This window comes from Pseudomonas sp. S4_EA_1b (assembly GCF_016307435.1).
GTDB classification, from domain to species: Bacteria; Pseudomonadota; Gammaproteobacteria; order Pseudomonadales; family Pseudomonadaceae; genus Aquipseudomonas; species Aquipseudomonas rhodesiae.
Window position 1 is genome coordinate 1 of the sequence record NZ_JAEILC010000051.1, and the last position, 103,558, is coordinate 103,558.

The 103,558-nt window shown below is 60.4% G+C and carries 104 protein-coding genes, 1 other RNA gene, 1 pseudogene and 1 riboswitch; of the genes and pseudogenes, 36 read left to right on the plus strand and 70 right to left on the minus strand.

All coding sequences use genetic code 11. The features are described from left to right. Positions 1-68 precede the first annotated feature (68 nt). The 18 genes from lpxC to rsmI all read right to left on the minus strand — a co-directional run bounded on the left by lpxC (position 69) and on the right by rsmI (position 19,600). Entirely contained in the window at positions 69-980 is a 912-nt protein-coding gene (lpxC, locus tag YA0848_RS17665) for a UDP-3-O-acyl-N-acetylglucosamine deacetylase (RefSeq protein ID WP_003171886.1), read from the minus strand. A 112-nt stretch (positions 981-1,092) separates the two neighbouring features. Then, positions 1,093-2,289, minus strand: a complete 1,197-nt coding sequence (gene ftsZ, locus YA0848_RS17670; protein ID WP_034095968.1) for a cell division protein FtsZ — start codon at positions 2,287-2,289, stop codon at positions 1,093-1,095. A gap of 117 nt (positions 2,290-2,406) precedes the next feature. Then, positions 2,407-3,669 carry a cell division protein FtsA gene (gene ftsA / locus YA0848_RS17675; RefSeq protein ID WP_034095967.1) on the minus strand — a complete coding sequence of 421 codons (1,263 nt, stop codon included), beginning with the start codon at positions 3,667-3,669 and terminating at the stop codon, positions 2,407-2,409. A gap of 15 nt (positions 3,670-3,684) precedes the next feature. Further along, complete coding sequence (locus YA0848_RS17680) at positions 3,685-4,554, minus strand: cell division protein FtsQ/DivIB (protein WP_034095966.1); 870 nt, start codon at positions 4,552-4,554, stop codon at positions 3,685-3,687. A gap of 4 nt (positions 4,555-4,558) precedes the next feature. Then, the gene (locus tag YA0848_RS17685) at positions 4,559-5,515 is read right to left on the minus strand and encodes a D-alanine--D-alanine ligase (RefSeq protein ID WP_034095965.1); all 957 of its coding nucleotides are present in this window, start codon (positions 5,513-5,515) and stop codon (positions 4,559-4,561) included. Continuing rightward, a complete protein-coding gene (gene murC / locus YA0848_RS17690) occupies positions 5,512-6,957 on the minus strand; it encodes a UDP-N-acetylmuramate--L-alanine ligase (protein ID WP_034095964.1) in 1,446 nt (481 codons plus the stop codon). The genes YA0848_RS17685 and murC overlap by 4 nt, the downstream gene beginning before the upstream one ends. Further along, positions 6,950-8,020 carry an undecaprenyldiphospho-muramoylpentapeptide beta-N-acetylglucosaminyltransferase gene (gene murG, locus YA0848_RS17695; RefSeq protein ID WP_034095963.1) on the minus strand — a complete coding sequence of 357 codons (1,071 nt, stop codon included), beginning with the start codon at positions 8,018-8,020 and terminating at the stop codon, positions 6,950-6,952. Before murG ends, murC begins: the two co-directional genes overlap by 8 nt. After that, the gene (gene ftsW, locus YA0848_RS17700) at positions 8,010-9,233 is read right to left on the minus strand and encodes a putative lipid II flippase FtsW (protein WP_034095962.1); all 1,224 of its coding nucleotides are present in this window, start codon (positions 9,231-9,233) and stop codon (positions 8,010-8,012) included. The genes murG and ftsW overlap by 11 nt, the downstream gene beginning before the upstream one ends. Beyond that, the gene (gene murD / locus YA0848_RS17705; protein WP_169867997.1) at positions 9,230-10,576 is read right to left on the minus strand and encodes a UDP-N-acetylmuramoyl-L-alanine--D-glutamate ligase; all 1,347 of its coding nucleotides are present in this window, start codon (positions 10,574-10,576) and stop codon (positions 9,230-9,232) included. Before murD ends, ftsW begins: the two co-directional genes overlap by 4 nt. A 6-nt stretch (positions 10,577-10,582) precedes the next feature. Further along, complete coding sequence (gene mraY / locus YA0848_RS17710) at positions 10,583-11,665, minus strand: phospho-N-acetylmuramoyl-pentapeptide-transferase (RefSeq protein ID WP_034111805.1); 1,083 nt, start codon at positions 11,663-11,665, stop codon at positions 10,583-10,585. Further along, positions 11,665-13,035 carry a UDP-N-acetylmuramoyl-tripeptide--D-alanyl-D-alanine ligase gene (locus YA0848_RS17715; protein WP_169902793.1) on the minus strand — a complete coding sequence of 457 codons (1,371 nt, stop codon included), beginning with the start codon at positions 13,033-13,035 and terminating at the stop codon, positions 11,665-11,667. Before YA0848_RS17715 ends, mraY begins: the two co-directional genes overlap by 1 nt. Then, positions 13,028-14,491 (minus strand): UDP-N-acetylmuramoyl-L-alanyl-D-glutamate--2,6-diaminopimelate ligase, encoded by a 1,464-nt coding sequence (gene murE, locus YA0848_RS17720; protein ID WP_169902795.1) that lies wholly within the window; start codon positions 14,489-14,491, stop codon positions 13,028-13,030. The genes YA0848_RS17715 and murE overlap by 8 nt, the downstream gene beginning before the upstream one ends. After that, positions 14,491-16,233, minus strand: a complete 1,743-nt coding sequence (locus tag YA0848_RS17725) for a peptidoglycan D,D-transpeptidase FtsI family protein (RefSeq protein WP_167389880.1) — start codon at positions 16,231-16,233, stop codon at positions 14,491-14,493. The genes murE and YA0848_RS17725 overlap by 1 nt, the downstream gene beginning before the upstream one ends. Next, the gene (gene ftsL / locus YA0848_RS17730; protein WP_034095956.1) at positions 16,233-16,526 is read right to left on the minus strand and encodes a cell division protein FtsL; all 294 of its coding nucleotides are present in this window, start codon (positions 16,524-16,526) and stop codon (positions 16,233-16,235) included. Before ftsL ends, YA0848_RS17725 begins: the two co-directional genes overlap by 1 nt. Beyond that, on the minus strand, positions 16,523-17,470 hold the full coding sequence (gene rsmH, locus YA0848_RS17735) for a 16S rRNA (cytosine(1402)-N(4))-methyltransferase RsmH (protein ID WP_034095955.1): 948 nt from the start codon (positions 17,468-17,470) through the stop codon (positions 16,523-16,525). Before rsmH ends, ftsL begins: the two co-directional genes overlap by 4 nt. Continuing rightward, on the minus strand, positions 17,467-17,922 hold the full coding sequence (mraZ, locus tag YA0848_RS17740; protein ID WP_003171868.1) for a division/cell wall cluster transcriptional repressor MraZ: 456 nt from the start codon (positions 17,920-17,922) through the stop codon (positions 17,467-17,469). The genes rsmH and mraZ overlap by 4 nt, the downstream gene beginning before the upstream one ends. Before the next feature lie 355 nt (positions 17,923-18,277). Further along, an RNA gene (gene rnpB / locus YA0848_RS17745) (RNase P RNA component class A) lies at positions 18,278-18,631 on the minus strand. Between the two features lie 96 nt (positions 18,632-18,727). Then, the gene (gene rsmI, locus YA0848_RS17750) at positions 18,728-19,600 is read right to left on the minus strand and encodes a 16S rRNA (cytidine(1402)-2'-O)-methyltransferase (protein ID WP_034096760.1); all 873 of its coding nucleotides are present in this window, start codon (positions 19,598-19,600) and stop codon (positions 18,728-18,730) included. Positions 19,601-19,821: 221 nt separating this feature from the next. On the opposite strand from rsmI, the gene YA0848_RS17755 reads away from it, so the two are divergent. From YA0848_RS17755 to YA0848_RS17770, 4 genes are all read left to right on the plus strand, one after another. After that, positions 19,822-21,633: a penicillin-binding protein activator gene (locus YA0848_RS17755; protein ID WP_169902796.1), complete on the plus strand. Its 1,812-nt coding sequence runs from the start codon at positions 19,822-19,824 to the stop codon at positions 21,631-21,633. Next, positions 21,633-22,004, plus strand: a complete 372-nt coding sequence (locus YA0848_RS17760; protein WP_034111801.1) for a YraN family protein — start codon at positions 21,633-21,635, stop codon at positions 22,002-22,004. The genes YA0848_RS17755 and YA0848_RS17760 overlap by 1 nt, the downstream gene beginning before the upstream one ends. Positions 22,005-22,096: 92 nt before the next feature. Beyond that, the gene (locus YA0848_RS17765) at positions 22,097-22,690 is read left to right on the plus strand and encodes a phosphoheptose isomerase (RefSeq protein WP_007904374.1); all 594 of its coding nucleotides are present in this window, start codon (positions 22,097-22,099) and stop codon (positions 22,688-22,690) included. Then, complete coding sequence (locus YA0848_RS17770) at positions 22,687-23,268, plus strand: BON domain-containing protein (RefSeq protein WP_012722284.1); 582 nt, start codon at positions 22,687-22,689, stop codon at positions 23,266-23,268. Before YA0848_RS17765 ends, YA0848_RS17770 begins: the two co-directional genes overlap by 4 nt. A gap of 69 nt (positions 23,269-23,337) precedes the next feature. On the opposite strand, the gene YA0848_RS17775 is transcribed toward YA0848_RS17770, so the two are convergent. Then, the gene (locus tag YA0848_RS17775; protein WP_034095952.1) at positions 23,338-24,105 is read right to left on the minus strand and encodes an OmpA family protein; all 768 of its coding nucleotides are present in this window, start codon (positions 24,103-24,105) and stop codon (positions 23,338-23,340) included. On the opposite strand from YA0848_RS17775, the gene YA0848_RS17780 reads away from it, so the two are divergent. After that, positions 24,104-24,271, plus strand: a complete 168-nt coding sequence (locus YA0848_RS17780) for a hypothetical protein (RefSeq protein ID WP_156796371.1) — start codon at positions 24,104-24,106, stop codon at positions 24,269-24,271. The two genes, YA0848_RS17775 and YA0848_RS17780, sit on opposite strands and share 2 nt — an antisense overlap. 41 nt (positions 24,272-24,312) lie before the next feature. On the opposite strand, the gene YA0848_RS17785 is transcribed toward YA0848_RS17780, so the two are convergent. From YA0848_RS17785 to YA0848_RS17810, 6 genes are all read right to left on the minus strand, one after another. Next, positions 24,313-24,957 (minus strand): MBL fold metallo-hydrolase, encoded by a 645-nt coding sequence (locus YA0848_RS17785; RefSeq protein WP_034095951.1) that lies wholly within the window; start codon positions 24,955-24,957, stop codon positions 24,313-24,315. Positions 24,958-25,073: 116 nt separating this feature from the next. Beyond that, the gene (locus YA0848_RS17790; RefSeq protein WP_034095950.1) at positions 25,074-27,803 is read right to left on the minus strand and encodes a LuxR C-terminal-related transcriptional regulator; all 2,730 of its coding nucleotides are present in this window, start codon (positions 27,801-27,803) and stop codon (positions 25,074-25,076) included. A 313-nt stretch (positions 27,804-28,116) separates the two neighbouring features. Continuing rightward, positions 28,117-29,481, minus strand: coding sequence for a DUF1329 domain-containing protein (locus YA0848_RS17795; RefSeq protein WP_034111795.1), 1,365 nt, complete (start codon positions 29,479-29,481; stop codon positions 28,117-28,119). A 28-nt stretch (positions 29,482-29,509) separates the two neighbouring features. Next, positions 29,510-31,369: a DUF1302 domain-containing protein gene (locus tag YA0848_RS17800; RefSeq protein WP_169902797.1), complete on the minus strand. Its 1,860-nt coding sequence runs from the start codon at positions 31,367-31,369 to the stop codon at positions 29,510-29,512. A gap of 328 nt (positions 31,370-31,697) precedes the next feature. Next, complete coding sequence (locus tag YA0848_RS17805) at positions 31,698-33,380, minus strand: fatty acid--CoA ligase (protein WP_169902798.1); 1,683 nt, start codon at positions 33,378-33,380, stop codon at positions 31,698-31,700. Positions 33,381-33,546: 166 nt separating this feature from the next. Further along, the gene (locus YA0848_RS17810) at positions 33,547-34,179 is read right to left on the minus strand and encodes a LysE family translocator (RefSeq protein WP_034095946.1); all 633 of its coding nucleotides are present in this window, start codon (positions 34,177-34,179) and stop codon (positions 33,547-33,549) included. An 84-nt stretch (positions 34,180-34,263) separates the two neighbouring features. Here YA0848_RS17810 and YA0848_RS17815 point away from each other — a divergent pair, with 84 nt between their 5' ends. The 3 genes from YA0848_RS17815 to YA0848_RS17825 all read left to right on the plus strand — a co-directional run bounded on the left by YA0848_RS17815 (position 34,264) and on the right by YA0848_RS17825 (position 37,103). Next, positions 34,264-35,229, plus strand: coding sequence for a 2-hydroxyacid dehydrogenase (locus tag YA0848_RS17815; protein ID WP_169902799.1), 966 nt, complete (start codon positions 34,264-34,266; stop codon positions 35,227-35,229). A 30-nt stretch (positions 35,230-35,259) separates the two neighbouring features. Beyond that, positions 35,260-36,258 (plus strand): class I SAM-dependent methyltransferase, encoded by a 999-nt coding sequence (locus tag YA0848_RS17820; protein ID WP_034111791.1) that lies wholly within the window; start codon positions 35,260-35,262, stop codon positions 36,256-36,258. Positions 36,259-36,308: 50 nt separating this feature from the next. Then, positions 36,309-36,430: riboswitch (yybP-ykoY riboswitch) on the plus strand. Between the two features lie 88 nt (positions 36,431-36,518). Further along, positions 36,519-37,103 (plus strand): TMEM165/GDT1 family protein, encoded by a 585-nt coding sequence (locus YA0848_RS17825; protein ID WP_016978300.1) that lies wholly within the window; start codon positions 36,519-36,521, stop codon positions 37,101-37,103. Between the two features lie 72 nt (positions 37,104-37,175). Here the strand turns inward: YA0848_RS17825 and YA0848_RS17830 are convergent, their stop codons facing one another. Next, a complete protein-coding gene (locus YA0848_RS17830; RefSeq protein WP_034095942.1) occupies positions 37,176-37,994 on the minus strand; it encodes a M48 family metallopeptidase in 819 nt (272 codons plus the stop codon). A gap of 1,323 nt (positions 37,995-39,317) precedes the next feature. Here YA0848_RS17830 and YA0848_RS36670 point away from each other — a divergent pair. Beyond that, a pseudogene (locus YA0848_RS36670) lies at positions 39,318-39,518 on the plus strand (HAMP domain-containing protein); the annotation flags it as partial. 114 nt (positions 39,519-39,632) lie between these two features. Continuing rightward, complete coding sequence (locus YA0848_RS36675; RefSeq protein ID WP_390899604.1) at positions 39,633-40,376, plus strand: methyl-accepting chemotaxis protein; 744 nt, start codon at positions 39,633-39,635, stop codon at positions 40,374-40,376. 15 nt (positions 40,377-40,391) lie between these two features. Here the strand turns inward: YA0848_RS36675 and YA0848_RS17840 are convergent, their stop codons facing one another. From YA0848_RS17840 to YA0848_RS17850, 3 genes are read right to left on the minus strand one after another with little or no spacing between them, the layout of a single operon-like run. Beyond that, the gene (locus tag YA0848_RS17840) at positions 40,392-41,012 is read right to left on the minus strand and encodes an SOS response-associated peptidase (protein WP_034095940.1); all 621 of its coding nucleotides are present in this window, start codon (positions 41,010-41,012) and stop codon (positions 40,392-40,394) included. A gap of 36 nt (positions 41,013-41,048) precedes the next feature. Next, positions 41,049-41,309 carry a putative signal transducing protein gene (locus tag YA0848_RS17845; protein WP_034095939.1) on the minus strand — a complete coding sequence of 87 codons (261 nt, stop codon included), beginning with the start codon at positions 41,307-41,309 and terminating at the stop codon, positions 41,049-41,051. Positions 41,310-41,320: 11 nt separating this feature from the next. Continuing rightward, complete coding sequence (locus YA0848_RS17850; RefSeq protein ID WP_034095938.1) at positions 41,321-41,503, minus strand: CPXCG motif-containing cysteine-rich protein; 183 nt, start codon at positions 41,501-41,503, stop codon at positions 41,321-41,323. Between the two features lie 133 nt (positions 41,504-41,636). Between YA0848_RS17850 and YA0848_RS17855 the strand changes: the two genes are divergently transcribed. Further along, positions 41,637-42,800: a 1-acyl-sn-glycerol-3-phosphate acyltransferase gene (locus YA0848_RS17855; protein WP_169902803.1), complete on the plus strand. Its 1,164-nt coding sequence runs from the start codon at positions 41,637-41,639 to the stop codon at positions 42,798-42,800. Positions 42,801-42,855: 55 nt separating this feature from the next. On the opposite strand, the gene YA0848_RS17860 is transcribed toward YA0848_RS17855, so the two are convergent. Further along, the gene (locus YA0848_RS17860) at positions 42,856-43,113 is read right to left on the minus strand and encodes a hypothetical protein (RefSeq protein ID WP_034095936.1); all 258 of its coding nucleotides are present in this window, start codon (positions 43,111-43,113) and stop codon (positions 42,856-42,858) included. A gap of 181 nt (positions 43,114-43,294) precedes the next feature. Between YA0848_RS17860 and YA0848_RS17865 the strand changes: the two genes are divergently transcribed. Continuing rightward, the gene (locus tag YA0848_RS17865) at positions 43,295-43,504 is read left to right on the plus strand and encodes a hypothetical protein (RefSeq protein ID WP_034095935.1); all 210 of its coding nucleotides are present in this window, start codon (positions 43,295-43,297) and stop codon (positions 43,502-43,504) included. Between the two features lie 53 nt (positions 43,505-43,557). Here the strand turns inward: YA0848_RS17865 and YA0848_RS17870 are convergent, their stop codons facing one another. Next, the gene (locus YA0848_RS17870; RefSeq protein ID WP_034111785.1) at positions 43,558-44,142 is read right to left on the minus strand and encodes a YajG family lipoprotein; all 585 of its coding nucleotides are present in this window, start codon (positions 44,140-44,142) and stop codon (positions 43,558-43,560) included. A gap of 194 nt (positions 44,143-44,336) precedes the next feature. Here YA0848_RS17870 and YA0848_RS17875 point away from each other — a divergent pair, with 194 nt between their 5' ends. Both YA0848_RS17875 and mqo read left to right on the plus strand, forming a co-directional pair. Then, a complete protein-coding gene (locus YA0848_RS17875; protein WP_034095933.1) occupies positions 44,337-44,570 on the plus strand; it encodes a hypothetical protein in 234 nt (77 codons plus the stop codon). A gap of 725 nt (positions 44,571-45,295) precedes the next feature. After that, positions 45,296-46,804: a malate dehydrogenase (quinone) gene (gene mqo, locus YA0848_RS17880; protein ID WP_169867990.1), complete on the plus strand. Its 1,509-nt coding sequence runs from the start codon at positions 45,296-45,298 to the stop codon at positions 46,802-46,804. A 67-nt stretch (positions 46,805-46,871) separates the two neighbouring features. Here the strand turns inward: mqo and YA0848_RS17885 are convergent, their stop codons facing one another. The 4 genes from YA0848_RS17885 to YA0848_RS17900 all read right to left on the minus strand — a co-directional run bounded on the left by YA0848_RS17885 (position 46,872) and on the right by YA0848_RS17900 (position 48,785). Continuing rightward, positions 46,872-47,159, minus strand: a complete 288-nt coding sequence (locus YA0848_RS17885) for a PA4642 family protein (protein ID WP_017845962.1) — start codon at positions 47,157-47,159, stop codon at positions 46,872-46,874. Between the two features lie 76 nt (positions 47,160-47,235). After that, a complete protein-coding gene (locus YA0848_RS17890) occupies positions 47,236-47,721 on the minus strand; it encodes a hypothetical protein (RefSeq protein WP_034111783.1) in 486 nt (161 codons plus the stop codon). A gap of 35 nt (positions 47,722-47,756) precedes the next feature. After that, positions 47,757-48,224, minus strand: coding sequence for a WbuC family cupin fold metalloprotein (locus tag YA0848_RS17895; protein ID WP_034095930.1), 468 nt, complete (start codon positions 48,222-48,224; stop codon positions 47,757-47,759). A 3-nt stretch (positions 48,225-48,227) separates the two neighbouring features. Further along, on the minus strand, positions 48,228-48,785 hold the full coding sequence (locus tag YA0848_RS17900; RefSeq protein ID WP_012722254.1) for a hypoxanthine-guanine phosphoribosyltransferase: 558 nt from the start codon (positions 48,783-48,785) through the stop codon (positions 48,228-48,230). Positions 48,786-48,948: 163 nt separating this feature from the next. Here YA0848_RS17900 and upp point away from each other — a divergent pair, with 163 nt between their 5' ends. Continuing rightward, the gene (gene upp, locus YA0848_RS17905; RefSeq protein WP_034095929.1) at positions 48,949-49,587 is read left to right on the plus strand and encodes a uracil phosphoribosyltransferase; all 639 of its coding nucleotides are present in this window, start codon (positions 48,949-48,951) and stop codon (positions 49,585-49,587) included. A gap of 2 nt (positions 49,588-49,589) precedes the next feature. Beyond that, positions 49,590-50,864: a uracil-xanthine permease family protein gene (locus tag YA0848_RS17910; protein ID WP_167417295.1), complete on the plus strand. Its 1,275-nt coding sequence runs from the start codon at positions 49,590-49,592 to the stop codon at positions 50,862-50,864. A gap of 63 nt (positions 50,865-50,927) precedes the next feature. On the opposite strand, the gene hisC is transcribed toward YA0848_RS17910, so the two are convergent. From hisC to YA0848_RS17960, 10 genes are all read right to left on the minus strand, one after another. After that, a complete protein-coding gene (gene hisC / locus YA0848_RS17915; protein ID WP_169902805.1) occupies positions 50,928-51,980 on the minus strand; it encodes a histidinol-phosphate transaminase in 1,053 nt (350 codons plus the stop codon). 3 nt (positions 51,981-51,983) lie between these two features. Beyond that, positions 51,984-53,300, minus strand: a complete 1,317-nt coding sequence (gene hisD / locus YA0848_RS17920; RefSeq protein ID WP_034111781.1) for a histidinol dehydrogenase — start codon at positions 53,298-53,300, stop codon at positions 51,984-51,986. Between the two features lie 126 nt (positions 53,301-53,426). Continuing rightward, positions 53,427-54,062, minus strand: a complete 636-nt coding sequence (gene hisG, locus YA0848_RS17925) for an ATP phosphoribosyltransferase (RefSeq protein ID WP_010213102.1) — start codon at positions 54,060-54,062, stop codon at positions 53,427-53,429. Between the two features lie 293 nt (positions 54,063-54,355). After that, positions 54,356-55,621 (minus strand): UDP-N-acetylglucosamine 1-carboxyvinyltransferase, encoded by a 1,266-nt coding sequence (gene murA / locus YA0848_RS17930; RefSeq protein WP_034095925.1) that lies wholly within the window; start codon positions 55,619-55,621, stop codon positions 54,356-54,358. Between the two features lie 23 nt (positions 55,622-55,644). Further along, positions 55,645-55,884 (minus strand): BolA family protein, encoded by a 240-nt coding sequence (locus YA0848_RS17935; RefSeq protein ID WP_034095924.1) that lies wholly within the window; start codon positions 55,882-55,884, stop codon positions 55,645-55,647. A 114-nt stretch (positions 55,885-55,998) separates the two neighbouring features. Next, positions 55,999-56,304, minus strand: coding sequence for an STAS domain-containing protein (locus YA0848_RS17940; RefSeq protein WP_034095923.1), 306 nt, complete (start codon positions 56,302-56,304; stop codon positions 55,999-56,001). After that, positions 56,301-56,948: an MlaC/ttg2D family ABC transporter substrate-binding protein gene (locus tag YA0848_RS17945; protein WP_034095922.1), complete on the minus strand. Its 648-nt coding sequence runs from the start codon at positions 56,946-56,948 to the stop codon at positions 56,301-56,303. Before YA0848_RS17945 ends, YA0848_RS17940 begins: the two co-directional genes overlap by 4 nt. 11 nt (positions 56,949-56,959) lie before the next feature. Further along, on the minus strand, positions 56,960-57,427 hold the full coding sequence (gene mlaD / locus YA0848_RS17950) for an outer membrane lipid asymmetry maintenance protein MlaD (RefSeq protein ID WP_034095921.1): 468 nt from the start codon (positions 57,425-57,427) through the stop codon (positions 56,960-56,962). Continuing rightward, positions 57,427-58,224 carry a lipid asymmetry maintenance ABC transporter permease subunit MlaE gene (gene mlaE / locus YA0848_RS17955; protein ID WP_034095920.1) on the minus strand — a complete coding sequence of 266 codons (798 nt, stop codon included), beginning with the start codon at positions 58,222-58,224 and terminating at the stop codon, positions 57,427-57,429. The genes mlaD and mlaE overlap by 1 nt, the downstream gene beginning before the upstream one ends. After that, positions 58,224-59,033, minus strand: a complete 810-nt coding sequence (locus YA0848_RS17960; RefSeq protein ID WP_034095919.1) for an ATP-binding cassette domain-containing protein — start codon at positions 59,031-59,033, stop codon at positions 58,224-58,226. The genes mlaE and YA0848_RS17960 overlap by 1 nt, the downstream gene beginning before the upstream one ends. Positions 59,034-59,333: 300 nt before the next feature. Here YA0848_RS17960 and YA0848_RS17965 point away from each other — a divergent pair, with 300 nt between their 5' ends. From YA0848_RS17965 to YA0848_RS18010, 10 genes are all read left to right on the plus strand, one after another. After that, the gene (locus tag YA0848_RS17965) at positions 59,334-60,308 is read left to right on the plus strand and encodes a KpsF/GutQ family sugar-phosphate isomerase (RefSeq protein WP_034095918.1); all 975 of its coding nucleotides are present in this window, start codon (positions 59,334-59,336) and stop codon (positions 60,306-60,308) included. Continuing rightward, positions 60,309-60,833, plus strand: coding sequence for a KdsC family phosphatase (locus YA0848_RS17970; RefSeq protein WP_034095917.1), 525 nt, complete (start codon positions 60,309-60,311; stop codon positions 60,831-60,833). 8 nt (positions 60,834-60,841) lie between these two features. Then, positions 60,842-61,414 (plus strand): LPS export ABC transporter periplasmic protein LptC, encoded by a 573-nt coding sequence (gene lptC, locus YA0848_RS17975; RefSeq protein WP_034095916.1) that lies wholly within the window; start codon positions 60,842-60,844, stop codon positions 61,412-61,414. Continuing rightward, positions 61,401-61,934 carry a lipopolysaccharide transport periplasmic protein LptA gene (gene lptA, locus YA0848_RS17980; protein ID WP_034095915.1) on the plus strand — a complete coding sequence of 178 codons (534 nt, stop codon included), beginning with the start codon at positions 61,401-61,403 and terminating at the stop codon, positions 61,932-61,934. The genes lptC and lptA overlap by 14 nt, the downstream gene beginning before the upstream one ends. After that, positions 61,934-62,659 (plus strand): LPS export ABC transporter ATP-binding protein, encoded by a 726-nt coding sequence (gene lptB / locus YA0848_RS17985; protein ID WP_034095914.1) that lies wholly within the window; start codon positions 61,934-61,936, stop codon positions 62,657-62,659. Before lptA ends, lptB begins: the two co-directional genes overlap by 1 nt. Before the next feature lie 192 nt (positions 62,660-62,851). Then, positions 62,852-64,345 (plus strand): RNA polymerase factor sigma-54, encoded by a 1,494-nt coding sequence (locus tag YA0848_RS17990; RefSeq protein ID WP_169867987.1) that lies wholly within the window; start codon positions 62,852-62,854, stop codon positions 64,343-64,345. 75 nt (positions 64,346-64,420) lie between these two features. Then, a complete protein-coding gene (hpf, locus tag YA0848_RS17995; RefSeq protein ID WP_034095912.1) occupies positions 64,421-64,726 on the plus strand; it encodes a ribosome hibernation-promoting factor, HPF/YfiA family in 306 nt (101 codons plus the stop codon). 11 nt (positions 64,727-64,737) lie between these two features. Then, complete coding sequence (ptsN, locus tag YA0848_RS18000; protein WP_034095911.1) at positions 64,738-65,202, plus strand: PTS IIA-like nitrogen regulatory protein PtsN; 465 nt, start codon at positions 64,738-64,740, stop codon at positions 65,200-65,202. Positions 65,203-65,204: 2 nt separating this feature from the next. Beyond that, entirely contained in the window at positions 65,205-66,062 is an 858-nt protein-coding gene (gene rapZ, locus YA0848_RS18005) for an RNase adapter RapZ (RefSeq protein ID WP_034095910.1), read from the plus strand. A gap of 16 nt (positions 66,063-66,078) precedes the next feature. Further along, positions 66,079-66,351 carry an HPr family phosphocarrier protein gene (locus tag YA0848_RS18010; RefSeq protein ID WP_034095909.1) on the plus strand — a complete coding sequence of 91 codons (273 nt, stop codon included), beginning with the start codon at positions 66,079-66,081 and terminating at the stop codon, positions 66,349-66,351. Between the two features lie 12 nt (positions 66,352-66,363). Here YA0848_RS18010 and YA0848_RS18015 read toward each other — a convergent pair whose 3' ends face one another. The 6 genes from YA0848_RS18015 to pmbA form a co-directional block, all read right to left on the minus strand. After that, positions 66,364-67,257 carry a ZIP family metal transporter gene (locus YA0848_RS18015; protein ID WP_034095908.1) on the minus strand — a complete coding sequence of 298 codons (894 nt, stop codon included), beginning with the start codon at positions 67,255-67,257 and terminating at the stop codon, positions 66,364-66,366. Between the two features lie 33 nt (positions 67,258-67,290). After that, the gene (locus YA0848_RS18020) at positions 67,291-67,902 is read right to left on the minus strand and encodes a superoxide dismutase (RefSeq protein ID WP_034095907.1); all 612 of its coding nucleotides are present in this window, start codon (positions 67,900-67,902) and stop codon (positions 67,291-67,293) included. A 1-nt stretch (position 67,903) separates the two neighbouring features. Beyond that, positions 67,904-68,332, minus strand: a complete 429-nt coding sequence (locus YA0848_RS18025; protein WP_169902808.1) for a hypothetical protein — start codon at positions 68,330-68,332, stop codon at positions 67,904-67,906. 28 nt (positions 68,333-68,360) lie between these two features. After that, positions 68,361-69,737, minus strand: coding sequence for a class II fumarate hydratase (locus tag YA0848_RS18030; RefSeq protein ID WP_034095905.1), 1,377 nt, complete (start codon positions 69,735-69,737; stop codon positions 68,361-68,363). Beyond that, the gene (locus YA0848_RS18035) at positions 69,730-70,125 is read right to left on the minus strand and encodes a hypothetical protein (protein WP_034095904.1); all 396 of its coding nucleotides are present in this window, start codon (positions 70,123-70,125) and stop codon (positions 69,730-69,732) included. Before YA0848_RS18035 ends, YA0848_RS18030 begins: the two co-directional genes overlap by 8 nt. Positions 70,126-70,277: 152 nt before the next feature. Then, positions 70,278-71,624, minus strand: coding sequence for a metalloprotease PmbA (gene pmbA, locus YA0848_RS18040; protein ID WP_034095903.1), 1,347 nt, complete (start codon positions 71,622-71,624; stop codon positions 70,278-70,280). Between the two features lie 108 nt (positions 71,625-71,732). Here pmbA and yjgA point away from each other — a divergent pair, with 108 nt between their 5' ends. Further along, complete coding sequence (gene yjgA, locus YA0848_RS18045; protein WP_034111774.1) at positions 71,733-72,254, plus strand: ribosome biogenesis factor YjgA; 522 nt, start codon at positions 71,733-71,735, stop codon at positions 72,252-72,254. 45 nt (positions 72,255-72,299) lie between these two features. On the opposite strand, the gene tldD is transcribed toward yjgA, so the two are convergent. The 8 genes from tldD to mreB form a co-directional block, all read right to left on the minus strand. Beyond that, on the minus strand, positions 72,300-73,742 hold the full coding sequence (tldD, locus tag YA0848_RS18050) for a metalloprotease TldD (RefSeq protein ID WP_034095901.1): 1,443 nt from the start codon (positions 73,740-73,742) through the stop codon (positions 72,300-72,302). Between the two features lie 16 nt (positions 73,743-73,758). Then, positions 73,759-74,607 carry a carbon-nitrogen hydrolase family protein gene (locus YA0848_RS18055; protein WP_169867984.1) on the minus strand — a complete coding sequence of 283 codons (849 nt, stop codon included), beginning with the start codon at positions 74,605-74,607 and terminating at the stop codon, positions 73,759-73,761. 63 nt (positions 74,608-74,670) lie between these two features. After that, a complete protein-coding gene (locus tag YA0848_RS18060) occupies positions 74,671-78,486 on the minus strand; it encodes a YhdP family protein (RefSeq protein WP_198731380.1) in 3,816 nt (1,271 codons plus the stop codon). 76 nt (positions 78,487-78,562) lie between these two features. Next, a complete protein-coding gene (gene rng / locus YA0848_RS18065) occupies positions 78,563-80,020 on the minus strand; it encodes a ribonuclease G (RefSeq protein ID WP_034095898.1) in 1,458 nt (485 codons plus the stop codon). Between the two features lie 70 nt (positions 80,021-80,090). Continuing rightward, positions 80,091-80,687, minus strand: a complete 597-nt coding sequence (locus YA0848_RS18070) for a Maf family protein (RefSeq protein ID WP_169902811.1) — start codon at positions 80,685-80,687, stop codon at positions 80,091-80,093. A gap of 51 nt (positions 80,688-80,738) precedes the next feature. Further along, complete coding sequence (gene mreD / locus YA0848_RS18075; RefSeq protein WP_034095896.1) at positions 80,739-81,227, minus strand: rod shape-determining protein MreD; 489 nt, start codon at positions 81,225-81,227, stop codon at positions 80,739-80,741. Continuing rightward, entirely contained in the window at positions 81,227-82,339 is a 1,113-nt protein-coding gene (gene mreC / locus YA0848_RS18080) for a rod shape-determining protein MreC (RefSeq protein ID WP_080758674.1), read from the minus strand. The genes mreD and mreC overlap by 1 nt, the downstream gene beginning before the upstream one ends. A gap of 140 nt (positions 82,340-82,479) precedes the next feature. Then, positions 82,480-83,517: a rod shape-determining protein MreB gene (mreB, locus tag YA0848_RS18085; RefSeq protein ID WP_002555108.1), complete on the minus strand. Its 1,038-nt coding sequence runs from the start codon at positions 83,515-83,517 to the stop codon at positions 82,480-82,482. Positions 83,518-83,727: 210 nt separating this feature from the next. Here mreB and gatC point away from each other — a divergent pair, with 210 nt between their 5' ends. From gatC to YA0848_RS18115, 6 genes are all read left to right on the plus strand, one after another. Further along, positions 83,728-84,015, plus strand: a complete 288-nt coding sequence (gene gatC / locus YA0848_RS18090; RefSeq protein WP_003171764.1) for an Asp-tRNA(Asn)/Glu-tRNA(Gln) amidotransferase subunit GatC — start codon at positions 83,728-83,730, stop codon at positions 84,013-84,015. Positions 84,016-84,031: 16 nt separating this feature from the next. Further along, positions 84,032-85,483: an Asp-tRNA(Asn)/Glu-tRNA(Gln) amidotransferase subunit GatA gene (gene gatA, locus YA0848_RS18095; RefSeq protein ID WP_034095894.1), complete on the plus strand. Its 1,452-nt coding sequence runs from the start codon at positions 84,032-84,034 to the stop codon at positions 85,481-85,483. Positions 85,484-85,493: 10 nt separating this feature from the next. Further along, complete coding sequence (gene gatB / locus YA0848_RS18100) at positions 85,494-86,939, plus strand: Asp-tRNA(Asn)/Glu-tRNA(Gln) amidotransferase subunit GatB (protein WP_034095893.1); 1,446 nt, start codon at positions 85,494-85,496, stop codon at positions 86,937-86,939. 159 nt (positions 86,940-87,098) lie between these two features. Next, entirely contained in the window at positions 87,099-87,470 is a 372-nt protein-coding gene (locus YA0848_RS18105) for a septal ring lytic transglycosylase RlpA family protein (RefSeq protein WP_034095892.1), read from the plus strand. 67 nt (positions 87,471-87,537) lie between these two features. Continuing rightward, positions 87,538-88,584: a calcium/sodium antiporter gene (locus YA0848_RS18110; RefSeq protein WP_169902813.1), complete on the plus strand. Its 1,047-nt coding sequence runs from the start codon at positions 87,538-87,540 to the stop codon at positions 88,582-88,584. Further along, positions 88,581-88,961 (plus strand): carboxymuconolactone decarboxylase family protein, encoded by a 381-nt coding sequence (locus tag YA0848_RS18115; RefSeq protein WP_034095890.1) that lies wholly within the window; start codon positions 88,581-88,583, stop codon positions 88,959-88,961. The genes YA0848_RS18110 and YA0848_RS18115 overlap by 4 nt, the downstream gene beginning before the upstream one ends. On the opposite strand, the gene YA0848_RS18120 is transcribed toward YA0848_RS18115, so the two are convergent. The 5 genes from YA0848_RS18120 to kdgD form a co-directional block, all read right to left on the minus strand. Continuing rightward, complete coding sequence (locus tag YA0848_RS18120) at positions 88,958-89,899, minus strand: AEC family transporter (protein ID WP_034095889.1); 942 nt, start codon at positions 89,897-89,899, stop codon at positions 88,958-88,960. The two genes, YA0848_RS18115 and YA0848_RS18120, sit on opposite strands and share 4 nt — an antisense overlap. A gap of 164 nt (positions 89,900-90,063) precedes the next feature. Next, positions 90,064-91,617 (minus strand): galactarate dehydratase, encoded by a 1,554-nt coding sequence (gene garD / locus YA0848_RS18125; RefSeq protein ID WP_034111764.1) that lies wholly within the window; start codon positions 91,615-91,617, stop codon positions 90,064-90,066. A gap of 10 nt (positions 91,618-91,627) precedes the next feature. Continuing rightward, positions 91,628-92,992, minus strand: coding sequence for an MFS transporter (locus tag YA0848_RS18130; RefSeq protein ID WP_034136973.1), 1,365 nt, complete (start codon positions 92,990-92,992; stop codon positions 91,628-91,630). A gap of 96 nt (positions 92,993-93,088) precedes the next feature. Continuing rightward, entirely contained in the window at positions 93,089-94,534 is a 1,446-nt protein-coding gene (locus YA0848_RS18135; RefSeq protein WP_169902815.1) for an aldehyde dehydrogenase family protein, read from the minus strand. Between the two features lie 54 nt (positions 94,535-94,588). Next, the gene (gene kdgD, locus YA0848_RS18140) at positions 94,589-95,500 is read right to left on the minus strand and encodes a 5-dehydro-4-deoxyglucarate dehydratase (protein ID WP_034095885.1); all 912 of its coding nucleotides are present in this window, start codon (positions 95,498-95,500) and stop codon (positions 94,589-94,591) included. Between the two features lie 234 nt (positions 95,501-95,734). On the opposite strand from kdgD, the gene YA0848_RS18145 reads away from it, so the two are divergent. Beyond that, positions 95,735-96,889: a phospholipase gene (locus YA0848_RS18145; protein ID WP_169902817.1), complete on the plus strand. Its 1,155-nt coding sequence runs from the start codon at positions 95,735-95,737 to the stop codon at positions 96,887-96,889. A 38-nt stretch (positions 96,890-96,927) separates the two neighbouring features. Here YA0848_RS18145 and YA0848_RS18150 read toward each other — a convergent pair whose 3' ends face one another. Then, positions 96,928-97,677 carry a FadR/GntR family transcriptional regulator gene (locus tag YA0848_RS18150; RefSeq protein WP_034095883.1) on the minus strand — a complete coding sequence of 250 codons (750 nt, stop codon included), beginning with the start codon at positions 97,675-97,677 and terminating at the stop codon, positions 96,928-96,930. A 263-nt stretch (positions 97,678-97,940) separates the two neighbouring features. On the opposite strand from YA0848_RS18150, the gene YA0848_RS18155 reads away from it, so the two are divergent. Next, positions 97,941-98,702, plus strand: a complete 762-nt coding sequence (locus tag YA0848_RS18155; RefSeq protein WP_169867978.1) for an alpha-amylase family glycosyl hydrolase — start codon at positions 97,941-97,943, stop codon at positions 98,700-98,702. 144 nt (positions 98,703-98,846) lie between these two features. Then, on the plus strand, positions 98,847-99,536 hold the full coding sequence (locus tag YA0848_RS18160) for a glucan 1,4-alpha-maltotetraohydrolase domain-containing protein (protein WP_169902819.1): 690 nt from the start codon (positions 98,847-98,849) through the stop codon (positions 99,534-99,536). A 62-nt stretch (positions 99,537-99,598) separates the two neighbouring features. Here the strand turns inward: YA0848_RS18160 and YA0848_RS18165 are convergent, their stop codons facing one another. From YA0848_RS18165 to petA, 5 genes are all read right to left on the minus strand, one after another. Continuing rightward, positions 99,599-100,018 (minus strand): ClpXP protease specificity-enhancing factor, encoded by a 420-nt coding sequence (locus tag YA0848_RS18165; RefSeq protein WP_034111756.1) that lies wholly within the window; start codon positions 100,016-100,018, stop codon positions 99,599-99,601. A gap of 17 nt (positions 100,019-100,035) precedes the next feature. Next, entirely contained in the window at positions 100,036-100,653 is a 618-nt protein-coding gene (locus YA0848_RS18170; RefSeq protein ID WP_034095880.1) for a glutathione S-transferase N-terminal domain-containing protein, read from the minus strand. A 146-nt stretch (positions 100,654-100,799) separates the two neighbouring features. Then, positions 100,800-101,582, minus strand: a complete 783-nt coding sequence (locus YA0848_RS18175; protein ID WP_034111754.1) for a cytochrome c1 — start codon at positions 101,580-101,582, stop codon at positions 100,800-100,802. After that, positions 101,582-102,793 (minus strand): cytochrome b, encoded by a 1,212-nt coding sequence (locus YA0848_RS18180; protein WP_034136967.1) that lies wholly within the window; start codon positions 102,791-102,793, stop codon positions 101,582-101,584. Before YA0848_RS18180 ends, YA0848_RS18175 begins: the two co-directional genes overlap by 1 nt. After that, entirely contained in the window at positions 102,793-103,386 is a 594-nt protein-coding gene (gene petA / locus YA0848_RS18185) for a ubiquinol-cytochrome c reductase iron-sulfur subunit (RefSeq protein WP_034095877.1), read from the minus strand. Before petA ends, YA0848_RS18180 begins: the two co-directional genes overlap by 1 nt. Positions 103,387-103,558 lie beyond the last annotated feature (172 nt).

Here is a 103,558-nt window from a genome sequence, read left to right on the forward strand (position 1 = left end):
TGCTGGGCGCACATAAAAAAAGGCCACCCGAAGGCAGCCTTTAAAAACTAAAGAAAGAGAGTTGTTACTTACACCGCCGCAACGGGACGCATGTAAGAGATCGGTGCGGTGCTGGCATCTTCGAAGGTCACGACTTCCCAAGCGTCTGTCTGCTCAATCAACTTGCGCAGCAGCTGGTTGTTAAGGGCGTGGCCCGACTTGAAGCCTTTGAACTCGCCTATCAGGCTATTGCCCAGCAGGTAGAGGTCACCGATTGCATCGAGGATCTTGTGCTTCACGAATTCGTCTTCATAGCGAAGGCCGTCTTCGTTCAGTACACCATCCGCGTCGACCACAATGGCGTTTTCAACGCTGCCGCCGAGTGCGAGGTTGTGCTTGCGCAGGTACTCGATGTCACTCATGAAACCAAAGGTACGGGCGCGGCTGACTTCTTTTACAAACGAAGTGCTGGAAAAATCCACGCTTGCACTTTGGGTGCGGTCACGGAATACCGGGTGATCGAAATCGATCTCAAAGCTCACTTTAAAGCCTTCGAACGGAACGAAGGTGGCGCGCTTGTCGCCGTCTTCTACTGTCACTTCCCGCAGAATGCGAATGAACTTCTTAGCTGCGTCCTGTTCTTCCAGGCCGGCAGATTGAATCAAGAATACGAAGGGTCCAGCGCTGCCATCCATGATCGGGACTTCGGACGCGGAGAGCTCGACGTAGGCGTTATCGATGCCCAAACCGGCCATGGCCGAGAGCAAGTGCTCCACCGTGTCCACTTTGACGTCACCGTTGACCAATGTGGTCGACATAGTGGTTTCGCCAACGTTTTCCGCGCGAGCAGGAATCTGCACCACAGGGTCCAGGTCGGCACGCACAAACACGATGCCGGTGTCGACAGGTGCAGGCTTGAGGGTCAGGTAGACCTTTTCCCCGGAGTGCAGACCTACACCTGTGGCACGAATAATATTCTTCAGGGTGCGTTGTTTAATCATGGCTTGGACCGCTTCAGCGCAAATTGCGAACTGGTATCAACAAAGGCTGGCGATAATAGCAGACCAGACCTTTGCTGAACACCAATCACCTTCATAGCCCTGATACATTCCATTAATCGGCCTGACGACGCAGGAATGCCGGGATGTCCAGGTAGTCCAGGTCATCTTGCGGATTCGGGCTACGGGACGCCGCAGCACCGGCCTGAGCCTGGTTGCGCATCACGGTCGGACGATCCAGATCGCGGTAGTTCACCGACGGCAGCTCCTGACGCGCAGGGGCTGGAGCGGCAGCCGCCTGGCTGGCCTGGCTGCTGTGCAGGGTGTTGTCGATCACCTTTACAGGCTTCTCGATCTTAGCACCCAGACCGGTGGCAACCACGGTGACGTGCAGCTCGTCGCGCATGTCCGGATCGATCACGGTACCGACCTTGACCATGGCGTGCTCGGAAGCGAAGGCTTCAATGATGCTACCCACGTCGGAGTACTCACCCAGGGACAGGTCAGGACCGGCGGTGATATTCACCAGGATGCCGCGTGCGCCTTGCAGGTTCACGTCTTCCAGCAGCGGGTTGCGGATGGCCGCTTCGGTAGCTTCGCGTGCACGGTTCGGACCGCTGGCGCAGCCAGTGCCCATCATCGCCATGCCCATTTCGCTCATCACGGTACGGACGTCGGCAAAGTCGACGTTGATCATGCCTGGGCGCTTGATGATGTCGGAGATACCGCGAACGGCACCGGCCAGTACATCGTCAGCCTTGGCGAAAGCGGACAGCAGGCTTGCGTCCTTGCCCAGGATGGTCAGCAGCTTCTCGTTGGGAATGGTGATCAACGAGTCGACGCTTTCAGACAGCAGACGGATGCCTTCGTCGGCGATCTGCATACGCTTGCGACCTTCGAACGGGAACGGACGGGTCACTACTGCAACCGTCAGAATCCCCATTTCCTTGGCCACTTCGGCGATGATCGGCGCAGCACCGGTACCAGTGCCGCCGCCCATGCCGGTGGTGATGAACACCATGTTGGTGCCTTGCAGCACTTCGGCAATACGCTCGCGGTCTTCCAGGGCGGCTTGACGGCCGACTTCCGGGTTGGCGCCAGCGCCGAGGCCCTTGGTCACCGCGGTGCCCAATTGCAGGATGGTGCGCGCGCCGATGCTTTTCAGCGCCTGGGCATCCGTGTTGGCGCAGATGAATTCAACGCCTTCAATGTTGCTCTTGACCATATGGTTGACAGCGTTGCCGCCGCCACCGCCGACACCGATCACTTTGATGACCGGGCTGGCGGGGATGTTGTCTACGAGTTCGAACATTTTCCCTCTCCTTTCGTTTTCTCTAGTTTTTTCGCCTACTGCTTTACAGCAGCTCCAAGTTGCAAGCCATGAGCTGCAAGCTTGAAGCTTGTAACTTGTCGCATGAAGCCAACTTCGTTAGAAGTTCCCTTTTACCCAAGCCTGTAACCGCTCGAACAACGGTGCCTTGGCTTCGTCGTCGCCACGGTAGCTGTCACGGTTGCTTGGGCCCGACAGGGAAATGCCGTCGGTCTGCTTCTGCAGCCCGTACAACAGCAAACCCACTCCGGTGGAATAAATCGGGTTGCGCACCACGTCGCCCAAGCCCTTGACGCCATGTGGCACGCCCAGGCGCACCGGCATATGGAAGATTTCCTCGGCCAGTTCGACCGCGCCTTCCATCTTCGAGGTGCCGCCGGTCAGCACGATGCCGGCCGGGATCAAATCTTCGTAGCCGCTGCGGCGCAGTTCAGCCTGGATCAGGGTGAACAGTTCGTCGTAGCGCGGCTCGACCACTTCGGCAAGGGCCTGACGCGACAGTTCGCGCGGTGGACGATCGCCCACGCTCGGCACTTTGATGGTTTCGCCGGCACCGGCCAGTTTGGCCAGGGCGCAGGCGTAACGGATCTTGATTTCTTCGGCGTACTGGGTCGGTGTGCGCAGTGCCATGGCGATGTCGTTGGTCACCTGGTCGCCGGCAATCGGGATCACGGCGGTGTGACGGATCGCACCTTCGGTGAAGATCGCGATATCGGTGGTACCGCCGCCGATGTCCACCAGGCACACGCCCAGTTCTTTTTCGTCGTCGGTCAGCACCGAGTAGGCCGAGGCCAGTTGCTCAAGGATGATGTCGTCGATTTCCAGGCCGCAACGGCGCACGCACTTCTCGATGTTCTGCGCGGCATTGACCGCACAAGTGACCACATGGACCTTGGCTTCCAGACGTACGCCCGACATGCCCAAAGGCTCGCGAACGCCTTCCTGGTTATCGATCACGTAGTCCTGCGGCAGGGTGTGCAAGACGCGCTGGTCAGCCGGGATTGCTACGGCCTGGGCGGCGTCGAGCACACGCTCCAGGTCGGCCGAGCTGACTTCGCGGTCGCGGATCGCCACGATGCCGTGGGAGTTCAGGCTGCGGATATGGTTGCCCGCCACGCCAACGAACGCCGAGTGAATCCGGCAACCGGCCATCAACTGCGCCTCTTCGATGGCGCGCTGGATCGATTGCACGGTGGACTCGATGTTCACCACCACGCCCTTCTTCAGGCCCCGGGACGGATGCGTGCCAATACCGACGATTTCGATCGTGCCGTCTTCCCCGACCTCGCCCACCAGCGCCACCACCTTGGAGGTGCCGATATCCAGACCGACGATCATTTTGCCGCTTTGCACGTTTGCCATGGGTCCTGCCTCTTCTTAATTCTTCGCGACAGCGGGTTGCGCTGCCGTGGGCGCAGCCGGTTCACGCCAGCCGACGGCAAGGCCGTTGGCGTAACGCAGGTCGACGCTCGCAATGTTCGTAATCTGTTCTTTCAAGGTTTTGTCGTAGATGGCAATAAAGCGGCGCATCTTCTCCACCAAGCGGTCGCGTCCCAGCAACAACTCGATGCCCGGGCCGGAACTGCCTGCCCCGGTTGTCAAAAACCAGCTGCCCCGTTCACGCAATTCCAGGCGCGCAATGGAGAAGCCCAGTGGCCGCAGCATCTGGCTCAAGGCCTGGTACTGCTGCATCACTTGCTGCTGCGCCCGCTGCGGCCCGAACAACTGCGGCAGGTGCTCGTAGTTGGCCAGCTCACGCGGGGTGAACGCCTGGCCCTGGTTGTTCAACAGCGCCTCGTCGCCCCAACGGGCCACCGGCAGTTGTTCTTCCAGGCGGATCGTCACCTGATCCGGCCACACGCGACGCACTTCGGCGTGGGCGATCCACGGCATCTGCTCCAGCTCCCGGCGCATGCCGGCCAGGTCGATGGTGAAGAAGCTCGCCGCCAGGAACGGGCCGATGCGCTGCTGTACCGCCTGCTGGCTGATGTAGCTCAGATCGCCCTGCACACTGATCTTGGTGATCGGGCGGTCGGCGTACGGCAGTAGACGCTGCGCGCCTTCATAAGTGCCGAAGCCCAATACCACCAGCAACACCGGCCAGAACAGCGCCTTGAGGAAAGCAAAATTGGCCTTCGGCAGGCGCGCCGACATCGGCTCTTTAGCCACCATGCGACTGGCACCCCGGGGCACCGGCTTGCGGCTCGGTGCACGTGGGGGCTGATGACGAAGCGATGCGCCTTTCATGTCGTTAGCCTCTTGCCTCGATGCTGGCGGCCAGGATCGCCAGCACCAACTGCTGGAAGTCCAGACCGGCGGCACGGGCAGCCATTGGTACCAGGCTGTGATCGGTCATGCCTGGTGCGGTGTTGACCTCAAGGAACCAGAAGTTGCCTTGGTCGTCCTGCATCACGTCTGCCCGTGCCCAACCGGCGATACCCAACGCCTCACAGGCTTTCGCCGTAAGGTCCATCAATTCCTGTTCTTTGTTTGCGTCGAGGCCGCATGGGATCCGGTACTGGGTATCGGAAGCCAGGTACTTGGCGTCGTAATCGTAAAAGGTGTGGGGCGTGCCCAATGCGATGGGCGGCAATACCTGGCCACGCAGGGTGGCGATGGTGTACTCGGGACCGGAAATCCACTGTTCCACCAACACTTGCGAATCGTAGGTACTTGCCGCTTTCCATGCGTCGATCAATTCGGCGGCCGAGTTCACTTTGGCCATGCCGATACTGGAGCCTTCATGGGCAGGTTTGACGATCAAAGGAGTGCCCAGTTCCTCGACTGCAGAAATACAATCGGCTTCGCTGCACAGAACACTGTGACGCGGGGTTGGAATACCCAGGCTGTGCCACACCTGCTTGGTGCGCAGCTTGTCCATGGCCAATGCCGAGGCCAGGATGCCGCTACCGGTGTAGGGAATACCGGCGCACTCCAACAGGCCCTGCATGCTGCCGTCTTCACCGCCGCGACCGTGCAGGATGATAAAGGCGCGGTCGATTTTTTCGGCCAACAGGCGCGCGAGAAAATCATCGCCCACATCAATCCCGAACGCATTCACGCCGGCGCTTTGCAGGGCTTCGAGCACGGCGTTGCCGGACTTGAGTGACACTTCACGCTCGGCGCTCTTACCGCCAAACAACACCGCCACGCGGCCGAAGTCGGCAGGCGTGATGGTGGAAAACAGGGCTTCGTAGTTCGTGATCATTTCGACTTCCCCTGGGCAGCGGCGAAGAGCGGGCTCGCCAGCAATTTAGGGGCAAGGCCACCGATGTCACCGGCGCCCTGGCACAGCAGAATGTCACCGGCACGCAGCAGCGGCTTGACGATTGGCGCCAGGTCCACACCGCGCTCGATGTAGATCGGGTCCAACTGGCCACGCTGGCGGATGCTGTTGCATAGCTTGCGGCTGTCGGCGCCCGGGATCGGTTCTTCACCGGCCGGGTAGACCTCCATCAGCAGCAGCACGTTGGCGTCGGCCAATACATTGACGAAGTCATCGTATAGATCGCGGGTACGGCTGTAGCGGTGCGGCTGGTACACCATCACCAGGCGACGCTCCGGCCAGCCACCGCGCACGGCCTTGATCACGGCGGCGACTTCGGTCGGGTGGTGACCATAGTCGTCCACCAGCATCACGTCGCCGCCCTCTACCGGCAATTGGCCGTAGACCTGGAAGCGTCGGCCCACACCGGCAAAGCGCGACAGACCTTCGACGATCGCTTCATCGCTGACGCCTTCATCGGAAGCAATGCAGATGGTCGCCAGGGAGTTCAATACGTTGTGGTTACCCGGCATGTTCACCGACACATCCAACGGCTCACGGTCCGGACGCAGCACGGTGAAGAAGGTTTGCATGCCTTCCTGACGCACATTGATCGCACGCACGTCGGCATCTTCGCTGAAGCCGTAAGTGACGGTCGGGCGTTTGACCAGCGGCAGAATCTCGCGCACTACAGGGTCGTCCAGGCACACCACCGCCAAGCCGTAGAACGGCAGGTTGTGGAGGAACTCGACGAAGGTTTTCTTCAACTTGTTGAAGTCACCGTCGTAGGTCGCCATGTGGTCGGCGTCGATGTTGGTGACCACAGCCACCAACGGTTGCAGATGCAGGAAGCTGGCATCGCTTTCGTCGGCTTCGGCGATCAGGTAGCGGCTGGTGCCAAGCTGGGCGTTGGTGCCGGCTGCATTCAGACGGCCGCCGATCACAAACGTCGGGTCCAGGCCACCGGCGGCGAACACCGAGGCGATCAGGCTGGTGGTGGTGGTTTTGCCGTGGGTGCCGGCGACCGCGATGCCGTGGCGATAGCGCATCAGCTCGGCGAGCATCTCGGCGCGCGGCACCACGGGAATACGACGTTCAAGGGCGGTGGCCACTTCCGGGTTAGCTGTGTTCACCGCGCTGGACACCACCAGCACATCGGCCTCGGCGGCGTTCTCGGCACGGTGGCCGATAAAGATCTGCGCACCAAAGGATTTGAGGCGGTCGGTGACCTGGGATTCTTTCAAGTCCGAACCGGACACCTGATAGCCCAGGTTGAGCAGCACTTCAGCAATGCCGCACATACCCACGCCGCCGATTCCGACGAAGTGAATGCGACGGATACGGCGCATTTCCGGCTGCGGCATGGCTTTCTGATTCTCAACCATGGGCCACCTCCAGGCAGATATCGACCACGGTGCGGGTTGCTTCAGGTTTGGCCAGGCGGCTTGCGGTGCTCGCCATGCTGTTAAGTCGTTCCGGTTGCATCAAAACCTCGGTCAGGCGTGCGGCCAAATCGGCGGCGCCAGTCGTTCTTTGCGGCAGCAGGAAGGCAGCGCCCTCCCCGGCCAAATATTCGGCGTTGCGGGTCTGGTGATCGTCAATCGCATGGGGCAGAGGCACCAGCAAGGACGGCAGACCGGCGGCGGCCAGTTCACTGACGGTCAGCGCACCAGCGCGACAAACCACCAGGTCGGCCCAGCCATAGGCATGGGCCATGTCTTTGATGAAAGGCTGTACGTTGGCCTCCACACCGGCTTCGCGATAACGCGCGGCGGTGACTTCATCGTGGTTTTTGCCGGCCTGGTGAAAGATCTCCGGGCGTAGCTCCAACGGCAGTTGTGCCACGGCTTCGGGCAGCAATTTGTTCAGTGGTTCAGCGCCCAGGCTTCCGCCCAGGATCAACAGGTGCGCCTTGCGCCCGGCCAAGGCATCGCGAGCGATGCCCATGAACAGCTCGGTACGCACCGGGTTGCCGGTGGTGCGGCGTTTGCTCGACAAGCCAAAGGTGTTCGGGAATGCCTCACACACCCGCGCCGCCAGCGGCACCAGCAGGCGGTTGGCGGTGCCGGCCACGGCATTCTGTTCGTGGACGATCACCGGTACACCGGCCAGCCTGGCTGCTACGCCGCCAGGGCCGGTCACGTAACCGCCGAAGCCAAGCACGCAGACAGGCTTCAACTCACGGATAACCTTGCGCGCCTGCCAAACCGCCTTGAGCAATACGAACGGTGCTTTGAGCAAGGACAACTTGCTCTTGCCACGTAGGCCGCTGACGTTGATCAGGTGCAGCGGCAACCCAGCGTTAGGCACCAATTCGTTCTCGATGCCGCGCGGCGTCCCCAGCCAGTGCACCGTGTAGCCACGGCTCTGGAATTCCCGCGCACACGCCAGGGCCGGGAACACATGGCCCCCGGTACCACCCGCCATGATCAGCACATTAGCGCCCATGGATAGGCTCCTCGGCGAAGTCGCTTTCGCTGAATTCCATCTCTTCGCTGCCCAGGTGGGTGCGACTCTCCCACTCGATGCGCAGCAGCAAACCCAGGCACGCGCAGCAAATCACCAAGGAACTGCCGCCGTAGCTAAGGAACGGCAAGGTCAGCCCTTTGGTCGGCAGCAGGCCGACGTTCACACCGATATTGATCAGGAACTGGCCGATCCACAGGAACGACAAGCCGTACGCCACATACGCGGCGAAATATTGTTTGGCCTTCTCGGCCCACAAGCCGATATACATGCCGCGTACACACACGAACACGAACAGCGCAACAGTGCACAGCGAGCCCACTACGCCGAGCTCTTCGGCGAGTACCGAGAACACGAAGTCCGTGTGGGCTTCGGGCAGGTAGAACTGCTTCTGTACGCTGTTGCCCAGGCCAACGCCCAGCCACTCGCCGCGACCGAAAGCGATCAACGCCTGGGTCAGCTGGTAGCCGGAACCGAACTGGTCGGACCATGGGTCGGTAAAGGTGATCAGACGCGCCATCCGGTAGGGTTGCGCCTGCACCAGAATCGTCACGGCCGCCACCGCCAGCACCACCATCAAGGTGAACCGGAACAGACCTACACCGCCAAGGAACAGCATCGCCGCCGCCGCCCCCATCATCACCACGGTGGCGCCGAAGTCGGGTTCCATCAGCAACAGGCCGGCCATGGGCAGCAGCACGATGAATGGCTTGAAGAACCCCATCCAACTCTCGCGCACTTCCTTCTGACGTCGCACCAGATAGCCAGCCAGGTAGATCACCACGAACACCTTGGCGATTTCCGAGGGTTGCACGTTGAACGCGCCGAAACCGATCCAGCGCATCGAGCCGTTTACCTCGCGACCGATGCCCGGCAGGATCACCATCACCAGCAAGCCGAACGCGCCGATCAACATCAGCCAGCCCAGGCGCTGCCAAGTGGCGATGGGGATCATCATGGTCACGATGCAGGCACCGATACCGATCACCAGGTACACCAGATGGCGGATCATCATGTAGAGGGTGTTGCCGGACTGCACGGCGGCGACTTCGGAAGACGCCGAAGTGATCATCACCAAGCCCAGGCCCAGCAGCGCCAGGCAACCGGCAAGCATTGGGAAATCCAGGTCGATACCGCGCCCGGTAATAATCGGCGACGGGTACGGCTTGATGATGTTTCTCAGGTTCAGGTTCATGCCAAGGCCTCCACGGCGCGAGCGAACAGCTGGCCGCGCTCTTCGTAGTTCTTGAACATGTCCAGGCTGGCACAGGCCGGCGACAGCAGAACGGCGTCACCGGGTTGGGCCACGGCTTTGCATTGCAGGACGGCCTCGTCCAGGGAGGCCACGCGAATCTGCGGCACCGCGTCACCGAGGGCGGCGGCGATCAGCTCGGCATCACGGCCCAGCAACACCACGGCGCGGCAGTGGGCGGCCACCGGTGCCTTGAGATCCTTGAAGTCGGCGCCCTTGCCGTCACCACCGGCGATCAGCACCAGCTTACCGTCGATATCGGCGCCAAGGCCTTCGATGGCAGCCAGCGCGGCGCCGACATTGGTGGCCTTGGAATCGTTGTAATAGCTCACGCCATCCAGGTCACGCACCCACTGGCAGCGGTGTTCAAGCCCGGCGAAAGTGCGCAGGGTCGAGAGCATGGCATCGAACGGCAAACCCACGGCATGCCCGAGCGCCAGTGCCGCCAGGGCGTTCGACTGGTTGTGGGCACCACGGATTTTCAACTCGCGCACCGGCATCAGGCTCTGGAATTCGAATGCCAGGTATTTCTCGCCATTCTCTTCACGAATGCCGAAAGCCTTGAAGTCGGGTTTGCCCAAACCGAATGTCCAGCATGGCAACCCTTCGCCCATCAGCGGACGGCTCAGGGCATCATTACGGTTGACCACCACTTGCTTAGCGCCGCGAAAGATCCGGTGCTTGGCCAGGTGATACGCCGGTAGGCCGCTGTAGCGGTCCATGTGGTCTTCACTCACGTTCAACACGGTGGCCACTTCGGCACCGAGGTCGTGGGTGGTCTCCAGTTGGAAGCTCGACAGTTCCATCACGTACAGCTCGACATCATCGCTGAGCAGGTCCAGCGCCGGGGTGCCGAGGTTGCCACCCACGGCCACGCGCTTGCCGGCCGCTGCCGCCATGTCGCCGACCAGGGTAGTGACGGTGCTTTTCGCGTTGGAACCGCTGATGGCTACAATCGGCGCCTTGGCATTGCGCGCAAACAGGTCGATATCGCCGGACAGCTTCACGCCACGGGCCGCAGCCGCTTGCAGGGCCGGAGTCGCCAGGGCCAGGCCGGGGCTCACGTAGAGCTCGTCGGCGCGGCACAGAAACTCGACATCCAGCTCGCCACAACGCACTTCCACGTGCGGGTAGTCACGACGCAGCGTGACCAGCTCCGGTGGATTTTCCCGCGTATCGGCCACGGCAAACGACGTGCCCCGGCTCGCCAGGAAGCGAACCAGGGACATGCCGCTCTTGCCGAGGCCGACAACGATGCGGAAGTGGTCTGAAGCGATCAGGGACACTCGTTTCTACCTCAGTTTCAGGGTGGCAAGGCCGATCAGCACCAGAATCACGGTGATGATCCAGAAGCGGACAATCACGCGCGGCTCGGGCCAGCCCTTGAGTTCAAAGTGGTGGTGAATCGGCGCCATGCGGAACACGCGGCGCCCGGTCAATTTGAAGGACGCCACCTGGATGACCACCGACAGGGTTTCCATCACGAAAACACCGCCCATGATGAACAGCACGATTTCCTGGCGAACGATCACCGCGATGGTGCCCAGGGCCGCGCCCAGCGCCAGTGCGCCGACGTCGCCCATGAAGACTTGGGCCGGGTAGGTGTTGAACCACAAGAACCCAAGCCCCGCACCGATCAGCGCGCCACAGAACACGATCAGCTCGCCCGCCCCCGGTACATAAGGGATCAGCAGGTATTCAGCGAATTTCACGTTACCCGACAGGTAGCAGAAGATGCCGAGCGCGCCGCCCACCATCACCGTCGGCATGATCGCCAGGCCGTCGAGGCCATCGGTGAGGTTGACGGCGTTGCTGGAGCCGACGATCACGAAGTAGGTCAGCACCACGAAACCGATACCCAGGGGAATGCTGGCATCCTTGAGCATGGGCAGAATCAGCGTGGTTTCCACCGCGCTTGGGGCCGTCATGTACAAGAAGATCGCCGCACCCAGGCCAAATACCGATTGCCAGAAATACTTCCAGCGGCTTGGCAGCCCCTTGGAGTTCTTCTCGATCACCTTGCGGTAGTCGTCCACCCAGCCGATGGCGCCGAACAGCAGGGTCACCAGCAACACCACCCATACATAACGGTTGTGCAGGTCAGCCCAAAGCAAAGTGCTGACACCGATAGACGACAGGATCAGCGCGCCGCCCATGGTCGGCGTACCGGACTTGGACAGGTGCGACTGCGGGCCATCATTGCGAACCGATTGACCAATTTGCAGGTTCTGCAGGGTGCGGATCATCCACGGCCCGAGGAACAGCGACAAACACAACGCGGTCAGCACACCCAGAATCCCGCGCAAGGTCAGGTACTGGAAGACCGCGAAGCCTTTGTGGAACTGTTGCAGATACTCAGCCAGCAGCAGCAGCATTAATGTTTCTCCGTACTTGAGCCACACAAGGCCACGACGACGTTTTCCATCACCGCGCTGCGCGATCCCTTGATCAAAATGGTTGTGTTTTTATCGTGTTCGGCCGCGCCGATGGCCTGGATCAACTCGGCTTGACTGGCGAAATGCGTGGCACCGGGGCCGAAGGCGGCGACGGCGTGGGCCATGTTCGGACCGACTGCGTACAGCGCATCGACTTTGCCCGCCGCGTAGGCACCGACTTCGCGATGCCCCTGCTCGGCCCAGTCGCCCAGTTCGCCGATATCGCCCAGCACCAGCACCTTGCGCCCGGCGAACCCTTTGAGCAGGTCGACCGCAGCGTTGATGGAAGATGGGTTGGCGTTATAGGTGTCGTCGATCACGCGCATACCATTGGTAGCCAACTGCGCCACGGTGCGGCCCTTGACGGGTTGCACAGCGCCCAGCCCCGTGACGATACCGAACAGCGACACGCCCAGGGCATGGGCGGCGGCGGCGGCGGCCAGGGCATTGGCGACGTTATGGTTGCCCAACAAATTCAGTTGCACGTGCTCGTTGCCTTGCGGGGTGTGCAAGGTAAAGGAAGGGCAGCCGCGTGCATCGACGGTGATGTTGGATGCATGGAAATCAGCCGCGGCGTTAAGCACGGCAAACGTCAGGACCTTGCGACCGGCGGCGCGCACACGCCAGGTTTCGAAGGCTTTGTCGTCGAGGTTCAATACGGCAGTGCCCGAAGCGTCGAGGCCTTCAAGGATTTCACCCTTGGCTTCGACGATCTTTTCCGGGCCACCGAACTCACCGACGTGAGCGGTACCGGCGTTATTGATAACGGCGACGTGAGGCTTGGTCAGTGCGACGGTGTAGGCGATTTCGCCGATGCGCGATGCACCCAGTTCGATCACCGCCGCCGTGTGTTCCGGGGCCAGTTCGAGCAGGGTCAGCGGCGCGCCGAAATCATTATTCAGGTTGCCACGGGTAGCGAGTACCGGACCACGGGTGCGCAAGACACCGGCGAGCAGTTCCTTGACCGTGGTCTTGCCGCTGGAACCGGTGATGGCAGCCACAGGCTTATCGAACGCGGCACGGTTGAGTGCGCCCAGTTGGCCCAGGGCCAAGCGGGTGTCGGCAACCAACAACTGCGGCAGGCTCGACTCCGGCACTTCGCGCTGCACCAAGGCACCCACGGCGCCTTTGGCGGCGACGTCATTCAGGTAGTCGTGGCCATCAAAGCGCGGGCCGGCCAGCGCAACAAACAGTTGCCCTGGCTGGATGGCACGGCTGTCGATGCTGACACCGTCGAAGCGGCAGTCGCTGGACAACATGCGGCCCGACAGGGCCTGGGTCAGTTCACTGAAGCGCATCGGCTTAAGCATGGGCAACCTCCCAGGCGCTCAAGGCGTGATCAGCCTCGACCAGATCGGAAAAGGCATGCCGCTCGCCGTTGATTTCCTGATAGTCCTCGTGGCCTTTACCGGCCAGTACCACCACATCGTCGGCGCTTGCGCTGGCGATCAGTTGGGCGATGGCGTCACCGCGGCCGGCAACGAAGGTGGCCTTGGATACGTCTTTGAAGCCGGCACGGATATCGTCGAAGATCTGGCTCGGGTTCTCGCTGCGCGGGTTGTCATCGGTGACCAACACGCCGTCTGCCAGACGTTCAACAATCTCGGCCATCAGCGGGCGCTTGCCGCGATCACGATCACCGCCGCAGCCGAACAGGCACAGTAATTTGCCCTTGGCGTGGGGGCGCAGCGCTTCGAGGACTTTCTCCAGGGCGTCCGGCGTGTGGGCGTAGTCGACCACCACCAGCGGCTGTTTGCCGCCACCCAGACGCTGCATACGGCCGGCCGGGCCTTCCAGCTTCGGCAGTACTTTTAAAATTTCGTCCAGGGCGTAGTCCAGGCCCAGCAACGCGCCGATGGCAGCCAGTACATTGCTCAGGTTGAACCGGCCGAGCAAGGTACTGCGCAGGTGATGTTCGCCCTGAGGCGTCACCAGCGTGGCACGCACGCCTTCGTCGTTGAACTGGGCTTCGCGGCAATACAGGTAGGCACTTGAATCGTGCAGGCTGTAGCTGATCAGGCGCGCTTCGCTGTGTTCGGCGGCCAATTGGCGACCGAAGTCATCGTCCAGGTTCACCACCCGACACTTAAGATCGTTCCAGGCGAACAGCTTAGCCTTGGCGGCGGCGTAAGCCTCCATGGTGCCGTGGTAGTCCAAATGGTCGCGGGACAGGTTGGTCATCACCGCCACATCAAACGCCAGAGCGCTGACGCGGCCTTGATCCAGCCCGTGGGACGAGACTTCCATGGCCACGGCCTTGGCACCGGCCTTTTTCAGGTCGGCCAGGGTCGCTTGCACGGCAATCGGGTTCGGGGTGGTGTGCAGGCCGCTTTGCAGCGCGCCATAGAAACCGGTCCCCAGGGTGCCGACAATCCCGCAATGCTGGCCCAGCAGATCAAGAGCCTGGGCAACCAATTGGGTCACGCTGGTCTTGCCGTTGGTGCCGGTCACGCCCACCAGGTTGAGGTGGCGGCTCGGCTCGCCATAGAAACGCCCGGCGATATCGGATAACTGTTTGGCCAGCCCCTTGACCGGAATCAGCGGCACGTCGGTGATCGGTAGCACGGTGGCGCCTTCGGCTTCATAAGCCACGGCGGCTGCACCGCGCTGCAACGCATCGGCAATGTGTGCACGGCCGTCGAACTTGCCACCCGGCACCGCCAGGAACAGGTCACCGGCACGCACATTGCGGCTGTCCAGGGTCAGCTCACGAATCAATAGGTCGCGCCCGGCGTGGGCGAAGATCTTGTTCAAACTCAGAGACATCAGCCGCGCCCTCCATTGGCTTTTACGGCAGCGGCCGGTGGCCCGGCGTTCGCTTGTTGGGTGGGCGGCAGGTTGTCCGGGGTGATGTTCATCAAGCGCAGGGTGCCGGACATCACTTTGCTGAACACCGGCGCGGAGACCAGGCCACCGAAGTAACCGGCCTTACTCGGTTCATCGATCACCACGACGATGGCGTAGCGCGGATCGCTCATTGGGCCGAAGCCAGCGAACAACGAACGATACGAGTTCTCGGCGTACCCCTTGGTACCCACCGACGTCTTACGTGCGGTACCGGACTTGCCGCCCACGTGATACGCCGGCACCTGGGCACGGAATACACCGCGCGGCGCCTCGATCACTTGTTGCAGCATGCCTTGCATAGTCTTGGCGACGTTCTCCGGGATCACCTGGGTCGCTTTCGGCGCTTCATCGACGTGGATCAGGCTCAACGGCACCATGCGGCCATTGTTGGCCAGCACGGAGAAGGCATGAGCCAGTTGGATTGCAGTCACCGACAGGCCGTAGCCGTAGGACAAGGTGGCGGTCTCGGCTTTTTTCCAGTCGCGGTAGTTCGGCAGGTTACCGACACGCTCGCCCGGAAAGTCCAAGCCCGTGGGTTGGCCCAGGCCGATCTTCTGCGCCAGGTGGTAGATGGTTTCGCCGCCGATATCGAAGGCGACCTTACTCATACCCACGTTACTGGAGTTGATCAGGATGCCGGTCAGATCCAGCACCGGTCCCTCGGTACGGGAAACGTCACGAATGGTGTATTTGCCCAACTGCAGCGTGCCCGGATAGACCTCGACTTTGTCGCTGGGCTTCCAGCGCCCGGTTTCGAGGGCGGCACTCATGGAGATGGCTTTCATGGTCGAACCCGGCTCGAACACGTCGATCATGGCGCGGTTGCGCATCATCGCCGGTTGCAGGTTGCGACGGTTGTTCGGGTTGTAGGTAGGCTGGTTCACCATGGCGAGGATTTCGCCGGTCTTCACGTCCATGATCACGAGGCTGCCGGCCTTGGCGCCGTTTTCGATGATCGCGTTACGCAGCTCACGGTTGGCCAGGTATTGCAAACGCAGGTCAATCGACAACGCCAAGGGCTTACCGGCCTTGGCGTTTTTGGTGACCTGGACATCCTTGATCAACCTGCCGCGCCGATCCTTGATGACTTGTCGCTTGCCGGGAACCCCGGCGAGCCATTCATCGTAGGCCAGCTCTACGCCTTCGCGGCCATGGTCGTCGATGTCGGTGAAACCCACCATGTGGGCGGTGGTTTCACCGGCCGGGTAGAAGCGACGGAATTCCTCGATGCCGTAGACACCGGGGACTTTAAGGTCGAGCACCTGCTGGCCCTGCTCAGGCGTCAGACCGCGCACCAGATAGATGAACTCTTTATTGGCCTGAGCTTCCAGACGCTCGGCCAAGGCCTTAGGGTCTTGACCGAGGGCGGCGGCGAGGGCCGGCCAGCGGTCCTTGGCGACTTGCAGTTCCTTGGCGTTTGCCCACAGCGTGGTCACCGGCGTACTGACAGCCAAGGGCTCGCCGTTGCGGTCGGTGATCAGGCCACGGTGCGCAGGAATAGGAATATGACGCAGACTGCGGGCATCGCCCTGACCGATCAGAAAGTCGCGATCGACCACTTGCAGATCAACGATGCGCCAGGCGATCGCCCCCACCATCAGCGCCAGCAAACCGAGCACCAGGCGGAAGCGCCATGGGTACAGTGCGCCTTCGAGTTTCATCATGGCGCCACCATCCGCACGTCAGCCGCGCTCGGGATGTGCATTTTCAACTGCTCGGTGGCCAGCACTTCGATACGACTGTGGGCCGTCCAGGTACTTTGTTCCAAGATCAACCGGCCCCACTCGGCCTGGGCTTTGTCACGCACACTCAACTCCCCATATAGGGTGTTGAGCAGTTGACGGTTCCAGTGGGCGCTGTAGGACACCGCAATCGCGGACACCAGTACGCCGATGAACAGCAGCAACATAAAGAAGCTGCCACCCGGGAGGGGTTTGGCGAAAAGCTTACTCACCGCAGCTTCTCCGCAACGCGCATAACAGCACTGCGGGCACGCGGGTTGGCCTTGAGTTCAGCTTCAGAAGCGAACTGCGCTTTGCCATGGATTTTGATTTTCGGCACAAAAGCTTCGAACCGTACCGGCAGGTTGCGCGGCAGGTTGTCGGACTCGCCCTTGACCAGGCGGCGCATAAACAGTTTAACGATACGGTCTTCCAGAGAGTGGAAGCTGATCACCACTAGGCGACCGCCCACTTCCAGCGCGTCGAGGGCAGCCTCCAGGCCGGCCTCAAGATCGCCCAATTCGTTATTGACGTGGATACGCAGGCCCTGGAACGCACGGGTTGCCGGGTTCTTGCCCTTTTCCCAGGCAGGGTTGGCGACTTTCAGCACTTCGGCCAGGTCGGCGGTGCGCTCGAACGGCTGGATTTCGCGGCGCTCAACCACGGCACGAGCCATGCGACCGGCGAAGCGCTCTTCACCGTACTCTTTGAATACACGGGCGATTTCTTCCACCGGTGCGGTGGCGATGAACTGCGCGGCACTGACGCCCCGGGTGGGGTCCATGCGCATATCGAGCGGGCCGTCGTTCATGAAGCTGAAGCCGCGCTCCGGGTCATCGAGCTGTGGAGAAGAAACGCCCAAGTCGAGTAGCACCCCGGCCACCTTGCCTGCCATGCCGCGCTCCGCCACTTCGGCACCCAGCTCGGCAAAGCTGCGCTGCACAACGACAAAGCGGCCGTCTTCGGCCGCTAGCGCTTGCCCGGTGGCAATCGCTTGGGGGTCTTTGTCGAACCCGAGGAGTTTTCCATCCGGCCCGAGCTGACTGAGGATCAACCGGCTGTGCCCGCCCCTGCCGAACGTGCCATCCAAATAGCAGCCATCCGCGCGTACAGCGAGAGCCTCAACGGCTTCGTCAAGCAGTACGGTGATGTGGTTAAAGCCGCTATCAATAGTCACAGGATCAGATCACGCAGTTCGTCAGGCATGGCGCCCGGTTGTTGAATAGCAGCCAGGTCAGCTGCAGAAACAGCATCCCAGGCATCTTCGTCCCACAATTGGAACTTGTTCAGTTGGCCGACCAACATCGCGCGCTTATCGAGCTTGGCGTACTCGCGCAGACGCGGCGGCACCAGGAAACGACCGCTGCCATCAAGCTCAAGGTCGACGGCATTGCCGATCAGCAAACGCTGCAGGCGGCGGTTTTCTTCGCGTAATGAAGGCAAGGCGCGCAACTTGGTTTCAATCAACTCCCACTCGTCGAGGGGGTAAACACATAAACAAGGGTCAACGGCATCAATAGTGATGATCAACTGGCCGGAACTTCTCGAAATCAGCTCGTCGCGATACCGGCTCGGCATAGCGAGACGGCCCTTTGCGTCGAGACTGATAGCGTTAGCTCCGCGAAACACAGATGCGTTTCTCCAAATTTTAGCGTTTTACGTTCAAAAAACCCACTTTGTGCCACTTTCCGCCACTTGCGCACACTATAGGAATGCGCCCACCACACCGTCAAGGCACGGATTCAAGGAAAAGCCTTACAGAACGGAGATTTAGGAGCGTAAAAGGAGGAGAAACCAGAGTTCAGCGATATTTTTGACCCAACAAGCACAGCAAGCTCAAAGAGCTATTGCTTGAAGTTAAAGTAATTTATTAAGAGTAAGATTTTTTTGGTATTACGAAGATGCATCTGCCAATGATTTGGCAGGGAGGGATTCTTGCGCTACTACCGGTTTTCTGCCCGAGATTCGGATAGAGGGAAATAAGGTGGAGAGTCGATCTATAAGCCGGGTTCTGTCTTGAACAGTCATTCGTCTACGATGGCCATCATTGGACATCTTTAGCAACCTACCCGGTCCCAGCGCGGGCCACGCCTTGGGACCCTATTTGGTCTTGCTCCAAGTGGGGTTTACCTAGCCACGAACTGTTGCCAGTCGTGCGGTGCGCTCTTACCGCACCTTTTCACCCTTACCGGCACCGAAGTGCTTAGGCGGTTATTTTCTGTGGCACTTTCCGTAGGCTCACGCCTCCCAGGCATTACCTGGCACTTCGCCCTATGGAGCCCGGACTTTCCTCCCCCCCCTAATTTTCATAGAGGGCAGCGACTGTCCAATCGACTCTCCGCCGCGCAGGTTAACGGCACGACGGCCTCAGGACAAGTATTAAAAGTACCCGACTGCCATCACCATCGGACGAAATGCCGCATTCAACCCGGAACTATTCGGCTTTCTGTTTATCCAGCGCCACTTGATACAGGACGTTCTTCCGCACGCCGGTAATTTCCGCCGCCAGAGCCGCGGCCCGCTTGAGGGGCATCTCCTTGAGAAGCAAGTCCAGCACGCGCATGGCCTCGCTGCCGACGGCATCCTCGCTTTCCGGCGCCGTCCAGCCCGCCACCAGCACCACGCACTCACCACGCTGTTGATTGCTGTCGCCTTCTACAAAGGCACGCAGCGCTTCCAGGGGCAGGCCCTTGAGGGTCTCGAAGGTTTTGGTCAGCTCACGCGCCAGCAACGCAAGACGCTCCCCGCCGAATACCAGCTCCATATCCTGCAGACATTCTAGGATTCGGTGCGGAGCTTCGTAAAAAATCAGGGTGCGCGGTTCTTCTTTCAACGCCTCAAGGCGCGCCCGACGCCCAACGGCCTTGGCCGGCAGGAAACCCTCGAAGATAAAACGATCGGACGGCAGACCAGCCGCCGATAAAGCCGCGATCAACGCGCACGCTCCCGGAACAGGCACTACATTGATACCTGCGGCCCGCGCTTGGCGGACTAGGTGATAGCCAGGGTCGGAGATCAGCGGCGTGCCGGCATCTGAGATCAACGCCACATCGTCGCCAGCCAGCAGGCGCACGATAAAACGGCTGCCCTCTTCGCGCTCGTTGTGTTCGTGACAGGCGGCCAGAGGAGTACTGATGCCAAAATGCTGCATCAGCCGCTGGGAGTGCCGAGTATCTTCCGCCGCGATCAATTTAACGTCGCGCAACACTTTCAATGCGCGAGCACTGATGTCGTCCAGGTTGCCAATGGGCGTCGCCACGACAAAAAGCGAGCCTGCAGTGGAATTCAGAGAACCTGGAGCAGTCAAAACGCACACCTCGATGGTTGGCAAAAAAATCCATTGTAGCGCGTAGAGGCTTTGAAAATATGCCATCGAAACCGATGCCGTTTCAGCCATCCATGACCAGCAGTCCACAAATAGCAACATTTGCACGACCTAAATCGACGGTTTCACGCCAGTAACATCGCGCCTGGGCCAGTGCTTGGGTACAATTCCACGCTAATTTGATCGGTATCAGGAACACTTACATGATCGCTTGCCTGCGGCTGCTCTCCGCCCTCTGCCTCGCTGCCTTACTGGCCGCCTGCGCCAGCTCGCCCTCGTCCAGCCTTGGCGACCTTCCTCGGACTCCGGACGCCAGTATCGAGCAATTGCTCGAACAGGCCGCCACCGCCAAGACGCCAGAAAAGGCGGCATTACTGCGCTTGAGCGCGGCGGACATGGCCTATCACCAGAACAATCCCGGCCGCTCGTCGCAGATTCTTGCCCAAGTGCCCCTGGACGCTCTCAAACCGGCTGCACAAGTATTCGCCAGCACCCTGGCCGCCGAACTGGCCATGATCCGCAACCAGCCTAAGGCCGCGTTGACCGCTCTGAGCCACCCGAGCCTGCAGAACCTCAAGGACTTGCCGGCCGAACAGCAAATTCGCACTGGCACCGTGCATGCCCGTGCTTATGAGGCAGACGGCCAGACTCTGGCCGCCGCCCGCGAACGGGTCGCCATGGCGCCATTGCTGACTGGCGACGCAGCCCACAGCAACCATGAAGCGATCTGGGTCCTGATTGCCGCCGTGCCGGCCGACCAACTGCAAGCCAGCGGCAACCCGGTGCTCGACGGCTGGATCACCCTGGCGCAGTCGGTCAAGGCCGCCGGCACCCTGGAACAACAGCAGGCCGCTATCGATACCTGGCGCGCGCAGAACCCGAACCATCCGGCAGCGCTGCAATTGCCGACCCCACTGATCAAGCTCAAGGAGCTGGCCAGCCAACCCCTGAACAAGATCGCCGTGCTGTTGCCACAGGACGGCCCGCTGGCTTCTGTCGGCAAGGCGTTGCGCGAAGGCTTCATGGCGGCTCACTACCAGGCCGAACAGGCCGGGCAGAAACCGCCAGTGATCGAGTTCTACGACAGTTCCCGCATCACCTCCATCGACGACTTCTACGCCAAGGCCCAGGCCGCCGGCGTGCAACTGGTGGTCGGTCCGCTGGAGAAGCCACTGGTCAAACAGCTCAGCGCGCGCCCTCAATTGCCGATCACCACCTTGGCGCTGAACTACAGCGAAACCGATCAAGCGCCACCGCAGTTGTTCCAGTTTGGCCTGGCCGCCGAAGACGAAGCCCGCGAAGTCTCGCGTCGTGCCCGTGCTGATGGCCTGCACCGCGCTGCAGCCATGGTGCCGCGTGGCGAATGGGGTGAGCGGGTCTACAAAGCCTTCCGTCAGGATTGGGAAGCTCATGGCGGTACGGTGATGGGTGTGGAATACGTCGACCAGCCGGTCGCCCTGGCCCAGCAAATTGCCGACCTGTTCCAACTGCGTAAAAGCGAAGGCCGCGCCAAGAGCCTGCAAAACGCCGTTGGTACCGACGTGGCGGCACAACCTTCGCGTCGCCAGGACATCGAGTTCATCTTCCTGGCCGTAACCCCGCAACTGGCCCAACAGATTAAACCGACCCTGAACTTCCAGTACGCCGGCGACGTGCCCGTGTATGCAACGTCCCACGTATTCAGCGCCAGCGGCGACAAGAACCAATACCTGGACATGACCAACGTAATGTTCTGTGAAACCCCTTGGCTGCTCAACACCACCGACCCGCTGCGCAATCAAGTTGCAGCACAATGGCCACAAGCCAATGGCAGCCTCGGCCGTCTCTACGCGATGGGTGTGGATGCCTATCGTCTGGCGCCACGCCTGGGCCAGCTCAAGGCGCTCCCGGACACTCGGATTGACGGTCTCTCGGGCAACCTGGGAATCAGCGGCAACCAACGCGTAGATCGCCAGATGCCCTGGGCGAAGTTCGTCGGTGGTCAGATCCAGCGTCTGCCGGACACCCCGCGCTGATGCCCGAGCGGTCCCGTGCGCAAAGCGGCAAGGATGCCGAACTTCAAGCTCTGAACTACCTGCAACAACAGGGTCTGCGCCTTTTGGCGCAGAACTGGTTATGTAAACGCGGCGAGCTTGATCTGGTCATGCTTGACGGCGATACAGTAGTATTCGTCGAAGTCCGCTACAGAAAACACGCACAATGGGGTGGCGCGCTCGCCAGTATCGACGGGCGCAAGCGTCAGAAGCTAATACTCGCCGCGCAGTTTTTCCTGCAAGAAGAGCATCGCTGGGCCGACGCCCCCTGCCGTTTCGATGTGGTTGCCATAGAAAGCACACCGTCGGGTACCGCTGATCTGAACTGGCTCCCGAACGCCTTCGACAGCTGATTCGCCGGACATCTTCACCACACACTTTTGCTCTTTGCTTTGCGGGCTGCACATTCCTGTGCCAAACAGCCGCGCTACTTAAGGTCACACAGATGGACATGCAATCCCGAATTCGCCAGCTTTTCCAGGCCAGCATCGACACCAAGCAACAGGCGATGGACGTACTTGCACCGCACATCGAGCAAGCCAGTCAGGTCATGGTCAATGCCTTGCTCAACGAAGGCAAAATGCTTTCGTGCGGCAATGGCGGTTCGGCCGGCGACGCCCAGCACTTTTCCTCCGAGCTGCTCAACCGCTTCGAGCGCGAGCGGCCGAGCCTGCCGGCCATCGCCCTGACCACCGACTCGTCGACGATTACCTCGATCGCCAACGATTACAGCTACAACGAAATCTTCTCCAAGCAGATCCGCGCCCTGGGCCAACCGGGCGATGTGCTGCTGGCGATTTCCACCAGTGGCAACTCGGCGAATATTATTCAAGCGATCCAGGCCGCACATGATCGCGAAATGATTGTCGTAGCATTGACCGGACGCGATGGCGGCGGCATGGCCTCGTTGCTGCTGCCTGAAGATGTGGAGATCCGCGTTCCGGCCAATGTCACCGCACGTATCCAGGAAGTCCACCTGCTGGCGATCCACTGCCTGTGCGATCTGATCGACAGCCAACTGTTCGGGAGTGAAGAATGACCGTTAACCGCCTCAGCCTTTTGGCCATCACGCTGTGCCTCGCCATCAGCGGCTGCAGCACGGCAATCACCGCGACACGTGACACCCCCATCCAGGACGACAAGGGCACGCGCACCTTCGGCAGCAAGATCGACGATTCACTGATCGAAACCAAGGTCGAGGTCAACGTCGCCAAGGCCGCGCCGGACCTCGGCAATGGCGCCTCGCGCATCGTCGTCACCAGCTTTAATGGCGTGGTGCTGCTGGCTGGCCAGACACCTCGCGCCGACCTCAAGGCTCAGGCCGAACAAGCCGCCGCGGCCGTGCAGCGCGTGAAGAAGGTTCACAACGAATTGCAGGTGATGGACCCGATCACCCTGCTGGCGATTAGCAACGACGCGCTGCTGACGACCAAAATCAAGGCCCAGATGCTGACGGACAACGCCATCCCAGGCTCGCGCATCAAGGTTGTCACCGATAACGGCATCGTCTACCTGATGGGCTTGCTGACCCAGGCGGAAGCCACTCGCGCTGCCAACCTGGTGCAAGGCGTGTCCGGCGTACAGAAGATTGTGAAAGTGTTCGAGTACATCGACTGAAGTAAATGCCACCCACTAAAAAGGGCGCCGTGCATGGATTGCACGGCGCCCTTTTTTAATGCCTGCTGTTTATTGGTACTGCTGGTATGGATTGCCCTGGAACTGATTATTCTGCTGAGGAGCCTGCTGGCCCGGCTGACCGTATTGCTGGCCAGGGATCGGACCGAGGTTGACCTCCACGCGACGGTTCTGGGCACGGCCATTGACGTCGGCGTTACTGGCTATCGGGTTATCCGGGCCGGCACCGCGTGCGCTCAGGTTGGCCGGACTCACGCCTTGGGAGGTCAGGTAATTGGCCACGCTCTGAGCACGGCGTTGGGACAGGTCCATGTTCAGTTGGCGGCTGCCGGTGCTGTCGGTATAGCCCACAATCTGGATGGTGTTCTGATTGAACTGTTTGAGCGAGTTGGCCAGGTTGTTCAGCGGCTGGTAAAAACTGCTGGAGATCGCGTCGGAGTTAGTCGCGAAGGTGATGTTACCCGGCATGATCAATTTGATCTGATCACCCTGTCGCTGCACCTCAACCCCAGTATTGGCCATGCTTTCGCGCAGTTTCTTTTCCTGCTGGTCGGCGTAATAGCCATACCCGGCGGCGCCTGCACCTGCCACTACCGCGCCGATCAGCGCACCCTTGCCACGGTTGTTGTGGTCGATGGCAGCGCCCGCCAATGCCCCGGCCAGGGCACCCAGACCGCCGTATTTGGCGGTCTTGCTCATACCGCCGGATTCATTATTCGCCTGTCCCTGGCTGCTGCCGTCATAAGGATTAGGGGAAGCGCAGCCGGACAACAAGGCTACGGCGGTAGCGACAACAAGCAGACGACGCGGAGTGAACATGAAAGAAGCTCCTACTTTTGCATTCTGTGGTGCAAAGGACATTGGCAATGGACCTGTGCCGAGTTTGGAACGCGACAAACGGCAAAAATTCCATGACCGTTGCCGCGGCTGTAACAAAACATTGGTCACATTTGCCGCTATCAAAACCCTAGCAGACGCCTCCTGAATAGAACCTGCGTTTTCGCTGTAACGGTGCGCTCACTTACATCAGGCGCGAACAAACGGATTCTCGCGCATCTCATCCCCCAGCCGCGTGTCCGGCCCATGGCCGGTCACCACGGTGGCGCCCTCATCCAGGGTGTACAGGCGCTGCTTGATCGACCGCACGATGGTCGCCTGGTCGCCGCCCCAGAGGTCCGTGCGCCCCACGCCGCGCCGGAACAAAGTGTCCCCGGCAATCAGCAATTTGGCATCGGCGAACCAGAAACTCATCGAGCCCGGCGTATGCCCTGGGGTGTGCAAGGCCACACCGCAGGCGCAGGCCAGTTCTTCGTCATCGGCCAGCCAGCGGTCGGGCGACGGCACCGGGGTGTAGGGCACACCAAACATCTGACATTGCATCTCCAGGTTGTCCCACAAGAATTGGTCCTCCTTGTGCAGATGCAGGGTGGCACCGGTCTTCTCTTTCAATTGACCCGAAGCGAGGAAGTGATCGAGATGGGCGTGGGTATGAATGATGCTCACCACTTTCAGCCCCAGCGCATCGAGGCGCGCCAGGATCAGCTCATGATTGCCGCCGGGGTCGACCACGATGGCTTTTTTAGTGACGGGGTCGCCGATGATTGTGCAGTTGCACTGCAACGGGCCGACGGGGAAGGTTTCGCGGATGAGCGTGGGCGATGTGTTGTCCATGGGCAGTCTTCCAGTGCAAATCAATCAGTGTCTCAGGCGGGTAGCGCCGCAACAATCGCCCTATTAAAACAGACTGGAACGCTTCGCAGACCACTCCAAGTAAGCTCGCTTGATACCTAACCAATCAAGCGCAATTCCTGCGCCCGCGCCACCGCCTGGGTACGCCGCTCGACGCCCAATTTGCTATTGATATGGCTCGCATGGGTTTTGACCGTGTGCAGTGAAATGAACAGCCGGTTGCTGATGTCTTGGTTGGAACAGCCTTCGGCGATCAGCTGCAGGACCGCCAACTCACGCGCACTGAGAGCTTCATGGGCTGGCGCAGGCTGCACCGTCACTGACTTGGGCAGCAAGGCCAGCAAGCTTTGACTCAGCAAGCCATGAGGGTCCTGGGCCAGTTGTTCGCGCATCCAATCCGGGTGGGCGTCCAGCAGACGCTGAAAAGGTTGCAGCGCGCCGCCCGCTCCCGCCTCCAGTGCCCGAGCCAGAATCGGACGCGCCTTGGTTTCCTGGCCTCCCTCAAGCAGCAACTGTGTCTGTTGAGTCAAGGCCATCAGGGCGATCATCTGGCGACCGCTGTCGTGGGCTTGCTGAGCCAGTTCTTCCAAGCGCTGCAAAGCCGCGCCGCGCTGATGGCGTGTGGCGTCGAGGGCCGCTTGTTGCAGGCCGATATGCTGCGGCAGGTGCGGGTGGAATTCCGGCGCGGCGGCGGCGTGCTCGCCGTTGTAGGTTTGCTCCAACCGTGCCAGCCAGGCTTCTGCCAGATCGGTGCGGCCCTGGGCCAGCCACAATTCGCACTTGATCAGAGTGATCATGGCCAGGTAGTAGATCGGCGGCACGTCCCAGATATGCATCAAGCGTTCGGCTTCGGCGAGTTCGGCGAACGCCAAAGGGAACTCACCGCGCCGCCCTTCGAAACTGGCGATCACGCAATGCCCGATCAACACACTGATATCGCGACAGGCACGGGCTTCAGCCAGTCCAGCGCGCAGGCGAACCATGCCGGCTTCGGGCTGAAACCGCACCAGCAGCAAGTAACCTTCATACAGCGAGAGGCGAGCCCGTACCGCATACAGCCGTTGAGGCGCCAGACCGTGCAGGCGCTGCAGGCCCTGGCGCACTTCGTCGAGGGAACGCAGAATTTCGCCCCGCGCTTGCAGGACCCGCGCGCGATCATAGTGGGCCAAGGCCTCGAACAGCGGGTTGCCGACGCGCTGCGCCAGCTCCAGCGACTCGCGATTCAAACCGCGGGCACGCCATAAATCGGCGTCAGCAATCGCCAGATTGGACAGGGTCGACAGGCACATCAGTCGCTGGCCGTAACGGCGCTGCGGCAAGCTGTCCAAGGCCTCGCTGCAATAGCGCTGGGTACGCTCGCGATCGCCGCGACCACGAGCAATGATGCCGCTGAGCGCCAGCCACTGCGCCAGCATGGATTTTTGCGCAGTGGCCGAGGGTGCCGGCAGAAACCGACTGAGATAGCTGGACAATTCTTCTGCCGCATCCAACTGACAGGCCAGCCCCAATGCCCAGCTGTAGAGCACGATCAAGCGGGGAGTGCTGATCAGCAAGCTATCGGGCAAGTCCATTTTCCAACGCAGCAACATACCGACATTCTGCTCGGCCAGCAGTTGTTCTTCGGACAGGTTTTGCACCAGGTTCGCCGCCACATCCAGATGGCCGGCGCGCAACGCCTGTTCCACCGCCTCGTCGATCAAACCCTGGGCGTTGAACCAACGACAGGCGCGCAGGTGCAGGCTGGCGGCCGGCAGCACGGGGCTGCTTTCGCGCCGGCTGCGCAGCAGGTCGGAGAACAAATGGTGATAACGGAACCAAACGCCCTGCTCGTCCAGCGGCACCAGAAACACTTGGTGAGATTGCAGGTAACGCAGGATCTCCGCGCTGTCATGGGCTTCGCGCACGGCGTCGCACAGGTCACTGCAAAAGCGCTCCTGGGGCGCGGTGTCGAACAGAAACGCCTGCACCTCGGCCGGTAGGCAATCGATCACCTCTTCCAGCAGGTAATCACGGATCAACCCTTCGCCACCGTGCAGGCTCTGGGGCAAGGCACTCTCGTTGCCGGCTTCGGAGGCCGCCAGCAACCAGAAACGCAAACCGGCCACCCAGCCTTCGCTACGACGGATCAAGTTATCGAGGGCTTCGCCGCGCAATGAGTTGCTATGGCGATCCAGCACCGCCAGGGATTCGGCATGGGTCAGGCGCAGGTCGTGCTCGTTCAGTTCCAGCAAATGCCGCGACAGCCGCAGGCGCGCCAGATGCCAGTCCGGGCGCTGGCGGCTAGTCACCAGCACTACCAGGCCATCGGGCAAGTGGTTAAGGAAAAATTGCAAACAACGATCCAGCACCGGCCCCTGGGCCAAGTGATAGTCGTCCAGCACCAGTAACAGCGGCGCGCGGGCGGACAGGTGTTGGGCCAACTCATCGAGCAGGCCGTCGAGCCACTCCTCAAAGGCAAAAGGCTGGTGACGCTGACGCATTTTCAGCAGGCCTAGGGACTGGGCGCCGAGTGAAGAGAAATACTGTTGCAGGCCTTCGAGCAGGCGCTCGAGGAAACGACCGGGGTCGCTGTCCCGCGGGCTCAAGCCCAGCCACAGGCTTTGCCAATGCGCCGGCAGGCTTTGACAGAACTCAATCGCAAGGGAGCTCTTACCGAACCCTGCCGGCGCACTGACCAGCAACAACCGCCCCTGCAATCCGGCACTCAGCCGTTCACACAGGCGCGGTCGCAGCACATAGCCGTCAGGCAGTGGCGGCCGGTAAAAGCGAGCTTCCAGTGACGGGATCACCGCACTGGCAGGCCCTTGGATTCGGGACAGATCAGTCATCGCCGGGCTCTTATTGAAGGCTATTGTCGGCATTGCAGATGTCCGCAGACTAGCGGTAAAAGCCGCCGCTTTGTAGATCTTTGCAACAATTGCCTGAAAAAGAACTGCGACAAAAAATATCGCGATAGGCAAAAAGCGGGAGGGAGCTTGCTCCCGATAACGCGGTAACAGTCAACGTAAATGCCGACTGTTATCCCGCTATCGGGGGCAAGCCCCCTCCCACCCTTTGATCGAGCTTTGCCAAATTATCATTCAATCTGGAATGCATCCCATGTGGGAGGGGGCCAGCCCCTCACACATTGGGTCGTGCAACCTAGCGCACACCATCCTGACGCAGGGCTGCCGGGGTGAATTCGCTAGTGGAGGCGGTGAAGCCGAAATCGTAGGCCTGTTTCTCTTCGTTCTTCATGCCCAGCGCCAGGTAGCGGCCGGATTGCAGGTCGTAGAGGGTTTCCAGGGCGTACCACGGCACTTGCTTGTCGTAGTAGTTCTCGGCATGAGCCTCGGCGACACGCCACAGTTGGCCACGGCCGTCGTAGTGGTCGATCACCGCCGCTTGCCAGGTGTCTTCGTCGATGTAGAAGTCACGCTTGGCGTAAATGTGGCGCTGGCCTTCCTTCAAGGTGGCGACCACATGCCAGACGCGGCGCAGCTCGTAACGCGCCAGGTCCTGGTTAATGTGACCGGCCTTGATGATGTCGGCGTACTTGAGCTTAGGGTCGTCGATCTTGTAGCTGTTGGAGGCAATGTAGATTTCTTTCTTGCCCTCCAGCTTCCAGTCGTAGCGATCCGGCGCGCCGTTGTACATGTCGAGGTTGTCGGAGGTACGCAGACCGTCGGCAGCGGTGCCCGGGCCGTCATAGGACACTTGCGGCGCCCGGCGCACACGGCGCTGGCCGGCGTTGTAGACCCATGCCGAACGCGGCTCCTTCACCTGGTCCAGGGTTTCGTGCACCAGCAGCACACCACCGGCCAGGCGTGCCGGCGCGGTCACTTGCTGCTTGAAGTAGAACAGTACGTTGCCCGGGTTCTTCGGATCGAAGTCCTTCATTTTGTCGCGGAACACGAACTGGTCGCGGAAGTACACCAGGCTGTAGGAACCGTTGGTTTGCGGGGTAGCCTGGGTAACCAGACGCGTCACGCTGCCGCCGCGATAGCGGGTGATGTGGTTCCAGATCACCTCAACGCCGCTTTTCGGAATCGGGAATGGCACCGCGGTTTCGAAGTTCTCCAGGCCGTTGCCACCGGACACCAGGTTGGTGGTGGTGGCGTTCTTCTTGATCGAGGCAAACACCTCGGCCGGCACGGTAGCGCCGCGATGGGTCGGGTAGACCGGCATCTTGAAGGTTTCCGGGTAGCGCTTGAACATCGCGTACTGCCCCGGCGCCAGTTTGTCTTTGTACTGCTCGACATTGGCTGCGGTGATGGTGAACTGCGGTTGCTCACTGGCGTACGGGTTGGCAAGGAAACCACGGGCATCCACAGCGCCGGCGTTGGTCGGCATCGGCGACCATTTCGGGATAGTGCCGGCAGCGTTACCGGCCATCTCGGCACCCATCGGCGTCAGGGTGGTACCCAGCTTGGCAGCTTCATCTGCCGAGACCGCCGCCATAACGTTGCTCGCCAGGATCGACAGCCCCAGCACACCTACGTGCAACAGACTTTTAGTTATTTTCATATTCCGGTCTTCCTGAAATTCAGTGTGCTTAGAAGTTCGCGCCGACGCTCAGGGCGACAAAATCACGGTCATCCACGGTGCTGAACTTGCCGCCGAAGAAGTTGGTGTAGGCCAGGCTTGCGGTGTAGGTGTTCTGGTATTCGGCATCCAGCCCCAGGCTGACCGCTTTGCGACCTTCCTCGAAGTTACCGCCAGGGCCTGGCGAGTAGCCCTTCACGTCGTGGGACCACGCCACGTTAGGCTTGAGGTTCACACCGGCGAACACATCCGGGTATTCCCAGATGGCGCGAGCGCGATAGCCCCAGGAGGTGGCGGTGGTGAAGCCATCGTTGTTGCAATTGGTGTTCAAGCCTGAGGCATTGGGCAAGCCAGCGCCATTGGCGGTGGACAGGTTAAGCCTGTCGCAGAAGCCACCTGGCAAGGTGCCAGGGCCGAATACCGGGTCACGGCCATAACGGGCTTGGGACTTGCTTTCCAGGCCGCCCACATGGGTCACACCGATTTCACCGACGGTGGTCAAGCGACTCGCGCCCATCACTTGGTCGAAGAAGTGCGTGAAGGTGGTCTGGAACTGGGTCACTTCCTTGCGGTTGTAACCGTGCAGGTCCTGACCAGGGGTGCCTTTGAGTACGGAGGCGTTGCCAAAGCCTGGGATCGGCGTCACGCCGGCGAAGAGGATATCGGTGGTGCTCAACTGCACCGGTGCGTTGGGACGGTAGCTCAGTTCACCACTCCATGCGGTGCCTGTCGGCAACGTGGTGGAGAAGCTCAAACCGTAGAGGCGGATATCTTCCGGGTACTCAACAAAGTAATTGGAGTTACCGGCAACGACCAGTGGACGCAAGGCGCCAAGCGGCCCCAGCGGACGGGTGTAGGCCGACGACGGCGCACCCTGTGCACTGAAAATCGGCGCACGGCTGTGGTAGTTCATGAAGTACGCGCCGAACTCGGTATCCAGCGGTTCGAAGTTGTAGTGCATCGCCACGCCGAACTGTCCGCTGTCGCGAGCATCACGGTCGGGGCCACGACGGACCAGTACGCCTTCGTTGTTAACGTCCACACCCAAGGCAGTCAAGGTCGGCAAGGCTGCGCCCGGGATGGTCGAACGCTTGTTCAGCACCCGCAGGTTATTGCTGCAGCCATCGGAAATCACATCCGGCTGCGAGAAGAACGTGCCGCAGTTATCAGTAACGGTCTGGTCCCATTCCAGCTGGTAAAACGCTTCGGCCGAGAGGTTATCGGTCAGGGTTTGCGATACGTAGAACATGTTGACCGGAATCAAGCCTTCCTTGATCTCGGCACCCGGACGACGGAACGCAGACACATCGATCGGGTTGATAGAGTTGATGCCGCCGCCGATAAAGGTGCTTTCGCCCCAGCTCACTACCTGCTTACCGAAGCGCACGCTGCCCGGCTGATCGGCAATCGCATAGTTGTGATAAACGAAGGCGTCGAGAATCTGCCCGCCGGAAGACTTGGCCCCTTCCTTGCGATTGTTGTCGCTGATGTCCTTGAACTCACGGCTTTCATCCTTGAGTTCGAAGTCGTACCAGTATTTGCCCCGCACGAATACGCCGGTGTCGCCGTACTTCAGCTCCAGGTCGTGGATACCCTTGAAGATCTTGGAGAAGGTCTCGCCGCGCTTGAAGTTCAGGTGGCCGTCATCGGACGTCTGGGACAAGCCCCGACCGCCGTTGTTGGCGCCGATCAAGTCCTGGTTGGGCTTGGCTGTCGACCAACTCGCCCCCACGGAAAGCGACGAGTCAAAATTCCCTTCGATTTCACCGATATTGAAGCTGACGCCGAATGCGGGCCCGGCGAGCGTAGAGGCGAGGCTGACGGCCAGAGGCAATTTTGCCCGGCGCCAGAACTGGTTTACTGAGGTCATCGACGCTACTCCATGTGCATTATTGTTATGGCAGTGAGTTCTAGATGATGCGTGTAACAGCCGGAATACAACGATTCCAATGCTGCCTGGCAACTGAACCTCCATGGCCCGAAGCGGTGCATCCTTGAAAAACTCTGAGTGGGACTATAGCCAGCAGGGGGTAGGGCTTGATCCCTCTAAAGTGTGATTTGCATCACCGAGCCGTCTGCCACAGTCCTTTCGCCATGTCGGCGGGGGCCGACGCGGGAAGGATGGCTGAAAATCGGCAAATCACAAGTGAAGGCGCGAGATAGAGCATCGCCGTGCCACAAGGGCACGGCAAATCAGCTCAGAGGGTGGACAGGAACGTGCTGTTATTGGCCTGCCATTCAATGATGTCAATGCGGATACGTTTCTTGTCGAGCTTACCGACACTGGTCTTGGGAATTTCCGTAACAACGGCGATCTGACTCGGAATCGCCCACTTGCTCAAATGGCCCAATTCCACGAACGGTTTGAGGTGTTCCTTCAGCTCGCGGGCGCCAATTGCATGGCCGTCGCGCACCACCACCAAGGCAAACGGGCGCTCGCCCCACTGCGGGTCGGCGACGCCTACCACCGCTACTTCGCGTACCGCCGGGTGACGGCTGACCAGGTCTTCGAGGGCCAGGGACGAGACCCACTCACCGCCGGTCTTGATCACATCCTTGATGCGGTCGCGGATATCGATCACACCAAAGGCGTCCAGCGTGGCCACATCCCCGGTGTGCATCCAGCCGCCCGCCCACAACTCGGCGCCCTTCTGCGGCTCTTTGAAATATCCCTCGGTCAGCCAGGGCGCGCGCAGCACAAGTTCGCCCTGGGATTCGCCATCGGCCGGCAGGAAACGACCCTCGGCGTCGATGATCGCCGCCTCCACCAACGGCCCCGGCACGCCAGCCTTGATGCGGTAGGTAATGCGCTCGTCTTCGCTGCCGGCCAGCAGTTCTTCGTTGAGATGCGCACAGGACACCAGCGGTCCGGTCTCGGACATGCCGTACGCAGCGGTGAGTTGAATCCCACGGGCCTTGGAAGCTTCATACAGCGAACGATTCAGCGCACTGCCACCGATGACGATTTTCCAACCGGCAAAATCCACCCCCTGAGCGGCCTTGGCGTTGAGCACCATCTGCAGGATGGTCGGCACGCAATGGGAGAACGTGACCTTTTCCTTGCGCCACAGCTCCACCAGCAATTCCGGGTCGTAGCGGCCAGGGTAGACCTGCTTGAGACCGAGCATGGTAGCCACATACGGCAAGCCCCAGGCATGCACGTGAAACATCGGCGTGATCGGCATGTACACGTCGTTGGTGCCCAGCAATCGTACGCTGTCGACGCTGCCCATGATGGTCGCCACGCCAATGGTGTGCAGCACCAGTTGGCGATGGGTGAAGTACACGCCCTTGGGGTTACCGGTGGTGCCAGTGGTGTAGAACGTGGTGGCGACCGAGTGCTCGTCGAAATCCTGGAAGTCGTACTGAGGGCTGGCGGCGGCCAGCAGGGTTTCATACTCGCCCACCAGGTCAGGCAGATCGGAGGTTTTGGCTTCGCCGTCGGTGAGCAGCAGGGTCTTGTCCACGGTGGTGAGCTGCCCGGCGATGGCTTGATAGAGCCCGACAAACTCACTGTTGACCAGCACGAAGCGGTCTTCGGCGTGGTTCATGGTGTACAAGATCTGTTCCGGCGACAGGCGCACGTTGATGGTGTGGATCACCGCGCCGATCATCGGGATGGCGAACATGCATTCCAGATAGCGATGGCTGTCCCAATCCATCACCGCCACCGTGTCACCGGCCTTCACACCGGCCTCGGTCAACACATTGGCCAGGCGCGCGACGCGTTCGATCAAGGTGGGGTAGGTGTAACGCAATTTGTCACGGTAGACGATTTCCCGGGTCTTCTCGTAACGGGTGCCGGACATCAGCAGGCGCTTGATCAACAGTGGGTATTGGTACGCACCTTCGGCGGGTGGGATAACACGGGTCTGCAACATACGAATCCCTTTTATGACTGCACGGTCTTGGCTTGAAGACCTGCACTGTAGAGACGTTATGTGTGCGCTAAATCAGCCAAAGGAATGATTTGCAGACCTCAGCAAATGCTAGCTTTGCGCCAGCATTTGCACCGATTACTGGTCATGCGCACCGGGTGGGCCAATGTTATTTCATGCTGGTAAACGCCAGCTTCACACCTATGGCAATCAATACCGCGCCCATGGTCCGGTCGAACCAATGCCCCATCCGCGCAAACCCGGCGCGCACGCGTTGCTGGCTGAACAGCATCGCCACCAGGCAGAACCACAGCGCCGTCGCCACCGCCAGGTACACGCCGTAACCGGCCTGGACCGCCAGCGGCGTGTGTGGATTGATCACCACGGTGAACAACGAGAGGAAGAACAATGTGGCCTTGGGGTTCAAGCCATTGGTCACGAAACCGGCGGTGAAGGCGCCGCGCGGGGTGCGTTCACCGGCTTCGCGGTGCAGCTCTCCCTCGGCGGCGGGTTTGGCCGGCTGGGCGCGCAGGGCTTTAAAGCCGATGTACAGCAAGTAAGCAGCCGCGGCCCACTTGAGGGCGTTGAACAGCACGATGGACTGGGACACGATCAGCCCGATACCCAGCAACGAATAGCCCACATGCAGGAAAATCGCCGAACCCACGCCCAGCGCGGTCCAGGTGCCGGCGCGGCGGCCGTGGGTCACGCTCTCACGCACCACCACGGCGAAGTCCGGTCCAGGACTGGCCACCGCCAACAAGTGAATCAAGGCTACGGTCAAAAACTCGGCGAGGTACATGCTCACTCCATTAAGTAACTGATTATTTCATCTGATAGGCTCGGCAGATTACGCCTTCGAACTCTGTCGCAAAAGGTACAGTTGATGACTGACAATCGCCGCGCCGTCTTCCTTGATCACCCTTCCCTGGACTTGGGGGACCTCGACCTCAGCGAATTGCGAGACAGCTTCACAGAGTTGCAGCTGTTTTCGGACACGACGCCGCAAAATGTATTGGAACGCCTGCAAGGTGCCCAAGTGGCCATCAGCAACAAGATCGTGCTCAACGCACAAACCCTGGCGGCTTGCCCCGATCTCAGATTGATCCTGGTGTCGGCCACCGGTACCAACAACATTGATCTGGCCGCCGCCCGCACCCAGGGCATCACAGTGAGCAACTGCCAGGGCTACGGCACGCCATCGGTGGCGCAGCACACGATTATGCTGCTGCTCAACCTGGCGACGCGGCTGAAGGACTATCAGCAGGATGTAGCCGCCGGCAAATGGCAACAGGCCAAGCAATTCTGCCTGCTGGATCATCCGATCATCGAATTGGAGGGCAAAACCCTCGGTCTGCTTGGCCACGGTGAATTGGGCAGCGCCGTGGCGCGTCTGGCCGAAGCCTTTGGCATGCGCGTGGTGCTGGGCGCGATTCCGGGGCGCCCTGCCCGGGCCGACCGCGTGCCGTTGGATGAACTGCTGCCCCAGGTCGACGCGCTGACCTTGCACTGCCCGCTCAACGAGCACACCCGCCATTTGATCGGCGCCCGCGAACTGGCGCTGCTCAAGCCCGGCGCGCTGGTGGTCAACACCGCGCGCGGCGGCTTGATCGACGAGCAAGCCCTGGCCCATGGGTTGCGCAGCGGCCATCTGGGCGGCGCGGCTACCGACGTGTTGAGCGTGGAGCCGCCGGTCGACGGTAATCCGCTGCTGGCCGATGATATTCCGCGCTTGATCGTCACCCCACACAATGCCTGGGGCAGCCGCGAAGCGCGCCAGCGTATCGTCGGTCAACTGGTGGAAAACGCCCGTGGCTTTTTCAGCGGCACCCCGCTGCGGGTTGTGAGTTGATAAACTGCGCCCCTTTTCAAGGAGCAGACCATGGATCCGCGCAGTGAAGTACTGCTTCGCCAGGCCGAACTTTTTCAAGGCAACCTGCTATTGGTGGGGTTGCCCGCCGACGACTTGCTGGGGCGCCTGCCCAATGCCCACGGCTGGTGCTGGCATGCCGGCGACCAGGCGGCGCTCGACGCCCGTTTCCCCGAGCGCAGCCAGTTCGGCGTCAGCGTGCCGGAGCGTGCGTTCGACGCGGCGGTAATCTTTCTGCCCAAGTCCAAGGACCTGACCGACTACCTGCTCAAGGCTGTGGCCGCACGCCTTCCCGGTGCCGAGCTGTTCCTGGTGGGCGAGAAAAAAGCCGGTATCGAAAGCGCCGCCAAGCAAATGACCCCCTTGGGCAAACCACGCAAGCTCGACAACGCGCGGCATTGCCAGCTGTGGCAAGTCACCGTAGCCAATGCCCCGCAGGCGGTGGCGTTGGAGAGCCTGGCACAGACGTTCGACGTACCGCTGGCCGAAGGGCCGTTGAAGGTGGTGAGCCTGCCGGGCGTGTTCAGCCACGGCCGCCTGGATCGCGGCACCGAGTTGTTGCTGGCGCATCTGGATAAACTGCCGAGCGGTCATCTGCTGGACTTTGGCTGTGGGGCTGGCGTATTGGGAGCCGCAATCAAACGTCGCTACCCGCATAACACCGTCACTTTGCTCGACGTGGACGCCTTCGCCGCCGCCAGTAGCCGCCTGACCCTGGCCGCCAACGGCCTGGAAGCCGAGGTGCTGACCGGTGATGGCATCGACGCCGCGCCGATGGGGTTGAATGCGATTCTGAGCAATCCACCTTTCCATGTTGGCGTGCACACAGACTATTTCGCCACCGAGAACTTGCTGCGAAAAGCGGCCAAACATCTGGCAAAAGGCGGCGAACTGCGCTTGGTGGCCAACAGTTTCCTGAAGTACCAGCCGCTGATCGAAGAGCATCTGGGCGCGTGTGCGATCAAGGCTGAAGGCAACGGTTTTCGTATCTACCGCGCCAAGCGCGGCTGATCGAGGTTTAGCAAAGAACGCTTGCCGAATGGAATTTGCCTAGGCAGAATCCGCTCCGTCCTAGGGGAGTAGTCTCCCACGAGCACCATGCTCGTCCGGCATACGTCAACATACTTGGTCAGCAGACCATGGCGTATGCGACCCAGGAGTCCGCACAGACGGACCGGGGTTTGACAAGACCTATGACACGCACACCTTACCCGGGGCGGGAAGGCTGTACGTGTCATAGCCGTGTCGACCCGCCCCTGGAAACCTACCTGATGCTGGATTCATTGCTCGTTCCCACCGCAATCGTTGCCTTGGCCGAAATCGGCGACAAGACGCAACTGCTCGCCCTCATCCTGGCCGCCCGCTTTCGCAAACCCTGGCCGATCATCGCCGGTATCGTCGCCGCCACCCTGGCCAACCACGCCGCCGCCGGTGCCGTGGGCGCCTGGTTCGGCAGTTTCTTCTCGGATGCGGTGCTGCACTGGATCCTCGCGGCCAGCTTCTGCGCCACCGCGCTGTGGACCTTGGTGCCGGACAAACTCGACGATGACGAAGCCAGCACCACGCGCAAGTTCGGGCCTTTCCTGACCACGCTGATTGCGTTTTTCCTCGCGGAAATCGGTGACAAGACGCAGATCGCCACGGTGATGCTCGCCGCGCAATATCCGGAACTGTGGCTGGTGATCATCGGTACCACCCTGGGCATGCTGATTGCCAACGTGCCGGTGGTATTGGCGGGGAATTTCGCCGCAGAGAAACTGCCGCTGACGTTGATTCGCCGCCTGGCCGCCTCAGCGTTTTTCATCCTGGCGATCGTGGCGGTGTACAAAGCCATGCAGAGCAGTGGCTGGATCTAAGAGTCTCAGCCTGCAAACCCAATTCAATGTGGGAGGGGGCAAACCCTCTCCCACCATTGGATCGTCACAGGGTCAAGATTTTTTGGCCTGCTGATAGAGCGGCATGACCTTTGGAATGGCCGCCTGCAGCGAGGCGATGCGGCTGTCAGACGCCGGGTGCGTGCTCATGAACTCCGGCGGCGCGCCCTCGGACGCCTTGGCCATCTTGTTCCACAGCGTGATCGCGGCGTTCGGGTTGTAGCCGGCCCGGGCAGACAGTTCCAGGCCGATCAGGTCCGCTTCGTTTTCATTGCTGCGACTGTTGGGCAAGGTCATGCCGTAGTTGGCTACGGTGTCGGCCAGCGCCAGGCTGTCCTGACCCAGGCCAAACAACGCGCCGGCGCCCTGCTTGGCCATTTCGATGCCGTAAGCCTTGGACATGGCTTCGCGACCATGCTCACGCAGGGCATGGGCGATCTCATGGCCCATTACCGCGGCCAATTCGTCATCGGTGAGCTTGAGGTTGTCGATCAGCGCGCTGTACACGAAGATCTTGCCGCCAGGCCCGCAGTTGGCGTTCATCTCATCGCTTTTGATCAGGTTCACTTCCCAGTTCCACTGCGCCGCATCCGCACGGAAGGTCGGTGCCTGGGCGATCAGACGCTTGGCGATGGCCTGCACCCGCTTGGCGTTGGCACTGGTTTTATCCACCAAGCCTTTGCCGCTGGCCTCACCCAGGGTCTGCTGGTAGGACTGGGCATACATCTGGTCGACTTCCTGGCTCGACAGCATGCTGAACATGTACTGCTTGCGCTCTACCCCAACGGCGCCGCCGCTGGTGGTGTTGACCGATTGACACCCGGCCAGCAGGACCGCTGCCGCCAATACACTTACCGCCAGTGATTTCTTCATCAATACACTCTCCCTGAAAAGACGCCCTGAAAACATGGCGCGTATCGTAGGCGTTCGACTGTATCGACGCCAGATACACCAGACGTGTAACCGCTGAATTTCGGATACATCTCACACCTCCCGCTGCGGCGACGGCTGTCCCATTTGCGACAAGCGGCCGGCTTTTGACCGCCCACCGCTCATGACCTGCCCGTCTCCAGCCGATACATCAGGCAGCCCATCTCTCCTGCGCGTGGAGCGTTCATGAAATTCAAGTCGATTCAGTTTTCCGTCGCCGCATTGGCCGGGGCCATTGTGCTGACCGTGGTCGCGGTGCTGGTGCTCTACGCGGTGTTCGCCAGCGCGCGCACCCAAGAGATGGTCCAGCAACGCACTCAGGCGCAGTTCGAGCAGATCATCGAGCAGCGCCTGACGTCCCTGGCGCAAACCCAGGCCACCCAGATCCAGCGTGAGCTGGAGGCGCCGCTGGTGACCGCCAAAGGTTTGGCCACCGCCAACGCCCTGATTGCCATGAAGGACGCCAAGGGCGAGCCCGCGCTGCAGATCGGCCGTGAGCAATTGATCAATCTGCTGCGTGAAAGTGTGGTGCGCAACCCGAAAATCCTCGGTGCCTACATCGGCTGGGAACCCAACGCAATCGATCATAACGACGCCGCCTACGTGAACAGCCCCATCGTCGGCATGGGCGCCGACGGCCGCTTTATCCCGTGGTGGTATCGCAACGCGGACGGCAGCCTGGGCCTGGATAAGCTCGCCGACGTGGCCGACCAGAAAATGCTCTCCACCGGCGTACGCGCCAGCGAGTACTACCTGTGCTCCAAGGAAAACCAGAAGCCCTGCGCCATCGACCCCGCCCCGTATAAAGTCGGCGACGTCATGGTGATGCTGGCCTCGTTCATCGAGCCGATCATGGTCGATGGCAAGTTCCAGGGCATTGTGGGGGCCGATCTGTCGGTGAACTTCATTCAGGACATGCTCACCAGTGCCGACCAGAAGCTCTATAACGGCGCCGGCGAACTGGCGCTGATCTCCAGCAACGGCCGCCTGGTGGCCTACACCAAGGACGCCAGCAAACTCGGCGAAAAGGCCAGCGACCTGCTCGACGCCAGCGAACTGGCCAGCCTCAACCAGCTCAAGCCCGGCGAAGTGCGCTACGACATCGACCGCGAGCACGGCCATATCGAGTTGTTCCTGCCCTTCGGCATCGGCCAGACCGACGCACGCTGGACCTTGATGATGCAATTGCCATTGGCGGCGGTGATGGCCGACTCGCAGAAACTGCAAAGCGACCTGCAAGCCCAGCGCAAAACCGATACCGTCGGCATGGCGATCGCCGGCCTGGTGGTGGCCGGGCTCGGCCTGCTGGTGATCTGGCTGGTTGGCCATGGGATCGCACGCCCGCTCAAACAGATGGTGGCCATGCTCAATGACATCGCCCAAGGCGAAGGCGACCTGACACGCCGTCTGACCAGCGACCGAGCCGACGAGTTGGGCGCAATTGCCAGCGGTTTCAACACCTTCCTGATCAAATTGCAGGGCATGATTACCCAGGTGGTGAGCTCGGTGCAGAAGGTTAGCGATTCGTCGGAGCACACCGCCGATATTGCGATCCGCACCAACCAGGGCGTGCATAAGCAGATGGTGGAAATCGACCAGGTCGCCACTGCCGTGCATGAGATGACCGCCACCGCCCAGGACGTGGCGCGCAATGCCACCCAGGCCGCGCAAGCCGCCAGCCACGCCGATCAGGCCGCGAGTCAGGGCATGCGCATTGTGCGCGACACCTCGGCCTCCATCGGTGTGCTGGCCGAGGAAATCGGCAAAGCGGTGGCGGTGGTGCAAACGCTGGCCAAGGACAGTGAAAACATCAACGCGATCCTGACTGCCATTCGCGGGATTGCCGAACAGACCAACCTGCTGGCGCTGAACGCCGCCATCGAAGCCGCGCGCGCCGGCGAACAAGGTCGCGGGTTTGCCGTGGTCGCCGACGAAGTGCGCAACCTGGCGCAAAAAACCCAGCAGGCCACCGAAGAAATCCAGGCCATGATCCAGCAGTTGCAACAAGGCACACGGGACGTGGTACGGGTGATGGAAGACAGTCAGAACCGCACCGACGAAAGCGTACAACACGCGGCCAAGGCGGCTGAAGCGCTGGAGACTATTACTCAGGCAGTGTCGGTGATCAACGACATGAACACTCAGATTGCCAGTGCGGCCGAAGAGCAGAGCGCAGTGGCCGAGGACATCAATCGCAACGTGATTAATATCGGCCAGGTGGCCAATGAAGTGGCGGGCGGCGCGGACGAATCCAGCGCGGCCAGTGCGGACTTGACCAAGCTGGCGGAGCAGCAGCGGCGGCTGATCAATCAGTTCAAGGTGTAGGGCGCGCCGACAGGCTTACGCCGGGGTCAGGCACTCCGGCCCATTGAGCTTGGGATCGTTGACCAGGTTGGCCAGGACCCGCTCGCGCAACGCGCTCGGTTCACTGGCCAGTAATGCCTGCAACGCCGGCAGCGGTGTGTCGGGGTTGAGCCAGGCCGCTTGCCCTGCCGCATCCAGGATCAACGGCCGTCGCTGACTTTGCGCGGCCTGCGTCACCACGGCCGTGCTCAGCCACACCTGTTCCTGCACGGGGTAGGCTTCCCAGATCGCGGCAAAAAACAACGAGGAGCCCTCCCCCGGCGTCAGCCAGTACGGGCGTTTGCGCTGGGTTCCGCGCCACTCGTAGAAACCGTTGGCTGGCAAAAGGCAGCGGCGTTGGCGAAACGCTTCGCGAAACATCGGTTGCTCGGCCAGGGTTTCGGCGCGGGCATGGGCCGGGGTGCGGGACAGGTCGGTGAGCCAGGGCGGCGTCAGCCCCCAGCGAGCGCGGGCCAGGGTGAGCTGCTCGCCTTCCAGGCGCTGGATCAGCACCGAATCATTCGGCGAAATGTTCCACTGCGCCTGCTGATCGGCCGGAAAGCCCGGCAAGGCAGCAAAGGTGGGGTTCCAGCGAAACAGGGCATAACGTCCACACATGGGGCAACACGACTCTTGGATAAACCGGCCGACAGCCTAACAGACCAACACGTCGGGGAAGCTGTCGGGTTCATCGCCGGGCAGCGGTTGCGCGCCGATATAGGCGGTGATGAGTTCACGGGCGTCGAGTGCGCGGTCGTTGTCCACTTCCAGGCCAAGCAGGCCGAAGATCGGCAATTCGCCGGTGCCGCCGAGCAAATGGCGGCCCACCAGGTGCGCCTCGATACCCTCGCTGGCAAGCATCTGCTGCAGCAGCTCGCCTTCCATCAGGTTTTCCGGTTCGTAGATTCGCTGCATAGGCGTACCTGTTATTCGTTCTCGCTGCGGGTGTCGAGCATCCACTCGTCGCCATGCACCTGCAGATTGAAAATGATCGGCCTGCAACACACCTGGCAGTCTTCAATGTAAATCTGGTCACCGCCAGACAAATCCACCGATGTTTCAACCGACTCGCCACAATAAGGACAATCGTACAGCGCAGGTTCCAGCATCGCAGTCTCCCAGGTGACTTGTGCGTATAATCGCCGGTCTATTTACAGGGTTATACCCCGGCTGAGCCAATGACTCGGGCCGAACCCTGGTATTTCTTCTACTTACCCTAGCCGTTTCTAACAAGAGAGCATGATGGGCGAATTCGATACCATCCGACCTTACAACGACAGCGAAGTCCCGGCGGTGCTGGCGCGGCTGTTCAGTGACAAGGCCTTTCTGGACATCCTGACCCACTTCCGCTTCCCCCGCTTCGCCGGCACCCTTGGCTGGCTGCTCAAGCCCATGATCGCCCGCAAATTGCGCCGCGAATTCGCCGGCGTCACCACCGTGGCGACGCTGCAGGACAAAGTCGAGTATTACGTCGACCACACCATCGACCGGGCGACCGACGGTGTCACCTACACCGGGGTCGAGCAGCTCAAATCGGGCACCGCCTACCTCTTTCTGGCCAACCACCGCGATATCGTGATGGACCCGGCCTTCGTCAACTACGCCGTGTACCACGCCGGCCTGCCGACGCCGCGCATCGCCATTGGCGACAACCTGCTGCAAAAGCCGTTCGTCAGCGACCTGATGCGCCTGAACAAGAGCTTCATCGTGCACCGCTCGATCACCGGGCGGAAGGAAAAAATGGCGGCGTTCAACCTGCTGTCAGCCTACATCAACCATTCGATCCTCAATGACGGCCAATCGATCTGGATCGCCCAGGCCGAAGGCCGCGCCAAGGACGGCGACGATCGCACCGAATCGGCGATCCTCAAGATGTTCCACGTCAGCCGCAAGGACGAACCGTTCGCAGAAGTGATCCAGTCGCTGAACCTGACGCCGGTGTCCATCAGCTACGAATACGACCCCTGCGATGCGGCCAAGGCGCGCGAACTGTATATCCGCGCCACCACCGGCACCTACACCAAGGCACCGGGCGAGGACGACGTGAGCATTGCCCTGGGCATCACCGGCTACAAGGGCCGGGTGCATATCAACTTCGCCCCGCCGATTACCGAGCGCTTCGAAGACACCAAGGTGCTGGCGGTGGAAATGGACCGGCAGATTCTCGGCGGCTACCGCTTGTTTCCGGTGCACTACCTGGCTTATGCCCAATGGAGTGAAGCCGAGCCGCAATTGCAGGTGCCCAAGGCCGAGGAGCTGTTCCCCGCCGACGAGTTGGCCAAGGCGAAGGCCGAGTGGGAGCGGCGCTTGAGCGAATGCCCGGCGGAACACCGGCCATTCCTGGTGGTGCAATATGCAACGCCGGTGCGCAATCAGTATCGGGTCAAGGCTGGGATCCCGCTCTAAACACCGGGCGAAAAATGTGGGGGCTTGCAGCTCCCACGTTCGCTTTGCAGTGTTCTTAAAGGTGAGTGCTGACCCACGAGGTCAGTAGCGCCATTCCAAGGCAGGCGAACCCGATGCGGTAAGCCACCCGGTGCGCCCGTACAAGGCGCACATCCAGAAACAGCATCGGCTGATCGATTGCGCGTTCTTCGCTTTGAGCGGCGAGCTTGGTCATGGCGCGCTGCTCGCGCAGGCGGGTGACATACAGCAGCGCGGCGCCTGGGCAGGCGATTGCCAGCGCGACAACGTTAATCATTAGTGCGGGCAGTGCCATCGCAAACCTCGGTAAAACGGTGCCTGGGTAACAGTTTGGACACAACCGCACGCACACTACCTCTGCTGCGCGTGAACGTTTCCTCCCCATGGACGGCTAATCTATCCAGTAATTTACCGCGTCACCTGAACGTCACCTTAACAGTCCACTCTGTGGCCCTTCGGACGTTCGGGAGCTTGTCATGCTGCATGCACAAAACCAGGATCGGCTGTATCTGATCGCTCAAAGCGATGAACAGGAGGCGCTGATAGACAGCCTGGCGTTCAACGTTCAAGACCGGCATTGGCTGGTGTATTGCGCCCTGGGCGGGCATTCCCATGCGGACTTGCCGGAAACCGATCTGCTGACCGGGATCAGCCTGCTGGACTTCTGTATCGACACGGCGGCATGAAACTGAAGACGTAAAAAAACCGGGCCTTGCGAGCCCGGTTTTTTGTGGAGCGGTTATTGCGAGCTAAGCAACTGGCCGATGCTCGGGTCTTTGAACAGACGGGTCAAGGCATCGCTCAGGACGTCGCTGACCAGCTTGGTGTTGGTCTCCTGGTTCGGCGACATGCCAAAGCGCTGATTCAGGGATGCAGCGTAGCGGCCACTGTAGCGGCGGGTGCCGGCGTTGACGTCGGACTTGAAGGTCGCGCCGATTGACGCCTCGGTCACATACAGACCTTCCTTCGGCGACTGGTATTTCAGCTCAGCCAGGGTGACCGTCAACTGCGGCACGCCCGGCGAGTTGGAGGGAGTAAAGCCCAGCAGACGCACGGCCGCCTCGGCTTGGGCCTGCAGCTTGGGCAGCACATCCTGGGCGTTGACCGAAATCAGCGCGGTCTCCGGATACAGGCCCCCACGGGAACCCAAGGTCGGCGAAGGACGGCCATCCACCACACGCACCGACACCGGCTGACCATGGCCTACCGGGGCCAACTGCGTGGTGAGCTTCGGTTGCGGGCTGAGTTGTTGCGGGCTGTTGGCGCAGCCAACCAGGGACAACGTGGTCACAGTGATCAAACCGAACAACAGGCGTTGCAACATGCGCTTCTCTCCAGAAATCAGGTACCGACAGGCCGGCAGTATAACGGGGCGCCATCGCCGGGAACCAGCATCAGTTACAACCTATGACTCACGACACTGTGCGCGGTTCGCTGTCACCGATGTGTCACAGCCGATACATCGCCGCGTCATCCCGCATCGGCATGCTTGGCCTCATTCACAGGAGGTTGATCGCCATGCAATATCTCTGGTCGTTATTTACTCGCAAGCCCGCGCTTCGTCAGTTTGCCTTGCTCGATTCCCAGGGCCGCTGCCAAGCCTTCAAAGAATGCAGCCAGCCGCCGGTGGGCCAAGGCTGGGTGGAAATCGAAGAAATCCGCCTGAGCTGGATGCATCGACCGCTGCCGGCCCGGGCCCGTGTCAGCCCACGCGCGACACGGTCATCGCGCCACCCGGTGTTGGCCGCCTGACCAAACGCCTAATAAAAGTCATAAAACACGCCCATTTCCCTGACGTTCTTCGCTACAATCTCCCCCCGATTATAAGGACGTCTCCTGATCGGGCCTCGCAGCATCGTTAATGCCTCGGTATTAACCCCCAAGAATCGCCCACAGAGAGCCGCCCACACAGATCGAGTGAAGCCGGCGCGCTTGCTGTTCCTTTGCAAACCACCCGCCTTTACCGAATCTGCCAGAGCTGCCATTGCGCTCGGCCACTTGAGTTGTTTGCCCGTTTTGCTGCCTATCGGCAGAGGTTTACGGGCCAGGTGCCAGGCTGGGGCAGCCCTTTTTTGAGGTTCACGTCTTCAAAAGAGCGTGAAAAAACGGGTTTTCACAACTTCACAAGAGTGTGGCGAGCAAATGAATAGTTTGGCGTTTGTACAAGCACCATCAGCGTCTGGAACAGCCCAACCGCACAGGACCGAGTACCCATCAACCACTGGAGCTTGAGCCTGTCCGCTACGGATTGATTGCACGCATCGCACGCTTTGACCATAAGTCGAATTGCCACAGCCGCCCATGAATGCGTTCATAGGCAGATCAGGCCAGGCAGCAAGCGTGTGCTGAGTTGCAAAGAATTGCGAAACGGACATGGCGATCCTGGCCATGGGTAACCTGGGGCAATACGTGAACGCCCCGTCACTCCTGGCAGCCATGCCGTCAATTTGGTGCTGCAGATTTTGGAGACGCGTTAAATGGCGCATAACGAAGCAGTCGATGTAGTACTGGTAGGGGCCGGCATCATGAGTGCCACCCTGGCCGTACTACTCAAAGAGCTCGACCCCGGCCTCAAGCTGGAAGTCGTTGAGCTGATGGACTCGGGTGCCGCGGAAAGTTCCAACCCGTGGAACAACGCCGGTACCGGTCACGCCGGCCTGTGTGAGCTGAATTACACACCTCAGGCCGCCGATGGCTCCATCGACATCAAGAAAGCCGTGCACATCAACACCCAGTTCGAGGTATCGAAGCAGTTCTGGGCGTACTTGACCAAAAAGGGCACCTTTGGCTCGTCCAGATCCTTTATCAGCCCGGTACCGCACCTGAGCTTCGTGCAAGGCGACAAAGGCGTGGAGTTCCTCAAGAAGCGCTTTGAGACCCTGAGCCAGCACCACGCGTTTTCGGACATGCACTACACCGAAGACCGCAGCGAGATGGCCGAATGGATGCCGCTGATGATGCCGGGCCGCCCGCTCGACGAAAAAATCGCCGCCACCCGCGTCATGAACGGCACCGACGTCAACTTTGGCGCCCTGACCAATCAACTGCTCAACCACCTGACCAGCTCGGCCGACGCCCAGGTCAAGTATTGCAAGCGCGTCACCGGCCTCAAGCGCAACGGCGCCGGCTGGACCGTGAGCATCAAGGACGTCAACAGCGGCAACAGCCGTGAAGTGGATGCCAAGTTCGTGTTCCTCGGTGCTGGCGGCGCGGCCCTGCCGCTGTTGCAAGCCTCGGGCATCGAAGAAAGCAAAGGCTTCGGCGGTTTCCCGGTCAGCGGCCAGTGGCTGCGCTGCGATAACCCTGAAGTGGTCAAGCATCACCAGGCCAAGGTCTACAGCCAGGCCGCCGTGGGTTCGCCGCCAATGTCGGTGCCGCACCTGGATACCCGCGTGGTGGATGGCAAGAAATCTCTGCTGTTCGGGCCTTATGCCGGGTTCACCACCAAGTTCCTCAAGCACGGTTCGTTCCTCGACCTGCCGCTGTCGGTTCGCGCCGGCAACATCGGCCCGATGCTGGCCGTGGCTCGCGACAACATGGACCTGACCAAGTACCTGGTCAGCGAAGTGATGCAGTCCATGGAACAGCGCCTGGAATCCCTGCGCCGCTTCTACCCGGAGGCGAAAGCCGAGGACTGGCGCCTGGAAGTGGCCGGTCAGCGGGTGCAGATCATCAAGAAAGACCCGAAGAAAGGCGGCGTGCTGCAATTCGGTACCGAGCTGGTCGCAGCCAAGGACGGGTCGCTGGCGGCCCTGCTGGGCGCCTCGCCAGGCGCTTCGGTGACCGTCTCGATCATGCTGGAACTGATCGAGCGCTGCTTCCCGGACAAGGCCAGTGGGGAGTGGGCGGCCAAGCTGCATGAAATCTTCCCGGCGCGGGAAAAAGTGCTGGAGTCCGATGCCGAGCTGTATCGCAAGATCAACGCCCAGAACAACATCAGTCTGCAATTGGTTGAGCAGAGCAACGAGGCCGAGAGCTTCGCCTAAGGCCTTGCTGCAATAAAAAACGCCCCGCTCTCACGAGGAGAACGGGGCGTTTTTTTGCCTGGAGTAATCAGCCGCGGGCGTTGTCGATCAGCTCGATGTACTCGGCGGCGTTACGCTGGTCTTTGATCAGGTCGACGAAGGTCTGGCCGTGCTCATCCTTGCCATCCAGGTCCAAACCGGCTGCCTTGAAAAAACCCAGGAAGCGCTCGAAGTCGTCGATACGCAGGCCACGGTAAGCCTTGATCAGTTTGTGCAGGGACGGTGAAGTTGCGTCGACTGGCTCGAAGTCCAGGAACAACTTGATCTGATCGTCGCCGATCTCGTCGCCAATCACCTGTTTCTTATCTTTACGCATTACCGACTCCAGCCTGCAGACATTTACACGGGGCTTGAAGTCTACCTGCGGGGCACGGCCTTGTGTAGGCGCCGGCCTATCTGGACTTGACCGTGCCGGTATGCAAATCCGCCCAGATATGACCGTTGGCATAACTGAGGAACTGCACATACACCGTGTCATTGCGCAGCAGATCGACGATTACACGGTATTGAGCCACCGGGTACGACAAGGTAAGCGTACGGGTTTTCTCATCGAATACCGGCTTTTTCAGGCTTTTGCTTTCGGCATCGAAGTTGAGCATCACTTGGGCGATGGTCGCGCCTTTGTTCAGGGGCTTGCCCTTGAGGCGGATCATCAGCGGTGACGTAACCGGGATCGGCTGTTGATTGGACTGACGCTGATTGCCCACCACCACCGCGTACTCGGTGACCTGCAGCAATTGCTGCTGATCAGGAGCTTCGGCACGCAGGGCAAGGTCATCCGGCGGCAGGAATTGGCCGTGCATCGGCGCGGGCGCTGCGGCCAAGGGCAAACTGAAGGACAACGCCAGCATGGCGCAACTGCGTATCAACCGGCTCATGAGCCACTCCACGGCAAGGGGCCCAGCACTGTAGCTCAATCGAACTGCGCTAGCATCCAGCGTTGATACGCCGCCACGCCGGCGTCGCCTTCGCGCGGAGCCCACTCGGCCAGTTCGCCCTCGCCAACCGGCCGATAAGGCCCTGCCTTGCATTCGAACATCACCGTATCGGGCTGCAGCACCACCAGGCCATGGAACACGCCCGGCGGCAGATCGACGCCGGCGCACTCGCCGCCAGCCTGCATCACGCGCTTGGCGATTACCTCGCCGCGGTCATTGAACACCAGCAGGCCCAGACGGCCCTTGAGCACGAGCAAGGTTTCCGCCTTGTCCGCACTGAGGTGGCGATGTGGGGGCACGTAGGTGCTCGGTTGCAGGCCCACTGCCATGCGATGACACGGCTCGTCCATCTCATGGAAATTGTGATGATGCCGCCCACGGGTGCTGGCGTTCGCTTTCTCGGCCAGCTCGGTAAACAGTGTCTGATCCAGAAAGCGCGCCACGTATCACATCCCTTTGACGGCGTAGATGCCATTGGCGTTGCGCCAGTAACCCTTGTAATCCATGCCGTAACCGAAGATGTAACGGTCGATGCACGGCAGACCGACGAAATCGGCTTTCAGCTCAGGGCGAGCCTTGCGGTCGTGGTCTTTGTCGATCAGCACGGCAGTGTGCACTTTGCGTGCGCCGGCGTGTTTGCAGAAGTCGATGATTGCGCCCAGGGTGTGACCTTCATCGAGGATGTCGTCGATGATCAGCACGTCACGGTCAATAAACGAGACTTCCGGCTTGGCCTTCCAGAACAGGTCGCCGCCGCTGGTTTCATTGCGATAGCGGGTGGCGTGCAGGTAAGACGCTTCCAGCGGGAATTGCAGGTGAGTCAACAATTTGCCGGCGAAGATCAGACCACCGTTCATCACACAGAACACCACCGGGTTGGTATCGGCCATTTCGCGGGTGATGTGGGCGCCGACCTTGGCGATCGCTTCTTCGACTTGCGCTTCGGTGTACAGGCAGTCAGCCTCGCGCATGATTTGACGGATATGCTCGAGATCAGCGGACATGGCGCTCTCCAAGGGGTGCTGTGGCAAGAAAAGCGGGCGAAGGTACGCTTCTCATGCGCTCCGGGCAAGCCTTTATGGACTAACGTGCTACATGTCTATAGGACAACACCCTCGGATAGATTAATCTAGGCCGGTTTTTTTGCCCGCCGCCGGAGCCTTTCCCATGCCCACTCGCGAGATCCGCCACCCGCTGATCCGACACAAACTCGGCCTTATGCGCCGCGCCGACATCAGCACGAAGAACTTCCGTGAGCTTGCTCAGGAAGTCGGAGCGCTGCTCACTTACGAAGCCACCAAGGATTTACCCCTGGAGAATTATGAGATCCCCGGTTGGGCCGGTCCTGTCCAGGTCGAGAAAATCGCCGGTAAGAAAATCACCGTGGTGCCGATCCTTCGCGCCGGCATCGGCATGCTCGAAGGCGTACTCAGCCTGATCCCGGGCGCCAAGGTCAGCGCCGTGGGCGTGGCCCGTAATGAAGAGACACTGCAAGCCCACACTTACCTGGAAAAACTCGTTCCGGAAATCGACGAGCGCCTGGCAATGATCATCGACCCGATGCTCGCCACCGGCAGCTCCATGGTCGCCACCATCGACCTGCTGAAGAAGGCCGGTTGCAAGGACATCCGCGCCATGGTGCTGGTAGCCGCGCCGGAGGGCATCGCCGCCGTCGAGAGCGCACACCCGGACGTGCAGATCTACACCGCCTCCATCGATGAACGCTTGAACGAACACGGCTACATCATCCCAGGCCTGGGCGATGCCGGTGACAAGATCTTCGGCACCAAGCAGAAGGACGCGTGAGCATGCAGGATGAATTCAACGACCCGCTTTGGCGCCAGATCCTGTCTGGCGCACAAATGCTCTTCGTGGCATTTGGCGCGCTGGTGTTGATGCCGCTGATCACAGGTCTTGATCCAAACGTTGCGCTGTTCACCGCAGGTCTAGGCACCTTGCTGTTCCAGGTGGTGACCGGGCGTCAGGTGCCGGTATTCCTGGCATCGAGCTTCGCCTTCATCACCCCGATCATCCTCGCCAAGGGCCAGTTCGGCCTCGCGGCGACCATGGGCGGCGTGATGGCGGCCGGTTTCGTTTATACGTTCCTGGGCCTGGCGGTGAAGATCAAGGGCACCGGTTTTATCGACCGCTTGCTGCCGCCGGTGGTGATAGGCCCGGTGATCATTTCCATCGGCCTGGCCATGGCGCCGATTGCCGCGAACATGGCCATGGGCAAGTCCGGCGACGGTGCCGAGCTGATTCATTACCAGACGGCGATGATGATCTCGATGCCGGCGCTGCTGACCACGCTGATCGTGGCGGTATTCGGCAAAGGCATTTTCCGCCTGGTGCCGATTATCTCCGGCGTGCTGGTGGGCTTTGCCATGTCGTTCTACTTTGGAGTGGTCGACACGGCCAAGATCGCGGCCGCCCCGTGGTTCGCCCTGCCCCACTTCACCGCGCCGGAATTCAACTGGCAGGCGATCCTGTTTATCGTCCCGGTGGCCCTGGCCCCGGCGATCGAACACATCGGCGGTGTGATTGCGGTGGGCAGCGTGACCGGGCGCGACTACCTGAAAAAACCTGGCCTGCATCGCACCTTGCTGGGTGACGGCATTGCCACCACGGCCGCCGGCCTGTTTGGCGGCCCGCCGAACACCACTTACGCCGAAGTGACCGGCGCGGTGATGCTGACCAAGAACTACAACCCGAAAATCATGACCTGGGCGGCTATCTTTGCCATTAGCCTGGCGTTTATCGGCAAATTCGGCGCGCTGCTGCAAAGCATTCCAGTGCCGGTGATGGGCGGAATTCTATGCCTGTTGTTCGGTTCGATTGCTGCTGTGGGGATGAACACGTTGATTCGCCACAAGATCGACCTGGGCGAAGCGCGCAATCTGGTGATTGTGTCGGTGACCTTGGTGTTCGGCATTGGCGGCGTGCTGGTGGGAACCGGCACCGGCCCGGATGATTTCGGTCTCAAGGGCATCGCCCTGTGCGCCGTGGTAGCGATCGGGTTGAACCTGCTGCTGCCGGGCAATGATAGCTGGAAGAACAAGAAGCCAGATGAGCCATTGATCTGACGGCCAAAGCACCAACCAATGTGGGAGGGGGTTGCCCCCTCCCACATTTGATTTCACTGAGTGTTAGAGGTCACCCAAGCCATCGATCAACGCCTGATTCTGCTCCGGCGTACCAATGCTGATCCGCAGGAACTGGGCAATCCGCTCCTGCTTGAAGTGCCGCACGATCACGCCCTGCTCGCGCAACTTCGCCGCCAGACCAGCCGCGTCGTTCCGTGGGTGGCGGGCAAAGATAAAGTTGGCCGCCGACGGCAACACCTCAAAACCCTTATCTTCCAACTGCGCGACCAACTGGTTGCGGCTGTCGATCACCTGTCGGCAGGTCTTCTCGAAGTATTCACGGTCCTCGAACGCGGCCGCCGCGCCGACAATCGCCAGGCGATCCAGAGGGTAGGAGTTGAAGCTGTTCTTGACCCGCTCCAGCGCCTCGATCAAGTCCGGGTGGCCCACCGCCAGGCCCACGCGCAAACCGGCCAGTGAGCGCGATTTGGACAGGGTCTGGGTCACCAGCAGGTTCGGGTAGCGGTCCACCAGGCTGATGGCCGTTTCGCCGCCGAAGTCGATATAGGCTTCATCGACCACCACCACTGAATCCGGGCTGGCCTTGAGGATCTGTTCCACGGCGTCCAGCGCCAGGACGCAGCCGGTTGGCGCGTTAGGGTTGGGAAAAATGATCCCGCCGTTAGGCTTGGCGTAGTCTTCCACGCGGATCTGGAACTGCTCGTCCAATGGCACCGGCGCCGACTGGATGCCGTAGAGGCCGCAGTAGACCGGGTAGAAGCTGTAGCTGATATCCGGAAACAGCAGCGGCAGCTCGTGCTGGAACAGGCCGTGGAAAATGTGCGCCAACACCTCATCGGAACCGTTGCCGAGGAATACTTTGCCGGCGTCGATCCCGTAATACGTGGCCACCGCCTGCTTGAGCAGGTCGCTGTTCGGGTCCGGATACAGGCGCAAGTTGTCGTTCAACTCGGCCTGCATCGCAGCCAACGCCTTGGGCGATGGACCGTAGGGATTCTCGTTGGTGTTGAGCTTGACCAGTTTGGTCATTTTCGGTTGCTCGCCGGGCACGTAAGGCACGAGGTTCTTGACGAAAGGGCTCCAGAATTTGCTCATGTCTTACTCTCCCTTGGCGATGCGATATTCGGCGCTGCGCGCGTGGGCGCTCAACGATTCACCACGGGCCAGCACCGAAGCGGTCTTGCCCAGCTCGGACGCGCCCTGTGGCGAGCAGAAGATGATCGAAGAACGCTTCTGGAAGTCATACACCCCCAGCGGCGACGAGAAGCGCGCGGTGCCGGAGGTGGGCAGTACGTGGTTGGGGCCGGCGCAGTAATCGCCCAGGGCTTCGCTGGTGTGGCGCCCCATGAAGATCGCACCGGCGTGGCGAATCGACGGCAGCCAAGCCTGTGGGTCAGCCACGGACAGCTCCAAGTGCTCGGGCGCGATGCGGTTGGCCACTTCGATGGCTTGCTCCATATCACGCACCAGGATCAACGCACCGCGGCCATTGATCGACTTCTCGATGATCTCGGCACGCTCCATGGTCGGCAGCAGCTTATTGATGCTGGCCGCGACCTTATCGAGGAACTCGGCATCCGGGCTGACCAGGATCGCCTGAGCGTCTTCGTCATGCTCGGCTTGGGAGAACAAATCCATGGCGATCCAGTCCGGATCGGTCTGGCCGTCGCACACCACCAGGATCTCCGACGGGCCGGCGATCATGTCGATACCGACCTGGCCAAAGACGTGGCGCTTGGCGGTAGCCACGTAAATATTGCCGGGGCCGACCACCTTGTCGACCTTTGGCACGCTCTCGGTGCCATAGGCCAGGGCCGCCACGGCCTGGGCGCCACCGATGGTGAAAACGCGGTCGACACCGGCGATGCACGCGGCGGCTAGCACCAATTCGTTGATTTCACCGCGCGGGGTCGGCACCACCATGACCACTTCAGCCACACCGGCAACTTTGGCCGGGATAGCATTCATCAGAACCGACGACGGGTACGACGCTTTGCCGCCCGGCACGTACAGGCCTGCACGGTCGAGCGGCGTGACCTTCTGGCCCAGCACCGTGCCATCGGCTTCGGTGTAGCTCCAGGAATCCTGCTTCTGTTTTTCGTGGTAACTGCGAACCCTTGCCGCCGCCACTTCCAGGGCTTCGCGCTGGGGGGCGGTGATGCGGGTCAGGGCCAGCTCCAGGCGCTCGCGAGGCAGGATCAGATCGGACATGGACTGGACGTCCAAACCGTCGAACTGACGGGTGAAGTCCACCAGTGCGGCGTCGCCACGCTCGCGCACCGCCTTGATGATGTCGAGCACCCGCTGGTTGACCGAATCGTCGGACACGCTTTCCCAGCTCAGCAGATGATCCAGATGATGGGCGAAATCCGGATCGGCAGCGTTGAGTCGGGCAATTGCAGTGGACGTGGTCATAGCGAGGGCCTCATAGGATTGGCAAAAAACTCAGGCGCCCTAAACTACCGTTCGCTCCGCTTGGGCACCTGAGAATTCTGGCTATGAGGCGGATAGACGGGCGCAGCCTAAGGCCGCGCGTGTGGGTCAACCGCGGTGTCGAGACTCCACTGCCTTGCGCAGGGTGTCGATCAACGCCTGGATACGGGCGTGCTGCATCTTCATCGATGCCTTGTTGACGATCAGACGGGAGCTGATGTCAGCGATAAATTCCTGTGGTTCGAGACCGTTGGCACGCAGGGTATTGCCGGTATCGACCACGTCGATGATCTTGTCGGCCAGGCCGATCAGCGGCGCCAGCTCCATCGAGCCGTAGAGCTTGATGATATCGACCTGACGACCTTGTTCGGCGTAGTAGCGCTTGGCGACGTTGACGAACTTGGTGGCCACGCGCAGGCGGCCCTTGGGTTCAACGTCACCGACGCGACCGGCGGTCATCAGCTTGCACAGGGCAATGCGCAGGTCCAGCGGCTCATACAGGCCCTGACCGCCATATTCCATCAGCACGTCCTTGCCGGCGACGCCGAGGTCGGCCGCGCCATGCTCAACATAGGTCGGCACGTCAGTAGCCCTTACGATCAACAGACGAACGTCGTCCTGGGTCGTGGGGATGATCAGCTTGCGGCTCTTGTCCGGATTCTCGGTCGGCACGATGCCCGCTTCAGCCAGAAGCGGCAAAGTGTCGTCAAGGATACGGCCCTTGGACAGTGCGATGGTCAACATGGGAAACGTCAATCCTTCATCAGGCTATTGCTGTCCGGTCGCAAACGGCGCCAGACACAGATCGAGGCCATGACAGCCTCGATTTGGAACACATTCAGCATACCGCGAACTGACACCGTGTGTGGTGAGCGGGCTTGCCAGGCGCGGGGTTGCGTAGCGACCCAAAAGCGGGGGACTGCTGCGCAGTCCAGCGCGGGGCAAGCCCGCTCACCACAGCAAGCCCGCTCACCACAGCAAGCCCACTCACCAAAGCAAGCCCGCTCACCACAGTGGCGGTGTTTTCAGTTCCAGGACTAGCCCGGTACGCGGCGAATTTTTGCGCCGAGCATCTGCAGTTTTTCTTCGATGCACTCGTAACCGCGGTCTATGTGGTAGATGCGGTCGATCAAGGTGTCACCGTCCGCACACAACGCGGAGATTACCAGGCTGGCCGAGGCACGCAGGTCGGTGGCCATTACTGGCGCGCCCTTGAGCTTGTCGATCCCGGTCACGATGGCAGTGTTGCCTTCAACCTGGATCTTCGCGCCCATGCGGTGCAGCTCGTATACGTGCATGAAGCGGTTTTCGAAGATGGTCTCGATCACGGCACCGGTGCCTTCTGCAATCGCGTTCAAGGAAATGAACTGCGCCTGCATGTCGGTCGGGAACGCCGGGTACGGCGCGGTACGCACGTTGACGGCTTTTGGCCGCTTGCCGTGCATGTCCAGTTCGATCCAGTCTTCGCCGCAGGTGATTTCGGCACCGGCTTCACGGAGTTTTTCCAGGACCGCTTCCAAGATGGTCGGATCGGTATCCTTGACCTTGACGCGACCACCGGTGACGGCGGCGGCGACCAAGTAGGTGCCGGTCTCGATCCGGTCGGGCATAACCTTGTAGGTTGCGGTGTGCAGACGCTCTACGCCATCAATGGTGATGGTGTCGGTGCCAGCGCCGGAAACCTTCGCCCCCATGGCGTTCAGGAAGTTAGCCAGGTCGACTACTTCCGGCTCGCGGGCGGCGTTTTGCAGTACGCTGCGGCCGTTGGCCAGGGCAGCGGCCATCATGATGTTCTCGGTACCGGTCACGCTGACGGTATCGAAGAAGAAGTTCGCGCCCCGCAGGCCGCCTTCCGGTGCCTTGGCCTTGATGTAGCCGCCTTCGACGTCGATGATCGCGCCCATCGCTTCCAGACCACGGATATGCAGGTCCACCGGACGCGAGCCAATGGCGCAACCGCCAGGCAGTGCCACTTCAGCTTCGCCGAAACGGGCAACCATCGGGCCCAGCACCAGGATCGATGCACGCATGGTTTTCACCAATTCGTACGGAGCGATCAGGGTTTTGATGGTACGTGGGTCGATTTCGACCGCCAGTTTCTCGTCAATCACCGGCTCGATGCCCATGCGACCGAACAGCTCGATCATGGTGGTGATGTCGTGCAGATGCGGCAGATTGGCCACGGTCACCGGGCCATCGCACAGCAGGGTCGCAGCCAGAATCGGCAAGGCGGAGTTTTTCGCACCGGAGATGCGGATCTCGCCATCAAGGCGGGCACCGCCGGTAATAATCAATTTATCCATAAGAATCTCGACGCCTTGGGGGCTCAGGTGCGCTCGGCCCAGGCCGCGCGGCTGAAAAATTTCATAGTGACCGCATGGATGCTGCCATCGGTGATCCACGGGTTCAAATGGGCATAGATCTGCTGCTGACGCTTGACCGGGCTCAATGCCGCCAGTTCATCGCTAATCACGTTCAGCTGGAAATTGCAGCCTTCGCCTTCAACTACAACCTCAGTATTCGGCAGCTTTCCTTCAAGGAAGCTCTTAACTTCTAGGGCCTGCATGCTCAACCTCTATCGGCGCCCAGTGCGCGCGGGTCGCACATCATACAAAAAAGCCCCGCGCCTGCGAACCCCGCATAGCAGGACTCTGACGGGGGGCTTGCTTGAATATGTGTATTAAGGATGCGCCAACAGCTCGGTCAGACCGGAAACCTCGGCAATTTCGCGCATGTCGTCGGGTAACGCACGGATGCTGACCGACTTCTTGGCCGCCTCGGCATCGCGCATGAAGCACAGCAACAACGATAATCCGACGCTGCTGGACTTGGTCACCGCCGAGCAATCCAGCACCAGCGCGGGCGCGGTACTGGTCTTGATCAGTGCCTGGCCCTGCTTGCGCAGGTCAGGCCCGGTACGGTAATCCAGCACGCCGCTGAGAAACAGCTCGCCGGCATCGCCAAGACGAACAGCCGACTCGATCATTGCGCAGACTTCCCGGCTTCTTTGTCGGATGTTTCCTTGGCCTTGGCGACTTCCCCGGCCCAGCCGTTGATGGTCTTGTCCAGGTCGTTGCCATTGCGCTGCATCGCATCGGCGAACTGATCACGGAACAGCTTGCCGATATTGATGCCGTTGATGATCACGTTACGCAGCTTCCACTCGCCTTGGATCTTCTCCAGGGTGTATTGCACCGGGTAGATCGCGCCGTTGTTGCCTTTGACGCTCATGTTGACGCTGGTGCGATTACCCGATTCGTCGCCGGCTGGCGCAACGGTAATGCCCTGGTTGTTGTACTCAAGCAATGCGTTGCCATAGAACTGAAACAGGCCGCGCTTGAAATTTTCCTGGAAGCGCTGCATCTGCTCAGGCGTCGCCTTACGCGAATACTTGACCGTCATGATGCTGCGGGAAATGCCTTCGGCATCGACCACCGGCCCGACAATGGTATTGAGCGCGTCGTAAAACTTACTCGGGTCTTGCTTGTACTGTTCTTTGTTAGCTGTCAGGTCAGCCAACATTTTGTTGGTCGTGTCCTGCACCAGATCGTGCGCAGAACCCGCCGCGTTAGCCAACAACGGCAGCGCTGCAAGCAGTACCAGAAGGCCACGTCGTAAGGTAGAGATCATGTACAGATTCCTCATTTAGCGTCTTTATTGACCGTATTGAGCAGGAATTTACCGATCAGGTCTTCAAGCACCAGCGACGACTGCGTGTCGTGGATGGTCGAACCATCCTTGAGCAAGGCTGTTTCCCCGCCCACGCTGATACCAATGTACTTCTCGCCCAGCAGACCCGCGGTGAGGATAGACGCAGTGGAGTCGGTCGGCAGGTTGTCGACCTTCTTGTTCAGCTGCATCGTCACTCGACCCGTGAAGCTATCGCGATCCAGATCGATTGCCGTGACCTTGCCGATCGTCACGCCGGCCATGGTCACTTTGGCTCTGACAGTCAAACCGGCGATATTGTCGAAGTACGCGTAAAGTTTATAAGTGTCGGCGGTGGGGCTGGCCGACAGGCCACTGACCCGAAGGGCCAGCAACAGTAAAGCCAGGATGCCAGCCAGCAAGAAAAGGCCGACACCGATTTCCACAGTGCGGTTTTGCATCAGAAATCTCCAAACATCAAGGCGGTCAAAATGAAGTCAAGGCCCAGTACCGCCAGCGAGGCGTACACAACGGTCTTGGTGGTGGCGCGACTGATCCCTTCTGAAGTGGGCTCACAGTCATAGCCTTGGAATACGGCGATCCAGGTCACTACAAAGGCAAAGACGATGCTCTTTATAACGCCGTTGAGCACGTCACCGTTGAAGGTCACGCTATTCTGCATGTTGGCCCAGTAGGAGCCGTCGTAGACGCCCAGCCAGTCTACCGCGACCCAAGAACCACCCCAGATACCCACCACACTGAAGATCATCGCCAGCAATGGAAGAGAAATGAAGCCAGCCCACAGGCGCGGGGCAACAATGTATTTGAGCGGGTCCACGCCAATCATTTCCAGGCTGGACAACTGCTCGGTGGACTTCATATTGCCGATTTCGGCGGTCAGCGCGGAACCCGCGCGCCCAGCGAACAACAATGCAGTCACCACCGGCCCCAGCTCGCGTAACAGCGTCAGGGCCACCATCTGCCCCACCGCCTGCTCCGAACCGTAACTGGACAGGATATTGAAGCCTTGCAACGCCAGTACCATGCCAATGAAGACGCCGGAGACCACGATAATCACCAGGGACATCACACCCACTGCGTGCAACTGCTTGATCAACAGACCAAAGCCGCCACCAATGCCGCCGCGGCCTAGTAACGCGTGAAATAGAAAAATCGTCGAACGACCCAGCACTTCGACGATGTCGATGCCCGAGCGACCGAAAAGGCGAACCTTTTCGATAAGAGATGTCTTGCGCATCAGCGCTTCCCCAGAAGATCTGCGCGGTAGTCCGCCGCCGGAAAGTGAAAAGGCACGGGGCCGTCGGGATCGCCGGTCATGAATTGGCGAATGCGCGGGTTGTCGGCATTCATCAATTCCTCAGGCGTGCCCTGCCCCAACACCTGACCATCGCCGACGACGTACAGGTAGTCGGCGATGCTCGCGGTTTCCGCCAGGTCGTGGGAGACCACGATACTGGTGATCCCCAATGCATCGTTGAGCAGACGGATCAGGCGCACCAGCACCCCCATGGCGATCGGGTCCTGACCAACAAAGGGCTCGTCGTACATAAGGATCTGGGGATCAAGGGCAATGGCGCGCGCCAGGGCGACGCGACGCTTCATACCGCCGGACAGCTCGTCAGGCATCAGGTCGATGGCGCCGCGCAGGCCCACGGCCTGGAGCTTCAACAGAACAATGTCACGAATCATTTCATCGGACAGTTGCGTATGCACCCGCAGCGGAAACGCCACGTTCTCGAAAACATCGAGGTCGGTGAACAGTGCCCCACTCTGGAACAACACGCCCATGTGCTTGCGCGCATCGAACAGATCGCTGCGCGACAGCGTCGGCAGGTTCTGGCCGTTGACCCACACCTCACCAGCGTTCGGGCGCAATTGCATGCCCATCAAACGCAACAGGGTGGTCTTGCCGCAACCGGAAGGCCCCATGATGCCGGTGACCTTGCCGCGGGGAATGCGAATATCGACGTTATTGAAGATGCTGCGCGTCCCGCGCTTGAAGGTCAGTCCCTTCAGCTCGACCGCGTAGGCGTTATCGGCACTCATCTAAACTCCTTGGGATGCAGCTTCTCACTCAGACACCATCTATGCGACAAACGTTTGCAACGGCTGCGCAATATAGATAGCCACAGGGACTGAGCGGACCGAACTGGCCGCGAACTATATCACTGCTGGTACAACGCCCCCAAGGCCGGAACAACGCCAGTTCAGTTTCGGGGCCAGGAAAAAACGTTGCTGAGCATGAATCTCAGGCGACTACCGAATAAACCCTGACGAACTTGCGTGAGGGAATTGAACATTACCGCTATAATCGCCGACTTTTCGTCAGGCTATACGATTTCAGACATGAGCCAATCCAGCGACCTTATTCAATCCGCACAACGCACTATCCGCCTCGAGCTTGAAGCCGTAGAAGGTTTGCTGGCCCATATCGACGCAGATTTCGTACGCGCCTGCGAGATGATCCTGGCCAGCAAGGGTCGCGTTGTCGTGGTCGGCATGGGTAAATCCGGCCATATAGGCAACAAGATCGCCGCCACCCTGGCCAGCACCGGCACCACAGCGTTTTTCGTGCATCCGGCCGAAGCCAGCCACGGTGACATGGGCATGATCACCAAGGATGACATCATCCTGGCCCTATCCAATTCCGGCACCACCAACGAAATCGTGACGCTGCTGCCGTTGATCAAACGCCTAGGCATCCAGATGATCAGCATCACCGGCAACCCGGAATCGACCCTGGCCAAGGCTGCTGAAGTCAATCTGAACGTGCATGTGGCCCACGAAGCCTGCCCACTGAATCTGGCCCCGACCTCCTCCACTACCGCCGCGCTGGTCATGGGAGATGCCCTGGCCGTGGCGCTGCTGGAAGCTCGCGGGTTCACAGCGGAAGACTTCGCGTTTTCCCACCCGGGCGGTGCGCTGGGCCGTCGTTTGCTGTTGAAGGTGGAGAACGTCATGCATTCGGGCGATGAGCTGCCTCACGTCCAACGCGGCACTCTGCTCAAGGACGCATTGATGGAAATGACCCGCAAGGGCCTGGGCATGACGGTGATCCTCGAAGCTGATGGCCGCCTGGCCGGCGTATTCACCGACGGTGACTTGCGTCGGACTCTGGACCGCACCATCGATATCCATACCGCCACCATCGATGCGGTGATGACGCCCCATGGCAAGACCGCGCGCCCTGACATGCTGGCGGCCGAAGCGCTGAAGATCATGGAAGACCATAAAATCGGTGCGCTGGTAGTGGTCAATAGCGATGACCGCCCGATTGGCGCCTTGAACATGCACGATTTGCTGCGTGCGGGAGTGATGTAATTGAGCAACGACCTGTTACAACGCGGCAAGCGCATCAAATTGGCCGTCTTCGACGTTGACGGCGTGCTGACCGACGGCCGCTTGTATTTCCTCGAAGATGGCAGCGAATTTAAAACATTCAACACACTGGACGGCCAAGGCATCAAGATGCTGATGGCCGCAGGGGTACAGACCGCCATTATCAGCGGTCGCAAGACGCCAGTGGTGGAACGTCGCGCGCAAAACCTGGGGATTCCTCACCTGTATCAGGGCCGCGAGGATAAACTGGTAGTTCTGGACGAACTATTGGGCCAACTCAACCTAAGCTATGAACAGGTCGCCTACCTCGGTGACGACCTGCCCGACTTGCCGGTGATCCGCCGGGTCGGGCTGGGCATGGCGGTGGCTAACGCGGCGGCGTTCGTTCGCGAGCACGCCCATGGCATCACCACTGCCCGTGGCGGCGAAGGTGCCGCCCGCGAATTCTGCGAGCTGATACTGCGCGCCCAAGACCGTCTTGAAGCGGCCCACGCCGCCTACCTATAGAGCGTTTTATGCTGAGCAAAAAGATTCGCAACTTCCTGTTATTCGGAGTCATCGCCGCGCTGTTCCTGGCGGTGGGCTACTGGAATATCAGCCCGGAGCGGTTTCTCGACCGACCTGTGGCGCAGGTCGACGATGGGGCTATCGACTATTACGCCACCAACGCCTACAGCGTGCAGTTCCTGCCCGATGGCAAGGTGCAATACGAAATGACCTCGGACAAAGTCGAGCATTTGAAGGCCAGCGAGGTGACCCTGCTGACCAATCCGGACTTGAACCTGTATCGCGGCACGGAGTTTCCGTGGCACGTGACTAGCAAGCGTGGCGAGGTGAACCCAGATGGCACCGAAGTCGAACTGATCGACTCAGTGCGCGTCGCGCGTACCGATGCGCAGAACCGCGACACCATTATTACCAGCAGTCGCATGACCGTATTCCCACAGAAGCAATATGCGCAGACCGAGCAAGACGTTAGAATCGACGGCGCTGGCGGTGTATCGACTGGCAAGGGAATGAAAGCGTATTTGAAAGAAAGCAGGATACACCTGCTATCGAACGTAAGAGGACAGTATGAGGCTCGTTAAAACTCTCCCGATTTTGCTCGGTCTTGGCGCAGCACTGGGAAGCGTGAGCGCCTGGGCTCTGCCGAACGATAGCGAGCAGCCTATCCGCATCCAGGCTGACGATGCTCAGCTGGATGACAAGCAAGGCGTTGCCACTTACAAGGGCGACGTGATCATTATCCAGGGTTCGATGAAGATCACCGGCAACACGGTAACTCTGACGCGCACCCCGGCAGGCGACATCGACGTGGTGACGTCGGTGGGCAACCTTGCCTACTTCGAACAGAAGCAAAAGGCAGAAGATCCAGGCCCGATGAAGGGCTATGGCAAGACCATCCAGTATCATGCGCAGCAGAACCGCATTGTGCTGATCGATCAGGCCAAGGTGCTGAGCGCCGACGGTAACTCCACCGAAGGCGAGAAGATCGTGTACAACACCAAGACTCAGGTCGCCCAGGCGGGCCGCGCCAACGGTACCAAGGTCAGCGCACCGCGCCCACGCATCGACATGGTTATCCAGCCGAAGAAGAAGGCCGAGTAATGGCAACCCTGAAAGCCCAGCATCTGGCCAAGGCCTATAAAAGCCGTCAGGTCGTGCGCGATGTCAGCCTGTCGATTGACAGCGGCCAGATCGTCGGCTTGCTCGGCCCCAACGGTGCCGGCAAGACCACCTGTTTCTACATGATCGTCGGCCTGGTTCAAGCGGACCAAGGCCGCGTGCTGATTGACGATCTAGACGTCAGCCACCAACCGATGCACGGTCGCGCCCGCGCCGGTATCGGCTATCTTCCGCAAGAAGCGTCGATCTTCCGCAAACTCTCGGTCGCCGACAACATCATGGCGATCCTGGAGACTCGCAAGGAGCTTGACCGGGATGGCCGTCGCGCGGAGTTGGAAAACCTGCTGCAGGAGTTCCACATCAACCACATTCGCGACAACCTTGGCATGAGCCTGTCCGGTGGCGAGCGTCGTCGTGTGGAAATTGCTCGCGCACTGGCCACCGCGCCCAAGTTCATCTTGCTGGACGAACCGTTTGCCGGCGTCGACCCGATTTCGGTTGGCGATATCAAACAGATCATCCATCACCTCAAGGCCAAGGGCATCGGGGTATTGATTACCGACCATAACGTACGTGAGACCCTCGATATCTGCGAAACCGCCTATATCGTCAACGATGGTCAACTGATCGCCGAAGGCGATGCCGCCACCATCCTGGCCAACGAACTGGTCAAGGAAGTATACCTGGGCCACGAGTTCCGCCTGTAAACAGCCTTTAGCAAGGCGTTGGCAGGACGTTAGCCTGGTGCGCGGATGCAATGAAAGCCTCTGGATTTTTATTGTTACCGCGCTCTAGGCAAAGCCCCCGATATCAGGCATATAATTTGCTTATGTTTGGCGCTCACGCGCCCTGTCGTGGATGGCGCATTGCGCCGGCGAATAAGGTGTTAAGCCCCTGCCATGAAACCATCGCTAGTCCTGAGAATGGGCCAGCAGCTGACGATGACACCGCAGCTGCAACAGGCCATCCGCCTGCTCCAATTGTCGACCTTGGACCTGCAACAGGAGATCCAGGAGGCTCTGGAGTCCAATCCGATGCTCGAACGCCAGGAAGAAGGCGACGACTTCGATAATGCAGATCCGTTGGCTGACAACATCGAGCAAAAACCCAACTCCGATGTGCAGGAACCCTCCTATCAGGAAACCGCCCCGACGGTGGATAACCTGGAGGAAGGTGAATGGAACGAGCGTATTCCCAACGAGCTTCCCGTAGACACTGCCTGGGAAGACGTCTACCAGACCAGCGCCAGCAGCCTGCCCAGCAGCGACGATGACGAGTGGGATTTCACCACCCGGACGTCCGCCGGCGAAAGCCTGCAAAGCCACCTGTTGTGGCAGTTGAACCTGGCGCCGATGTCGGACACCGATCGGCTGATCGCCGTGACCCTGATCGACTGCATCAACAACCAGGGCTATCTGGACGAAACCCTTGAGGAGATCCTTGAGGCCTTCGACCCGGAACTGGATATCGAGCTGGACGAAATCGAAGCCGTCCTGCACCGCGTCCAGCAGTTCGAGCCTGCCGGCATTGGTGCCCGCAGCCTCAGCGAGTGCCTGCTACTGCAATTGCGTCAGTTGCCCGCCAAGACCCCTTGGCTCAGCGAAGCCCAGCGTTTGGTCACCGATTACATCGATCTGCTGGGCAGCCGCGACTACAGCCAACTGATGCGACGCATGAAGCTCAAGGAAGACGAGCTGCGCCAGGTCATCGAGCTGGTGCAAAGCCTCAACCCTCGCCCAGGCTCGCAGATCGAGTCCAGCGAAGCCGAATACGTTGTCCCAGACGTTATCGTACGCAAGGACAACGAGCGCTGGCTGGTGGAGCTGAATCAGGAATCGGTGCCACGCCTGCGCGTCAACCCGCAATATGCCGGGTTCGTGCGCCGCGCCGATACCAGCGCCGATAACACCTTCATGCGCAATCAGCTGCAAGAAGCGCGCTGGTTCATCAAGAGCCTGCAAAGCCGCAATGAAACCCTGATGAAAGTCGCCACCCAGATCGTCGAGCATCAGCGCGGCTTCCTGGAATACGGCGACGAAGCGATGAAACCGCTGGTGCTGCATGACATCGCCGAGGCGGTCGGCATGCACGAGTCGACAATTTCACGGGTGACCACGCAGAAATTCATGCATACCCCACGGGGTATTTATGAGCTGAAATACTTTTTCTCCAGCCATGTCAGCACTTCCGAAGGCGGCGAATGCTCGTCCACGGCGATCCGCGCGATCATCAAAAAACTGGTTGCCGCGGAAAATCAGAAAAAGCCGTTGAGTGACAGCAAGATCGCTGGTTTACTGGAGGCACAAGGCATTCAGGTCGCCCGTCGAACCGTCGCCAAATATCGCGAGTCCCTTGGGATCGCGCCTTCCAGCGAGCGTAAGCGTTTGATGTGACGGGCGGGCCATAGCGTTCCAGTGGCAGGCATCCCGGCCTGCCGCTTTATGCACTGGCAACGAAGGAGAAGCTGTATGCAAGTCAACATCAGTGGACACCAGCTGGAAGTCACCAAGCCCCTGCGTGAGTACACCGAGAGCAAGCTGAACAAGCTTGCGGGGCACTTCGACAAAATTACCAATGTGCAGGTCATCATGGAGGTCGATAAGCTCAAGCAGAAAATCGAGGCCACCCTGCACATACCGAATGCCAAAGTCGTCGCCAATGCCGAACATGACGACATGTATGCCGCGATTGACTCGCTGTACGAAAAGCTTGACCGCCAACTCATAAAGCATAAGGAAAAGAATCTGCACCTGATGCAAGGTACAGGTCGCTAACTCTCCCCCCCATGATCCGACTTGAAACTATCCTGACCCCCGGCCGTTCCCTCGTGAACGTGCCGGGCGGCAGCAAGAAAAAAGCCCTCGAACAAATTGCCAACCTGATCGCTCGCGAAGTGCCGGATCTGGAGATGCAAGATGTCTTCGAGGCGCTCGTCGCCCGTGAAAAACTGGGTTCCACCGGTTTTGGTAACGGCATCGCGATTCCACACTGCCGCCTCAAAGGGTGCGCAGATCCGATAAGCGCTCTGATACACCTGGAAGCCCCCATCGATTTCGACGCCATCGACGGCGCACCGGTCGACCTGCTGTTTGTCCTGCTGGTCCCGGAAGCTGCCACCGATGCGCATCTGGAACTGCTTCGGCAGATCGCCAGCATGCTTGATCGCAAGGAAGTACGTAACAGACTACGCAGCGCCAGCAGCAATGAAGCGCTCTATCAGGTTGTTCTGGATGAACAAAACGAGAAGTAATCATGCGTTTGATCATCGTCAGTGGCCGCTCCGGCTCTGGTAAAAGTACTGCCCTGAATGTTCTGGAGGACAGTGGCTTTTATTGCATCGACAACCTGCCCGCCGGGTTGCTGCCGGAACTGGCCGAACGCGCGCTGATCCACACTGAGCTAGCGCAGCCGCTGGTTGCCGTGTCGATCGATGCCCGCAACTTGCCCAGCCACCTTTCCCGGTTCCCTGAGCTGTTGGAGGAAGTGCGCGCCAAGCATATTCACTGCGATGTGCTGTACCTGGATGCCGACGAGGAGACCCTGCTCAAGCGCTTCTCCGAAACCCGGCGGCGCCACCCGCTCAGCAGCCCCCATCGCTCCCTTGCCGAAGCGATTGAGGACGAGACCAAGCTGCTGGGGCCGATCATCGATCTGGCCGACCTGAAGATCAATACCACCAGCCTCAACCTGTATCAACTGCGCGATGCTATCAAGCTGCGGCTGCTGAACCAGCCGGAGCCTGGCACGGCCTTTCTCGTGGAGTCCTTTGGGTTCAAGCGCGGCATGCCGGTAGACGCCGATCTGGTGTTCGATGTGCGCTGCCTGCCTAACCCTTACTGGAAGCCGGAATTGCGTGACCAGTCCGGGCTGGATCAGCCGGTCGCTGATTACCTGGCGGCGCAACCGGATGTGGAGGAGATGTTCCAGGACATCTCCACTTACCTGCTCAAGTGGCTGCCACGTTTTGCCGCAAGCAACCGAGCCTATGTGACCATTGCCATCGGCTGCACCGGCGGCCATCACCGCTCGGTTTACCTGACGGAGCGCCTGGGTCAGGTGCTGCAACAAACCCTCAAGAACGTCCAGGTTCGCCACCGCGACCTCAGCTGAAAGGAACACTCACGCGATGCCCGCTCGTGAAATTGAAATCATCAACAAGCTGGGCCTCCACGCCCGGGCCTCGGCAAAATTTGTCGGCGTTGCTGGAAAATACCCCTGCAAGATCCGCGCAGGACGCACGCCGGAGTCGATGGTTGATGGCAAAAGCATCATGGCGATGATGATGTTGGCGGCCGGCAAGGGCACTACGATTCACCTGGAGACCGAAGGCGATCAAGAAAAAGAGGCAATGGACGCCTTGGTAGAGTTGATCAACAACTTCTTCGACGAAGGGGAATAACCTCCCGGCGCTTTATCCCAACGCGGTATCCATCGCCATCATCACGCAAAACCCGATACATAGGCCCAGGCTGGCTAGCTTTTCGTGGCCATTGCGCCGCGACTCCGGGATCACTTCGTGAGTGACCACCAGCAGCATCGCCCCAGCGGCCAGCGCCAGCCCAAGGGGCAGCAGCATTTCCGCCAGGCTTACCAGCCAGGCGCAGAGCACGGCAAATACGGGTTCGACCAACCCCGACGCGGCGCCGATCATGAAGGCCTTGACCCGCGACATGCCCGCACCCGCCAGCACCAACGCAATCACCAAGCCTTCGGGTACATCCTGCAAAGCAATGCCCATGGCCAGGCTATCGGCATCCGGCATACCGCCCCCCGCCGATACGCCCACCGCCATGCCTTCAGGAATGTTGTGGGCAATGATCGCAAACACAAACAGCCAGATGCGTGGCGCAATCACCGGGTGCTCCGGCGTACCCACCAGCATTTCCGGGCTGGCGCCTGAGACCTTGCGGTCAACCAAATAAAGCCCGAACGCCCCCAGCATGATGCCGAAGCTGACCAGGCCACTGGCCCCCCAGGGCGAAAGCCCAAGGCTTTCAGCTGCCGCGATGCCCGGCACCACCAGCGAAAACGCGGTGGCAGCCAGCATCACACCCGCCCCGAAGCCTAGCAACGTATCGTTCAAGGCAGCCGGCATGCGTTTTATCACCAATACCGGCACCGCGCCCAGTGCAGTGCCCAGGGCGCAAATCGAACCACCCTGCAGCGCCCGCAGGATGCGCGGTTCCAAGTCGAGCCAAGCCAGACCATGGGCCACCAGCAATGCAGTACCTGCCAACAGCAGCAGCGAGCCAAATGCATAACGAAACAATCGCACGCTGCCGATCGCCAGAGTTTCAGTGCCCATAGTCGGCCTTAGTGCTTGTCATGGAGAGACGCATCAAGCCATGGCAGCCTGATAGCGGGCGGCGACTTCTGGCCAGTTGATAACACTGTAGAAGGCATTGATGTATTCCGGGCGGCGGTTCTGATAGCGCAGGTAATACGCGTGCTCCCAGACATCCAGGCCAAGGATCGGCGTATTGCCATTCATCAACGGGCTGTCCTGATTGCCGCTGCTTTCCACCACCAGTGTCTTCTGCGGGGTGACGCTCAACCAGGCCCAGCCACTGCCGAAGCGGGTCAACGCCGCTTTGGTAAACGCCTCTTTGAAGCTCTCGAAACCGCCCAACTGCTGGTCAATTGCCTGACCCAGCACGCCCTCCGGTTTGCCGCCGCCCTGGGGCGACATCACTTCCCAGAACAAAGAATGGTTGGCGTGCCCGCCTCCTTGGTTGATCACAGCCGCACGCAGTTTTTCCGGCAGTTGTTGTACGCTGGCGACCAGTTTTTCTACCGGCCATTCAGCGAACTCAGTGCTTTGCACCGCTGCGTTGAGGTTATTGATGTATGTCTGATGGTGCTTGGTGTAGTGAATTTCCATGGTTTGCGCATCAATGTGCGGCTCCAGGGCATCGTAGGCATAAGGCAAGGCAGGCAAGGTGTAAGCCATATCAGTGTGCTCCGTAGTGAGGCGTGGTCGGTTGGGCTGCGGCACCTCCGAGCAAGCGATGGGTACGCGGGTACTCGCCGTGCTCGCTGATGAAATTCAACAGTTCAACGTAGGTTTTGCTGCTCTGGCGCGCTGCGGCGTCACGCAGTTGCGGGGTGAGGCGTGGGTCCTGCATGGTCTGCAGCAAGCGTTGGTGAATGGCGCACAGATACTCCGCGCTTTCTTCCGGCTGGTTGAGGCGCAGGTGCACGTCCGCGAGGTTGTGATGGGAAATCACGCAGGCTGCCACGGCCTCGTCGGCATCCGCCCAGCGTTCGAACAGCACCTGGGCCAGGGCAAGGGCCTGCAGATACGCCTCGCGCGCGTCCACCCATTCGCCCTGCATGAAGCATCGATTAGCCCGTTCGATCGTGCGTTTCCAGTGCTCCATGGTGAGCCTCCAAAGCAGGGTGGGGTGATTACACGCCGCCGGCGGTGAGTTTTTCCGGGTCCAACAGCGTTTCCAATTGGCTGCGCGGCAAATCGGTGTGTTCAAGCGCCACATCGAGCACCGGACGCCCCTGCTGATAGGCCTTCTTGGCGATTTCAGCGGCTTTCTGGTAACCGATGATCGGGTTGAGCGCTGTCACCAGAATCGGATTGCGCGATAACGCCTCGTTGAGCTTGGCTTCGTTGACCTTGAAGCTGGCGATGGCTTTATCGGCCAGCAGGCGGCTGGAGCTGGCTAGCAGCTCCAGGCTGCTGAGCAAGTTCTGGGCGATGACCGGCAGCATCACGTTTAGCTCAAAATTGCCGGACTGACCGGCGACGGTGATTACCGTGTCATTGCCGATCACCTGCGCTGCGACCATGGCGGTTGCTTCCGGAATCACCGGATTGACCTTGCCCGGCATTATCGACGAGCCCGGTTGCAGCCCCTCCAACTCGATCTCACCCAGACCTGCCAGCGGACCGGAGTTCATCCAGCGTAGGTCATTGGCGATTTTCATCAGCGACACCGCAGTGGCTTTCAACTGGCCTGAAACGGCGACGGCGGTGTCCTGGGAGCCAATCAATGCAAATAGGTCCTTGCCCGGCGTGAACTTAACGCCGGTCAGGCTGCTGAGTTGCTGGCTGAAGCGCGCCGCGAATTGCGGATGTGCGTTGATGCCAGTGCCCACCGCAGTCCCGCCTTGGGCCAAGGCTTGCAGGCTGGGCAGCAAATCCTGCAAGTGGCCGATATTGGCCTTGAGTTGCTGCGCCCAACCGTTGAGTACCTGGCTCATGCGCACGGGCATGGCGTCCATCAGGTGTGTACGGCCGGTCTTGATAAAGGGGTGAACCTCTTCAGCCTTGTGTTCGATCACCTGCACCAGATGCAGCAGAGCCGGCAGCGCTTGCTCATGCAGGACCAGTGCGGCACTCACATGGATAGTGGTGGGAATGATGTCGTTGCTGCTCTGGCCGCAGTTCACATGGTCATTGGGGTTGACCGCCTCACCCAGCAAACGGCTGGCCAAGGTTGCAATCACTTCATTGGCATTCATATTGGAGCTGGTGCCGGAGCCGGTCTGGAAGATATCCACCGGGAAATGGCGCATGTAATCGCCTTCCAGCAAGCCCTGGGCGGCATCGACGATGGCCTTGCCCTGCCCTTCGCTGATTTGCTTGAGCTCCACGTTCACCTTGGCAGCCGCCGCTTTGGCCAGGATCAGCGCGCGAATGAACTGCGCGGGCATTGGCTGATGGCTGATCGGGAAATTGTTCACCGCGCGTTGGGTCTGGGCGCCATACAGGGCATCGGCGGGAACATGCAGTTCGCCCATGCTGTCGCGTTCGATACGGGTGTTACTCATCGGAAGATCCTTGCACCAGGTCAGAAACAGAAAGGGACGGCAGCAACTGGCACGTTGCCAACTGCCAGGCAAAGGCCTGCCAGCGCTTGAGGCGACAGGCGCAATGAGAGAGTTTTTCCAGGTCGCGCAACGGGCGCCAGGCTTGATCCAGACACAGTGATCGCCAGTGCCAGGGCAAGGCGATATCACTGGCGGTGTCGATCAACAGGCGAAACGAGGTTTCAGCGATGGTCCACGGGTGCGTTGCGGTGCAGCACGCCAGGTATCGACCCTCGCTGAGGTAATGTTCGATCAGCCGCGGTTCGTTGGGGTCCAGACCGCAGCGGATCTGACGGCTCATCCAGCGCCAACTTTCCAGGTAAGGATCCTCGTGCAGGACAGAATTCATGATCCACACTCGCTCGGTAATGATATTTATTATTAAATGATATTGAGAATCAAAACAAGCATAGGCGTTAAGTCGACTTTTCAGCCGCCCACAAAAAAGGCGCGCCATCTGTGAGATGGCGCGCCTTTTTTGTGGGCGGTCAGTCGGAAGGATCAGCTGCCGGCGACCGTCATCCGCTCAATCAATACCGAACCGGTGTGGATGTTGCTGCGCCGCTCTACGTCATTCCCCACCGCAATGATTTGCTTAAACATGTCACGCATATTGCCAGCAATGGTGACTTCCTGGACGGCAAACTGAATCTCGCCGTTCTCCACCCAGAACCCCGCCGCGCCGCGCGAATAGTCACCGGTGACCATGTTCAGGCCATGGCCCATCAACTCGGTGACCAGCAGGCCACGGCCCATACGCCGCAACAGCGCTGCCTGATCTTCATCGCCGTGGGTCACGAACAGGTTATGCACGCCCCCCGCATTCGCGGTGCTGGGCAACCCGAGCTTGCGACCGGAATAAGTACCCAGCACATAGGACACCAACTCGCCTTTCTCGACGAACGGCTTGGCATAGGTCGCCAAGCCATCACCGTCGAACGAGGTGCTGCCCATGGCACGCATCAAGTGTGGACGTTCATCGATGGTAAGCCATTCTGGAAACAGCGTTTGGCCGATTGCCCCTTCCAGGAACGAGGATTTGCGATACAGATTGCCGCCGGAAATCGCCCCGAGGAAACTGCCGAACAAACCGCCGGCCAGTTCCGCAGAAAACAGGACCGGCACTTCGCAGGTCGGCACCGGACGCGCGCCCAGGCGGCTCGCGGCACGCTGCGCGGCCTTCTGGCCGATGCTGACAGGGTCAGCCAGGAGTTCGCCCTGACGGTTCACGTCATACCAGTAATCCCGCTGCATCTGGCCATTGGCCTCGGCGATCATCACGCAGCTCAAACTATGGCGAGTGGAGGCGTAACCGCCGATAAAACCGTGGCTGTTGCCGTATACACGGCAGCCTTGGTGGGTATTGAGCGTGGTGCCATCGGCGTTCTTGATCCGAGAATCGGCGTCAAACGCGGCGGCCTCACAGACCAGCGCCTGCTCGATGGCCTGTTCCGGGGTGATGTCCCAGGCATGGAAAAGATCAAAGTCCTTTACATCCTTGGCCATCAGGGCTTTATCGGCCAGACCCGAACTTTCATCCTCGGAAGTGTGCTTGGCGATCGCCAATGCAGCGGCAACCGTCTCGCGGATCGCCTCCGCGCCACTGGCCGAGGTACTCGCCGAACCTTTGCGCTGCCCCACATACAAGGTGATGCCAAACCCCTGGTCGCGATTGAACTCAACAGTTTCCACTTCACGCTGACGCACCGACGTCGACAGCCCCTGCTCCAGCGACACCGCGACTTCACAGGCACTGGCCCCCTGGCGCTTGGCCTCGGCAAGAATCTGCTCGACTTGTTCCTGCAGTGCCGGTAACGCTTGCGGACCGACGCTTTGGGCTGCACTCATGGTTTTCTCCACTCAAATTCTGCTTTCGGTTAAGGCCATCGAGCGACCGGGCCGGACAAGCGGCCCCCGACTGGTTATCATGGCGGCGTTTCTTTGCGGACTGCCACCATGGTTGATTCTTACGACGACTCCCTCGATGGGGAGAAAAGCAAATCCCAGGTCAAACGTGAGCTGCATGCTCTGGTTGACCTCGGCGAGCGCCTTACAACGCTCAAAAAAGACTTGATTGCCAAATTGCCACTGACCGACGAAATGCGCCGGGCGCTTGCGGATGCGCCCAAGCACACCTCGAATATCGCGCGCAAACGGCATATCTCGTTTATCGGCAAGCTGATGCGCGATCAGGACATTGACGCCATTCTCACCTTGCTCGATCAAACCGATGCCTCCACTCGCCAGTACAACGAACGCTTCCATAACCTGGAGCGTTGGCGTGACCGCCTGATCTCGGGCGATGACGCGGTGCTGGAGAAGTTCGTGCTGGACTACCCGGACGCGGACCGCCAACAACTGCGCTCCCTGATCCGTCAGGCCCAGCACGAGCTGGCGCATAACAAGGCGCCGGCCACCAGCCGTAAAATCTTCAAGTACATCCGTGAGCTGGACGAGACTCAACGCGGCCTGCGCTGATCCTCTTCCCCGGGTGGCGGCCTTCGCCACCCGAAGCTCCCGTGCTTACGAGCCCGTGCCCCCCACGGTGATCGCATCAATCTTCAGCGTTGGCTGGCCGACACCCACCGGCACCGACTGCCCATCTTTACCGCAAGTACCCACGCCGCTGTCCAGGGACAGATCGTTACCCACCATGGACACCTTGCTCATGGCTTCCGGCCCGTTGCCGATCAACGTGGCGCCTTTGACCGGCGCGGTGATTTTGCCGTCCTCGATCAAATACGCCTCGCTGGTGGAAAACACGAACTTACCGCTGGTGATATCCACCTGGCCGCCGCCGAGGTTGGCACAGTAGATGCCGCGTTTGACCGAGGCGATGATTTCCGCCGGGTCGCTTTCGCCAGCCAGCATGTAGGTGTTGGTCATGCGCGGCATCGGCAGGTGCGCATAGGATTCGCGCCGACCGTTACCGGTGCGTGCCACACCCATCAGACGCGCGTTGAGCTTGTCCTGCATATAGCCCTTGAGCACGCCGTTTTCGATCAAGGTGGTGCACTCGGTAGGGGTGCCTTCGTCGTCCACGCTCAGCGAACCACGGCGACCGGCGAGGGTACCGTCGTCGACGATGGTGCACAGTGAGGACGCCACGCGCTCGCCCATGCGCCCGCTGTAGGCCGAGCTGCCCTTGCGGTTGAAGTCACCTTCCAGGCCGTGGCCCACTGCTTCGTGAAGCAACACCCCGGACCAACCCGACCCCAGCACTACGGGCAACGTGCCCGCTGGCGCCGGAATGGCTTCCAGATTCACCAATGCCTGACGCAGTGCTTCACGGGCATAGCCCATGGCACGATCCTCACTGAGGAAATAACGGTAATCGGTTCGCCCGCCACCGCCATGGCCGCCGCGCTCGCGACGGCCGTTCTGCTCGACGATCACGCTGACGTTGAAGCGCACCAGCGGCCGCACATCCGCCGCCAGGCTGCCATCGGTGGATGCCACCAAGATGCGCTCCCACACACCGGCCATGCTGACGCTGACCTGCTGGATACGCGGGTCGAGGGCGCGAGTGGCGGCGTCGACACGCTTGAGCAGCTCGACCTTCTCGGCACGGCTGATCACTTCCAAAGGATTATCCGGTGCGTATAGCTGGGCCACGTCCTGGCTGCTGAACGCCTGCACCGTGCCATGCTGGCCGGCGCGGGAAATCGAGCGCGCCGCGCGAGCCGCCAGCCCCAGGGCTTCCAGAGTAATGGCGTTGCTGTAGGCAAAGCCGGTTTTTTCACCGGACTGCGCACGCACGCCCACGCCTTGGTCAAGGTTGAAACTGCCTTCCTTGACGATGCCGTCTTCCAGGGACCAGGACTCGGAAATCTGCCCCTGGAAATACAGGTCGGCCGCGTCGATGCCCGGCCCGGCCAGATCACCCAGCACCGTTTGCAAGTTTTCGATGGTCACGCCACCGGGTGCCAGGAGGTGTTCACTGACTGAGGACAACAACTCGCTCATAGATTTGGCCTTAAATTCATCGTTCCGAAGCAGGCCGCTGTGCGCCCTGCGAGAAAAAGCGCCGGTGGTTGACCACCGGCATGCGCGCCCGAATCGACGCTTGTTCACTGCTGTCGCGAGCAGCTAACAGCACCGCTTCGCCTTGATCCTGTTGTGCCAGCACCCGTCCCCACGGGTCGACAATCGCCGCGTGGCCGTAGGTTTCCCGTGGCCCCGGATGCACACCGCCCTGAGCCGCCGCGAGCAGGTAGCATTGGGTCTCGATGGCCCGTGCCCTAATCAGCACATCCCAATGCGCAGCGCCGGTCACTGCGGTAAACGCCGACGGCGCGGTAATCAGTTCGGCCCCCGCTGCACGCAATTCGCTGTACAGCTCCGGGAAGCGCAGGTCATAACACACCGACAAGCCCAAGCGCCCCACCGGCGTGTCCGCCACCACCACGTTGCTTCCAAAAGCATAGTCGTCGGACTCGCGATAGCGACCTCGCGCATCGGCAACGTCCACATCGAACAGATGCAGCTTGTCGTAACGGGCAACGATTTCGCCATGGTCATCGATCAATAGCGAGCAGGCGTTGGACTTGGCCTGCGGTTGGCCCTCTGGCGGCAACGGCAACGTACCAGCCACTATCCATAAGGTGAGGTCGCGGGCGGCTTGTTTCAACCATGGCAGGATCGGGCCCTCGTCCAGTGCCTCGGCGCGACCGATGTCCGCCACATCGCGACGGCCCATGGCAGCGAAGTTTTCCGGCAACACCGCCAGTTTCGCCCCGCCCGCCGCCGCTTGCTCAAGCAGGCGCCGAGCCTGCGCCAGGTTGGCCAGCACGTCGCTCTGGCTGACCATTTGAATTACCGCAAAGGACATGGGGCCTACTCCGCAATGGACATGCACCAGGAAAAAAGAGCCCCCATGCTACCGCGCAGGCACTCAGTTTGGTTTTTCGAATGGCTTGTCAAAGGTGATTTTGGGGTCCTTCCAGGGCCCTTCCACCTTGTATTGCACGCTGGCGAAACGTGACACACGGTCGCCGATCAGCTTGTCGATCAGGAACAGGGCACCACCCACCGCTGGCGCACCGACAATCAATGCGGCAATCGGAAGGTTATTGGTGACCGGTAACGTCACCAGCAGCTTCGCATCGACGCGATCGGCTACCAGGTCCAGCGTGCCATTGAGTTCCAGGTTACTCGACGGCCCAGTCAGGGTGATCGGCTCACGGGTGACGAATACTCCATTGCTGGCCGCCAGCAGGCCTTTGACGCGGTCATAGCTCAATCCCTTGCCGAGCAGGTCGGAGAAGTCCAGACGCAGTCGACGGCCGATGGAGTTGAAGTTGAGCAGGCCAAACACCCGCAGGGCCTGAGCTCCGCCTTCCACTTCGACGAACTGGCCTTTGCGGAATGCAGCGTCCAGGCTGCCGGAGAAGCGTTTCGGCCCCACCCAGGCCGGCGAGCCCGGCCAGCGACCGTCCACATCCAGATGGAAGTCCTCGCTGGTCACGGTTGGTGCAAAGCCCCAGCCCTTGAGCACATCGGCGATGTTTTTGCCGTCCAAGCGGCCTTTGTACCAACTGCTGCTATCGCCCGGCGCACCTTCCCAACCACCTGCCCCCTTGAGCTGCATGCCCTTGAGGCCCAGATCCAGATTGTTGAAGGCCAAGCCTTTGGCGGTAGGCCGGATCTTCAGCGACCAGGCCCCTATCAGGTCAGGCCCCTGGAACAACTGATCGATGCTGATATCCAGCGCCGGAATATCCTTGGGATCGACGCTCGCCAACGGGTCCGGCGCATTTTCATCCGCCTGGACGGTCGGATCCACGGCCGGCAGTTTTACGTACTGCAGGTCGACCACAATCGGCGCGCCCTTGGCGTCCGGCAAGCTCACGCGGCCCTTGGCCTGCTGGCTGTCGAGCTGCATGGTCCAGGCAGCGGGCTTGCGGTCCAATTGCAAACTGACCTGATCGAACTGGGTGCCCAAGCCGGTAAGCTTGCCGATTTTGAAATCGGCACTGCTCAGCAGTTGCTTGGCGCTGCCGCCAGGATCGTTGCCGGCGTACTGATTAACCAGTTTTTTCCAAGGGTCGATATCCAGCTCCGAGAGCACGCCACGAACCCGTAACCCCTTGCCACCCGGCAGCACCGCGTCACCGTCACCGAGGAACAGCTCACCGCGGCCCTCATTGAATTTGTCCGGCGGCGCAGCGAAGGTGAAATTCGCCAGCTCGCCGTAGTCGAACCAGTAACGCCGCTCGGCGCCCTGCAAGGTCATGCGGAATGTGCTGTCACGCCCCTGACTGGCCGGCATGCCGAACGGTGCCGGCAAATCCACCGCCACCCCTTTGAGGTTGGAACTGACCATCAGTTGGCTGTCGGCTCCGTCCAGATTGAGTTGCAACTGGTAGGGGATATCGCCGGACACGGGCAACGGCTGAGTGATTTTCAACCAGTCGGTCAGCCGCTTGACCGTGACCTGGCCCTTAGCAACCACGCGGGTGCTGATATTGCCCGGTTTGCCATCGGCGAAGATCTGCGCCGTGACCGGTCGCTCGAACACCTGGGCGGAGATGTTCTGGCCACTGAGCCCCTTGGCGCTGTCGAAACGGAAATCGCCCTTGAGCTGCGTCAGGTCCAGGGTTGGCTCGGCCAACTGCAGGCGGGCCTTATCGGTCTGGAAATCCACCACGATCTTGGGCTCTGTGCCTTTGGCCAGGGGGATGTCCAGGTCGAGCTTACCTTGCAGATCGCCCTCGCCCTTCCAGCCGGCGAATGTCGACGCCGTGCCGATCGGGGCCTCCTGCAGGATTTTCAAACCGTCGCCCAGGCCGCCGGCGAAATTGCCGGTGAGCAGCAGATGGCTGTCTTTGCCCGCCGGAGCGTGGGGAATGTTGACGTAGATGTCCTTGACCTGAGTGTCGAGCAACTGGCCCTTGCTGGCCAGAATGCGCACGCAGCTCTCCTCGACGAACACCTCACCATCGACCTTGCTCACATGAGGCCAGCCCGGCTGGAAGGCCAGCTCGGCGTCATGCACTTTGAAAAACAGGCTGATATTGCGCGCCGCTCGCACCGCATCGTGGTTCAGCGAGCCTTGGTACTGGAAGAAGCCTTCGTCCACCGCCCCCTTGAGAATCGCCGTGCGCAGCCATTCATCCAGGGCCGGGCTCAACACCGCCGGCAGGTATTTGGGGGTAAAGCGTCCATCACCGTCCACCAGGCCGACGCGCAGGTCCATGTAGTCTTCCTGGCTGTGGTCGAAATGCAGGCGGATCAGGAAGTCGGCGGCGATCTTGCCTTCCTCCCCCAGCACCTTGATGTAAGGCGCAATCAGGGTGAAGCCTTGCTTGTCCAAGGTCCACGTGAGGCGCGCATTGGCCTGAATGTATTGCCAGGGCTTGGCGAAGATCGGGTCCAGGTGCAGGGAAAAATCCTTGCTGTCCATGCGTAGCTCGCCATGGCCCAGGTTACCGCTGATGCTGCCGGATACATTGCGCGCGGCCGGCGCGCCGGAATAGGCATCGAAACCCACGCGTTCGAGGTTGGCGGCGAAACTGACTTTTTCATCGGTGCTGTCCTGGGGGCGGAAGTCCACCAGCACATTACGCAACAAGCCCGTCGCCTTGAGATGCTCGACGGTTTTGGCGAAACCCTCCGGCAGCGGCGCCAGCGCGTTGAGCAACGGGGTAATGGGGGTCAGGTCCAGCCGATCGGCCTGTAGTTTCCAGACTTCCTGGTCCTTATCGGTGGCCAAGGTCTGCTGCAATTGCAGGCGCGATTCCCAGCGGGTTTCCCCCAGGCTCATCGCCAGCGAATCGAACAGTACTTTGAGGCCTGTCTCGCTACGTTGCAGATACGCGGTAAGGGCAAGGTTTTCGATATGTACGGGCTTGCGCTCGGCGTAGCTGCCTTTGACCTGAGGCGAATTGAGGCGCGCCACGGCGCTTTGCACGGTGCCGTTGCCCCAGTTCAGCCAGAACTCGCCACCGGCCTTCAATTGCGTGAGTTTCCACTGCTGCGTCAGTCGAGCCGGAATCCACTTGGCCCAGTCGCTCTGAGGCAGGCTCAGGTAAGCCTGGATCTCGGCATCCCTCCATTGGCTGGCGCGGATGCGGCTGCGCAGGCTCATGGCCAGCGGCTGGCCGTCGGGCAGGGTCAGGCGCGCGTCGAGACGCTGGCGGGTCATGCCGGTGTGTAGGCTCAGTCCCACGTAAGTCAGGGTCAGCGGCGGCTGATCGAACGGCTGCAAGGTTACCTGGCTGTCGAGCAGCGACACACGCTTGACCATCTGCATGCGGGTAAGCAGTTGCTGCGGGTCGAGGGGCTGATCGTCCTGTAACGGCAAGCCCTGCAAGGCCCAGCGGCCGTCCTTGTCTTCCTTGGCACTCAGTTGCAGCCCGCTGAGCTGCAGGTGGGCGATGCGCACTTCACGGGCGGTCAGGCTGGCCCAGATATCCGGCACCACTTCAACCTGATCCAGGCGCAAGGCACTGCTGCCCTCGCCCACCATCACGTCATGGGCGAGCAGCACGGGCGCGAAGCCGCTCCAGCGGCCTTCAAGGCTGCCGATGTGCATGGGCATGCCTAGCGCGGCCTCCGCCTTGGCCTGGACCTCGGCACGATACTCGGCCACCAGCGGGGTCAATTCACGTCCAAGGCTTACGTACACCGCCGCCAACACCAGCAGCAAGGCGCACAGGCCCAGGCCCCAACGGGTCAAGGCGGCAAAAAAGCGTGTCAGACGCTCCATGTCAGGCGACCCTCAAGGCAGTAGTCGGGCGGCAGGTCAGTGCCGCCGGTCTCATTAAAAAGAAGCGATTGCGGGATCAGAGCAGCACCACGTCGTATTGTTCCTGGGAATACATGGTTTCGACCTGAAAGCGAATCGTGCGACCGATAAACCCCTCAAGTTCGGCGACGTTACCGGACTCTTCATCCAGCAAACGGTCGACCACTTTTTGATTGGCAAGCACTCTATAACCTTCGGCCTGGTAAGCCCGCGCCTCTCGTAAGATTTCCCGGAAAATCTCATAGCAAACCGTTTCCGGGGTTTTCAGCTTTCCACGTCCTTGGCAACTGCTGCACGGTTCGCACAGCACTTGTTCCAGGCTCTCACGGGTGCGCTTGCGGGTCATCTGCACCAAACCCAGCTCGGTGATGCCGATGATATTGGTCTTGGCGTGATCGCGTTCCAGCTGTTTTTCGAGGGTGCGCAACACCTGGCGCTGATGCTCTTCATCTTCCATGTCGATGAAGTCGATGATGATGATGCCGCCCAGGTTGCGCAGGCGCAGTTGGCGGGCGATAGCCGTGGCCGCTTCGAGGTTGGTCTTGAAAATGGTTTCTTCAAGGTTGCGATGGCCGACGAACGCACCGGTGTTGACGTCGATGGTAGTCATGGCCTCCGCCGGGTCCACCACCAGATAGCCGCCGGACTTGAGCGGCACCTTGCGCTCCAAGGCTTTCTGGATTTCGTCCTCGACGCCATACAGGTCGAAAATCGGCCGTTCACCGGGGTAGTGTTCCAGGCGGTCAGCGATTTCCGGCATCAGCTCTACAACGAATTGCGTGGTGCGCTGGAAGGTTTCCCGCGAGTCGATGCGAATCTTCTCAATTTTTGGGCTGACCAAATCGCGCAGAGTACGCAGGGCCAGGCCCAAGTCTTCATAGATCACGCTGGGCGCGCCGATAGTCTTGATCTGTGCGCCGATCTGGTCCCACAACCGCCGCAGATAACGGATGTCCATGAGGATCTCGTCAGCGCCGGCCCCTTCGGCGGCGGTGCGCAGGATAAAACCACCTGCTTCCTTGATGCCCTCGGCGGCCACGCAGTCGCTGACCACTTTTTTCAAGCGCTCGCGCTCGGCTTCGTCTTCGATCTTCAGGGATATGCCGACATGCGCGGTACGCGGCATATACACCAAGTAGCGCGACGGAATCGACAGTTGTGTGGTCAGGCGTGCCCCTTTGGAGCCGATGGGGTCCTTGGTGACTTGCACCACCAGGCTCTGCCCTTCGTGCACCAGGGCACTGATGCTTTCGACCGCCGGGCCCTCGCGCAGCGAGATCTCCGAGGCATGGATGAACGCGGCACGGTCCAGGCCGATGTCGACGAATGCCGCCTGCATCCCCGGCAATACCCGCACGACTTTGCCTTTGTAGATATTGCCTACGATCCCGCGTTTCTGAGTACGCTCGACGTGCACTTCTTGCAGAACACCGTTCTCTACCACCGCCACGCGCGATTCCATCGGCGTGATATTGATCAGAATCTCTTCACTCATGGCTGGGTCTCGTTCAGGCGTTTTCACAATAGTGACCGATCGCTTAAGGCTGGGCGCTGGAGTCAGGCATTCAGCGCACGGTAAGGTTTTGCCAACAGGGTATGCCGAATTGGGCGAGCAGTTGTGCGGTTTCGCACACCGGCAGGCCAACCACGGCGGAATAACTGCCGTTGAGCCCGGTAACGAAAATCGAGCCAAGCCCTTGAATAGCATAGCCGCCCGCCTTGTCCTGGGGCTCGCCACTGCGCCAATAGGCGGTCGCCTCCTCCACGCTAATTGCGCGAAAACGTACCAGGCTGCTGACACATTGCGTTTCACAACGCTGGCCGTCAGTCAGAGCAATCGCGGTCAGAACCTCATGTTCACGCCCTGCTAAGGCCATCAACATGGCCAAAGCGTCGGCCTGATCCACGGGTTTGCCGAGGATCAGGCCATCCACGATCACAGCGGTATCGGCGCCCAATACACAGGCCGCCGAAGCTTGCCCAAGCGCTGCGAAACCGGCCATGGCCTTGCCGCGCGCGAGACGTTTGACGTAGGCAACAGCGGATTCATTGGCAAGAGGAGTTTCATCGATAGCGGCACTGACGACGGTGAAAGGCACACCGATCTGAGTCAGCAGTTCACGCCGCCGGGGAGAACCGGAGGCCAGATAAAGGGTATTCATTGCAGACTCTCCCTGTAGGGTTCGATAACCAGGCAGAGCCTCGCAATCCGTTCAATTGATCTTGTAGCGACGACATAACCCACGCAGACCGAAGCTGATCCACGGCCACAGTAAGGCACTGACCAGCGCGGGCAATACCAGCGCCAGGGTTGGCTGACGGTTACCGGTCAGGGCACTGAGCCACAGCTGCACCAACTGCGCCAGGCCGAAAATCACCAGAATCACCAGGCATTGCTGCCACATCGGAAACATGCGCAGACGCTGCTGCAACGACAACACCAGGAACGTAATAAGGGTCAGGATCAACGCGTTCTGGCCCAGCAAGGTGCCATAGAGTACGTCCTCCGCCAAGCCCAGGAACATGGCGGTGACCATGCCGACTTTATGCGGCAGGTTCAGGGACCAGAACGCCAGCAACAACGCCAGCCAGAGCGGACGCAGGATCTCCATGAACTGAGGCAGCGGTGACACGCTGAGTAGCAAGCCGATGGCAAAGCTTAGCCAGACGATCCAGCCATTTCGCGAATGGGTACTGGCCATTATTCCTCTCTCTGCCGCGTGGTGGCCGGCGCCGCAACCGCAGGAGGCTTGGCGGCAGGTGCTGTGGTTGCTGGCGGCTTAGTAGCGGCGGGTTTGACTGGATGCGCGCTATGGGCCGCAGGCTTGGCCGGCGTGGCCACAGGGGCAGTCGCTGCCGGGGCTGCTGCTGGAGTCACTGGGCTTGCCGGAGCGGGCTTGGGCACGGTCGCGGGAATAATCGGCGCAGTGCCGTTCTTTTTGTCTTCCGCTTCCTGAGCCTGCGCAGCTTCATTGGCGCGCTCTTCCGGGGTGCGGTTATCGCTGAATACCAGTAACAGATAGCGACTGCGATTCAAGGCAGCGGTAGGCACGGCGCGCACGATGGCGAAGGGCTGGCCGGAATCGTGGATCACTTCCTTGACCGTCGCCACCGGGTAACCCGCCGGAAAGCGCTGACCCAGGCCGGAACTGACCAACAAGTCGCCTTCCTTGATGTCGGCGGTATCGGCCACATGACGCAGCTCCAGACGCTCGGGGTTGCCGGTGCCACTGGCAATCGCGCGCAGCCCGTTACGGTTGACCTGCACAGGAATGCTGTGGGTGGTGTCCGTCAGCAACAGTACCCGCGAGGTGTAGGGCATCAGCTCCACCACCTGGCCCATCAGACCACGCGCGTCCAGCACCGGCTGGCCCAGGACTACGCCGTCGCGCTCACCCTTGTTGATGATGATGCGATGGGTAAAGGGGTTTGGGTCCATGCCGATCAACTCGGCCACTTCGACCTTTTCGTTGACCAGCGCAGAAGAATTGAGCAACTCGCGCAGCCGAACGTTCTGCTCGGTCAGGGCCGCGAGCTTTTGCATGCGCCCCTGCAGCAGCAGGTTTTCAGTCTTGAGTTTTTCGTTCTCGGCGACCAGCTCGGTGCGGCTGCCGAATTGGCTGGCCACGCCTTGGTAGAGACGTTGCGGCAGGTCGGTGATCCAGTAAGTCTGCATCAACACCAGCGACATCTGACTGCGCACCGGCTTAAGCAGTGCGAAGCGCGCATCCACCACCATCAGCGCGACCGAAAGCACGACCAGCACCAATAAGCGCACGCCCAATGAGGGGCCTTTGGCGAAAAGCGGTTTAATAGGCCGCTCCTCCCAGGCAAATATTCTCTTTATTCATACGGCATCAAACCGGCCTGGATGCAGATTGAAGAAGATAAACGCCAACAGGCAGCACTGCAAAGTGCTGCCTGCGGGCGACGCATGGGCAAACCAGCAATGTCTTATTCGCTGGAGAGCAGGTCCATGGTGTGTTTATCCATCATTTCCAGTGCACGACCACCGCCCCGGGCAACGCAGGTCAGCGGGTCTTCGGCAACGATCACCGGCAGGCCGGTTTCCTGGGCCAGCAACTTGTCGAGGTCGCGCAGCAAAGCGCCACCACCCGTCAGGACCAGGCCGCGCTCGGCGATATCGGACGCCAATTCCGGCGGCGATTGCTCCAGGGCGCTTTTCACCGCCTGAACGATGGTTGCCAGGGACTCTTGCAGAGCTTCCAGCACTTCATTGGAGTTCAGGGTGAAGGCACGAGGAACACCTTCGGCCAGGTTGCGACCGCGAACGTCGACTTCACGCACTTCGCCGCCCGGGTAGGCCGTACCGATTTCCTGCTTGATGCGCTCGGCGGTGGATTCGCCGATCAGGCTGCCGTAGTTACGACGCACATAAGTGATGATCGCTTCGTCGAAACGGTCGCCGCCCACGCGGACGGATTCGGCATACACCACACCGTTCAGGGAAATCAGGGCGATTTCGGTAGTACCACCACCGATATCCACCACCATCGAACCGCGCGCTTCCTCAACCGGCAGGCCGGCACCGATGGCGGCAGCCATAGGCTCTTCGATCAGGAACACTTCGCGGGCACCGGCGCCGAGGGCCGATTCACGGATGGCACGACGCTCCACCTGGGTGGACTTGCAAGGCACACAGATCAGCACACGAGGGCTGGGCTGCAAAAAACTGTTTTCGTGAACTTTGTTGATGAAGTACTGCAGCATCTTTTCGCAGACACTGAAGTCGGCGATCACGCCGTCCTTCATCGGACGAATGGCGGCAATATTGCCGGGTGTCCGGCCGAGCATGCGCTTGGCCTCGGTGCCGACGGCAACGACACTTTTCTGATTACCATGGGTCCGAATGGCCACAACCGATGGCTCATTCAGAACGATACCGCGCTCGCGCACGTAAATAAGGGTGTTGGCAGTGCCCAGGTCAATGGAAAGATCGCTGGAAAACATGCCACGCAGTTTCTTGAACATGGGAAAGGGACCCTAGGCAACGCGTGGGTAAAAAAGTGCGGCAAACTCTAACAACGACAGGGATTTTGGGCAAGGCGCCAATGTGCTAAATTGGCCGACTTTCTATGCACCAACCCCCACAATCGCGGCCGTAAGACCGTAGAAATGCGGTAGTGTTCCGACAATCTAACACACGGACAGCCTCCGTTCTGTTTTCCACAGGAGATTCCCATGGCGCTTGAACGCTCCGACGTGGAAAAAATCGCTCATCTGGCCTCGCTTGGCCTGAATGAAGCCGATCTTCCACAGACCACCGCAGCCCTGAACAGCATTCTCGGGCTGGTTGACCAAATGCAGGCCGTAAACACCGACGGCATCGAGCCCCTGGCTCACCCGCTGGAAGCCAGCCAGCGCCTGCGCGCAGACGTGGTGACCGAGCGCAATAATCGCGAGGCCTACCAGTCCATCGCGCCAGCGGTCGAAAACGGCCTGTACCTGGTTCCGAAAGTCATCGACTAAAGGGAAAGAGCCTTTCATGCATCACATGACTCTGGCCGAGATCGCCCGCGGTCTCGCCGATAAAAAGTTTTCCTCCGAAGAGCTGACCAAGACCCTGCTGGCGCGTATCGCCGAGCTGGACCCCAAGGTCAACAGCTTCATCAGCCTCACCGAAGAACTGGCCCTGAGCCAGGCCAAGGCCGCCGACACCCGTCGCGCCAGCGGTGAGACCGGCGTACTGCTGGGCGCCCCGATCGCCCACAAAGACCTGTTCTGCACCCAGGGCATTCGCACCAGCTGCGGCTCGAAGATGCTCGACAACTTCAAGGCGCCTTATGACGCCACCGTGGTGTCCAAGCTGGCGACAGCCGGAGCCGTGACCCTGGGCAAGACCAACATGGACGAATTCGCCATGGGGTCGGCCAACGAGTCCAGTTACTTCGGCGCGGTAAAAAACCCGTGGAACCTGGAACATGTGCCGGGCGGCTCCTCCGGCGGTTCGGCAGCCGCCGTTGCCGCACGTTTCCTGCCGGCCGCCACCGCCACCGACACCGGTGGCTCGATTCGCCAGCCGGCGGCGTTCACCAACCTCACCGGTTTGAAGCCCACCTACGGTCGCGTTTCCCGCTGGGGCATGATCGCTTACGCCTCCAGCCTCGATCAGGGCGGCCCGCTGGCACGCACCGCCGAAGACTGTGCGCTGTTGCTGCAAGGCATGGCCGGCTTCGACCCGCAGGACTCCACCAGCATCAATGAACCGGTGCCGGACTACAGCGCCAGCCTCAACACTTCGATCAAGGGCCTGCGCATCGGCGTGCCGAAGGAATACTTCAGCGCCGGCCTCGACCCGCGCATCGCCGAGCTGGTAAACAACAGCATCAAGGAGCTGGAAAAACTCGGCGCCGTGATCAAGGAAATCAGCCTGCCGAACAACCAGCACGCCATTCCTGCCTACTATGTGATCGCGCCCGCGGAAGCCTCCTCCAACCTGTCGCGTTTCGACGGCGTGCGCTTCGGCTATCGCTGCGAGAACCCAAAGGATCTGACCGACCTGTACAAACGCTCCCGTGGCGAAGGCTTCGGTGCCGAAGTGCAGCGCCGCATCATGGTCGGCGCCTATGCCCTGTCGGCCGGCTACTACGACGCGTACTACCTCAAGGCGCAGAAAATCCGTCGTTTGATCAAGAACGACTTCATGGCCGCCTTCGAAGAAGTCGACGTGATCCTCGGCCCGACCACGCCGAACCCGGCCTGGAAGATCGGCGCCAAGACCGGCGACCCGATCGCCGAGTACCTGGAAGACCTCTACACCATCACCGCCAACCTCGCGGGCTTGCCAGGCTTGTCCATGCCGGCCGGTTTCGTCGACGGTCTGCCGGTAGGCGTGCAATTGCTCGCCCCGTATTTCCAGGAAGGCCGCCTGCTCAATGTGGCGCACCAGTACCAGTTGCAGACTGACTGGCACACTCGCACCCCTACCGGCTTCTGAGGAGAACACTATGCAATGGGAAGTCGTGATCGGGCTGGAGATTCATACCCAGCTCGCCACCCAATCGAAGATTTTCTCCGGTAGCGCCACCACTTTCGGTGCCGAGCCCAACACCCAGGCCAGCCTGGTGGACCTGGGCATGCCCGGCGTGTTGCCGGTGCTGAACGAAGAAGCGGTGCGCATGGCAGTGATGTTCGGCCTGGCGATTGACGCCGAAATCGGCCAGCACAACGTATTTGCGCGCAAGAACTACTTCTACCCGGACCTGCCCAAGGGCTACCAGATCAGCCAGATGGAGTTGCCGATCGTCGGCAAGGGCCACCTGGATATCCCGCTGGAAGACGGCACCATCAAACGTGTCGGCGTGACCCGCGCGCACCTTGAGGAAGACGCCGGCAAAAGCCTGCACGAGGAATTCCCCGGCGCCACTGGTATCGACCTGAACCGCGCCGGTACGCCGCTGCTGGAAATCGTCTCCGAGCCGGACATGCGCAGCGCCAAGGAAGCCGTGGCCTACGTCAAGACCATCCACGCCCTGGTGCGCTACCTGGGCATCTGCGACGGCAACATGGCCGAAGGCTCGCTGCGTTGCGACTGCAACGTGTCGATTCGGCCAAAGGGCCAGGTCGAGTTCGGCACCCGCTGCGAGATCAAGAACGTCAACTCGTTCCGCTTCATCGAGAAAGCGATCAACAGCGAAGTGCGTCGTCAGATCGAACTGATCGAAGACGGCGGCAAGGTCATCCAGCAGACGCGTCTGTACGACCCGAACAAAGACGAAACCCGCGCCATGCGCAGCAAAGAGGAAGCCAACGACTACCGTTACTTCCCCGACCCGGACCTGTTGCCGGTGGTGCTGGAGGACTCGTTCCTCAATGACATCCGCGCCACCCTGCCGGAATTGCCGCAGCAAAAACGCGAGCGCTTCCAGGCGCAGTTCGGCCTGTCGGTCTATGACGCCAGCGTGCTGGCCTCCAGCCGCGAGCAAGCGAACTACTTCGAAAAAGTCGTGAGCATTGCCGGCGACGCCAAACTGGCGGCCAACTGGGTGATGGTCGAGCTGGGCAGCCTGTTGAACAAGCAGGGCCTGGAAATCGACGAAGCACCGGTCACCGCCGAGCAACTGGGCGGCATGCTGCTGCGCATCAAGGACAACACCATCTCCGGCAAAATCGCCAAGACCGTGTTCGAAGCCATGGCCAGCGGCGAAGGCAGTGCCGATGAGATCATCGAAAAGCGCGGCCTCAAGCAAGTCACCGACAGCGGCGCCATCTCGGCCGTTCTCGATGAAATGCTGGCGGCCAATGCCGAGCAGGTCGAGCAGTACCGTGCGGCGGACGAAGCCAAGCGCGGCAAGATGTTCGGCTTCTTTGTCGGCCAGGCCATGAAAGCCTCCAAGGGCAAGGCCAACCCGCAACAGGTGAACGAACTGCTCAAAAGCAAGCTCGAAGGCTGACAACGATGAATGGTTCGAGTGAGACTTCACGCTTAACTCGGACTTCCTGTGGGAGGGGGCTTGCCCCCGATAGCGGTGATTCAGTCAACCCAGTGGCGGCTGACACTCAGCTATCGGGGGGCAAGCCCCCTCCCACATTTGTAATGGGGTAACGTGGAAATGAAGCGTCTACTCGGCCTCCTGGCCCTGTTCTCTCTTTTAGGCGGTTGCGCCAGCGGCATCATCGACCCCAACGGCTACGACGAAACTGGCACCGCTTCCTATTACGGCGCCAGACACCACGGCAAGAAGACCGCCAGCGGTGAACCCTTCAACCAGAACGCCCTGACCGCCGCCCATCGGCAACTGCCTTTCGGCACCCAGGTCAAGGTGACCAACCTGAACAACGACCGCTCCGTGGTGGTGCGCATCAATGATCGCGGCCCGCATACCCGTGGGCGACTGATCGACCTCTCACGCAAGGCAGCCGAGCAACTGGGCATGCTGAGCAGCGGCACCGCACGGGTTCGCGTGCAGGCCCTGAGCAACTGAACCACAACGCAAAGGAGCCCTGGCCATTTTCGGATTAACCGCCCTATCCCCCTGGAGCCTGCTGGAATTGATCAGTGGCCTGTTGCTGCTGATCGTCGGCGCCGAAGTTCTGGTACGCGCCGCGGTGCGCCTGGCCGCCAGCCTCAAGGTGCGGCCATTGATCATCGGCCTGACGATCGTCGCCTTCGGCAGCAGCGCACCGCAGATGACGGTCAGCCTGCAAGCCACCTTGGCCGGCAATACCGACATTGCCGTGGGCAGTGTGATCGGCAGCAGCATCTTCAACATCCTGGTGACCCTGGGCCTTTCTGCGCTGATCATCCCGCTGCGCGTTTCGCGACAACTGGTACGCCTGGATATTCCGGTGATGATCCTCGCCGGGCTGCTGGTATTTACCCTGGCCGCCAACGAGGAACTCACGCCGGTCGATGGCGCGCTGCTGCTGGTGGCGCTGATCGCCTACCTCGGTGTGCTGCACTACCAGACCCGCCACTCACGGCGGCCGCGCACCCTCGACACCGTGGCCCAGGCACCGTGGCTGAGCAGCGTGCTGCTGATGTTCGGCGGTTTGCTGGTGCTGGTGCTGGCCGGGCACGTGTTGCTCGGTGCGGCGGTGGATGTGGCGAGCGACCTGGGCCTGTCGGAACGCATCATCGGTCTGACGCTGATCGGCGTCGGCACTTCGCTGCCGTGTATGGCCACTTCCCTGATCGCCGCCCTGCGTGGGCAGCGGGAAATCGCCGTGGGCAACGTGATCGGCAGCAATCTGTTCAATCTGCTGGGTGTGCTGGGCCTGACAGCCGTGCTGGCGCCGTCGCCGCTGTCGGTCTCGCCCAACGCGTTGGTTTTCGATTTGCCGGTGATGCTCGGCGTAGTGGTGCTGTGCCTGCCGGTGTTCTATACCGGCTACCGCGTGACCCGTGCCGAAGGTTTGGTGCTGCTGGGCTTGTACCTGGCGTATGGGCTGCATGTGATGTCGTTCACCACCGGTATGCCCCTGGCCAACAAACTTGAACACTTGATGGTGTATTACATCCTGCCAGTGCTGGTGGCTTTTCTGTTGTTCAGCACGCTGCGAGCCTGGCGCCGCCAACACAAGAGGGAATCGTCATGACCGAGCAGAAAACACCTGGAGTTGAGATGCGTCGCCAGGTGATGGGCGACGCGTTTGTCGACCGCGCACTGGGCAACGCCACGGACTTCACCCAGCCGCTGCAAGACTTCGTTAACGAGCACGCCTGGGGCGCCGTGTGGAACCGCGACGGTTTGCCCCTCAAGACACGCAGCCTAATCACCCTCGCCGCCCTGACCGCGCTCAAGTGCCCGCAAGAACTCAAAGGCCACGTCCGCGGTGCGTTGAACAATGGTTGTAGCGTAGAAGAGATCCGCGAGGCCCTGCTGCACTGCGCGGTGTACGCGGGGGTGCCGGCCGCCATCGATGCGTTTCGAGCGGCGCAGGAAGTGATCGACAGCTACCAGAAAGACGCCTAGATCCAGCCCCCGGCCTGCAACACGAAAATACCGATATTCGTGGTCACCGCCGCCATCAGCGTGGTGATCACGATAATCGCCGCCGCCAGCTCATGATTGCCCTCGGCCGCCCGGGCCATCACAAAGCTGGCAGCTGCGGTCGGCGCACCGAAGTACAAGAACAGAATCCCCAGTTCCGCCCCACGAAAGCCCAGCAGCCAGGCGCCGAGCGTGGCGAGCAGCGGCAGCCAGATCATTTTCATCAGGCTCGCGCTCAACGCCATGCTGCCACTCTTGCGCAGCGCCGCCAGGGACAAGGTGCCGCCGATGCAGATCAAGGCCAGTGGCAAGGTGGTGTCCGCCAGGTACTGCGCGGACTTTTCCAGCCAACCCGGTAAACCGATCTGAAAGTAAGCGAACGGCGCAGCCGTGATCACGCTGATGATCAGCGGGTTGGCGACCACGCTTTTGAAGATGCTCCACGGGTCGGACTTGATCACTGGGCTGTACACCGCCAGCACGATGGTCGACAGCGTGTTGTAAAACAGGATCACCAACGCCGCGAGGATTGCGCCGAGGGAGATGCCGTAGTCGCCATACATGCTCGCCGCCAGTGCCAGGCCGATCACGCCGTTATTACCGCGAAACGCGCCTTGAGCGTAGATGCCGCGATCTTCCTTGGGGCAACGAAAGATCGCCCACCCCCAAGCCAGGGCAAAGCTCACCAGCGTGGCGACGCAAAAGTAGATCAGCAGGCCCGGCTTGAGCGCCGAGTGCAGGTCGGCATGCAGGATGCCAAGGAACAACAGCGCCGGCATGGTGACGTTGAACACCAGGGACGATGCAGTGTGGATAAAGTTGTCGTTGATCCAGTTGATGCGCTTGAGCAGCACTCCCAGAAACAGCATGGCAAACACCGGCGCGGTGATCGTGAGGGTGGTGAGGAAGATAGCCAGCATGCCGGGGAGAACCTTGGTGAGCGTCGTTAGGTGGCTAATGATAAGCCATACAGCTCAGGGGTGCCTGTTAGACCGCTATCGGGGGCAAGCCCCCTCCCACAGTTTGAATTGTGAATACCTTCAAATGTGGGGGGGGGCTTGCCCCCGATGCAGTCGCCTCGGTCTCAGGTAATCGGCGCCGGGTTAAACAACGTGATGTCGTTGTGCAGCTTATGATGCTCGGCCCACGTTTTCTTCTTGCCGCTGGCCACGTCCAGGTAAAAGTGAAACAACTCCCAGCCCAGCTCCTCGATGCTTGCGCGACCAGTGGCGATACGCCCGGCGTCGATGTCGATGAGGTCCGGCCAGCGTTGCGCCAGCTCCGTACGCGTCGAGACCTTAACCACCGGCGCCATCGCCAGCCCATAAGGCGTACCACGACCGGTGGTGAACACATGCAGGTTCATCCCCGCGGCCAGTTGCAACGTGCCGCACACGAAGTCGCTGGCTGGAGTGGCGCAGAAGATCAGGCCCTTGCCCTTGAAGCGCTCGCCAGGGCCGAGCACGCCGTTGATTGCGCTGCTGCCGGACTTGACGATGGAGCCCAACGACTTCTCGACAATGTTCGACAACCCGCCTTTCTTGTTGCCCGGCGTGGTGTTGGCACTGCGATCTGCCTCGCCTTTGGCCAGGTAACGGTCGTACCAGTCCATTTCTCTAACCAACTCTTCGGCCACTTCCTTCGTCTGTGCGCGAGAGGTCAACAGGTAGATGGCATCACGCACTTCGGTGACTTCGGAAAACATCACCGTCGCGCCGGCCCGCAGCAACAAGTCCGAGGCGTAGCCCAGGGCCGGGTTGGCGGTGATACCGGAAAACGCATCGCTGCCGCCGCACTGCATGCCCAGGATCAACTCGGACGCCGGCACGGTTTCCCGGCGGCGCTGGTCGAGCTTCTTCAAGCGCACTTCGGCCAGTTCCATGATCTGCTCGATCATCTCGGTGAAACCGTGGCTGGAGTCCTGCAGCCGATACAGCCACGGCTCGCTCAAGTCGACGGAACTGTCGTTGTCGTGCATCACCTGGCCGGCCTGCAATTTCTCACAGCCCAGGCTGATCACCAGGGCTTCGCCCCCCAGGTTCGGGTTGCGCGCCAGGTTGCGCACGGTACGGATCGGGATGTAGGCATCCGTCGCGGTGATCGCCACCCCGCAGCCGTAGCTGTGAGTCAGCGCCACCACGTCATCGACATTGGGGTACTTTGGCAGCAACTCTTCCTTGATGCGCTTGACCGCGTGGTCCAGCACGCCGGTCACGCACTGCACCGTGGTGGTGATGCCCAGGATATTGCGCGTGCCGACGGTGCCGTCGGCATTGCGGTAGCCCTCGAACGTATAGCCCTCCAGCGGCGCCTGGCCCTCGGGCACTTCGGTAGACAGCGGCAGGCTATCCAGCGGTGGCGCGGTGGGCATGCGCAGTTGATCTTCCTGGACCCAACTGCCACGCGGAATCGGCGCCAAGGCATACCCGATGGTCTGGCCGTAACGAATAATCTGACCGCCCTCGGGAATATCTTCCAGGGTCACTTTGTGGCTCTGGGGGATGAAGTCTACGGTCACCAGGCCGTCCGGGAACTCGGTCCCGGCCGGTACGCCCTGGTCGTTGACCACGATCACTACGTTGTCGCGCTCGTGCAAACGAATCGAGCGCGGCGAGTCGGCATGTTCAATCAACTGCATTACACGAACCTCAGGAATGCGCTTGGGTAAGGTGGGTCACTTCAGGCCCCTGGGCGGGTGGCTCTTTGAGCACCACGCGCTTGATCGGACCGACGATCACCAGGTAGCTGAACACCGCCACCAGCGCGTTGGCGCCGACAAACACCAGAGCCCATTTGAAAGAACCGGTGGTGCTGATGATGTAGCCGATGACAATCGGTGTGGTGATCGACGCCAGGTTACCGAAGGTGTTGAACAAGCCACCACTGAGGCCGGCGATTTGTTTCGGCGAAGTGTCGGACACCACCGCCCAGCCCAGTGCTCCAACGCCCTTGCCGAAGAAGGCCAAGGCCATGAAGCCCACCACCATCCACTCCACATCCACGTAGTTGCACGCAATGATGCTGCTGGACACCAGCAGGCCGGCGATGATCGGCGCCTTGCGGGCGAAGGTCAGCGAGTGGCCTTTGCGCAGCAGGTAATCGGAAATCACCCCGCCGAGCACGCCGCCGATAAAGCCGCAGATCGCCGGCAACGAGGCGATGAAACCGGCCTTGAGGATGGTCATGCCACGGTCCTGCACCAGATACACCGGGAACCAGGTCAGGAAGAAGTAGGTGATGCCGTTGATGCAGTACTGGCCCAGGTACACCCCGAGCATCATGCGGTTGGTGAGCAACTGACGGATGTAATCCCACTTCGGCCCGTCGGTTTTCTTACCCTTGGCCTTGTCCTGATCCATATCGACCATCGCGCCATTGGCGGCGATGTGATTGAGCTCGGCCTCGTTGATCATTGGGTGCTGGCGGGGGCTGTGGATCACTTTCAGCCAGATCAGCGAGAACACGATGCCGATCACGCCCATCACGATAAACACGTGCTGCCAGCCGAAGCGGTAGACGATCCAACCCATCAGGGGCGCGAACAGCACCGTGGCGAAGTACTGCGCCGAGTTAAATATCGCCGAGGCGGTGCCCCGTTCAGCGGTCGGGAACCAGGCCGCGACGATGCGTGCGTTACCCGGGAAGGAAGGTGCCTCGGCCAGGCCCACCAGGAAGCGCAGCATAAACAGCGCGACCACGGCGGTGGAAACACCGAACTCACCCACATAGCCTTGCAGCACGGTGAACAGGGACCAGGTGAAGATGCTCAGGGCATAGACTTTTTTCGAGCCGAACCGGTCCAGCAGCCAGCCACCGGGAATTTGCCCGGCCACATAGGCCCAACCGAATGCGGAGAAGATGTAACCGAGAGTGACCGCGTCGATGCCGAGGTCTTTTTGCAGGCTGGAGCCCGCGATGGCGATGGTGGCCCGGTCGGCGTAGTTGATCGTGGTCACCACAAAGAGCATGAGCAGGATCAAATAGCGGACGTGGGTCGGCTTGGTCGCTTGCATGTAGAAGTACTCCCACTAATTATTTTTTTTGCGGGTAATGGTTTTCTGTTTTGATCGTGGGACCGGCAGGCGTCCGGCCCCACGGGGTATTGCGTCTTACGAACCGATGTAGCTGGTTTTCACCACGGTGTAGAACTCTTGCGCATAGCGACCCTGCTCACGCGAACCATAGGATGAGCCCTTACGCCCACCGAACGGAACGTGATAATCCACGCCGGCGGTCGGCAGGTTGACCATCACCATCCCGGCCTGGGAGTGGCGCTTGAAGTGATTGGCGTACTTCAGCGACGTGGTGGCGATACCGGCCGACAAGCCGAACTCGGTGTCGTTGGCCATGGCCAGGGCTGCCTCGTAGTCCGCCACGCGCACCACGTTGGCCACCGGCCCGAAGATTTCTTCACGGCTGATGCGCATGGCCGCTTCGCTGTCGGCGAACAAAGTCGGCGCGAGGAAGTAACCCTCGGTGTCGCACGTCACCAGGCTGCCACCGCTGACCAACCGCGCGCCTTCGCTTTGGCCGATGTCGATGTATTTCATGTCCTGATCCAGTTGGGCCTGGGACACGACGGGGCCGATATCGGTGCCGCTCTTGAGGGCATGGCCGACCTTGATCGACTTCATGCGCTCGGCCATGGCCGCGACAAACTGGTCGTGGATGCCGGCGGTCACGATCAAACGGCTGGACGCCGTGCAACGTTGCCCAGTGGAGTAGAACGCGCTCTGTACCGCCAGCTCGACCGCCTGTTTGAGGTCGGCGTCGTCGAGAATGATCTGCGGGTTCTTGCCGCCCATTTCCAACTGCACTTTGGCCTGGCGCGACACACAGCTGACGGCGATCTGACGGCCGACGCCGACGGAACCGGTGAAGCTGATGCCATCGACTTTCGGACTGTTGACCAGCACATCACCGACCACACGGCCGCTGCCCATTACCAGGTTGAACACACCGTCCGGGAAACCGGCGCGGGAGATGATTTCCGCGAGGGCCCAGGCGCAACCCGGCACCAGCTCGGCGGGTTTGATTACCACGCAGTTGCCGTACGCCAGGGCCGGGGCGATTTTCCATGCGGGGATGGCAATCGGGAAGTTCCACGGGGTGATCAAGCCAACCACACCAAGGGCTTCGCGGGTAACTTCGACGTTGACGCCAGGACGCACCGACGGCACGTAGTCGCCGGACAAGCGCAGGCATTCGCCAGCAAAGAATTTGAAGATATTGCCGGCGCGAGTCACTTCACCGATGGCTTCGGGCAGTGTCTTGCCCTCTTCACGGGCCAGCAGGGTGCCGAGTTCTTCGCGGCGGGCGAGGATTTCGCTGCCGACTTTATCCAGCGCATCGTGACGGGCCTGAATGCCCGAGGTGGACCAGACCGGGAACGCGGCGCGTGCGGCGTCGATGGCGGCGTTGACTTGAGCGACATCGGCCTTGGCGTATTCGCCGATGACATCGGACAACTCCGACGGGTTGATATTGGTGCAATAGTCCGCACCGGCCACCCACTGGCCATTGATGTAGTTTTCAAAACGTTTGGCTTGGGACACGAATCTTCTCCTGACGCAAAAGGCCGCTGATTGCTCAGCGGCCTTGTAAATGTCTTATTGCGGGCCTTGCTTATCGATCAGCGCGGCGAGGGCTTCGTACTCTTCCGGCAGCAGGTCGGTCAGCGGTGTGCGCACTGGGCCGGCGTCATAACCGGCGATTTTTGCGCCGGCCTTGACGATGCTCACGGCATAACCGGCCTTGCGGTTGCGGATGTCCAGGTAAGGCAGGAAGAAGTTGTCGATGATCTTGCTGACGGTGGCGTGATCATCCTTGGCAATCGCGTGGTAGAAGTCCATCGCGGTTTTCGGGATGAAGTTGAACACCGCCGAGGAGTACACCGGTACGCCCAAAGCCTTGTAGGCAGCGGCGTAAACTTCTGCGGTCGGCAGGCCGCCCAGGTAGCTGAAACGATCACCGAGGCGACGGCGGATCGATACCATCAGTTCGATGTCACCCAGGCCGTCCTTGTAGCCGATGAGGTTCGGGCAGCGCTCAGCCAGGCGCTCCAACAGCGGCGCAGTCAGACGGCAGACGTTGCGGTTGTAGACCACCACGCCAATCTTGACCGATTTGCACACAGCCTCAACGTGGGCGGCAACCCCATCCTGGCTGGCTTCGGTGAGGTAGTGCGGCAGCAGCAACAGGCCCTTGGCCCCCAGACGCTCGGCTTCCTGAGCATATTCGATAGCCTGACGCGTCGAACCGCCGACACCGGCGAGGATCGGCACGCTGGTGGCGCAGGTATCAACAGCAGTCTTTACCACTTGAGAATATTCGCTGGCGGCCAGGGAGAAAAACTCACCGGTGCCGCCGGCGGCGAACAAGGCGGTGGCGCCGTACGGGGCCAGCCACTCCAGGCGCTTGATGTAACCCGCCTGGTGGAAATCACCCTGCGCGTTGAAATCGGTCACGGGGAAAGACAGCAGACCGTGGGAAAGGATGGACTTCAGTTCTTGTGGATTCATTATTCGAACACCCTGGGTAAAGACTTTCTGTCGAAAGGTTTGTTGTTGGTTTTGGTGATGTCGTACGTCATCGTACAACTATAAAAGTATTCGTCAACTGCAATTCATCAACCTCCCAGCAAAGAGTGTTGAAACACGCATTCTTGACGTAAGAAATTTATGCTCTATGCTCGCCGTAGCTGTATATACATACAGCAATCAAGGAAGATTCCTACGACTTAGCAAGGAGCTAACATGTCAGGTCTTGAACTCGCATTACCCGAAAAAAAACCACCGACCCTACGCTTCGAAGGCGGCGAACACACGGCAATTGGCGACGATACGCTGCTGCGCTTCGCCAAAGACGCCGCGCCGATACCTGCGCGAGAAGTTGAGCTGCATCTGCCCAACGGGCTGGCGCTGACTTACGGCCAAGTGATCGCCCTGGGCGGCGACTTCTATGGCATCCCCGGCCAACCGATCAGCGATGGCGCCTCCCCCGCCGAGCGTGTGCAACGCTTCACGGCCGCGTTCAATTCCCTGGCCGTGTTGCCGGCGTCACGGGAAGAAGCACGCAACATCCTTGCGGTGATGCAAAAGGAGATCAACGCGGTCAACCAGGCAATCAAGGAAGGCAAACAGCCTCATGAGGCGTACGACGCCTTGGGCGATAGCTTGTCCGAGGAGTGGAACCGCATCACCGGTGGCGGCAGCGCGGTGTCGGCGCTGATTCCGCTGGGACGTTACTTGAAACTGGCGGCGGACAACGCCGACCACTTCGGCGAGTGGGCGCTGTCGGCCTACCTCGCCGGGCATACCGCAGCCCTGCAACAGGCAGTGGTAGCTCATCAGACCGGCACCGACCCGGCGCTGGAACTGGCCTATGCCATGAACAGTTTTGCCGATCATTTTTTGACCGATCTGTTTTCCGCCGGCCACCTGCGCGTGCCACGCAAGCAACTGGCCGCCGTGGTTACCCCCGGAGAACTCGGCTCGCTGATCAGCCGTTTCATGCACGACGAAGACAGTAAATTCGGGCTCAAGGTGCGCAATGCCATGGGTGACGAATGGCATGCCTACGGGGATAAACGCTACTTCGACAGCACCGATGCGGCCAATCGGACCCAAGTCAAACGCGCGGTGCAAGCCTCGGCGGACGAAATCTTCGACACTTTCCTCAGCGGCACCGCGCCCTCCCCGGCCACCTTTAAGGCGCCGCTGTACGTGCCGGACCTGAATGCCGCTCAAAACCCGGCAAACAACTTTTCGCCGTTGTTCAAGAGGGAGGGCGACAAGGTGCTGCGGCGCAAGGACGTAAATGACTTGAACGACAAGCAGTGGACGAATGATTGGTGGGGATGGAGTACGTACTTGTTGCTCAAGGACTACAAACCCAATACACCGGTCTGATCACAACCGTTGCCCCGTCGATGATCAAACCCTGAGACTCACCCGCGCTGCGCCTGCGCCTCTTCATGGGCATGGCGCAGCCGCTCGCGACTGTTGGTCAGGTGCAAACGCATGGCCGCGCGCGCCGCGTCCGAATCCTGGCGGGCAATCGCTTCGTAGATTTCTTCGTGCTCGCGGCTCAGGCGGTCCATGTAATGCTGTTGGTCATCATGGGCCAAGCGTGCGGAGTTCAGGCGGGTTCGAGGAATGATGCTGGTACCCAGGTGGGTCATGATGTCAGTGAAGTAACGGTTGCCGGTGGACAATGCGATTTCCAGATGGAACGCGAAGTCTGAAGCAACCGCATCCCCCGCGTGCGCGGCGCTTTCGTTCAGCGCGTCGAGTGCCGCGCGCATGGCCGCCAATTGCTCATCGCTGCGACGCAACGCGGCGAGGCCGGCCGACTCCACTTCCAGGCTGATCCGCAGCTCCAGAATCGCCAACACATCGCGCAAGGTCACCACGGTGGCGGGGTCGATACGAAAGCCGCTGGGGCTTGGTGTATCCAGCACGAAAGTGCCGATGCCGTGCCGGGTCTCTACCTGGCCTGCGGCCTGCAAACGTGAGATGGCTTCACGCACCACCGTGCGACTAACCCCATGAGCTTCCATGATCGCCGACTCGGTGGGCAGCTTATCGCCACGCTTGAGCTGACCATCGCGGATTTGCTCGGATAACACCGTGACCAATTCCTGAGCAAGGCTGCGGCGCTTGCGGGGAAGACGAGGGGCGGTGTTGGCGTTTTCCATGTGGGGTCATCTTTGTCGGTGAACTGAAGGGGCATCATAGCCCATGACGGTTGTATGATCACCGCTCGCGCTGCACTTTCATCGGCTTTCGCGCGCGTAGTACATATCGCCGCCGTACCTACCCTTGTTCGGATAGACCCACCGGTTACTTCAGCCGCGGCAATAAGTGCGAAACGTTCTCCTGCCCCTGTCAGATATGACAGCAGACAACCTCACCAGACCGTCGCAGAGTCAAGCCTGTTCCGACACCCAGGTGAGCGCCCATGAAACGCCTTAGTTTGTTATGCGCAGCCATAAGCTGGCTGCTGACCTGCGTCGTTCTGGCTGCCCCGGGCGTACGCAACGGCGGGGGCGAGGACGTCATATTGCAGGGGTTCCACTGGAACTCCAGTCGCACGACCCCGCAAACGTGGTACGAAATACTGACACAAATGGCCCCCACCATCGGGCGCGATGGCTTCACCAAAATCTGGTTGCCTCCCACCTGGGTCGATAAATCCAGCTGGGTCGACGCGAACTCAGGGACTTCCGGCGGCGGGGAGGGTTACTTCTGGCACGACTTTGACAAAAACAGCAATTACGGCAGCGAACCCCAGCTCAAACAAGCGGTTGACGCCTTATCGAGTGCTGGCGTGCAAGCGGTGTACGACGTAGTGCCTAACCATATGAACGACAACCTCCCCGGCACCCAGGTGCGCTTTCTTCGGCGCCTCAAGCTGTGGCGCACTGACTGCATCCCCCCCACCCCTGCGTCAAGCTGCGACGAAGGCGACCCGTTTGATAGCGGCAAGGCCGACCTCAACACCAGCAGTCCGGAGGTTTCGTCACGCATGATGCAGGAGTTCAGGAACCTGCGGGATAACTACGGCGCCAAGGGCTTGCGCTTCGATTTTGTGCGCGGCTATACGCCGGAGCGGGTCAACCTGTGGATGAAAGATTTTGGCGACCAAGCGTTCTGCGTTGGCGAACTGTGGAAAAGCCCTGGCGAGTTTCCCGCCAGCGACTGGCGCAATAAAGCCAGTTGACAGGACATTCTCAAGGACTGGTCGGACAGATCGCGTTGCGCAGTCTTCGATTTCGCGCTCAAGGAGCGCCTGCAAAATGGCAGCCTCGCCGAATGGCGGCACGGGCTCAATGGCAACCCGGACCCAGCCTGGCGGCAGATCGCGGTGACGTTCGTCGACAACCACGACACCGGCTATTCTCCGGGACAATACGGCGGGCAGCACCACTGGCCTGTGCCCGAAGACAAGCGCAACATCGCCTACGCTTACATTCTGCTGAGCCCCGGCATACCCGCGGTGTATTGGCCCGACATGTACGACCGGGGCCGTGGCGATCTGATTCGCACGCTGATCAAACTGCGCAAGGACGCTGGCATTCGAGCCGACTCGCCCATCCGCTTTCAGAGCCACTATTCAGGATTGGTGGCTACGATCAATGGCAGTCGCCAGCGCTTATTGATCGCCCTGGACGCGGACCTCAGCATGATCCCGGAGGGTTTTACCCAGGCACTGTTCGCGGACGCAGAGCGTATTCGAGCCTGGCAAACTCGCTCGGCACCGGAAGACACCACGACGACACTACACTGCGACAATGCAAACCCTGGCAATGGGCAGGCAGTGTACGCCGTGGGTTCGCCGGTTGAACTGGGCGCCTGGGATCCGGCCCACGCCATCGCACTGAAGCCCACGGCGCCGCAGCGGTGGAGCGGCGCCGTGGTATGGCCGACCCAGCAAGCCATCAAATGGAAATGTGTGATCCGCAGCCTCAGCAACGCCAACCAAGCCTATTGGCAAAAGGACCCCGACAACTCGTTGACCACCGGTGCCGGCACCGAGGCCGTAGGCAGTTTTTGACAAAAAAATGCCCCGGCAAGACCGAGGCATTTTTCAACCGACGTGCGAACGACGCCGTTTTGTCACTTCACCACTTTCAGACTAGGACGACCGCTGGGACGCGGAGGCTCAGTGTCCGGTGGCGGCATATCGTCGCCCTCTTCGCTGTCGATCGTTTCGTCATCCTCGAAGGGCGACTCCAGATCAAACACCATGCCTTGCCCATTCTCACGGGCATAAATCCCGAGAATGGCGCCAATCGGCACATACAGCGTATGGGGCACACCGCCAAAACGCCCTTCGAAGCTCACCGCTTCGTTGTCCATGTGCAGATGACGCACGGCACTGGGCGAGATGTTCAGCACGATCTGTCCATCACTGGCAAACCCCTGCGGTACCTGAACCGCAGGAAATTCGGAATTGACCAGCATGTGCGGGGTGCAATCGTTGTCCACAATCCACTCATAGAGCGCGCGGACCAGGTAGGGTCGACTGGAGTTCATCAACGGCTCCTTAAGCCTTAGCGCATATCGCGTTCGACACCAGACAGACTCGCCTGGAAAGCCTCACGCGCAAACTGGCGCTCCATGTAATCAAGCAACGGCTTGGCAGGCCGAGGCAGTTCAATGCCCAGAATCGGCAAGCGCCAGAGTATGGGTAATAGGCAGCAATCCACCAAGCTTTGTTCCTCGCTGAGGAAAAAAGGTTTATCGGCGAACAACGGCGAAACGCCGGTCAGGCTTTCGCGCAATTCCTTACGCGCCTGTACCCGAGCGGGCTCTTTTGTACGCGAATCCAAAATCAAATCCACCAACCCGCACCAGTCACGCTGGATCCGATGGATCAGCAGCCGGCTGTTGGCACGCGCCACCGGATACACCGGCAGCAGAGGCGGATGAGGGTAACGCTCATCCAAGTATTCCATCACCACGGTTGACTCCCACAACGCCAGGTCACGATCGACCAGGGTGGGCAAGCTGCCGTAAGGGTTCACTTCGATCAGTTTCGGTGGATGGCGTCCTGCCTCCACACTGATGATCTCGGCGCTGACACCCTTCTCTGCGAGCACGATGCGTACTCGGTGGGAATAGTGGTCGGCGGGGTCGGAGTAACAGGCCAACCGATTGGTCACGCCCATGGCGGTCCTCCTCGCTTGTTGAAATTATCGAAAGCTCAAAAACGAGCACGCCCAGAGAGCATCTCTGTAGTACCTGATGACCAGGTCGCTACGGTTCAGAGATGCCGCTGGGCGCGCAAGATTAACAGCAATTGCTTACGGTTGGATCAATGCACATCCTTCCAGTATTCGCGTTTGAGCAGATAGGCGAATACGAAGAAGAAGGCCAGGTACAGCAATACATAGGTACCGATACGCTGGTGTTGCAGTTTGACCGGGTTAGCCGAGTAGGCCAGGAAGGTCACCAGGTTCTTGACCTTCTCGTCGAACTGCTCTTCATTCAGTGCTCCAGTCTTGGGCACGATGGTCAATTGATCGCAGGCCTCATGGGTCAGAGGCGTGCCGGTCAACGGATCATATTGCTTCTTACCGTTCTCAACGACCTGAACCTGCTTGCATCCTACCACCTGGCGCCCCTGCAGGCCGACCAGCACGTTAGGCATGCCGACGTTCGGGAACACTTTGTTGTTCACACCCCAGGGGCGCGTCGGATCTTCGTAGAACGACTTCAGATAGTTGTACAGCCAATCGGTGCCACGCACACGAGCGACCAGGGTCAGATCAGGCGGTGCAGCACCGAACCAGGCCTTGGCGTCCGCCGGCTGCATGCCGATGTTCATGTGGTCGCCGATCTTGGCGCCAGTGAAGACCAACTTTTCCAGCATCATTTCATGAGGGATGCCCAGGTCATCGGCAACGCGCTCATAGCGTTGGAATTTGGCGCTGTGGCAACCCATGCAGTAGTTGGCGAACGTACGCGCACCGTCCTGCATGGCGGCTTTGTCGGATACGTCAATATCGACTTTTTCCAGTTCCGGCCCGCCATGTTCGGCAGCGAAGGACAGCAGCGGCAGTGCCGCAAGCATCAATGCAACGAATAATTTTTTCATCAGCCAGTCACCCTTTCCGGAACCGGTTTGGTCTTCTCTAGCCGGGTATAGAACGGCATCAGAATGAAGTAGGCGAAGTACAGGAAGGTGCAGACCTGCGACAGCAACGTCCGCCCCGGGGTTGGCGCCAGTACGCCCAATACGCCCAGGATCACGAAAGCAATGCAGAACACCCACAACCAGATCTTGCTCAACCAGCCCTTGTAACGCATGGACTTGACCGGGCTTCGGTCGAGCCAGGGCAGTACGAACAGCACCGCGATGGCCGCGCCCATGGCGATCACGCCCATAAGCTTGTCTGGGATGGCCCGCAAGATCGCGTAGAACGGCGTGAAGTACCAGACGGGAGCGATGTGCTCAGGTGTCTTGAAGGCATTGGCCTGTTCGAAGTTAGGCTTCTCGAGGAAATAGCCACCCATCTCCGGGAAAAAGAACACGATCGAGCAGAACACGAACAAGAACACCACTACGCCGACAATGTCTTTGACGGTGTAGTACGGATGGAAGGGAATGCCATCCAGCGGGATGCCGTTCTCGTCCTTGTGCTTTTTGATGTCCACGCCATCCGGGTTGTTCGAACCCACTTCGTGCAGAGCGAGGATATGCAGCACCACCAATCCCAGGATCACGATGGGCAACGCCACCACATGCAGGGCGAAGAAGCGGTTCAGAGTGATGCCGGAGATCAGGTAGTCACCCCGAATCCACTGGGTCAGGTCATTGCCGATCACGGGGATAGCGCCGAACAGCGAGATGATCACCTGGGCCCCCCAGTACGACATTTGGCCCCACGGCAGCAGGTAACCCATGAAGGCTTCGGCCATCAGCGCCAGGTAGATCAGCATGCCGAAGACCCACACCAGTTCACGCGGCTTCTGATAGGAACCGTAGAGCAGACCACGGAACATATGCAGATAGACCACGATAAAGAACGCCGAGGCGCCAGTGGAGTGCAACAACCGCAGGATCGAGCCGTACTCGACGTCGCGCATGATGTATTCGACGGAGGCGAATGCCTCTTCCGCCGAAGGGTTGTAGCTCATGGTCAGCCACACGCCGGTGACAATCTGGTTGACCAGCACCAGCAACGCCAAGGAGCCGAAGAAATAGAAGAAGTTGAAGTTTTTTGGAGCGTAGTACTTGCTGAGATGGTCTTCCCACATTTTAGTGGCGGGGAAACGCGCATCCACCCAATCCATGAACTTGCTCATCACGCGTTCTCCTTATCGAGGCCAATGACAATAAGGTCGTCAGTTTCGTAGGTATGCGGTGGCACGGGCAGGTTCAATGGAGCAGGCTGAGACTTGTAGACACGGCCAGCGAGGTCATAGTGAGAACCGTGGCACGGGCAGAAATAACCGCCGACCCAGTCCTTGCCCAGATCGACAGGGGCTACTTCCGGGCGGAAGGTAGGCGAGCAACCTAAGTGGGTACACAGCCCGACCAGCAGAAGAATCTCTGGTTTGATCGAACGTGCTTCGTTTTTGGCGTAGGCGGGTTGGTCGGATTTCTCGGATTTCGGGTCAGACAGCTGACCTTCGATCTTTTTCAGATTTCCCAGGATTTCCTCGGTACGACGAACAATGAATACCGGCTGACCGCGCCACTCAGCAATCATCTGCTGGCCTGGCTCGATCTTGCTGACATTCACTTTCACCGGTGCACCTGCGGCTTTCGCCTTGGCACTGGGAAACCATGACCCCACGAACGGGACCGCAGCCCCCACCGCTCCTGCAGCACCCACCACGGATGTGGCTGCTACCAAGAAGCGACGCCGGCCTGCATTCACGCCGTCATTGCTCATTCAGTCCTCTCCCATCAGCTTTTTGGCCTGTTAAATCAGGCGTCTACTAAGTATTAAATCTGAACTTATAAAAATTTTGCCGAATGGTAATGAAAAGCCCCACCTCTGACAAGGGAATTACCCGGAGCTCCGGCTCCAGGCCTTGTAGTATAGGGGGTCTACGGATGTGGCA

Excerpts from the sequence above, each read along its gene's own strand:
- lpxC (WP_003171886.1), bottom strand. The coding sequence starts at position 980 with ATGATTAAACAACGCACCCTGAAGAATATTATTCGTGCCACAGGTGTA.
- ftsZ (WP_034095968.1), bottom strand. The coding sequence starts at position 2,289 with ATGTTCGAACTCGTAGACAACATCCCCGCCAGCCCGGTCATCAAAGTG.
- ftsA (WP_034095967.1), bottom strand. The coding sequence starts at position 3,669 with ATGGCAAACGTGCAAAGCGGCAAAATGATCGTCGGTCTGGATATCGGC.
- YA0848_RS17680 (WP_034095966.1), bottom strand. The coding sequence starts at position 4,554 with ATGAAAGGCGCATCGCTTCGTCATCAGCCCCCACGTGCACCGAGCCGC.
- YA0848_RS17685 (WP_034095965.1), bottom strand. The coding sequence starts at position 5,515 with ATGATCACGAACTACGAAGCCCTGTTTTCCACCATCACGCCTGCCGAC.
- murC (WP_034095964.1), bottom strand. The coding sequence starts at position 6,957 with ATGGTTGAGAATCAGAAAGCCATGCCGCAGCCGGAAATGCGCCGTATC.
- murG (WP_034095963.1), bottom strand. The coding sequence starts at position 8,020 with ATGGGCGCTAATGTGCTGATCATGGCGGGTGGTACCGGGGGCCATGTG.
- ftsW (WP_034095962.1), bottom strand. The coding sequence starts at position 9,233 with ATGAACCTGAACCTGAGAAACATCATCAAGCCGTACCCGTCGCCGATT.
- mraY (WP_034111805.1), bottom strand. The coding sequence starts at position 11,665 with ATGCTGCTGCTGCTGGCTGAGTATCTGCAACAGTTCCACAAAGGCTTC.
- YA0848_RS17715 (WP_169902793.1), bottom strand. The coding sequence starts at position 13,035 with ATGCTTAAGCCGATGCGCTTCAGTGAACTGACCCAGGCCCTGTCGGGC.
- murE (WP_169902795.1), bottom strand. The coding sequence starts at position 14,491 with ATGTCTCTGAGTTTGAACAAGATCTTCGCCCACGCCGGGCGCGACCTA.
- YA0848_RS17725 (WP_167389880.1), bottom strand. The coding sequence starts at position 16,233 with ATGAAACTCGAAGGCGCACTGTACCCATGGCGCTTCCGCCTGGTGCTC.
- YA0848_RS17755 (WP_169902796.1), top strand. The coding sequence starts at position 19,822 with ATGATCGCTTGCCTGCGGCTGCTCTCCGCCCTCTGCCTCGCTGCCTTA.
- YA0848_RS17760 (WP_034111801.1), top strand. The coding sequence starts at position 21,633 with ATGCCCGAGCGGTCCCGTGCGCAAAGCGGCAAGGATGCCGAACTTCAA.
- YA0848_RS17765 (WP_007904374.1), top strand. The coding sequence starts at position 22,097 with ATGGACATGCAATCCCGAATTCGCCAGCTTTTCCAGGCCAGCATCGAC.
- YA0848_RS17770 (WP_012722284.1), top strand. The coding sequence starts at position 22,687 with ATGACCGTTAACCGCCTCAGCCTTTTGGCCATCACGCTGTGCCTCGCC.
- YA0848_RS17780 (WP_156796371.1), top strand. The coding sequence starts at position 24,104 with ATGAAAGAAGCTCCTACTTTTGCATTCTGTGGTGCAAAGGACATTGGC.
- YA0848_RS17775 (WP_034095952.1), bottom strand. The coding sequence starts at position 24,105 with ATGTTCACTCCGCGTCGTCTGCTTGTTGTCGCTACCGCCGTAGCCTTG.
- YA0848_RS17785 (WP_034095951.1), bottom strand. The coding sequence starts at position 24,957 with ATGGACAACACATCGCCCACGCTCATCCGCGAAACCTTCCCCGTCGGC.
- YA0848_RS17790 (WP_034095950.1), bottom strand. The coding sequence starts at position 27,803 with ATGACTGATCTGTCCCGAATCCAAGGGCCTGCCAGTGCGGTGATCCCG.
- YA0848_RS17795 (WP_034111795.1), bottom strand. The coding sequence starts at position 29,481 with ATGAAAATAACTAAAAGTCTGTTGCACGTAGGTGTGCTGGGGCTGTCG.
- YA0848_RS17800 (WP_169902797.1), bottom strand. The coding sequence starts at position 31,369 with ATGACCTCAGTAAACCAGTTCTGGCGCCGGGCAAAATTGCCTCTGGCC.
- YA0848_RS17805 (WP_169902798.1), bottom strand. The coding sequence starts at position 33,380 with ATGTTGCAGACCCGTGTTATCCCACCCGCCGAAGGTGCGTACCAATAC.
- YA0848_RS17810 (WP_034095946.1), bottom strand. The coding sequence starts at position 34,179 with ATGTACCTCGCCGAGTTTTTGACCGTAGCCTTGATTCACTTGTTGGCG.
- YA0848_RS17815 (WP_169902799.1), top strand. The coding sequence starts at position 34,264 with ATGACTGACAATCGCCGCGCCGTCTTCCTTGATCACCCTTCCCTGGAC.
- YA0848_RS17820 (WP_034111791.1), top strand. The coding sequence starts at position 35,260 with ATGGATCCGCGCAGTGAAGTACTGCTTCGCCAGGCCGAACTTTTTCAA.
- YA0848_RS17825 (WP_016978300.1), top strand. The coding sequence starts at position 36,519 with ATGCTGGATTCATTGCTCGTTCCCACCGCAATCGTTGCCTTGGCCGAA.
- YA0848_RS17830 (WP_034095942.1), bottom strand. The coding sequence starts at position 37,994 with ATGAAGAAATCACTGGCGGTAAGTGTATTGGCGGCAGCGGTCCTGCTG.
- YA0848_RS36675 (WP_390899604.1), top strand. The coding sequence starts at position 39,633 with ATGGTGGAAATCGACCAGGTCGCCACTGCCGTGCATGAGATGACCGCC.
- YA0848_RS17840 (WP_034095940.1), bottom strand. The coding sequence starts at position 41,012 with ATGTGTGGACGTTATGCCCTGTTTCGCTGGAACCCCACCTTTGCTGCC.
- YA0848_RS17845 (WP_034095939.1), bottom strand. The coding sequence starts at position 41,309 with ATGCAGCGAATCTACGAACCGGAAAACCTGATGGAAGGCGAGCTGCTG.
- YA0848_RS17850 (WP_034095938.1), bottom strand. The coding sequence starts at position 41,503 with ATGCTGGAACCTGCGCTGTACGATTGTCCTTATTGTGGCGAGTCGGTT.
- YA0848_RS17855 (WP_169902803.1), top strand. The coding sequence starts at position 41,637 with ATGGGCGAATTCGATACCATCCGACCTTACAACGACAGCGAAGTCCCG.
- YA0848_RS17860 (WP_034095936.1), bottom strand. The coding sequence starts at position 43,113 with ATGGCACTGCCCGCACTAATGATTAACGTTGTCGCGCTGGCAATCGCC.
- YA0848_RS17865 (WP_034095935.1), top strand. The coding sequence starts at position 43,295 with ATGCTGCATGCACAAAACCAGGATCGGCTGTATCTGATCGCTCAAAGC.
- YA0848_RS17870 (WP_034111785.1), bottom strand. The coding sequence starts at position 44,142 with ATGTTGCAACGCCTGTTGTTCGGTTTGATCACTGTGACCACGTTGTCC.
- YA0848_RS17875 (WP_034095933.1), top strand. The coding sequence starts at position 44,337 with ATGCAATATCTCTGGTCGTTATTTACTCGCAAGCCCGCGCTTCGTCAG.
- mqo (WP_169867990.1), top strand. The coding sequence starts at position 45,296 with ATGGCGCATAACGAAGCAGTCGATGTAGTACTGGTAGGGGCCGGCATC.
- YA0848_RS17885 (WP_017845962.1), bottom strand. The coding sequence starts at position 47,159 with ATGCGTAAAGATAAGAAACAGGTGATTGGCGACGAGATCGGCGACGAT.
- YA0848_RS17890 (WP_034111783.1), bottom strand. The coding sequence starts at position 47,721 with ATGAGCCGGTTGATACGCAGTTGCGCCATGCTGGCGTTGTCCTTCAGT.
- YA0848_RS17900 (WP_012722254.1), bottom strand. The coding sequence starts at position 48,785 with ATGTCCGCTGATCTCGAGCATATCCGTCAAATCATGCGCGAGGCTGAC.
- upp (WP_034095929.1), top strand. The coding sequence starts at position 48,949 with ATGCCCACTCGCGAGATCCGCCACCCGCTGATCCGACACAAACTCGGC.
- YA0848_RS17910 (WP_167417295.1), top strand. The coding sequence starts at position 49,590 with ATGCAGGATGAATTCAACGACCCGCTTTGGCGCCAGATCCTGTCTGGC.
- hisC (WP_169902805.1), bottom strand. The coding sequence starts at position 51,980 with ATGAGCAAATTCTGGAGCCCTTTCGTCAAGAACCTCGTGCCTTACGTG.
- hisD (WP_034111781.1), bottom strand. The coding sequence starts at position 53,300 with ATGACCACGTCCACTGCAATTGCCCGACTCAACGCTGCCGATCCGGAT.
- hisG (WP_010213102.1), bottom strand. The coding sequence starts at position 54,062 with ATGTTGACCATCGCACTGTCCAAGGGCCGTATCCTTGACGACACTTTG.
- murA (WP_034095925.1), bottom strand. The coding sequence starts at position 55,621 with ATGGATAAATTGATTATTACCGGCGGTGCCCGCCTTGATGGCGAGATC.
- YA0848_RS17935 (WP_034095924.1), bottom strand. The coding sequence starts at position 55,884 with ATGCAGGCCCTAGAAGTTAAGAGCTTCCTTGAAGGAAAGCTGCCGAAT.
- YA0848_RS17940 (WP_034095923.1), bottom strand. The coding sequence starts at position 56,304 with ATGATCGAGTCGGCTGTTCGTCTTGGCGATGCCGGCGAGCTGTTTCTC.
- YA0848_RS17945 (WP_034095922.1), bottom strand. The coding sequence starts at position 56,948 with ATGATCTCTACCTTACGACGTGGCCTTCTGGTACTGCTTGCAGCGCTG.
- mlaD (WP_034095921.1), bottom strand. The coding sequence starts at position 57,427 with ATGCAAAACCGCACTGTGGAAATCGGTGTCGGCCTTTTCTTGCTGGCT.
- mlaE (WP_034095920.1), bottom strand. The coding sequence starts at position 58,224 with ATGCGCAAGACATCTCTTATCGAAAAGGTTCGCCTTTTCGGTCGCTCG.
- YA0848_RS17960 (WP_034095919.1), bottom strand. The coding sequence starts at position 59,033 with ATGAGTGCCGATAACGCCTACGCGGTCGAGCTGAAGGGACTGACCTTC.
- YA0848_RS17965 (WP_034095918.1), top strand. The coding sequence starts at position 59,334 with ATGAGCCAATCCAGCGACCTTATTCAATCCGCACAACGCACTATCCGC.
- lptC (WP_034095916.1), top strand. The coding sequence starts at position 60,842 with ATGCTGAGCAAAAAGATTCGCAACTTCCTGTTATTCGGAGTCATCGCC.
- lptA (WP_034095915.1), top strand. The coding sequence starts at position 61,401 with ATGAGGCTCGTTAAAACTCTCCCGATTTTGCTCGGTCTTGGCGCAGCA.
- lptB (WP_034095914.1), top strand. The coding sequence starts at position 61,934 with ATGGCAACCCTGAAAGCCCAGCATCTGGCCAAGGCCTATAAAAGCCGT.
- YA0848_RS17990 (WP_169867987.1), top strand. The coding sequence starts at position 62,852 with ATGAAACCATCGCTAGTCCTGAGAATGGGCCAGCAGCTGACGATGACA.
- hpf (WP_034095912.1), top strand. The coding sequence starts at position 64,421 with ATGCAAGTCAACATCAGTGGACACCAGCTGGAAGTCACCAAGCCCCTG.
- ptsN (WP_034095911.1), top strand. The coding sequence starts at position 64,738 with ATGATCCGACTTGAAACTATCCTGACCCCCGGCCGTTCCCTCGTGAAC.
- rapZ (WP_034095910.1), top strand. The coding sequence starts at position 65,205 with ATGCGTTTGATCATCGTCAGTGGCCGCTCCGGCTCTGGTAAAAGTACT.
- YA0848_RS18010 (WP_034095909.1), top strand. The coding sequence starts at position 66,079 with ATGCCCGCTCGTGAAATTGAAATCATCAACAAGCTGGGCCTCCACGCC.
- YA0848_RS18015 (WP_034095908.1), bottom strand. The coding sequence starts at position 67,257 with ATGGGCACTGAAACTCTGGCGATCGGCAGCGTGCGATTGTTTCGTTAT.
- YA0848_RS18020 (WP_034095907.1), bottom strand. The coding sequence starts at position 67,902 with ATGGCTTACACCTTGCCTGCCTTGCCTTATGCCTACGATGCCCTGGAG.
- YA0848_RS18025 (WP_169902808.1), bottom strand. The coding sequence starts at position 68,332 with ATGGAGCACTGGAAACGCACGATCGAACGGGCTAATCGATGCTTCATG.
- YA0848_RS18030 (WP_034095905.1), bottom strand. The coding sequence starts at position 69,737 with ATGAGTAACACCCGTATCGAACGCGACAGCATGGGCGAACTGCATGTT.
- YA0848_RS18035 (WP_034095904.1), bottom strand. The coding sequence starts at position 70,125 with ATGAATTCTGTCCTGCACGAGGATCCTTACCTGGAAAGTTGGCGCTGG.
- pmbA (WP_034095903.1), bottom strand. The coding sequence starts at position 71,624 with ATGAGTGCAGCCCAAAGCGTCGGTCCGCAAGCGTTACCGGCACTGCAG.
- yjgA (WP_034111774.1), top strand. The coding sequence starts at position 71,733 with ATGGTTGATTCTTACGACGACTCCCTCGATGGGGAGAAAAGCAAATCC.
- tldD (WP_034095901.1), bottom strand. The coding sequence starts at position 73,742 with ATGAGCGAGTTGTTGTCCTCAGTCAGTGAACACCTCCTGGCACCCGGT.
- YA0848_RS18055 (WP_169867984.1), bottom strand. The coding sequence starts at position 74,607 with ATGTCCTTTGCGGTAATTCAAATGGTCAGCCAGAGCGACGTGCTGGCC.
- YA0848_RS18060 (WP_198731380.1), bottom strand. The coding sequence starts at position 78,486 with ATGGAGCGTCTGACACGCTTTTTTGCCGCCTTGACCCGTTGGGGCCTG.
- rng (WP_034095898.1), bottom strand. The coding sequence starts at position 80,020 with ATGAGTGAAGAGATTCTGATCAATATCACGCCGATGGAATCGCGCGTG.
- YA0848_RS18070 (WP_169902811.1), bottom strand. The coding sequence starts at position 80,687 with ATGAATACCCTTTATCTGGCCTCCGGTTCTCCCCGGCGGCGTGAACTG.
- mreD (WP_034095896.1), bottom strand. The coding sequence starts at position 81,227 with ATGGCCAGTACCCATTCGCGAAATGGCTGGATCGTCTGGCTAAGCTTT.
- mreB (WP_002555108.1), bottom strand. The coding sequence starts at position 83,517 with ATGTTCAAGAAACTGCGTGGCATGTTTTCCAGCGATCTTTCCATTGAC.
- gatC (WP_003171764.1), top strand. The coding sequence starts at position 83,728 with ATGGCGCTTGAACGCTCCGACGTGGAAAAAATCGCTCATCTGGCCTCG.
- gatA (WP_034095894.1), top strand. The coding sequence starts at position 84,032 with ATGCATCACATGACTCTGGCCGAGATCGCCCGCGGTCTCGCCGATAAA.
- gatB (WP_034095893.1), top strand. The coding sequence starts at position 85,494 with ATGCAATGGGAAGTCGTGATCGGGCTGGAGATTCATACCCAGCTCGCC.
- YA0848_RS18105 (WP_034095892.1), top strand. The coding sequence starts at position 87,099 with ATGAAGCGTCTACTCGGCCTCCTGGCCCTGTTCTCTCTTTTAGGCGGT.
- YA0848_RS18115 (WP_034095890.1), top strand. The coding sequence starts at position 88,581 with ATGACCGAGCAGAAAACACCTGGAGTTGAGATGCGTCGCCAGGTGATG.
- YA0848_RS18120 (WP_034095889.1), bottom strand. The coding sequence starts at position 89,899 with ATGCTGGCTATCTTCCTCACCACCCTCACGATCACCGCGCCGGTGTTT.
- garD (WP_034111764.1), bottom strand. The coding sequence starts at position 91,617 with ATGCAGTTGATTGAACATGCCGACTCGCCGCGCTCGATTCGTTTGCAC.
- YA0848_RS18130 (WP_034136973.1), bottom strand. The coding sequence starts at position 92,992 with ATGCAAGCGACCAAGCCGACCCACGTCCGCTATTTGATCCTGCTCATG.
- kdgD (WP_034095885.1), bottom strand. The coding sequence starts at position 95,500 with ATGAATCCACAAGAACTGAAGTCCATCCTTTCCCACGGTCTGCTGTCT.
- YA0848_RS18145 (WP_169902817.1), top strand. The coding sequence starts at position 95,735 with ATGTCAGGTCTTGAACTCGCATTACCCGAAAAAAAACCACCGACCCTA.
- YA0848_RS18150 (WP_034095883.1), bottom strand. The coding sequence starts at position 97,677 with ATGGAAAACGCCAACACCGCCCCTCGTCTTCCCCGCAAGCGCCGCAGC.
- YA0848_RS18155 (WP_169867978.1), top strand. The coding sequence starts at position 97,941 with ATGAAACGCCTTAGTTTGTTATGCGCAGCCATAAGCTGGCTGCTGACC.
- YA0848_RS18165 (WP_034111756.1), bottom strand. The coding sequence starts at position 100,018 with ATGAACTCCAGTCGACCCTACCTGGTCCGCGCGCTCTATGAGTGGATT.
- YA0848_RS18170 (WP_034095880.1), bottom strand. The coding sequence starts at position 100,653 with ATGGGCGTGACCAATCGGTTGGCCTGTTACTCCGACCCCGCCGACCAC.
- YA0848_RS18175 (WP_034111754.1), bottom strand. The coding sequence starts at position 101,582 with ATGAAAAAATTATTCGTTGCATTGATGCTTGCGGCACTGCCGCTGCTG.
- YA0848_RS18180 (WP_034136967.1), bottom strand. The coding sequence starts at position 102,793 with ATGAGCAAGTTCATGGATTGGGTGGATGCGCGTTTCCCCGCCACTAAA.
- petA (WP_034095877.1), bottom strand. The coding sequence starts at position 103,386 with ATGAGCAATGACGGCGTGAATGCAGGCCGGCGTCGCTTCTTGGTAGCA.